The 86,439-nt window shown below is 40.8% G+C and carries 81 protein-coding genes, 1 other RNA gene and 3 pseudogenes; 65 read left to right on the forward strand and 20 right to left on the reverse strand.

The window, feature by feature from the left end; all coding sequences use genetic code 11:
* Window positions 1–94 precede the first annotated feature (94 nt).
* The 3 genes and pseudogenes from IEW82_RS20070 to IEW82_RS15355 form a co-directional block, all read left to right on the forward strand.
* Window positions 95–208 (forward strand): annotated as a pseudogene (locus IEW82_RS20070) (hypothetical protein); the annotation flags it as partial.
* A 12-nt stretch (window positions 209–220) separates the two neighbouring features.
* Window positions 221–445: a non-oxidative hydroxyarylic acid decarboxylases subunit D gene (locus IEW82_RS15350; protein WP_188696363.1), complete on the forward strand. Its 225-nt coding sequence runs from the start codon at window positions 221–223 to the stop codon at window positions 443–445.
* A gap of 62 nt (window positions 446–507) precedes the next feature.
* The gene (locus IEW82_RS15355) at window positions 508–963 is read left to right on the forward strand and encodes a pyridoxamine 5'-phosphate oxidase family protein (RefSeq protein WP_188696366.1); all 456 of its coding nucleotides are present in this window, start codon (window positions 508–510) and stop codon (window positions 961–963) included.
* A 69-nt stretch (window positions 964–1,032) separates the two neighbouring features.
* On the opposite strand, the gene IEW82_RS15360 is transcribed toward IEW82_RS15355, so the two are convergent.
* Window positions 1,033–1,851: an SPL family radical SAM protein gene (locus IEW82_RS15360; protein ID WP_188696370.1), complete on the reverse strand. Its 819-nt coding sequence runs from the start codon at window positions 1,849–1,851 to the stop codon at window positions 1,033–1,035.
* A 73-nt stretch (window positions 1,852–1,924) separates the two neighbouring features.
* On the opposite strand from IEW82_RS15360, the gene IEW82_RS15365 reads away from it, so the two are divergent.
* The 23 genes and pseudogenes from IEW82_RS15365 to moaA (IEW82_RS15465) all read left to right on the forward strand — a co-directional run bounded on the left by IEW82_RS15365 (window position 1,925) and on the right by moaA (IEW82_RS15465) (window position 22,299).
* Window positions 1,925–2,224 (forward strand): hypothetical protein, encoded by a 300-nt coding sequence (locus IEW82_RS15365; protein WP_188696373.1) that lies wholly within the window; start codon window positions 1,925–1,927, stop codon window positions 2,222–2,224.
* 491 nt (window positions 2,225–2,715) lie between these two features.
* Window positions 2,716–2,949 (forward strand): ferredoxin family protein, encoded by a 234-nt coding sequence (locus IEW82_RS15370; protein WP_188696376.1) that lies wholly within the window; start codon window positions 2,716–2,718, stop codon window positions 2,947–2,949.
* 46 nt (window positions 2,950–2,995) lie between these two features.
* On the forward strand, window positions 2,996–3,412 hold the full coding sequence (locus IEW82_RS15375; protein ID WP_188696379.1) for a hemerythrin domain-containing protein: 417 nt from the start codon (window positions 2,996–2,998) through the stop codon (window positions 3,410–3,412).
* A 31-nt stretch (window positions 3,413–3,443) separates the two neighbouring features.
* Window positions 3,444–3,743 (forward strand): hypothetical protein, encoded by a 300-nt coding sequence (locus tag IEW82_RS15380; protein ID WP_188696380.1) that lies wholly within the window; start codon window positions 3,444–3,446, stop codon window positions 3,741–3,743.
* Between the two features lie 15 nt (window positions 3,744–3,758).
* Entirely contained in the window at window positions 3,759–4,049 is a 291-nt protein-coding gene (locus IEW82_RS15385; protein ID WP_188696383.1) for a hypothetical protein, read from the forward strand.
* A complete protein-coding gene (locus IEW82_RS15390; RefSeq protein ID WP_188696386.1) occupies window positions 4,039–7,713 on the forward strand; it encodes a nitrate reductase subunit alpha in 3,675 nt (1,224 codons plus the stop codon). Before IEW82_RS15385 ends, IEW82_RS15390 begins: the two co-directional genes overlap by 11 nt.
* Window positions 7,703–9,235, forward strand: coding sequence for a nitrate reductase subunit beta (gene narH, locus IEW82_RS15395; protein WP_188696388.1), 1,533 nt, complete (start codon window positions 7,703–7,705; stop codon window positions 9,233–9,235). The genes IEW82_RS15390 and narH overlap by 11 nt, the downstream gene beginning before the upstream one ends.
* Before the next feature lie 41 nt (window positions 9,236–9,276).
* A complete protein-coding gene (gene narJ, locus IEW82_RS15400; protein WP_188696391.1) occupies window positions 9,277–9,876 on the forward strand; it encodes a nitrate reductase molybdenum cofactor assembly chaperone in 600 nt (199 codons plus the stop codon).
* 232 nt (window positions 9,877–10,108) lie between these two features.
* Window positions 10,109–10,795, forward strand: coding sequence for a respiratory nitrate reductase subunit gamma (gene narI, locus IEW82_RS15405; protein ID WP_188696395.1), 687 nt, complete (start codon window positions 10,109–10,111; stop codon window positions 10,793–10,795).
* A 34-nt stretch (window positions 10,796–10,829) separates the two neighbouring features.
* Entirely contained in the window at window positions 10,830–12,344 is a 1,515-nt protein-coding gene (locus tag IEW82_RS15410; RefSeq protein WP_188696398.1) for a nitrate/nitrite transporter, read from the forward strand.
* A gap of 204 nt (window positions 12,345–12,548) precedes the next feature.
* Window positions 12,549–12,731 (forward strand): annotated as a pseudogene (locus IEW82_RS20075) (transposase); the annotation flags it as partial.
* Window positions 12,721–12,840, forward strand: coding sequence for a DUF2249 domain-containing protein (locus IEW82_RS15415; protein ID WP_188696401.1), 120 nt, complete (start codon window positions 12,721–12,723; stop codon window positions 12,838–12,840). The pseudogene IEW82_RS20075 and the gene IEW82_RS15415, both read left to right, overlap by 11 nt.
* Before the next feature lie 200 nt (window positions 12,841–13,040).
* The gene (locus tag IEW82_RS15420) at window positions 13,041–13,721 is read left to right on the forward strand and encodes a Crp/Fnr family transcriptional regulator (RefSeq protein ID WP_229672665.1); all 681 of its coding nucleotides are present in this window, start codon (window positions 13,041–13,043) and stop codon (window positions 13,719–13,721) included.
* A 683-nt stretch (window positions 13,722–14,404) separates the two neighbouring features.
* A complete protein-coding gene (locus IEW82_RS15425; RefSeq protein ID WP_188696404.1) occupies window positions 14,405–15,403 on the forward strand; it encodes a multicopper oxidase domain-containing protein in 999 nt (332 codons plus the stop codon).
* 201 nt (window positions 15,404–15,604) lie between these two features.
* Window positions 15,605–16,621, forward strand: a complete 1,017-nt coding sequence (locus tag IEW82_RS15430) for a ThiF family adenylyltransferase (protein WP_188696407.1) — start codon at window positions 15,605–15,607, stop codon at window positions 16,619–16,621.
* Window positions 16,622–16,647: 26 nt separating this feature from the next.
* The gene (modA, locus tag IEW82_RS15435) at window positions 16,648–17,421 is read left to right on the forward strand and encodes a molybdate ABC transporter substrate-binding protein (RefSeq protein ID WP_188696410.1); all 774 of its coding nucleotides are present in this window, start codon (window positions 16,648–16,650) and stop codon (window positions 17,419–17,421) included.
* Window positions 17,422–17,463: 42 nt separating this feature from the next.
* The gene (gene modB, locus IEW82_RS15440; protein WP_188696414.1) at window positions 17,464–18,129 is read left to right on the forward strand and encodes a molybdate ABC transporter permease subunit; all 666 of its coding nucleotides are present in this window, start codon (window positions 17,464–17,466) and stop codon (window positions 18,127–18,129) included.
* Between the two features lie 42 nt (window positions 18,130–18,171).
* Complete coding sequence (gene moaC / locus IEW82_RS15445; protein ID WP_188696417.1) at window positions 18,172–18,657, forward strand: cyclic pyranopterin monophosphate synthase MoaC; 486 nt, start codon at window positions 18,172–18,174, stop codon at window positions 18,655–18,657.
* A 35-nt stretch (window positions 18,658–18,692) separates the two neighbouring features.
* The gene (locus IEW82_RS15450; RefSeq protein WP_188696420.1) at window positions 18,693–19,961 is read left to right on the forward strand and encodes a molybdopterin molybdotransferase MoeA; all 1,269 of its coding nucleotides are present in this window, start codon (window positions 18,693–18,695) and stop codon (window positions 19,959–19,961) included.
* Window positions 19,958–20,434: pseudogene (mobB, locus tag IEW82_RS20080) on the forward strand (molybdopterin-guanine dinucleotide biosynthesis protein B); the annotation flags it as partial. The gene IEW82_RS15450 and the pseudogene mobB (IEW82_RS20080), both read left to right, overlap by 4 nt.
* 48 nt (window positions 20,435–20,482) lie before the next feature.
* The gene (locus IEW82_RS20085; RefSeq protein WP_308422168.1) at window positions 20,483–20,944 is read left to right on the forward strand and encodes a molybdenum cofactor biosynthesis protein MoaE; all 462 of its coding nucleotides are present in this window, start codon (window positions 20,483–20,485) and stop codon (window positions 20,942–20,944) included.
* Window positions 20,937–21,167 carry a molybdopterin converting factor subunit 1 gene (gene moaD, locus IEW82_RS15460; RefSeq protein WP_188696425.1) on the forward strand — a complete coding sequence of 77 codons (231 nt, stop codon included), beginning with the start codon at window positions 20,937–20,939 and terminating at the stop codon, window positions 21,165–21,167. Before IEW82_RS20085 ends, moaD (IEW82_RS15460) begins: the two co-directional genes overlap by 8 nt.
* 112 nt (window positions 21,168–21,279) lie before the next feature.
* Entirely contained in the window at window positions 21,280–22,299 is a 1,020-nt protein-coding gene (gene moaA, locus IEW82_RS15465) for a GTP 3',8-cyclase MoaA (RefSeq protein ID WP_188696430.1), read from the forward strand.
* Between the two features lie 785 nt (window positions 22,300–23,084).
* On the opposite strand, the gene IEW82_RS15470 is transcribed toward moaA (IEW82_RS15465), so the two are convergent.
* From IEW82_RS15470 to IEW82_RS15490, 5 genes are read right to left on the reverse strand one after another with little or no spacing between them, the layout of a single operon-like run.
* Window positions 23,085–23,234: a hypothetical protein gene (locus tag IEW82_RS15470; RefSeq protein ID WP_188696432.1), complete on the reverse strand. Its 150-nt coding sequence runs from the start codon at window positions 23,232–23,234 to the stop codon at window positions 23,085–23,087.
* Between the two features lie 19 nt (window positions 23,235–23,253).
* On the reverse strand, window positions 23,254–23,571 hold the full coding sequence (gene cyoD / locus IEW82_RS15475) for a cytochrome o ubiquinol oxidase subunit IV (protein ID WP_188696436.1): 318 nt from the start codon (window positions 23,569–23,571) through the stop codon (window positions 23,254–23,256).
* Complete coding sequence (cyoC, locus tag IEW82_RS15480; protein WP_188696439.1) at window positions 23,572–24,177, reverse strand: cytochrome o ubiquinol oxidase subunit III; 606 nt, start codon at window positions 24,175–24,177, stop codon at window positions 23,572–23,574. It lies immediately after the preceding gene.
* A complete protein-coding gene (locus IEW82_RS15485) occupies window positions 24,178–26,142 on the reverse strand; it encodes a cbb3-type cytochrome c oxidase subunit I (protein WP_188696442.1) in 1,965 nt (654 codons plus the stop codon).
* A 23-nt stretch (window positions 26,143–26,165) separates the two neighbouring features.
* Window positions 26,166–26,981 (reverse strand): cytochrome c oxidase subunit II, encoded by an 816-nt coding sequence (locus IEW82_RS15490; protein ID WP_229672682.1) that lies wholly within the window; start codon window positions 26,979–26,981, stop codon window positions 26,166–26,168.
* A 348-nt stretch (window positions 26,982–27,329) separates the two neighbouring features.
* Between IEW82_RS15490 and IEW82_RS15495 the strand changes: the two genes are divergently transcribed.
* On the forward strand, window positions 27,330–29,384 hold the full coding sequence (locus tag IEW82_RS15495) for a thioredoxin domain-containing protein (protein ID WP_188696447.1): 2,055 nt from the start codon (window positions 27,330–27,332) through the stop codon (window positions 29,382–29,384).
* A gap of 620 nt (window positions 29,385–30,004) precedes the next feature.
* On the opposite strand, the gene IEW82_RS15500 is transcribed toward IEW82_RS15495, so the two are convergent.
* On the reverse strand, window positions 30,005–30,226 hold the full coding sequence (locus IEW82_RS15500; protein WP_188696450.1) for a hypothetical protein: 222 nt from the start codon (window positions 30,224–30,226) through the stop codon (window positions 30,005–30,007).
* Window positions 30,227–30,393: 167 nt separating this feature from the next.
* On the opposite strand from IEW82_RS15500, the gene fdhF (IEW82_RS15505) reads away from it, so the two are divergent.
* The 5 genes from fdhF (IEW82_RS15505) to IEW82_RS15525 all read left to right on the forward strand — a co-directional run bounded on the left by fdhF (IEW82_RS15505) (window position 30,394) and on the right by IEW82_RS15525 (window position 35,721).
* Window positions 30,394–33,375 (forward strand): formate dehydrogenase subunit alpha, encoded by a 2,982-nt coding sequence (gene fdhF, locus IEW82_RS15505; protein WP_188696453.1) that lies wholly within the window; start codon window positions 30,394–30,396, stop codon window positions 33,373–33,375.
* Complete coding sequence (locus tag IEW82_RS15510; protein ID WP_188696456.1) at window positions 33,350–33,847, forward strand: helical membrane plugin domain-containing protein; 498 nt, start codon at window positions 33,350–33,352, stop codon at window positions 33,845–33,847. The genes fdhF (IEW82_RS15505) and IEW82_RS15510 overlap by 26 nt, the downstream gene beginning before the upstream one ends.
* Window positions 33,848–33,863: 16 nt before the next feature.
* Window positions 33,864–34,079: a heavy-metal-associated domain-containing protein gene (locus tag IEW82_RS15515; RefSeq protein ID WP_188696459.1), complete on the forward strand. Its 216-nt coding sequence runs from the start codon at window positions 33,864–33,866 to the stop codon at window positions 34,077–34,079.
* An 18-nt stretch (window positions 34,080–34,097) separates the two neighbouring features.
* Window positions 34,098–34,238 (forward strand): hypothetical protein, encoded by a 141-nt coding sequence (locus tag IEW82_RS15520; protein ID WP_188696462.1) that lies wholly within the window; start codon window positions 34,098–34,100, stop codon window positions 34,236–34,238.
* A gap of 1,024 nt (window positions 34,239–35,262) precedes the next feature.
* Window positions 35,263–35,721, forward strand: a complete 459-nt coding sequence (locus tag IEW82_RS15525; RefSeq protein ID WP_188696465.1) for an NUDIX hydrolase — start codon at window positions 35,263–35,265, stop codon at window positions 35,719–35,721.
* A gap of 204 nt (window positions 35,722–35,925) precedes the next feature.
* Here the strand turns inward: IEW82_RS15525 and trmL are convergent, their stop codons facing one another.
* Window positions 35,926–36,396 carry a tRNA (uridine(34)/cytosine(34)/5-carboxymethylaminomethyluridine(34)-2'-O)-methyltransferase TrmL gene (gene trmL / locus IEW82_RS15530; protein WP_188696468.1) on the reverse strand — a complete coding sequence of 157 codons (471 nt, stop codon included), beginning with the start codon at window positions 36,394–36,396 and terminating at the stop codon, window positions 35,926–35,928.
* Between the two features lie 414 nt (window positions 36,397–36,810).
* Window positions 36,811–38,475: a hypothetical protein gene (locus IEW82_RS15535; protein ID WP_188696471.1), complete on the reverse strand. Its 1,665-nt coding sequence runs from the start codon at window positions 38,473–38,475 to the stop codon at window positions 36,811–36,813.
* Between the two features lie 697 nt (window positions 38,476–39,172).
* On the opposite strand from IEW82_RS15535, the gene IEW82_RS15540 reads away from it, so the two are divergent.
* Complete coding sequence (locus IEW82_RS15540) at window positions 39,173–39,643, forward strand: hypothetical protein (RefSeq protein ID WP_188696475.1); 471 nt, start codon at window positions 39,173–39,175, stop codon at window positions 39,641–39,643.
* 276 nt (window positions 39,644–39,919) lie between these two features.
* Here IEW82_RS15540 and IEW82_RS15545 read toward each other — a convergent pair whose 3' ends face one another.
* The 3 genes from IEW82_RS15545 to fdhF (IEW82_RS15555) form a co-directional block, all read right to left on the reverse strand.
* Window positions 39,920–41,023 (reverse strand): P-loop NTPase, encoded by a 1,104-nt coding sequence (locus tag IEW82_RS15545; RefSeq protein ID WP_188696478.1) that lies wholly within the window; start codon window positions 41,021–41,023, stop codon window positions 39,920–39,922.
* 743 nt (window positions 41,024–41,766) lie between these two features.
* Window positions 41,767–42,252 carry a helical membrane plugin domain-containing protein gene (locus IEW82_RS15550; RefSeq protein ID WP_188696482.1) on the reverse strand — a complete coding sequence of 162 codons (486 nt, stop codon included), beginning with the start codon at window positions 42,250–42,252 and terminating at the stop codon, window positions 41,767–41,769.
* A gap of 22 nt (window positions 42,253–42,274) precedes the next feature.
* Window positions 42,275–45,211: a formate dehydrogenase subunit alpha gene (gene fdhF, locus IEW82_RS15555; protein ID WP_373285728.1), complete on the reverse strand. Its 2,937-nt coding sequence runs from the start codon at window positions 45,209–45,211 to the stop codon at window positions 42,275–42,277.
* Window positions 45,212–45,657: 446 nt separating this feature from the next.
* Here fdhF (IEW82_RS15555) and IEW82_RS15560 point away from each other — a divergent pair, with 446 nt between their 5' ends.
* Genes IEW82_RS15560 through moaA (IEW82_RS15570) form a run of 3 tightly spaced genes read left to right on the forward strand, consistent with a single transcriptional unit; the run spans window position 45,658 to window position 47,864 of the window.
* Window positions 45,658–46,002: a Na-translocating system protein MpsC family protein gene (locus IEW82_RS15560; protein WP_188696485.1), complete on the forward strand. Its 345-nt coding sequence runs from the start codon at window positions 45,658–45,660 to the stop codon at window positions 46,000–46,002.
* 12 nt (window positions 46,003–46,014) lie between these two features.
* The gene (fdhD, locus tag IEW82_RS15565; RefSeq protein WP_188696489.1) at window positions 46,015–46,824 is read left to right on the forward strand and encodes a formate dehydrogenase accessory sulfurtransferase FdhD; all 810 of its coding nucleotides are present in this window, start codon (window positions 46,015–46,017) and stop codon (window positions 46,822–46,824) included.
* Between the two features lie 26 nt (window positions 46,825–46,850).
* Window positions 46,851–47,864, forward strand: coding sequence for a GTP 3',8-cyclase MoaA (moaA, locus tag IEW82_RS15570; RefSeq protein WP_188696492.1), 1,014 nt, complete (start codon window positions 46,851–46,853; stop codon window positions 47,862–47,864).
* A gap of 62 nt (window positions 47,865–47,926) precedes the next feature.
* On the opposite strand, the gene moaC (IEW82_RS15575) is transcribed toward moaA (IEW82_RS15570), so the two are convergent.
* Genes moaC (IEW82_RS15575) through IEW82_RS15585 form a run of 3 tightly spaced genes read right to left on the reverse strand, consistent with a single transcriptional unit; the run spans window position 47,927 to window position 49,510 of the window.
* The gene (gene moaC / locus IEW82_RS15575) at window positions 47,927–48,418 is read right to left on the reverse strand and encodes a cyclic pyranopterin monophosphate synthase MoaC (RefSeq protein ID WP_188696495.1); all 492 of its coding nucleotides are present in this window, start codon (window positions 48,416–48,418) and stop codon (window positions 47,927–47,929) included.
* 22 nt (window positions 48,419–48,440) lie between these two features.
* Window positions 48,441–49,019: a molybdenum cofactor guanylyltransferase gene (locus IEW82_RS15580; protein ID WP_188696498.1), complete on the reverse strand. Its 579-nt coding sequence runs from the start codon at window positions 49,017–49,019 to the stop codon at window positions 48,441–48,443.
* On the reverse strand, window positions 49,019–49,510 hold the full coding sequence (locus tag IEW82_RS15585; RefSeq protein WP_188696501.1) for a MogA/MoaB family molybdenum cofactor biosynthesis protein: 492 nt from the start codon (window positions 49,508–49,510) through the stop codon (window positions 49,019–49,021). Before IEW82_RS15585 ends, IEW82_RS15580 begins: the two co-directional genes overlap by 1 nt.
* 197 nt (window positions 49,511–49,707) lie before the next feature.
* On the opposite strand from IEW82_RS15585, the gene IEW82_RS15590 reads away from it, so the two are divergent.
* The 10 genes from IEW82_RS15590 to IEW82_RS15635 all read left to right on the forward strand — a co-directional run bounded on the left by IEW82_RS15590 (window position 49,708) and on the right by IEW82_RS15635 (window position 57,368).
* Complete coding sequence (locus tag IEW82_RS15590; protein WP_188696628.1) at window positions 49,708–50,727, forward strand: MoeB/ThiF family adenylyltransferase; 1,020 nt, start codon at window positions 49,708–49,710, stop codon at window positions 50,725–50,727.
* A gap of 14 nt (window positions 50,728–50,741) precedes the next feature.
* A complete protein-coding gene (locus tag IEW82_RS15595) occupies window positions 50,742–52,037 on the forward strand; it encodes a molybdopterin molybdotransferase MoeA (RefSeq protein WP_188696504.1) in 1,296 nt (431 codons plus the stop codon).
* On the forward strand, window positions 51,998–52,525 hold the full coding sequence (gene mobB, locus IEW82_RS15600) for a molybdopterin-guanine dinucleotide biosynthesis protein B (RefSeq protein WP_188696507.1): 528 nt from the start codon (window positions 51,998–52,000) through the stop codon (window positions 52,523–52,525). The genes IEW82_RS15595 and mobB (IEW82_RS15600) overlap by 40 nt, the downstream gene beginning before the upstream one ends.
* Window positions 52,522–52,998 carry a molybdenum cofactor biosynthesis protein MoaE gene (locus IEW82_RS15605; RefSeq protein ID WP_188696510.1) on the forward strand — a complete coding sequence of 159 codons (477 nt, stop codon included), beginning with the start codon at window positions 52,522–52,524 and terminating at the stop codon, window positions 52,996–52,998. Before mobB (IEW82_RS15600) ends, IEW82_RS15605 begins: the two co-directional genes overlap by 4 nt.
* A complete protein-coding gene (gene moaD / locus IEW82_RS15610; protein ID WP_188696513.1) occupies window positions 52,995–53,231 on the forward strand; it encodes a molybdopterin converting factor subunit 1 in 237 nt (78 codons plus the stop codon). Before IEW82_RS15605 ends, moaD (IEW82_RS15610) begins: the two co-directional genes overlap by 4 nt.
* Before the next feature lie 65 nt (window positions 53,232–53,296).
* Entirely contained in the window at window positions 53,297–54,115 is an 819-nt protein-coding gene (modA, locus tag IEW82_RS15615) for a molybdate ABC transporter substrate-binding protein (protein WP_188696515.1), read from the forward strand.
* A complete protein-coding gene (modB, locus tag IEW82_RS15620) occupies window positions 54,115–54,780 on the forward strand; it encodes a molybdate ABC transporter permease subunit (protein WP_188696533.1) in 666 nt (221 codons plus the stop codon). The genes modA (IEW82_RS15615) and modB (IEW82_RS15620) overlap by 1 nt, the downstream gene beginning before the upstream one ends.
* A 249-nt stretch (window positions 54,781–55,029) precedes the next feature.
* Window positions 55,030–55,779: a DeoR/GlpR family DNA-binding transcription regulator gene (locus tag IEW82_RS15625; protein ID WP_188696536.1), complete on the forward strand. Its 750-nt coding sequence runs from the start codon at window positions 55,030–55,032 to the stop codon at window positions 55,777–55,779.
* Window positions 55,776–56,687 carry a 1-phosphofructokinase gene (gene pfkB, locus IEW82_RS15630; protein WP_188696539.1) on the forward strand — a complete coding sequence of 304 codons (912 nt, stop codon included), beginning with the start codon at window positions 55,776–55,778 and terminating at the stop codon, window positions 56,685–56,687. The genes IEW82_RS15625 and pfkB overlap by 4 nt, the downstream gene beginning before the upstream one ends.
* Window positions 56,688–56,897: 210 nt before the next feature.
* Entirely contained in the window at window positions 56,898–57,368 is a 471-nt protein-coding gene (locus IEW82_RS15635; RefSeq protein WP_188696542.1) for a GNAT family N-acetyltransferase, read from the forward strand.
* A gap of 340 nt (window positions 57,369–57,708) precedes the next feature.
* Here the strand turns inward: IEW82_RS15635 and IEW82_RS15640 are convergent, their stop codons facing one another.
* Both IEW82_RS15640 and IEW82_RS15645 read right to left on the reverse strand, forming a co-directional pair.
* Window positions 57,709–60,174, reverse strand: coding sequence for an immune inhibitor A domain-containing protein (locus IEW82_RS15640; protein WP_229672684.1), 2,466 nt, complete (start codon window positions 60,172–60,174; stop codon window positions 57,709–57,711).
* A gap of 519 nt (window positions 60,175–60,693) precedes the next feature.
* Complete coding sequence (locus tag IEW82_RS15645) at window positions 60,694–60,873, reverse strand: YjfB family protein (RefSeq protein ID WP_188696564.1); 180 nt, start codon at window positions 60,871–60,873, stop codon at window positions 60,694–60,696.
* Window positions 60,874–61,327: 454 nt separating this feature from the next.
* On the opposite strand from IEW82_RS15645, the gene IEW82_RS15650 reads away from it, so the two are divergent.
* The 6 genes from IEW82_RS15650 (at window position 61,328) to IEW82_RS15675 (ending at window position 67,807) form a co-directional block, all read left to right on the forward strand.
* Window positions 61,328–63,598 (forward strand): DEAD/DEAH box helicase, encoded by a 2,271-nt coding sequence (locus IEW82_RS15650; RefSeq protein ID WP_188696567.1) that lies wholly within the window; start codon window positions 61,328–61,330, stop codon window positions 63,596–63,598.
* Window positions 63,588–64,850, forward strand: a complete 1,263-nt coding sequence (locus tag IEW82_RS15655) for a ribonuclease H-like domain-containing protein (RefSeq protein ID WP_188696570.1) — start codon at window positions 63,588–63,590, stop codon at window positions 64,848–64,850. Before IEW82_RS15650 ends, IEW82_RS15655 begins: the two co-directional genes overlap by 11 nt.
* Before the next feature lie 208 nt (window positions 64,851–65,058).
* Window positions 65,059–65,628 carry an SLOG family protein gene (locus IEW82_RS15660; protein ID WP_188696573.1) on the forward strand — a complete coding sequence of 190 codons (570 nt, stop codon included), beginning with the start codon at window positions 65,059–65,061 and terminating at the stop codon, window positions 65,626–65,628.
* 68 nt (window positions 65,629–65,696) lie between these two features.
* The gene (gene gpsB / locus IEW82_RS15665) at window positions 65,697–66,002 is read left to right on the forward strand and encodes a cell division regulator GpsB (protein WP_188696576.1); all 306 of its coding nucleotides are present in this window, start codon (window positions 65,697–65,699) and stop codon (window positions 66,000–66,002) included.
* A gap of 82 nt (window positions 66,003–66,084) precedes the next feature.
* An RNA gene (rnpB, locus tag IEW82_RS15670) (RNase P RNA component class B) lies at window positions 66,085–66,475 on the forward strand.
* Window positions 66,476–66,673: 198 nt separating this feature from the next.
* Window positions 66,674–67,807 carry a THUMP domain-containing class I SAM-dependent RNA methyltransferase gene (locus IEW82_RS15675; protein ID WP_188696580.1) on the forward strand — a complete coding sequence of 378 codons (1,134 nt, stop codon included), beginning with the start codon at window positions 66,674–66,676 and terminating at the stop codon, window positions 67,805–67,807.
* A 110-nt stretch (window positions 67,808–67,917) separates the two neighbouring features.
* On the opposite strand, the gene IEW82_RS15680 is transcribed toward IEW82_RS15675, so the two are convergent.
* The gene (locus IEW82_RS15680; RefSeq protein ID WP_188696581.1) at window positions 67,918–69,168 is read right to left on the reverse strand and encodes an O-antigen ligase family protein; all 1,251 of its coding nucleotides are present in this window, start codon (window positions 69,166–69,168) and stop codon (window positions 67,918–67,920) included.
* Window positions 69,169–69,738: 570 nt separating this feature from the next.
* On the opposite strand from IEW82_RS15680, the gene IEW82_RS15685 reads away from it, so the two are divergent.
* The 12 genes from IEW82_RS15685 to IEW82_RS15735 all read left to right on the forward strand — a co-directional run bounded on the left by IEW82_RS15685 (window position 69,739) and on the right by IEW82_RS15735 (window position 83,267).
* Window positions 69,739–70,194 carry a DUF2269 family protein gene (locus IEW82_RS15685; RefSeq protein WP_188696584.1) on the forward strand — a complete coding sequence of 152 codons (456 nt, stop codon included), beginning with the start codon at window positions 69,739–69,741 and terminating at the stop codon, window positions 70,192–70,194.
* Window positions 70,195–70,382: 188 nt separating this feature from the next.
* The gene (locus tag IEW82_RS20255) at window positions 70,383–70,514 is read left to right on the forward strand and encodes a hypothetical protein (RefSeq protein ID WP_268237387.1); all 132 of its coding nucleotides are present in this window, start codon (window positions 70,383–70,385) and stop codon (window positions 70,512–70,514) included.
* Window positions 70,515–71,165: 651 nt separating this feature from the next.
* Window positions 71,166–71,732, forward strand: coding sequence for a cell wall hydrolase (locus IEW82_RS15690; protein ID WP_188696632.1), 567 nt, complete (start codon window positions 71,166–71,168; stop codon window positions 71,730–71,732).
* 690 nt (window positions 71,733–72,422) lie between these two features.
* Complete coding sequence (locus IEW82_RS15695) at window positions 72,423–74,354, forward strand: fructose-1,6-bisphosphatase (protein ID WP_188696587.1); 1,932 nt, start codon at window positions 72,423–72,425, stop codon at window positions 74,352–74,354.
* 491 nt (window positions 74,355–74,845) lie between these two features.
* Window positions 74,846–76,084, forward strand: a complete 1,239-nt coding sequence (locus IEW82_RS15700) for a glucosaminidase domain-containing protein (protein WP_188696591.1) — start codon at window positions 74,846–74,848, stop codon at window positions 76,082–76,084.
* A 382-nt stretch (window positions 76,085–76,466) separates the two neighbouring features.
* A complete protein-coding gene (locus IEW82_RS15705) occupies window positions 76,467–76,895 on the forward strand; it encodes a MarR family winged helix-turn-helix transcriptional regulator (protein ID WP_188696594.1) in 429 nt (142 codons plus the stop codon).
* A gap of 293 nt (window positions 76,896–77,188) precedes the next feature.
* Complete coding sequence (locus IEW82_RS15710) at window positions 77,189–78,226, forward strand: NADH:flavin oxidoreductase/NADH oxidase (protein ID WP_188696597.1); 1,038 nt, start codon at window positions 77,189–77,191, stop codon at window positions 78,224–78,226.
* Window positions 78,227–78,266: 40 nt separating this feature from the next.
* Window positions 78,267–78,926, forward strand: coding sequence for a type 1 glutamine amidotransferase domain-containing protein (locus IEW82_RS15715; RefSeq protein ID WP_188696601.1), 660 nt, complete (start codon window positions 78,267–78,269; stop codon window positions 78,924–78,926).
* A 100-nt stretch (window positions 78,927–79,026) separates the two neighbouring features.
* Entirely contained in the window at window positions 79,027–79,974 is a 948-nt protein-coding gene (locus IEW82_RS15720) for an aldo/keto reductase family protein (protein WP_188696605.1), read from the forward strand.
* A gap of 156 nt (window positions 79,975–80,130) precedes the next feature.
* Window positions 80,131–80,979: an SEC-C domain-containing protein gene (locus tag IEW82_RS20090; RefSeq protein ID WP_229672689.1), complete on the forward strand. Its 849-nt coding sequence runs from the start codon at window positions 80,131–80,133 to the stop codon at window positions 80,977–80,979.
* A gap of 123 nt (window positions 80,980–81,102) precedes the next feature.
* Window positions 81,103–81,306, forward strand: a complete 204-nt coding sequence (locus tag IEW82_RS15730) for a hypothetical protein (protein ID WP_188696606.1) — start codon at window positions 81,103–81,105, stop codon at window positions 81,304–81,306.
* A 563-nt stretch (window positions 81,307–81,869) separates the two neighbouring features.
* On the forward strand, window positions 81,870–83,267 hold the full coding sequence (locus tag IEW82_RS15735) for an NAD-dependent malic enzyme (protein ID WP_188696609.1): 1,398 nt from the start codon (window positions 81,870–81,872) through the stop codon (window positions 83,265–83,267).
* A 227-nt stretch (window positions 83,268–83,494) separates the two neighbouring features.
* Here the strand turns inward: IEW82_RS15735 and IEW82_RS15740 are convergent, their stop codons facing one another.
* Complete coding sequence (locus tag IEW82_RS15740; RefSeq protein WP_188696612.1) at window positions 83,495–84,388, reverse strand: fructose bisphosphate aldolase; 894 nt, start codon at window positions 84,386–84,388, stop codon at window positions 83,495–83,497.
* Window positions 84,389–84,806: 418 nt separating this feature from the next.
* Between IEW82_RS15740 and IEW82_RS15745 the strand changes: the two genes are divergently transcribed.
* Entirely contained in the window at window positions 84,807–85,493 is a 687-nt protein-coding gene (locus tag IEW82_RS15745; RefSeq protein WP_188696615.1) for a hypothetical protein, read from the forward strand.
* A 114-nt stretch (window positions 85,494–85,607) separates the two neighbouring features.
* Here IEW82_RS15745 and IEW82_RS15750 read toward each other — a convergent pair whose 3' ends face one another.
* Entirely contained in the window at window positions 85,608–86,201 is a 594-nt protein-coding gene (locus IEW82_RS15750) for a TetR/AcrR family transcriptional regulator (RefSeq protein WP_188696619.1), read from the reverse strand.
* Window positions 86,202–86,439 lie beyond the last annotated feature (238 nt).

The following is an 86,439-nucleotide window of genomic DNA, read 5'->3' on the forward strand; positions in this document are numbered from 1 at the left end:
TACGATGTATTTGCTCTGGTAGGCATACATTTATGATAGAGTGCCTCTTCTTTTTTGGCTAGGATTTTGTAGAAATACCACCGAGAACTATTTTACACATACCGTAGCGCCAGAGACAAGGGGCCATTATTCTCAACCTCTTGATGCGCCATTAGATGTAGATAAATGGGAAAAGATTTTAACTGACTTAATGAATAAACAAAAATAAGGAGTGTTCGATATGCATATTTGCCCACGGTGCGAATCAGAAGCAAATAAGGTTGCGGAATCACCGGTCAAAGGAGCTTGGGAGGTCTATCTCTGTCCTGTCTGTATTTTTACATGGCGTTCAACAGAACCCGAGACGATTACCAATCCAGAGAAATATAAGAAGGCCTTTAAGATTGATCCAGCCGACATTCCTAACGCGGCCAATGTGCCACCTATTCCTGAACGGATCAAATAATTAATATCATGCGGTCAGTCTTTTAATAGAGACTGACCTATTTACATAAAGGAGAATGTCTAATGGCAAAGTTACCTCGTGAGCTTTATGGTCTATTCAATGGTCAGGATCTACATAGCAAGCAGCATGAAGCCATGATGCTCTTGTCCGTTTCAAAAGCTGGTTATCCTCATACCGCAATGGTTAGTGTCGGAGAAGTGGTTGCGATAAGTGATGACACTTTAAGACTGGCATTGTGGCCGAATTCCTTAACAACCGGCAATATTACCAGAACCGGGAAAGCTATGCTTGTAGTATTTTATAATGGCAAAGCGTGTTATTTAACACTTGACCTCCAGCCATTACCTGAGCTCACTGATCCTAAATATCCCTTAAAACGCTTCATTGCTCATCTTACAGAGTTAAGAGTGGATACAGCGAAATATGCTGATATTACCTCAGGTGTTCAAATCCAATTGAAGAATAGTGAAGAAGTGCTGATCCGTTGGCAGGAGACGCTAGAAGAATTATTGAAATGAAGGTGAGAAGGCAAGACAAGACCTAAGGGAAGACTTTAGATTTCTTTGCTTAGATGAGTAACGATAAATTCAAGGTAAAAACCCCTGTTGACTGATAAAAATTTGCGTGTCAGCAAACACTGTTTTAAAAACATCAATAGCTTGTAGATATGCAGTAGGGCTGTACCATTGCGTGAGCCCTAATCGTTGATAATATTTTTTTATGCCTAAGCGTTTGGTACGTTGGCCATGTTGACCGTCCCCCATGAAATAGTCGTCAATACAAATCCGCCCTACAATGGCTTTTAAAGTTTTTGGAAATGCTTTACTAAAGGGCAAAAGCGGAGCAATGGTTGCTTGCACGGGTAAGCCAGCCTCTGCTAGCTTTTTTAGCGCCTTTAATCGAGCCGGAATGTGCGGGGCGCCAGGGGTGAAGATCTTACGGATTTCATCCATGTCTGTCTCAATGGTCATACTGATCCTGATCCTGTCCTCGAATGCTAGAAAAAGATCAAGATCTCTTGTCACTAAAGGGCTTCTCGTCTGTACAAATAAGAAATCCGGCTGATTATGAGTGAGACACTCTAGGAGTGAACGCGTAATATTTTCTTTATGCTCAAGTGGCTGGTAGGGGTCGGTGCTTGATGACATAAATACAGTCACTTTTCCCTTTTGTCTAGCGCGTTGCATCTCCTTTTGTAGAAGCGAGGCTGCTTCAACTTTCACATCTACCCAAGTTCCCCATTTTTCTTCTCTAAACCAAGCTACAGGCATCTGTCTCACGTAGCAATAAGAGCAACCAAAAACGCAGCCCATGTAGGGATTTAAGGAATGTGAGTAGCCTTCTAAGAATCCTTTTGTTGGTGTTAAGATCGTTTTGGGTTTTTTATGGGTGATCAGCTTTTTCATTGCCTTTTCTCCTAAACTTTTTGAATGAAATAGGAAAATTTGTTCCCCTTTTATAATAACATTTATTTAAGCCGTGGTCAACTCGAAAGCTAGAATAGGTCATGAGCGGCTAATACTTAGCTCAAAGGTCAAGAGACGGCTTCGAACGGTTGAATCGATACAAGAGCCAACACCAGAACAAATCATTCGCATTTTACAAACTGAGCATGCGCTTTATCATTGGTGGGCTTATAATGCATTACTTGGTTATCATCCCATTGAACAATTGAGCAAGGTGAGAGCGGAAAATCATCGTTTTTTATCTTGGTATAAGAAAATGAAACTGACAGCCATCGGTCAGTTAACGCCTTTAAACACATTTGCTCTCCTTTAGAAATATTTCACAATCAACTCGATAAAGTATATGATGCTATAGGCTCAAATGACCAGCAGGCCGAAGCATTCTTATATTGTTTGAATAAAAAAACAGTAGAGAGCATTCATCTATTACATAACCTTCAAGAAGAATATGCATCTAGCCTCTACCATACGAAAATATAGTATGAATAATCAGGATCTAGATGATTTATATTTATAAGCACTTCTCCTTTGAGCGTGCTTATTTTTTTGTGTTCACATAAAGCGATTTAATTTATTAATGATGGTTTAATTCACAGGATGTTCATGTATTAAGTGACTTAGCGCACAAATTTAAAGAGAAATGGTAGCTAATATAGCATTGTAAATACATTTTAAGTGCCTTGAGAAGTTGACATTATTTATGGAGGGTACAAGGTAGGCTTTATGGAGCTTAATTACTATAACTACTTTTATTGATTAAGTTTCAAGAATGAAATGATGATGTACTAAAAAGGGGATGAAAGCTTGGCTTTTGTTATTACTTCTCCTTGTATAGGAGAGAAAGCCGCGGAATGCGTACAAGTTTGTCCTGTTGATTGTATTCAAGAGGGGAAAGAGATGTATTACATTGATCCAGAAATATGTATCGATTGCGGTGCGTGTGAAGCAGTTTGTCCTGTTGACGCTATTTATCCAGAAGAAGAGGTACCTGAAGAAGAGAAGCAGTTTATTCAATTAAATGCTGACTTTTTCAAATGACATTGATGGATAAGGATGCTGAAATTAAAGAAAAGGAGATAGTCATATGTCTGGACCGGCTTTGAGACACAAATCGAGCCACGCCTCAATACATGAAGCGGCTTTGAATGAAGCAAGAGAATTAACGGAATTACTTGATGAACTATTAAGAAAAGAAGAATTAGACAAGGCATTAGAAACAGCTTACGTAACACTTGAGCATTGGGAAACGCGCACATTAAAACATGCTGAATCCGAGGAAGAAGGGCTCTATAAAGAGATAGCTAATGCTTCACCTGAATTACAAGATGAGATCACTGCACTTATTCGTGATCATGCATTACTTCGGGAATTAGTCGCACAAATTAAGGAGCTTTTAGCTAATGAGGGGGCCTGTAAGGAAGTTGTACAAAGATTTTATGCTCTTATCATTGTTGACGAGTTGCATAATCACTTGGAAGAAACGGTTTTACCAGAGGAGTAACGCCGCGACATGCATGAAGTGAGGGGTAGATATGGCACATAATGAACGCTCATTAAGAGTTATTTCACCAAGTCTTTATTCAATACTTATTGATGAATTTAAAAAGGCACACATTCATCCTTATGATATCGAACTAAGTGCTGTGAAACAAAGTGAGGGGGTATTAGTAATCATTCGTTATGGAGAACAATTTCTTCAAAGCAGCACGCATCTCTTCAAAAAAAATCGTACGAATAAACTCGCCGATGAGGATATTAGCTATCTTGAAGAGATAGTAGCAGCGTGTAAGAGAATGCTAATGGCTGATTACTATAAAATGATGAAGCCCTAATTATTGGAGGAAAACATGTTTAATAATGATGCTGAAAATAGTGAAATGCTGGACCAGGATCGGGAGGACTTAATCACTTTGCTTAGTATGCGTTTTGGTAGACTGGCTCCAGATGTTATCGAAGCAATCGAATCTATCGATCAACTCGATATGTTACAAAGTCTCATTCTAGCTGCCGCGAATGCTCCAAACTGGGAGACGTTTGGAAGACAACTTCTTTCCAATAAAAAGGCCTTCAGATTGGTTGGAGAGACCTATAATCCTTTAGCTGACATACACAAGGGGGATCGTTCCAATGGCCTATAAATCTAATAAACTGTGGCAGACGCTGAAACACCTTAAACACGGTCAAAAAATTAATGAGGGTTGGACAGAAGAAAGTCCCCGCTCTCGGGATTGGGAGGATATTTATAGACGACGCTGGCAACATGATAAGATTGTTCGCTCCACTCATGGGGTAAACTGCACAGGTTCATGTAGCTGGAAGGTTTATGTTAAGGATGGAATTATAACTGAGGAAACCCAACAAACCGATTATCCAACGACAGGACCTAATTTTCCCGATTATGAACCACGGGGATGTCCAAGAGGCGCCAGTTACTCTTGGTATTCATACAGCCCTTCGCGTGTGAAATATCCTTACATCCGTGGTGACTTATATCAAATATGGAAAAAGGAACGTGGAGGGGGCAATGATCCTGTTCAGGCATGGGAAAACATCGTCTCCAATCCACAAAAAAGAGAAGCCTATGTATCTTCAAGGGGAAAGGGTGGATTCGTTCGAGTAGAGTGGCGAGAAGTCTGTGAAATTATTGCGGCCTCAACCATTCATACCATCAAAAAGTATGGACCGGATCGTGTGGTAGGCTTTAGCCCGATTCCAGCGATGTCCATGGTGAGTTATTCTTCAGGAACGCGTTTTTTGTCTTTATTAGGGGGAACCATACTCAGTTTCTACGATTGGTATGCTGATTTACCGCCAGCTTCTCCTCAAGTCTGGGGAGATCAAACGGATGTTCCAGAGAGTGGCGATTGGTATAACTCTAAATACTTTATTATTTGGGGAACAAATTTGCCACAAACACGTACTCCTGATGCACATTTTATGGTTGAATCGCGTTATAACGGCACCAAAGTGGTAGGGATTAGCCCTGATTATGCTGAATCAGATAAATTTGTTGATATGTGGTTACCTGCAAAAGCTGGCACTGATGGTGCTTTGGCAATGGCGATGACTCATGTCATTTTAAATGAATTTTATGTTAAAAAACAAACACCTTATTTCAATAATTACGTAAAAAAATATACAGATCTCCCCTTTTTAGTGAGATTGGAAGAAACAACAAATGGCTATCGCTCTGGGAATTTTCTTCGTGCCTCAGATATTGGAAATGATCAAGAGTTGTCCGAGTGGAAGACCGTTGTTTGGGATGAAGACAAGGATGTGCCCGCCATACCAAATGGGAGTCAAGGGTTTAGATGGGATAATAAAGACAATTGGAATCTTGAATTAGAGAAGAATGGTCAAAAAATAAACCCGCAGTTGACCTTTATAGAAAATGCTGATGAGTCAGTGCTTGTCGAATTTCCTTATTTTGCAGAGAAGCAGGGGGAAACGGTAGTCAGGGGAGTCCCTGTTAAACATCTTAAAGATAAGAATGGTGCAGGACTTAAAGTAACAACAGTATTTGACCTAATGATGGCACACACAGGTGTAAATCGAGGCCTACCTGGGGATTATCCAAAAGACTATGATGATTTAAAACCTTATACACCTGCATGGCAGGAAAAGATTACAGGGGTTAATAGGTCACATGTTATCCAAGTGGCCAAAGAATTTGCAGCAAATGCGGAGAAAACCAATGGAAAATCAATGATTGCAATGGGTGGAGGAACAAACCATTGGTATCATAGTGATCAAATTTATCGTTGTATTTTAAACATCGTATTGCTCACAGGAACCCAAGGGGTGAATGGTGGAGGCTGGGCGCATTACGTTGGTCAAGAAAAAGTAAGGCCACTTGAAGGCTTCCAACAAATTGCGTTTGCAAATGATTGGGTCAAACCTCCCCGTTTTCAAAATGGGACATCATTCTTTTATTTTGCGACCGACCAATATCGTTATGAATACCCACAAAGTAAAGAACAGACCGCTTGGGGTGGCCGCTTTAATAAAATGCATCCCGCTGATTTTAATGCTATGTCTGCGCGACTGGGATGGTTACCTTCTTTCCCACAGTTTACGCAGAACTCGTTAGATCTCGTTAGGGAAGCAAAAGAACAAGGCGCCGAAACAGAAGAGGACATTTCTAAGTATATGGCACAAAAAATTAAAGACGAAGAAGTGGATTGGGCCATTGAGAATCCAGATGATCCTAGAAATTTCCCGAAAGTATTTTTTAATTGGCGATCTAATCTCCTTGGTGATAGTGGAAAAGGACAAGAATATTTTGTAAAACATCTCATTGGCGCCGAGGACCAGATTTTAACGGATACGACGCATTCTTGGCAACCTGAGACGATCAATATGAATGGAGAAGCTCCTAAAGGCAAGGTGGATTTGTTTGTCAGCTTAGATTTTAGAATGACAAGCTCAGGGCTTTACTCTGACATTGTTCTTCCAGCTGCGACTTGGTATGAAAAACACGATATTAGCAGCACGGACATGCATCCATTTATCCATCCATTTAACGCAGCCATTTCACCTCCATGGCAAGCGAAGAGTGATTGGGATGCTTTTCGAGAAATTGCAAAAGTTTTTTCTGAGCTCGCCAAGGACCATCTACCAAGTTGTGAGGATGTAGTGATGAGTCCGCTCGGCCACGATAGTATTGATGAGATCGCTCAGGCTAATGGTAAAGTATTGGATTGGCGTTCGGGAGAAGTCGAAGCAATCCCAGGAAAAACGCTGCCGAAATTTAACGTTGTGAAACGAGATTACCCCAATGTTTATCAGCAATTTATATCTATTGGTCCTAATCTGAAACAGGGCTATGGAACGAAGGGGATAAAACTGCCTGGTGACAAAGTTTATAAAGAATTGCTTGAGCGACTTGGCTCTTCAAAACATGAAGGTCTTGCTAAGGGAGCGCCCGATTTATTTACAGATAAAAAGGCAATTGAGGCAATATTGCTCATGTCAGGAGCAACAAATGGGAAACGGGCAGTAGAGGGATGGAAATCACTTGAAGCTAAAACTGGACAGCACCTTGAAGACATTGCTATGGGACATGAAGAGAGTGCTTATACATTGTTAGACCTCACTGCGCAACCACGACAGGCCATATCCACGCCAGTGTGGAGTGGAATGGAAAAGGATAACAGGCGTTATTCACCGTTTACAACCAATGTCGAGTACAATCTTCCATGGCACACATTAACAGGACGTCAGAGCTTCTATTTAGATCATGAGGTCATGCTTGATTTTGGTGAGGGGCTTCCATTATATCTCCCTCCTCTTTACTTCGTCCCGTTTATGTCTGAAGAGACACCTTTGGAGGAGAATGGAAAATCAGTGACCGTACGTTATCTCACACCGCATCAAAAATGGGGGATTCATACGATGTTCACTGACACAACCAATATGTCGAACCTATTTCGGGGTTGGCAGGTTGTATGGATGAATGAAAAAGATGCAGAATCCATTGGGATTAAAGATAATGATTGGATTGAGGTTTATAACCGGAACGGTGCTGTTGCTGCCCGAGCAATTGTCACTTATCGCATTCCTGAGGGTATCGCCTATATGTATCATGCTCAAGACAGAACAATGGGGGTACCGGGGACTTCCAATAAGAAACGCGGTGGGACACACAATAGTGTGACGAGAATTACACCTAAACAAACACATATGATTGGTGGCTATTCACAGCTGAGTTATGGATTTAATTATTATGGCCCAACAGGGAACCAAAGAGATACAGTCACGATAATTCGTCCGTTGAAAGAGGTTGATTGGCTTGAGAATTAAAGCACAGGTAAGTATGGTTATGCATCTTGATAAATGTATTGGATGTCACACGTGTTCTGTCACTTGTAAAAATACCTGGACGAATCGTCCGGGTACAGAATATATGTGGTTCAACAATGTTGAAACGCGGCCGGGTGTAGGTTATCCAAGGGAATGGGAGAATCGCGACCGTTTTAAAGGGGGCTGGACGCTGAAAAATGGCAAATTAAAGCTACGCGCTGGTGGAGCCCTCAATAAACTAGCTAATATTTTCTACAATCCTAATATGGCAAATACAGAGGACTTTTACGAACCTTGGACCTATGATTTTGATCATTTAATTCATAGCCCTAAAAGTAAAAACTTACCGGTCGGTCGTCCTAAGTCTATGCTCACAGGAAAATTCATGGATAAGCCTGAATGGGGACCAAACTGGGATGATGATTTGGCCGGCGGACGAGAAATTGTTCCCCATGATCCAAATCTTCAAAACTTGCAGGAACACATTTCCATGGAATTAGAAAAAACGTTTATGATGTACTTGCCAAGAATATGTGAGCATTGTTTAAATCCAGCTTGTGTCGCCTCTTGTCCTTCAGGCGCGCTTTATAAGCGGGATGAGGATGGGATTGTCTTAGTGGATCAAGAAGCCTGTCGTGGTTGGCGCTTTTGCATGAGTGGCTGTCCGTACCATAAAGTTTACTATAACTGGAATACTCATAAAGCAGAAAAATGTAATTTTTGTTATCCAAGAATAGAAGCAGGGCTTCCAACTGTATGCTCGGAAACCTGTGTTGGAAGAATCCGCTATATTGGTGTGATGTTATACGATGCAGATAAGGTTAAGGAAGCAGCATCGGTAACTGATGAAAAAGAGCTTTACGAGTCTCAGCTGTCTGTCTTTCTTAACCCTTACGACCCTGAGATCATTGAAGAAGCAAGGAGACAGGGAATAAATGAGCAATGGATTCAAGGCGCACAAAATTCTCCCGTTTATAAAATGGCAATGGAATGGAAGATTGCCCTTCCACTTCATCCAGAATATCGCACATTACCAATGGTTTGGTATGTACCACCGCTAAGCCCGATGATGAACCATATTCAAAACGAAGATGAGCTGTCAACAGATGCCTATATCCCTGCTGTTGATCAAATGCGTATTCCTCAAGAATACTTGGCTTCACTTTTAACTGCTGGTGATGTCAAAGTAATACGTAAGGTATTAATGAAACTCACAGCGATGCGTGTTCATATGCGAGGGAAAAGCTTGGGAGATATCGATGCCTTTAAACATAGTCAGTTAATGAAAGAAGCGGGATTGAGTATTGAAGAGATAGAAGACATGGCGCGTTTATTGGCTGTTGCTAAATATGACGAACGCTTTGTCGTTCCGACTGGCCGTCGAGAAATGAAGGACGATCTTCATTATGAACAAGGGGCATGTAGTCTTGAGGAACTCGCTCCACCTGAAGGCCTTCTTCATAATGGCAAGGGCAAAGCTCCAGCGATTAAATTTACCGGATCAGCTTTTAGCACTTTATAAAGCCTTTTGCGGTATTACATGTAGGGAAAGAAGGTTAACAAATGGATCAAAGTGCTCGAGTTATTTTACTCTTATGTTCGCGAATTTTAAGTTATCCAGATAAATCCTTTTTAGAAGATATCAATAGCTTACTAGAGCTTATTCAATTAGAAATTCCTTCTAATCTATATCAAGAAGTGGAAGACAGGGTGAGCGCTGTAAAAGCATATCCGTTAAATGCATTAAGGGAGCTTTATGTATCGACTTTTGATTTGAAAGAAAAAACAAATCTGTATTTAACCGCCCATGAGTTGGGAGATAGTCGTAAACGCGGTGCGGCAATGATTAAATTGCAAAAAATCATTAATGAGGCGGGGTTTGAGCGTGAAGATGGTGAGTTAGCGGATTATATGCCCATGCTTTTTGAATTTCTTGCGGTTGCAGAAGAAACAACCAAGACTCAGCGTCTGACTAAAAGACTGGCTTATGCCTCTCAGAGAATAAGAAATGAACTGATGGATGTGAGCCCGTATTTACCTATATTCGATTGTCTAATGACCGATGTTTTTGAGATACCAACAAAAGAGGAACTCGCTGAACTCGAGTCTAAACGCGAAGAGGCGGATTTAGAAGAAATGCCTTACCCTTTAATGTATGGGTGAGTTGAAAAAAGTAAAATCTGAACAGCGCTAAATGGCATGTTTTTTCTATACCTGTGCGTTAGAACAGCTTGACTTGTCGCAAAGGCTAGTGATGCAAGTCTAATTGTTCGTGTATTTTCTCCATCATCGCTTCAGCAGAACTTTTATGCTTTCCAAGTGGACTGAAGGGGATTTTGGGTTTTGCCAGGTGTCATAACGTTTGTGCTCTTCATTGATGGAAGGAATGTCAACAATGTCAGGAATATTTTGGTGGGTCATATTTCCTTATATTTCACTTGCAATCATGATTGTAGGGGTTCTCTACCGGTATGCATTTAGACAACTAACATGGGCAGCACCATCAACAGAATTTTTTGAGAAAAAATGGCTGCGCATTGGCTCTCCTCTTTTTCATTATGGAATTGTTTTTGCAATCGTCGGTCATGTTATGGGGATTTTGGTTCCAATCAACGTTTATGAGTATTTTGGAATCACAAGCGAAATGTATCATGCTGGTGGAATAATTGGCGGTGGATTCGCTGGTTTGATGGTTATTGTTGGTTTGGTGATATTGCTGATTCGCAAAATAACCATTGATAAAGTACGCGTCCATGCAACATTTGCTGACTTTTTCATCGTCATTGCCTTAATTGTTGTCGCAGGTATTGGGGCTTATATGACCATTATCTATAATACGACGGTTGTCGAATATGAATATCGGGCCACGATAGGTCCATGGTTCCGTAGCTTATTTCTCTTTCAACCTAATTACGAATTGATGAAACATGTGCCTTTTATCTTTAAGCTACATGTGTTAACTGCCTTTGGACTCTTTGCTTCAATTCCTTTTACACGGTTGATCCATTTCTACAGTTTACCTGTACATTATCCAATGCGTGCGCCTCAGCAATATCGGTCACGCTCAAATTTTAAAAGATAAAAGGTATTTTAAGAAAATCAAAGGGGAAATCCTTATGAAGAAAAGCATTCAATTACCACTTCAGACCATAAGTTTAACTGTAGCTTTTATGATGTGGGTGCTCATTTCATCGTTACTTCCAAATATAAAAGGAGATATCCAATTAACACCGACTCAAGCTTCTTGGGTCACAGCCATTCCAGTTATTCTTGGTTCAATATTAAGAGTGCCTATTGGGTTTTATACGAATCGATTCGGCTCGAGATCTCTATTCGTTTTTAGCTTTATCATTCTATTAGTTCCTGTCGCCTATCTGAGTTATGCACACTCCTTTTTGGATCTAATGATTAGTGGTTTTTTATTGGGTGTTGGTGGGGCCACCTTTTCTATTGGTGTTACATCACTTCCAAAATACTTTCCGAAAGAAAAACATGGCACGATAAATGGTATATATGGTGTAGGTAACCTCGGAACAGCTGTTACAACTTTCTTTGCTCCAATACTTGCTAGTATAGTAGGGTGGAATATAACAGTTAGACTTTGCCTTATTCTACTTATTGTATTTGCAGCACTTAACTTTATTTTTGGTGATAATAAAGAAAAGAGAGAGAAGCATTCTCTATCTGAGCAGTTTAAAGGTGTATATAAAAATGAAAAGCTTTGGTTTTTAAGTATCTTCTATTTTATTACATTTGGAGTATTTGTTGCTTTTACGGTTTATTTACCTAACTTTTTAGTATCGAGCCTTGATCTTTCTAAAGTGGATGCCGGAATTCGCACCGCTGGTTTTATAGTGATCGCTACACTGATTCGACCGGTTGGGGGATATTTATCAGATAAGTTTAACCCTTATGGTGTTCTCATGTTCATATTTGCAGGATTGACACTATCTGGTGTTCTACTTTCTTTTAGTTTAAATTTACCTTTGTTCACCGTAGGCTGTTTAACGATTGCTGTCTGTGCTGGAATAGGAAATGGTGCGGTATTTAAATTGGTGCCGCTTCACTTTTCAAAGCAAGGGGGCATTGTCAATGGGATTGTTGCGGCTGCCGGTGGTCTTGGAGGCTTCTTTCCCCCTCTAATATTAACAACACTGTATGGTATTACAGGACATTACGCCATTGGCTTCATGGCATTATCTGAGTCTGCTCTAGCTAGCTTTATCTTAGTGATATGGATGGCTTACCGAGAAAAATTACAATTATCAAAACAAATTGTTGATTCAACAGCAGACGGGATTATGGTGACGGATTTAAATGGACATATTCAGAGTGTGAATCGTGCGTTTACTCTTGTTACAGGTTATAGGGAAGAAGAGGTTACTGGAAAAAATGTCAATATCTTAAGTTCTGGCAAACAAGATCAATCTTTCTATAAAACCTTCTGGACATCGTTAAGAGAAAAAGGAAATTGGCAAGGGGAAATAATAAATAAAAGAAAAAGCGGAGAAATCTATCAGGAACTGCTCACTGTCAATACTCTTGAAGATAGTCAAGGAGATCCGCAGGGGTTTGTAGGTATCTTTAGTGATGTTTCAAAAATAGAAGGGAATAATCCGCAAAAAGTGTGATTATGTTTCATTTTTAGAGCGTGGAGAAATTCTCCACACTCTATTTTTCTGTTATGTCGATAATAATTAATTAAATCCTAGATTATTCATAGAAGTTCCCAAAACACAGTAAAAAGGCTTATCTATCAAGTGGTTTATTCTGAATTTCAACGCATCAAATAAATGAAAAAAGAATCCGTTTCTGATAAGGTTAAATCACCACATACACAACCCATTGGCACAGAGGCGTTGGCCTCTCAACCGAGTTTATCTCGCTTCTTTCGGCGATTTGATGACCAATCGATTGAAGGATTAAATCAAGCCAATCAGGAATTTTTGGACAAAGTCCATCAACATAGAGCGCCAGAGGCACTCATCTTTGATTTGGATTCCACCCATGCTGATACAGAAGAGGCCACTTCGTTACCAGCTGCAAGCAGAACGAGAGGGGGCCTTTGAATGGGAGTATCTTGAGAACGGTCCTGATGTCTGGCGAGTCTCTATTGAAAGATGTTAAGGAAGGATTTCTGATGCTGTCAAACGTGGAAATCTTTGTTAGATATCTCAAACCTATAGACTTACGGCTACCTCAAAAATAGGTGAATCGAAAATCATATCAGGAGTGCTAAGCGAAAGCAAATAAGTGTAATCTCGTTTTTGTAAAGTAGATATACCATGACATGCGGATGGTTATATGAGTTGAAAGGGTGTGGATAGATGGGAGAACACATCGAGGTTTTGAGGAGAGTACCCATTTTTTCTGAGCTGCTGGATAGTGAATTGCAGAGACTTTCAAGCATTATGACTGAAAGAGTATATGGAAAAAAAGAGTTTATTTTTATGGAAGGAGAAAAACGACAAGCCATTTATTTTATTTGTTCTGGTACTATAAAGACCTTTAAGGTTAATGAAAAAGGGAATGAACAAATCATTAATATTTTACAAAGTGGAGAAATGTTTCCTCATGTTGGCTTTTTTGACGAAGGGCCTTATCCTGCCACTGCAGAAGTGATTAAAGAAGCCGAATTACTCTCACTACGATTAGATGATTTTAACGCACTCCTCATGGAATATCCGGCGATTGCAATCAAGGTCATGAGAATCATGGGGCAAAAGATTGTATTATTGTCACAAAGAATTCAAGAACTAATTTCTGAGGATGTACGGCACCGTATTATTCATACGCTGATTCGGCTAAATGATGAAGCAGGTAAGGTTGAAAGTGGCCAGGTTACCTTAGAAATTCCCATGACAAACCAAGACTTTGCCAATCTTGTTGGAACGTCAAGAGAAACGATCAACCGTATCCTGAATGATTTAAAAAAACAAAATCTCATAGACTTCGATCGTCAAAAAATTGTCATTTGGGATATTGAGCGTTTACGACAATGTGTATAAAAAATAAAATTATAAAAAGATCAGTTTCACTATAGTGGAGCTGATTTTTTTATAAAGATCAGAAAGTATAAAATTTCTGATCATGGGGACGGTGCGCGATTCCGCTTCAGGCCGCTCGCTTTCCGCGGGGGAGTGGTAAGCCTCCTCGCGCCTTCGCACTGCTAAGGTCTTACCGATCTCCCACCTCTCGCAGGACTCTAGTCTCCGCATCATGAGTCAGCGGCGCTCGAGGAACATATGATTTTAGAGTGTTCCGAATCTCGCGTCTTGCGCTCCCATCCACTTGATCAGGCAATGAACCTCTTTCATATTGGATGATGCTCTTATAGCCAGACAAGGACCGGGCAAGCTTTAAGCCCGGTTTTTCTTAACCGTCAGAATGTATAACTTCGCGGAAGGCTGTATAAGCTCGGGCTTCGGCTTGCGTCATTTAAAGCTTGGTGCTCTCTAAGTGTGTGAGTGTAAGAAAGCACGAATATCAGGCTGCTTAGCGAAGCGGTGAACTATAAATCAAGTTTCCTAATAAACAACAATCATAAAGGAACATATCAGTAAGCGACTCATTCTTTTTCTTTTGTGAAATAGATCACATTCATTATCCTTTTAAAAGCATATAGTGAAGGTGCTTAGCATTCGTATGAAAAACATGTGGGTGTTCTCTAGCGTTATAAGGGGATGAATAGATGAAAAAATTAATTTTAATCATAGGAGTCATTGTTCTGATCATCATCGGATGTGTAGTATGGACAAGCCATAATGCCGCAAACCATTCCAACCCACCCGATCAAAAGGAACATATGAGCCAAGAGGATAAATGGAAGAGTCAACCGCCAACGCCAGTAAAAGTTAAAAGAGTGAGTCCTCATGAGATTAACATTGGAATGACAGCCCAAGAGACAAATATAAGGATTTCAAAAACAGCCACTTATAAGGCTTGGACATTCAATGGGCAAGCACCAGGTCCTTTGCTTGTTGTCAATCAAGGTGATCTCATCCACTTGACTCTTACAAATCGGGATAAGATGATGCCACACAGTATAGATCTACATGCTGTTCAAGCGGCACCTTCCACTTCTTTTACAGATGTCAATCCGGGAGAGAGTAAGACCTTTACCTATCATGCAGATCATCCTGGTTTGTTTATGTATCATTGTGCGACCCAGCCCATGCTGCAACACATGGGAAACGGTATGTATGGCGTCATACTTGTTAAGCCAACGGGTGGCTATCCGACAGACTCGATCGTTGATCGAAGCTATGTGCTCTTGCAGAACGAGTGGTATAAAGAGAACGATTATGCAAGTATGTTAAATGGCAATCCAGAAGAAGTCGTTTTTTCTACCAAAGCACTCTATAAAGGAGACCGACATACGAATGGAGATGATTTTACTTTAAAGGAGCAGCCGTTCAAGGCAAAAGCTGGGGAACGGATTCGCCTTTATTTTGCCAACATGGGGCCTAATCATTTTAGTGCATTACATATTGTTGGCACCGTTATAGAAGATGCTTATATTGATGGAAATCCATCCAATCATTTAAAAGGGCTACAAACAGTTGCCGTTCCGCCAAGTGGATCCGTCGTTGTTGAATTTCTTGTGAAAAAACCAGGGCGCTATACGATTCTTTCACACCAAATGAGTGATGCTGAAAAAGGAGCGAGTGCTTATATTGATGTTAAGTAATCAGGCGGATTGGAGCATCTTCTTTTTTGTTAATGCCATTCAAATAGCGATGTGACTTTTATCACGGTATTACACTAAAGATCTCTTTAGAATAGCAGCACAGGGAGAGAAAGACCTGTGAAAGCAATGGATTTGAAGGTGAACAGCGTAAGCTCTTCGCAAACAAGTGATTTTTGACAAGAGAATAGGTGGTGAAAGATAATGCGCTATTCAAGACAAATCTTGTTCTCTCCTATAGGAGAAAGCGGGCAAGGAAAAATTAGCAGCAAGCATGTCATGATCATTGGAGCTGGGGCACTTGGTTCGGGTATTGCCGAAGCACTTGTTCGATCAGGAATAGGTCAGCTTACACTTATTGATCGTGATTATGTTGAAATGAGTAATCTGCAGCGCCAACAGTTATATTGCGAACGAGATGCCAAGGAACAATTACCAAAAGCAATTGCGGCTAAAAAAAGATTAGAGGCGATTAATTCGAATGTAAAAATACATGTAGATGTGTTGGATATTTCTTCTCAAGAAATCATGAGTAAAGCTAAGCATGTCCAGTTAATCATAGATGCCACAGATAATTTTGATACCCGATTAATGATCAATGATGTGGCTGAGAAGCTTAGCATTCCATGGATTTATGGGGCATGCGTGGGAAGCTCTGGTATCACTTTTGCAATTGTTCCTGGGCAGACCCCATGCTTTAACTGCCTTTGGAAGAGTGTTCCAATACATAGTGCTCAGACATGCGATACAATCGGTGTCATCAGTTCAGCTGTCAATATGGTTGTTGCCTATCAAATGACTGACGCATTAAAAATCTTAGTGGAAGATTGGCAGGCATTAAGCAGAAAGCTTATATTTTTTGATCTTTGGAATAACGTTCATAAAGAAATTGATGTGAGTCAGGTGAAAAATAAAGACTGTCCAAGCTGTGGTGAAGCGCCCACCTATCCTTATTTGTCATATAACAAGCTGATGCAATCTACAGTATTATGCGGGAGGGATACAGTACAAATAAGACGACCTGAAACCTATTCATTCAATCTAACAGAGTTGGAGGAAAAGTTTTCTAAGCAAGAGCTAGTCGTTCAAAGGAATCCCTATCTACTGACAATTGATTTTAATCCACAAAAAATGGTGATATTCAAAGATGGACGTGTCCTCATACATGGAACTCAGGATATATCTGAGGCCAAGCGATTATATTATAAATTTTTAGGCTGATAAGGAAGGTTAACAATGAAAAAAATATGAAATGGATTGCTGTAGCAATAATCCTCACTTTTACACTAATAGTTTCGAGTGGCTGCGGACAAGAGAATAAAGCAAATAGCTCAAAAGAACTGACGATATCGGCAGCTGCTAGTTTGAAAGACAGTATGATGGAAATAGCAAAAGCTTATAAAAGCCAGCACCCTGATAGTCAATTAGACTTTAATTTTGGCGGCTCTGGAACACTGCGGCAACAAATTGCTCAGGGAGCTCCAGTCGATCTTTTTTTAGCAGCTTCAGAGTCTGACGTTAATGCTTTAGTGGCAAATAAGAAAATTATTTCAGATACGGCAACGCCCTTTTTGGGAAATGTTCTTGTGCTCATTGCTCCAAAACAATCAGATACTAAAGATCTTAAATCATTGATTCAAGAGAAAAAGCGATTAGCCATCGCTACGCCTAAGGCAGCCCCGGCAGGAGATTATGCAAAAGAAGCTTTAACGCATCTCAATTTGTGGAAAGACGCGCAGGAAAATCTAGTCTATGGAAAAGATGTAAGACATGTTTTGACATTGGTAGAGGAAAAAAGCGTTGAGGGTGGCATCGTTTATAATTCGGATGCTTTGGTAAGCAACAAGGTTAAAGTGGTAGAAAAGGTGAATCCTACAGCTTATTCATCCATTATATATGATGCGGGTGTTGTTTCAGGATCAAAACAAAAAACAGCAGCTAAAGCATTTTTGAACTATTTACAAGGAACGAAAGCGCAGCAAATATTTAAAAAATATGGCTTTGCTTCTCCAAAAAAATAATAGTCATGTTAAGCAATTTTCTTTTTAAGCAGGTGGGAGAAGATGACAAATAGCTTTTGGTTTCCCATTCAACTATCACTTTTAGTCGCGGTCGTTGCTGCCATTCTTGTGTTTATTGTCGGTATTTGTGTTTCCCGTTTATTTGTATCAAAGCGATTCAAGGGGAAATTGGTTTGGGAAACCGTGTTCATGCTTCCTCTTGTGCTTCCACCCTCTGTGGTTGGTTATCTATTAATCCTATTTTTTGGAACCAATAGTATAGTGGGGCAATGCTTTGAAAAACTATTGGGAACAACATTAATGTTTACCCCATGGGCTAATATCATTGCTGCCAGTGTGGTAGCCTTTCCGCTCATGTTCCAATCTGCAAATATCGGATTTGAGTCAATTAGTAAAGATGTGATAGGTGCCGCAAGGGTTGATGGAGCATCAGAGCTTTGTATATTAATAAAAATTATGCTGCCTATGGCAGGGAAAGCATTAATGACAGGAGCAATATTAAGCTTTACCAGAGCACTAGGCGAATTTGGAGCGACGTTAATGTTTGCAGGTAATATACCTGGGAAGACGGAAACCATTCCAACAGCAATATATGTAGCTATAGAATCAGGTGAAAACAGACTGACTTACCTATATGTGCTCATTAGTATCTGTACCGCATTTATTTTACTCGTCATTACAAATAGTTTTAAGCGCTATAAGTATTAATTCAAGCCGTTTAATGCTGCGGATGGGAGGGAGTATAAGTTGATGTCTACTTTTACACATTTTAATGAGCAAGGACGAGCAAAAATGGTTGACATTACATATAAACAGTCAACCTATCGGACAGCAATCGCTCAGTCAAGCATTCATGTGAATCAAGATATCTATAACAAAATAATCAATAACACCAATGAAAAAGGAGATGTGTTGGCTGTTGCACAGGTTGCTGGAATTATGGCAGCAAAACAAACCGCCCATATTATTCCATTGTGTCATCCCCTCTTTCTAAGTGGCATTGATATTACGTTTAATTGGGAGAGAGACGATGAAGAGTATCAATTGGTGATTCTAGTGACGGCTGAAACAAAAGGGAGTACAGGAGTTGAAATGGAGGCTTTAACTGCTGCATCTGTATGTGCCTTGACAGTCTATGATATGTGCAAAGCTGTCGATAAAGGAATGAGAATTGGCTCGACCTTCTTGCTTCAAAAAACAGGTGGAAAAAGCGGGACATATCAACGAGAAATGTAAAGTCTAAAAGTCATAAAGTTAAAGGGGTCTTTACCATGGTTGAGATGAGAAAACCGATCGAAGTTTCAGAAGCTGTTAAACGGATAGTGTCACACGCAAAAACGGGAGAAGTGGAAGCCGTCCATATTAACGATGCCTATGGAAGGGTTTTGGGAGAAGCTGTCATTGCCTCGCATCCTGTTCCTCCTTTTGACCGATCCCCTTATGATGGGTTTGCCATTCGTTCTCAGGACACTAAAGCGGCTAGTAGAGAAAATCAAGTGGCGTTCAAGGTTATAGAGACGATCGGTGCGGGCTATGTTGCAAGCAAAGCGCTCGGCCCGTTTGAGACGATAAGAATCATGACGGGAGCGCAACTGCCGAAAGCGTGTGATGCGGTCGTAAAACTTGAGCTTACTTCAGAATTTGAGCGATCTGGAGAAAAATATATGACCATTCATCGACCGTATGCCTCTGGTGAAAATGTATCCTTTCAAGGAGAAGATACAGAAAAAAATACCGTAATTGTTAAAAAAGGTGAAAGAATTACTCCGGGGGTCATGGCGGTATTGGCAACCTTTGGGTACGAATACATTAAAGTCGCAAAAAAACCAATCGTCGCAGTATTTGCTACGGGATCTGAATTGCTCGATATATCAGATGCGTTGCAGCCCGGTAAGATTCGCAATAGTAATGCTTTGATGATTTGCAGTCAAATTAAGCGTGCAGGTGGGACTCCTAAATATTTAGGAACCCTTAAGGATGATTTAACGCTTTGCTACGCATCCATTCAGCAGGCTATGGAAGAGGCAGATATGATTATAACAACAGGGGGTGTGTCTGTTGGTGATTTTGACTACTTACCTGATGTTTATAGACAGCTTGGCGCAGAGGTACTTTTCAATAAAGTGGCGATGCGACCTGGAAGTGTTACAACTGTTGCACTTTGTAACGAGAAATATTTATTTGGCCTATCAGGCAATCCTTCCGCAAGCTTTATAGGGTTTGAGCTTTTTGTGCGCCCTGTTATTAGAACTTGGTTGTTTTCTGAGAAACCACATCTGAGAAAAGGCCAAGCTATTCTTGGAGGAGACTTTTTAAAACCCAATCCTTTCACGCGATTTGTTGGTGGAAAGCTGTGTTTCGATGAGCGGGGGATGGTTGTTGTACCGAGTCATTTTACAAAATCTAATGCGGTTGTCATGTTAAGTGCTATTGATGCTTTAATCGTGTTGCCTGGTAGATCCAGAGATTTTAAAACAGGTGACAAAGTCAATATTGTGCTTTTGGAGGACCTTAAAGGGAGTGAATGGCCGTGGACATGAAGCTTCCAGTATTACAGATTGTTGGTTATCAAAACAGTGGTAAAACGCGTATTGTTTGTGACTTACTTGAAGAAAGTAAACAGCACCATTTCAAAGTGGCTACTTTAAAGCATCATGGGCATGGTGGGAAACCGAACATTGAAGATGAGAAAAAAGATAGTGGGCGTCATCGTCTATCAGGCTCACTTATCTCGGGAGTAGAGGGTGCAGGTCTGTTACAAATGGTGGTACAGAGAGAAGAAGAATGGGAGCTTGAGCATATCCTGCGCTTTTATCACGTTCATGGCGTTGATCTTATATTAGTAGAAGGATATAAACAAGCCGCTTACCCTAAAATTGCAGTCATTAGAAATGCAAACGACATGGAGATCGTCGATCAAGTAAGTAACATTGTCGCAATTATTACCGCAATACCGCTAACCAATACTACTATTCACCATCCAATCTTTTCAATTCATGATAAAAAGAGCTATCAAGATTGGTTTACACATTATATTAAGAAGCAGAGGAAAAAGATGCAGATGTTTCAAATCACTGATCACCCCATCTTAATAGAAGAGGTCACTCAAAAAGTCTTGTCACATGAAGCGGGTGCTGTCGTTAATTTTATTGGGACAGTAAGAGAGTTTACGGGAGGAAAGCAAACGTTAGCGTTAGAGTATGAATCGTATGTTTCGATGGCGGAAAAACAATTGAGAAAAATAGGGAGGGAGATAGTATGTAAATGGCCAGAAGCAAGAATAGCTATCACGCATCGCGTTGGTCATTTGCAAATATCAGATATCGCCGTTGTGATTGCTGTTTCTACGCCTCATCGTAATGACGCTTATGAAGCCAATCAATATGCGATTGAGCGCATAAAACAAATTGTGCCCATTTGGAAGAAGGAATATTGGCAAGATGGAACGGAATGGATTGGTAATCAGCAAGAGACGATAAGCTACCCAAGTGGGAAGCCAGAGGATGTGATCTTCAATGATTAAAGTGTTGTGTTTTGCCTATTTAAAAGAAAAAGTTGGGAATGACAGACTTGTATTGGAGGACGCCTCTTTGACTGTAGATGAACTCTTATGCAAGCTTGAAAAAGAATATGCGATTGATACGAAGACGATCATGGTAGCCATTAACGAAGAATACGCCATTAAGGAAGATGTAATCCATGCGGGTGATACTGTGGCATTAATTCCTCCTGTCAGTGGAGGATGAACAGATGCGACTGAGACATACTGATGTAAAAAAATGAACGATCACCCCCGTTTGGTGCTATATTTTAAAAATGAGCTGCAATGCAGTACTTATGAATGGGAGAAATGAGAAGATGTCAACAGTGAATGCTATTAGAGACCAGTTGAGACGCCCTTTAAGAGATTTACGTATTTCGGTCACTGATCAGTGCAATTTTCGCTGCACCTATTGTATGCCTGCTGAAATTTTTGGTCCAAATTTTCAATTTATGAAAAAGGAAGAACGGCTGACTTTTGAAGAAATGGAGCAACTTGTTCGTTGTTTTGCTAGACTTGGTGTTGTAAAGGTAAGACTAACTGGAGGGGAGCCCTTATTAAGAAAGGATTTGCATTTATTTATAGAACGTCTTTCAAAGATCGAACAGATTGAAGATGTGGCCCTCACCACAAATGGTGTTTTACTGACAAAGTATGCGAAGCTTTTAAAAACGTCTGGTCTTCGAAGAGTAAATGTGAGTTTAGATGCGATAGATGATGATGTATTTAACACAATTAACGGGCGTGCTATTGGTGTGAGTCATATATTAAAAGGTATAGAATCGGCTAGAAACGCCGGCCTTGAAGCAAAGGTTAACATGGTTGTTAAAAGAGGGATGAATGAAGAGCAAATTCTTCCAATGGCCGCTCATTTTAAGAAGGAAGGGATATGCTTAAGATATATTGAATTTATGGATGTTGGCAACACGAATGAATGGAACCCCTCTTCGGTTGTCACGAAGAAGGAAATTCTTGCTGAATTAAGCCAACATTTTAAGCTCACTCCTTTAAAGGCGGCCTATTATGGTGAAGTGGCTAATCGTTATCGATATGCTGACTCGAATACGGAAGTTGGTTTTATCCCATCAGTATCTGAGTCGTTTTGCTCGAATTGTACAAGAGCGAGAATATCTGCTGAGGGCAAGTTATATACCTGTCTATTTGCTACGGACGGGTTTGACTTAAGAGCATTGCTTCGTAAAGGGGTCAGTGATGAGGATTTGATTGAAATCATCTCACGAATATGGGGCAAAAGAACAGATCGCTACTCTGACCTCCGCAAACTATCTGCCAAAAAACAAAAAAAGAAAATCGAGATGCATTATATTGGTGGCTAGTACTGTTACTTGAAAGTACTAGCTTTTTGTTGTACTATCAGCATTTATAACTTCGCTGACGCTCTCAAAGGAAGAGAGTATAAGTGTCACTTTGGCTTTCGCCTTCTAAGGCTTGCGGGCACCCTAAGTGTGTGATTGGCAAAAATCACATCAGGAGTACCAGCGAAGTGGTGCAAGCCAAGTTTTCTAATGCGATGGAATGATGAAAGGGTTTAGGTATCAATTAAATGAGTATAAAAGGATTTAAAAAATAATGTGAAATATACCATTTCCATTCGAATCCCTTATGAGCGCATACTGGATCTGCCGTAATATACGAACACCATCTATGGAATTAAGGAAAGGGTGATAAACTTTTTTCCTTTTAAGCATGACCTATTCAAAGTAAACCGCCCAACGCCCGGATTGCTATAATGCTCTTTTCCTGGTAGAAGGAGGAACTGCCCTTCGCCGTGCTTATAGAAATAAGAAGAGCCTTATTTAATATTGCTTTCGCTTATAAACAAGGAAAAATAATAATGCCAAAAGGATGAATGGCAGGACGGTATAAAGCGTCCAAGTGAGATCATGTAAAAAATTCAAAGCAAACGCCTCCTAACGTGTATCATCTATTCAAACGGCTAAGAAATATAAGAACCGGATTACTTAACCCCCCATCGTTTACGTTTATAGATCCTGTACCAAACAAATGATGAGACTGAGGCGATAATTAAAAGTGCCCCAAGTAAAATGATGTAGAGAATAGTATTAATAGCGGTTCACCTCCTTTGATCCCTAAAAATCAGCTATTTTCTGATATAACGTTTTCTTCTAAAAAAATAAGGTAGTGCGCCTAAGACAATCCCAGCAAAAAGAATAACGTATAGAGAAACAATGGATAATTTAAAAATGACCCAAATAATTAAAGCTAAAAGGATACCGATAAATATCCACATGATATCGCCTCCTAATGATTTACTGAACCTGTGAATTAAAGGTCATGATCCAAGCAGATCCGCCAACGATCGTAATGACAAAAACGATCCCTAAGATGATGGCAAGGACGTTATAGCGCGGCTTTTCACTTTCTCTAATATGCATAAAGAAGAGAAGCTGAATCAAAAATTGCAAAGCAGCCATGATCATTATTGTGACAATCAATGCTGTTCTATTCAGCACATGATTAACAACAAGCCATAACGGAAGGATCGTTAGCAGGATGGATAAGACAAACCCGATAATATATGATGTCGTAGAACCGTGTGATGCTTGGCGGCTTTCGATGTGTTTCATTTACATCACTCCTATGAGATAGACAACAGTAAAAATAAAAATCCAAACGGCGTCAAGAAAATGCCAATAAAGACTAATAATGGATAGCTTGCGTTCAGTAACAGGTGTAAAGCCACGCCTTGCCACTTGAATGATGAGACCAATCATCCATATCAAACCAAGAGAAACGTGACAGCCATGGGTCCCCACAAGGGTGAAAAAGCCGGAAAGAAAGGCACTGGTGCTCATCTTATATCCTTCAGAAACCATGCCTGAAAATTCATGGATCTCAAATCCAACAAATGTAGCTCCGAGAAGCGCTGTGACGATGAGCCAGGTGATCAAGCTTTTGACATGGCCTTTATTCATCTCTAGTGTTGCGAGTCCACTTGTAAAACTACTGGTGAGCAAAACGAAGGTTTCAATCGTAAACTCTTTGACATCGAATAAATCTTGGCTTGTTGGACCCTCTGCATAATGCGTGCGTAAGACAATAAATGTAGCAAAGAGTGCTCCAAATAAGAGAACATCTGAGACTAAGAATAGCCAAAATCCATCAATTTTTATCGATTCATGCGCTTCGTGTTCTTCATGGTGATCTGTATGATGGGATACAATGTTTTCCAATTATACTTCCCCCCTTAAAGCAGCTTCGGTTTCTTTTATTTCATCTACTGAAATATAGTAGTCGGTATCATATTGGAAGGAACGGACGATGAGGCAAATAGCGACGCCAAGAAGACCAAGAGCCCCCATCCACACCCATTCGAAAGTGAAGCCGAAACCGGCGATGAAGAAAAAGACAGATAGGATAAATGGAATTCCCGAGTTCTTCGGATAATGAATCGGTTCTAGTTCCTGCTTCTTCTCCTCATAATCTCCGCGTTCCTTGGCCTCCTTAGTTTTCCACCATGCATCGCGGCCGTGGACCTCTGGCAGAACAGCAAAATTGTATTTAGGTGCCGGGGAAGGGAGCGACCATTCTAATGTATGTCCATCCCATGGGTCCCCAGTTGTATCTCTCTCGCCATATTTGACACTATAAGCAATCTCCCAGACTTGAAAGAGAAAGGCGATTCCCATGATGACCGCACCAATGGAAGAGATCAGGTTTAATGGTGCCCAGCCCATATCCCAGCCATATGTATAAATACGTCGGGTCATACCCATGAAGCCTAAGGCATATTGCGGCATAAAACAGGCATAGAAGCCAATGTTCCACAACCAGAACGCCCATCTTCCAAGGGTCTCATTTAACTTAAACCCGAACATTTTGGGCCACCAATACGTTAACCCAGCAAACATACCAAACACCGTTCCGCCAATCAGTACTTGATGGAAATGTGCGATCAGGAAATAACTGTTATGGTACTGATAGTCTGCAGGGGCGATGGATAACATGACGCCTGTAGCACCGCCAATTGCAAAGCAAGGAATAAAGGCGATCGTCCACAGCATCGGCTCGGTCAGGCGAATGCGCCCTTGATACATGGTTAACAGCCAGTTAAAGACTTTAACTCCTGTTGGTATTGCGATAATCATTGTTGAGACAGCAAAGAAGGTATTGACACCTGCACCTGCGCCCATTGTAAAAAAGTGGTGCACCCACGTGAAGTAGGCATAAAAGCTAATGAGCATCATGGAAACAACCATTGAGGTATAACCAAAAGTCACTTTTTTTGAAAACACACTAGTGACCTCAGAAAAAATACCAAAGGCAGGTAAAATCACAATATAAACCTCCGGATGCCCCCAAATCCAAAATAAATTAATATACATCATGGGATCTCCACCATGGGTCATAGTAAAGAAGTGCGCACCGGCAAAGCGATCCAAAAATAAGAGTAACATGGTTACGGTGATCACGGGAAACGCTGCGATAATAAGAATAGATGTGGCTAAGACCGACCAAGTAAAGAGCGGCATATCCATCAAGCGCATCCCTTTTGTCCGCATCTTAAGAATGGTGACGAGGAAGTTAATCCCTGTAGCTAGACTGCCGATTCCTGATATTTGTATCGCCAGAACATAGAAGTTTTCACCTGGGCCTGGATTAAACTGTAGCTCAGATAAGGGGGGATAACCCACCCATCCGGCATTGGGTGAGCCACCGATGACGAATGATAAATTTAATAGCATAGCACCAAAGAAAAACAGCCAAAAGCTTATAGCATTTAAAAAAGGGTAGGCGACATCTCGCGCCCCAATTTGCAGTGGAATGACGATATTCATCATGGCAAAGATTAATGGCATCGCCATAAAAAGAATCATAATGGTTCCATGCGTTGTAAAAATTTCATTATAGTGTTCTGACAATAAGACTTTCAGATTAGGTAAGGCGAGTTGAGTCCGCATTAAAAGGGCATCGACACCGCCGCGGAAGAGCATAAGTAGAGCTGCAATAACATACATGATGCCAATTTTTTTGTGGTCAACCGTTGTTAACCATTCTTTCCACAACCATTTCCACTTTTTAAAGTAAGTTAATACGAAGATGATCATAACGGTTGCAATGCCAATGGAGACATCAGCACCTAAAATGAGTGGATCTCCATGGATGAAAAAGTGACTTATTTTAAACTTGGGTTCCATCGTGCATCTCCATTCTTTTTCTTCTATTTCGTTTTTTCGGTATCATTTGGGTTGAATTGGTTCCCCTCAGGGATACGTTCATGGTAGTGCCCACCGTTTTTCATAAGCGTCATTTCAAAAGCATGGGGGGGATAGGAGGAGTAGGTTTGCTTGTTCACTAGGCCAGGCTGTTTAAGCCTGTTATAAATAGCCATGTCCATAGGTTTTCCCGCAGCTTTAACCTTATTGACCCATCGGTTGAACTCTGCCTCTGTTTTAGCGATGACATCAAACTGCATGTGGGCAAAGCCTTCTCCTGTGAAATTAGCACCTGTTCCAAAGTACTTACCTGTCTCATTGGCTTGCAGCCAAAGCCGCATGGCCATACCGGGCATGGTGTACTCTTGCCCACCCAACTGTGGTATCCAAAAAGAGTTCATTGGTGCATCAGATGTTAAAATAAATTGAACCGGTCTACCAGCGGGGATATCGACATAATTCACTGTGGCAATATTTTGGTCAGGATATTGAAACAGCCATTTCCAATCGAGTGACGTCACTTGAATCGTGATCGGCTTCACATCCGTTGTGGGAGGTTTGACTAGAGCAAATACCGATTTGCCGGTAAAGTAAGCCATAAATACAGTAATAATAATCGGAATGCCCCACCAAATAATCTCAAGGTATTTATTATCGCCCCATTTAGGGCGGTAACGGGCTGTGTTGCTGGGTGTGTCACGATAGCGATAGATAATATAGATCAATAAGATGATCACAGGAATAACAACAATAGCAATAAGCAAGGTTGTGAGCAATATGAGATGTTTTTCTTCTTCTCCAACGGGACCTTTTGGATCCAAAACAATAAACTTTCCTCCACATCCTGATAATATCAACGGAACGAGACAGATAAGAAAAGTCCTTGTAAATAAGCGGCTTAGCTTCATAAATATAAGGTCATCTCCTCTAATTACGCGAATAACACCATCGGTTCATTAAGTAAAGTATGTAGCCTAACAAACTTAAATTTGTCCTAGATTTCTGAGATTATTCATGTCGATCGGATTGGGTGTGCGAGGTTTCATTTGAAGCGGATTATTGATGCAGAAAGAGAGAGAAATGGCCTTGTGGTCAAAGAAAATCGTGTCTTTTTCTTTTTTAATGGGTATTATTGAGAGTAGAGGAACAACAAAAAAGGTGGTGATTTTATGGTAAACCATAAGCCCAATCGATTAATCACGGAAACGTCGCCATACTTACTCCAACATGCCTATCATCCAGTGCATTGGTATCCATGGAGTGAGGAAGCTTTTGAAAAGGCTCGAAAGGAGAATAAGCCTATTTTCTTGAGCATTGGCTACTCAACCTGCCATTGGTGCCATGTCTTTGCGCATGAATCATTTGAAGATGAAGAAGTGGCTGGGTTATTAAATACCTATTTTATAGCGATAAAGGTTGATCGTGAGGAACGACCAGACATTGACTCGGTTTATATGACCGTTTGCCAGGCATTAACAGGGCAGGGGGGCTGGCCGCTGAGCATCTTTATGACTCCAGAACAACAGCCGTTTTATGCGGGCACCTATTTTCCTAAAGAAAGCCGTTATGGTCAACCGGGGTTCATCGATGTCTTGCAATCCATTGCGAAGCAATACCATGATCGCCCTAAAAAATTGCAATCGGTAGGACAGGATATGATCACAGAGCTCTCAGCCATGCATTCTCCTGCATCCGCTTTTACTCCTAAGCTACTGGAACAAGCACTTAGCGACTTCAAAAGTAGCTTTGATGAAGGGTTTGGAGGCTTTGGCAGTGAGCCAAAATTTCCTGCCCCGCACCAGCTTTTGTTTTTAATGCGTGCTTTTTACTGGAACGGTGATACTGAGCTTCTAATCATGGTTGAAAAGACCCTTGACGCCATCGCTGCTGGTGGTATTCATGATCATATTGGTGGAGGATTTGCGCGCTATGCTGTGGATTCGATCTGGCTCGTCCCCCATTTTGAAAAAATGCTATATGATCAAGCAATGCTTATGCTCAGCTTTACTGAAGCCTATCAACTCACCGGTCATGATCGGTATCGGCAAGTCGTTGAAGGAATTTTTACTTACTTAATGCGTGATTTGCGTGATAAAACGGGTGCTTTTTATTCTGCTGAAGATGCGGATTCGGAAGGTGTAGAAGGTCGATTTTATGTTTGGGATCCGAATGAAGTCATTGCCCTATTGGGAGATGCAGCAGGCGAGCGTTTTTGTGTTGCCTATGGCATTACCGAAGAAGGCAATTTTGAAGGCAAGAATATTCCCAATCTCATTGGCCGAAATTTGCAGCATTTAGCGGAGGATTATGGACTTTCTTTAGAAGCCTTTGAGAGGGAACTTGAAGCAAGTCGTCAAATCCTGCTTAAAGCAAGAAGCCAGCGTGTTCGCCCGCATCGTGATGAGAAGATCTTGACGAGTTGGAATGGTCTTACGATAGCTGCTTTGGCGACAGCTGGGCAAGTGATGAAGGATGCACGCTATCTTAAAGCTGCAACGGATGCTTTTGAGTTTATCATGAAGACGATGTGGGATAGCGGTCAGTTATTGGCAAGCTATCGAGAGGGTCAAGTGACGCAAACGGGGTTTTTGGATGATTACGCTTATATGCTATGGGCCGCGGATACCCTCTATGAAGCGACGTTTAAGCCGCAGTATATCGATACGATGAAAGAACTTTCTGATCAAATGATCCAGCACTTTTGGGACGACACGGGCTTTGGCTTTTATTTAAATGATAAGAATCAGAAACTGATCATGCGTCCAAAGGATATCTACGATGGTGCTCTACCTTCGGGCAATAGCATTGCGACCATGATGTTATTCAAGCTAGCGCGTCGCACCGGTGATGTCGATTATGAAATGTATGTTGATAAGGTTTATGGGCGCTTCGCTGGAGAAATCGCTCATTACCCTATGGGCTATAGTGCCTTGCTGACCGGCTACTTGCTTATACAAATGAAAATAAAAGAACTGGTTGTGTTAGATGAAAATGCTGAAGGCGCAGCACAAGCGACTAGAGAATTATTAAAAGCTTTTCACCCTGATGTCATTGCATTATCGGGAACCCCGCAATCCTTAAATGCCATTGCTAGCTTTACAAAAGGATTTGCACTGCTGAATCATCAAACGACTTACTTTTTATGTGAAAACTTTAGCTGTACGCTTCCAACCAATCAACCCAAGGAGGTAGCTAGAAAGATAAAAAGAGATAGAGGGGCTTAAAGGGGGAACGTCTAATGATAGGGAAAGCTGTGACTGGAGCTATTGCTTCTTCAAGAACCATGACCTAAACAGCAATCTCGCCTTGAAAAAAGCTATGTGATAGGCTGCCATTGCGATAAGCTTGCTTTTGTTCTACTATCAGAATGTATAAGGCGGGCTTTGACTTTCGCCACCTGAGGCTTGCGGGCACCCTAAGTGTGTGATTGGCAAAAATCACTTCAGGAGTACTAGCGAAGGGGTGCAAGCCAAGTTTTCTAAAAAGATTAGAAGGTATAAAATTTCTGATCATGTGGACGGTGCGGATTTCCGCTTCAGGCCGCTCGCTTTCCGCGGGGGAGTGGTAAGCCTCCTCGTGCCTTCGCACTGCTAAGGTCTTACCGATTTCCCACTTCCCGCAGGACTTTAGTCTCCGCATCATGAGTCAGCGGCGCCCGAGGAGGAATACGCGATTTTAGAGTGTTCCGAATTCTCGCGCCTTGCGCTCCCATCCACTTGATCAGGCAATGAAGCCTATTTCATATTGGATGACTCTATACCAAGCAAGGACCGGGCATGCTTTTTGCCCGGTTTTTCTTAATCTAAAAAATCCTGGACCTAATAGGTGGACCAGGATTTTTTTGTTATGAGGGAAGGGAATAGACTACACTGTGTGGGGCTTCGGTTAGCTCTGATTTTTGGAGACGCCCTTCTTTTACAAACTCTTGAATGGTGTTTTCCACTTCATGAACGTCCTCTCCTAGAAGATCGGCAAGTTTAACAGTCGATAATGCCATATATTTTGGCCGCTTCGTTGAGGACTGGATCATTGTATGAATCCTTTCATATAAGACTTCTTTATTCATATTATCCCTCTCTTTTTCCTTCTATTTCTCTTTATTCTGTGCATGGATGTTTAATTTTACAATAATTATTCCCAAATGAGGCAATGATAATAACTAAATTGGGCAGAATGATACAAGAGCGATTTGTGCTGTTAACTCACGCATAAGTTAAGTTTGGAGGTTGAAGCATGACAGAAGAAAGGTTTTCTATCTTAATTAACGGAAAGGAACTTTCAGCTAAGTCCGGTCAGACGGTCTTACAAGTGGCCCAAGACCATGACACGTATATTCCGGCTGTGTGTTATCATCCGAATTTGGGATCCATTCAAACGTGTGATACCTGCTTTGTGAATGTAAACGGAGAAATGAAGCGGGCGTGTGTGACCAAAGCTGAGCCTGGGATGAAGGTCGATTCCTTATCTGAGCCTATTAAAGACGCGCAATATGAAGCTATGTCCAGAATCCTGAAGAACCACGAACTCTATTGTACAGTGTGTGATAACAACAATGGCAATTGTGTTGTTCATAATACTGCTGAATATCTGGAAATCGAACATCAAAAATATCAATTTGAGCCGAAGCCTTATCCGGCAGATAACTCTCATCCTTTTTATCGCTATGAACCCGATCAATGTATTCTTTGTGGCCGTTGTGTGGAGGCGTGTCAGGATCTCCAAGTTAATGAAACATTATCTATTGATTGGGACCGGGAAGCCCCAAGAGTGATTTGGGATGATGATGTCCCCATCGATGAATCCTCCTGCGTGTCATGTGGACATTGTGTGACGGTATGCCCATGTAATGCCTTAATGGAGAAATCGATGTTAGGTGAAGCAGGCTACTTAACTGGCATTCCGCAAAATGTATTAGAGCCAATGATCGATATAACGAAGGAAGTGGAACCCGGCTATAAAGAAATTTTCGCCATTTCCGAAATGGAAGCCTCAATGCGCAAAGAGCGTATTAAAAGGACCAAAACCGTCTGTACTTATTGTGGTGTGGGATGTAGCTTTGAGGTTTGGACCAAGGGTCGTAAGATTTTAAAAATTGAACCACAGGAAGAAGCCCCTGTTAATGGTATCTCAACCTGTATCAAAGGGAAATTCGGCTGGGATTTTGTTAATAGTGAAGAGCGATTAACGCAACCATTAATCCGTCGTGGTGATGAATTTGTAGAAGCGAGCTGGGATGAAGCGCTGACTCTGATTGCAAGTAAATTTAGGGCAATTAAAAATGAACATGGAGCGGATGCTTTAGGGTTTATTGCTTCTTCTAAATGTACTAACGAAGAAAACTTTTTGTTTCAAAAGTTTGCGCGCGCCATCATTGGGACGAACAATGTCGATAACTGTGCAAGATATTGTCAGTCCCCAGCGAGTTCAGCATTGATGCGAACCGTTGGTATTGGTGGTGATTCTGGTACCATTCGTGATATTGAGCAATCCGATTTAGTGATCACAATCGGTGCCAACCCTGCAGAATCACATCCTGTACTGGCGACACGTGTCAAACGCGCACATAAACTTCACGGACAAAAGCTCATTGTTGTTGACTTAAGAGAAAATGAGCTTGCTGAGCGTGCCGATCTCTTTGTTCATACAAAGCCAAGTACCGATATGATTTGGCTCAATGCACTGTCAAAGTATTTCCTTGATCAAGGATGGGAAGATAAAGAATTTCTCCGCAGTAGGGTTAATGGGTTAGAGGACTACAAAAAATCGCTTGAAAAATTCACATTGGAATATGCAGAAAAACATACAGGTATTTCTAAGAAAATACTGATTCAAATGGCAACAATGATCCATGAAGCAAAGTCTGTATGTATGCTTTGGGCGATGGGGATTACCCAGCATATGGGCGGAACGGATTCGAGTACGGCCATTGCTAACTTGCTTTTAATTACTGGGAACTTCGGCCGTCCAGGCACAGGGGCCTATCCACTGCGCGGTCATAATAATGTGCAAGGGGCTTGTGATTTTGGAACAATGCCCGGCTGGTTCCCTGGATATGAAGCTGTTGAAGATGACGAGGTAAGAGCGCGCTATGAAAAAGCTTGGGAGGTTAAATTGCCAAAAGATCCTGGCTACGACAACCATCAAATGGTTGAAGGGGTCGAGAAGGGTGATTTAAAAGCTCTTTACCTATTTGGTGAAGAGATGGCCATTGTGGATTCGAACATCAACTATGTGGATAAAAACCTAGAGAATCTAGACTTTTTTGTTGTCCAAGACGTCTTTTTCAGTAAGACAGCGCAATTTGCTGATGTAATTTTGCCTGCATCGCCCAGCCTGGAAAAGGAAGGAACATTTACGAATACCGAGCGACGGATTCAGAGGCTATATCAAGTCTTCGAACCGATGGGTGAGTCCAAGCCGGATTGGCAGATTTTTCAGGAGCTTGCTAATAAAATGGGAGCCAACTGGGACTATAAGCATCCGAGTGAAATCATGGCAGAAGTCGCCGGTCTTGCTACTTATTTTGCTGGAGTCAGCTATGAAAGGCTAGAGGGCTTTAATAGCCAGGTTTGGCCGGTCAAGAAAAACGGTGAGAGTACACCTCTTTTATATCAAGACAAATTTGCCTTTCCAGATGGCAAAGCAAGGCTTGTACCGGTGGATTGGACAAAGCCCCACGACATTGGAGAAGCATTTGATTTCCATTTAAACAATGGGCGTTTACTCGAGCATTTTCATGAAGGCAATCTAACGGGACGCTCCGAAGGGATTAACCACAAGGTGCATGAACCTTGGGTGGAAATCTCTCCTGAGCAAGCTCAAGAAAGAGGTATAAAAGATGGCGCGTTGGTCCGTTTAACCTCACCTTATGGAAAGGTTAAGGTGCGGGCAGTGGTTACCGATCGTGTGCAAGGCAAAGAGCTTTATTTAACCATGAATGCTCAGAAGGATAACGAGATGGTAAATCGTCTAACGAGTAGTTATTTTGATTACATTACCCATACACCGAACTACAAAGAAGCAGGGGTAAAGCTGGAGATTTTAGAAGATGAGGGTCCCTCGCCGTTACCGGATAAAAATCACCGTTTCGGAAATCGCATCCCACAAATCAGCGTGCGGGTTGAAGATAAATGGAGACGAGAGGATTTTACGCCGATACCCGAGTTATTCAAATTAGGAGGAGATGAATTTGGCGAAAGCTATCACGCAAATTAGAAGAGTGGACCCTACCCCTGAGGAGTTACAAGCACAATCCATCACTAAGATTATTGGTGCTTTGGCAGAAAACGGGGAATCGATCATAAAAATGTTGGATATCGTTTCACAGCTCGACCAAACGGGGATACTTGATGCCTTAGATGCTATATTAAAAAAACGTGTGGATGTAGCAGAAATTATGATCCAACAGATGAATCAACCCACGATGCATAAAATCATGAAAAACGGGATGAATATCTTTAAATTTTTAGGTTCCCTTAACCCAGAGCAAATCCGAATGTTAATGGATGGCGTGGGTCATGGCATTGATAAAGCAACAGCAAGAGAGTCAGACGATAAGAAGACAAGCCTTTGGTCACTAGGAAAGGCGATGAAAAAGCCTGAGGTTAAGGAATCACTCACCATGATGGTTTCTATTTTGGAAGGCATGGGCGAATCTCTTCAACGCGAAAAGGATCATGTTCATTGAGGAGGGCTTTTAGAAAATGGAAGAACGGCAAGTGAAAATAAACGGCTTACATTCAAAGGAAGATGTGGATAAGGTGGAACAGGCTTTAAAGGATGTATGGGGCGTTCGCCGTACAGAGGTAAGTTTAGAAAGGCAAGAGGCTAAGTTCAGCTACAATGAAAACTCAGCCTCCTACGAGGATTTTGTTCAAGCCTTAAAAGAGAATGGCTACACTGTTTCAGAATACCATTAATGAGATAAGGAGCTGTGCATGATGAAGGTATGTGAAATCTGTGGCACTCAGCAAACAGAAGAAGACGAAGAAGTCCTTAACAGACGGATCTTATACGTGTGTGAAAACTGCAGAAATGATTTAAGGCCGAATGCTTCAGAGCCTGATGTAGAAGGGTGAATATAAGAGGAGCTCCATTGTGGTCTCTAATTGCGACCATGATGGAGCTTTTTTATACTATCAGAATTTTTAATTTCGCTGACGCTCTCAAAGGAAGATAGTATAAGTGTAACTTTGGCTTTCGCCATCTAAGGCTTGGCGATAAGCCAAGTTTTCTAATAACACTAGAGTTTATAGCTTTGCAGAAGACCTTATAAGCATGGCTTTGACTTTCGCTATCTAAGGCTTGCTGATACCCTTAATGTGTAATTTGAAAAATCACATCAGGAATGCCACAAAGGCGAAGTCAAGGTTTTTGAAAAAGCTAATAAAACCGAGGGGAAAACTTCGAATCCGGGTGATTGCGTAACAAAAGGCTCACGCAAAATAACAAAACGTCCATTCTAAAAAAAAATTAACTGAAAAGAAGCCATTTTTTTACTAGCTTGTCATAAATTAATATCATGTTATACTCGTTTTATAAAAGATAGGGCATCTAGGTGCGAATGTGAAGTGAACATAAAATACTAGGGAGGTTCGCACCACATATGCGTCTGTTTTTATTGTTTTTATTTCCTTTGATGGATTTTAATGGTAAAATAAAAGTGGGTTTTTAGTAAAAATGTAATTTTATTAGGATATTTTTACTAGATTTCGCTGTCGCACTCTTCATGAGTGCGTGGATGAAAACGGGTGGATAAAATGCTAATAACTGGATTGGCAGGGGATCGGCTCGCTCTCATTTTTCCGCTAGCTTCTTGCGGAATCCTTTTTTGGGTAAGTGATGGTGTTGAGAAATATTCTAGATATGCTTGACAAAGCACTTGCTGTTACTCTCTTTTATATCTTATAAAAGAACCGGACATTTGCTCGTTTTTTTTTTTACGATCAGCTTAATAGTGTGCTTCCTTGGGTAAAAGGGTGCATGCCGTTATTTATAAGTTAGCTCCCTAGAGTGAATTGGCATTTATGTTAAGATTATAGTGTTAACAGGGAATTCACTTTTTGTTATTGAAGCAAAGGAGAATCACGAAGGGGAGCATAAATGGAATACTATAAATACCTGCGGCAGTATGTTGGGCATAGACCGATTATTTTACCTGGTGCTGTTGTTATCATGTTAAATGAACACAATGAAGTGTTATTACAAAAAAGGCTCGATGGTTATTGGGGGCTTCCGGGTGGTTTAATGGATTTAGGAGAAAGCTTTGAAGAAGCTGCTAAAAGAGAGGTTTATGAAGAAACAGGATTAAAAGTTGATCACTTAAAATTACTGAATGTCTTCTCTGGCTCTAAATATTATTCAAAAATTCCAAATGGTGATGAGTTCTATTCGGTAACAGCGGTATATTATACTAAAGATGTCAGTGGAGAGATGAAGATTGATTACAGTGAGTCAGAAACGATGGAGTATGTTCCAATAAATAAGTTGCCCCGTGCATTAATTGCGGAGTATAGAGGCTTTATCGAGCAATACATAGATTTAAAAAAAGACCACGCGTGAAGGATTGCGCTTTATTGAAAAGCTTTTGTGCAAAAGAGTAGCTTTGCACGGTGCATTCAATAAACTTGTCTTCGTATGCGATTGGAAACTGTAGGGGCAGTATAACGGAGCTGCCCAATAATTCGTCGTTCTGTGAGCAGCAAACACAAGCGGTTCGATTATCCCTGACTGGTATCGCCTTAAGAGGCTTACCAGTCAGCAGGTTTATTTTAAATTCGGGAATCCTTGTTGGCTCAAAGCCTCATAGACTAATATAGCAGCCGTATTTGAAAGGTTTAACGAGCGCACATTTTCGCTCATGGGTATTCTCAAAAAGTGATCTTTATTTTTTGCTAATAAATCCTTTGGTAACCCCGTTGTTTCACTTCCAAACATAAAATAATGTTCCTTTGATGCATCACTGAAATCAAAGTCTGAATGATTTTTTTCACCAAATGTTTCAATATAGTAAAATTCACCTTGATTTTTTAAGAAAAAGTCTGCTAATGAGTCATAATAGGCTACGTTAACATACTGCCAATAGTCGATACCTGCTTGTTTAATCATTTTTGCATCTGTTGAAAAGCCAAGTGGGCGGATTAAATGTAAAGCTGTATCCGTTGCGGCACACGTCCGGGCAATATTTATAGTGTTAGCCGGAATTTCTGGTTGATATAGAACAACATGTATGGCCAACTTGGTCACCTCTATCCTTTTTTACCTTTCAAATTATAGCATAAAGATCATAAAGGCGTGTACTTACTTAACAAGGGATTTGCTAGACTAAGAGCTTAATGCCCTAATTCAGCTATAAAATAAGTTGCGGGGAATCCGCTGATCGAAGAAGCACGGTGGTCCACTTAGGCTTCATAAGTCTTTTATGAAGTTTATATTTCCTATATTAGAAAACGTGGCTTGCACCGCTTCACTGGTACTCCTGATAGCGATTCTTATAAATCAGACACTTAGGTTGTCGTCAAGCTTTAGATAGCATACTATCTTTCTTTATGAGCACTCGCGAAGTTATAAATTTTGATCGTGCAGAAAAGGAGAGCCCAATGGCTCTCCAAGAACACGACCGTCTCTGATACCGGACTAGTGCACCTAATGCTATTTGATTCGCTCAAAATCTTTCACGTTGGTCACTGTTTCGTCTGTATCAACATATTTAATCTTTACTTTGGATCCTTTGTTTAAGAAGACGACGTAGGGATTATTTTCGGAGGATACGACAAACACTTTATCAAGCCCTTTGATCATAAATTCGACATTTGTATTCTCTTCTGCTTGATACTTGTAAACATCAGTGATTGTGCCAGTGTGCTCCTTCAATTCAGCAATGTCATTTGGAACGGTGTCATCACCGGTTAATCGTGTAGCGAGTTGATACTTGTAAGCGTCAAATAAATTTCTTTTCGTTTCGTCTGCACTATACACTTTTTCGTTTTTAGCGTTAATTAACATCATGTCACGAAAGACATCGTTGGAATCCATTAATGGTACGACCCATGTAAATTGGCCGTAGATCATATACAAAGTGGGTGTGCCAGCGCTGTATTTTTGTGCTCTAAATGTTTTCTCAGCAACATTCATGGCAGCTTTTCCGTTCAAGGAACCATTAGCATCCTTATAAAACGTCAATTTACCTGTCCGTGCATTTAACAAGGAGTAGCCGACCATTGATCCACTTCCAGCTTTTGGCCTTGTGAAATCAGTAAACCAATTTAATTGCAATTGGTTGTTAAATACACCATTTACTTCGTCCATGCCCTTCCAATGCGTGGGGTTCTTGACATCCTCTTGTGTAAAATGTGAATTCCAAAAACCATGAACATATTTCCCATACCAACTGTTCCATTGTTCAGCTACTGTGGTTGGAATCGTTTGATCAATAAACTTAGGCACGTGCTTATTTTTATAGTCTTTGATAGCCCCATTTTCTGGATTGACGACATAAACACCTTCAATATCTATAATTTGTCTAAACTTATTATAGTGACCATACGGCACAACATAAAATGGTTTTCCAGAATCATCAGGCTCGAAGCTCGGATCTAAGAGAATGGTATCCTTATATTCACTTCTGACATGTCTTTTTAAGTCTTGGTTGAAATAGGCAGAAGGGACGTATGTCATGTCATGCTTTACTAATTTTGCATCAGCATTTTCATCTTCTGCACTCATTGTAATGTAACCTGGAACAGACTTCGCCTTAAGCCACTTAAAGAAACCTGTATACTCAATTGGGGTGACCCAATAGAGTGTGCCGTCTATCTTTTGAATGGTTGTGTGACCTAACTCATAATAAGAAGAATGTTCTAATTCACCTAACAGTTTTTCACTGCGGTAACGCGCATATTTCTCTGGTACGACAGGAATATGCTTCTCATCCATAGAAACTGAATCTTTGGAGACGACCTCCACCTTTTTCTTAACAAAGGCATACTTATCATGCGTTATTGTCATTGAATAGATCGAGTGCATATAAACACCGGATAATAACAGGAGAACACCAATTGCTCCCGTTATCCAAGACCACTTCATTTTAAAGTGCACAAAGTCCAAAACAAAAAATAATCCTAAGAAAAATAGACCATAGCTTACAAAGGCTTCAAAGGTATAATCGATTAGTCTGAAATAACTCACGACAAAGATGACAAGAATACCTATCACTAATCGAGCAACCTGACTGATTAAAAATAACTTATTTTTATAGCAGGCTTTCCAAATTAAAGGGTGAAGTGTTAATGCTAAAATCGACAAAAGATAAATCATATGTTCTCTCCTCTTTATAAATACCAAATGTTGTCGTTGCAATATCTATATACGTTAAGCACTTGATATTGGTTTCATAAGGACAAAGAGGGCTGTGATTGCATTGTTATTGACATAAAGGGGCAGGTGCTTTCTTTAACAGAACATTAAGGGGGTTACCTATTCTTTCAGCAGGCACTGGAGTGTTTTTACTTATACTATACAGAATGTATAACTTCTCTGACGCTCATAAAGGAAGAGAGTATAAGTGTAACTTTGGCTTACGCCATCTAAGGCTTGCGGGCACCCTAAGTGTGTGATTTGCAAAAATTACATCAGGAGTACCAGCGAAGTGGTGCAAGCCAAGTTTTCTAAAAAGATCAGAAGGTATAAAATTTCTGATCATAAGGACGGTGCGGATTTCCGCTCCAGGCAGCTCACTTTCCGCGGGGGAGTGGTAAGCTTCCTTGCGCTCCCGTCCACTTGATCAGGCAATGAAGCCTCTTTCATATTGGATGATGCTCTATACTAAGGACAAGGCCCGGGCATGCTTTTCGCCCGGTTTTCTAACAAAAATTCAAACTATAAGTTAAGGATGCTTTGATATAAAAAAGGGCAAACTAATAACGGATTTATAACTGTAATCATTTTATGTTTAACACAGAGGATCTCTAGGGTAGGCTACATAAGAAATCACACTAAAAAAGGTATGTCATGCATGTATTTACTCATAATAAGCGCGATGTTATTCCCTTTAATTGTATATTTTATGCCTAAAAGAATACCGAGAATTGATTTATATGCGACGACTGGAATAGCCACTTATTTCCAATTGTTAACTGATACCTTTTTGCATATCGAATTGAATTGGTATGGCTATTTTAAACAATGGCCGAGGTCTGAATGGGGCACGCTATGGCTCGTCCCTATCTACCTCTCCATTACTCCTATATTTCTTAACTTTTATCCATACAAACGATCTAAAGTAATGATGATCACCTATATCGTGAGTTGGTCTCTCTTCGCTACGATTTATGAATGGCTCCTAGATGTAACCGGGGTGTTCTATCATAATCAATGGAAGCTTTACGATTCCGCAATGGCATATCCTATATTATTTATACTTTTAAGGCTGCAATTATCTATTGTTAAGTTTTTAAAACTAAAAGACTCAACGAACAAACTGTAACAGGTGGGGTTAAGGAAAAGGGGAGAAGGTGGCCATACTCGTGGCAAACGAAGGTTTTGAAGAAATGTTTCATGACAAAACTTACAAGGCCGAACCCTTCAGCTTCAGGTAGAAAGTGTGAAGGGATTTGGCCTCTCTATACATAGAATACTTCTATCCATTTTGCTTATCCTTAGTGCAAGAAAGCGAATAATTATTGGAGAAAGTACGGGATTGCAGAGTGCGTTATGGGAGAATATCTTAAGACAAACCCACCTTTTGGTCTAGAACTTTGTTTTAGTGATGTCCCAGATTTTTTATAGTTTGCTCCTTGTTATCCTGTATGTGCTTTTTCGTTACATAGACGATATCCTCTGCTAAGGATTGAAACACCTCGCCGATATAGCTGTCTTCATCATATATTGAGGCGGTTAAGCTTTCTTCTGGTTTTCCAAGTGGAATGCTAGCAATAACCTCTGTTTGCAGTTTAAAGGCAAGTTTTTCAGCGCCACCCTTACCAAAAAGATAATTTTTAGAACCATCCTTTTCCATATAATAGGACATATTTTCAACAACACCTATAATGTCGTGCTTGGTATAACGTGCCATAGTACCCGCTCTTGTAGCTACATGAGCGGCAACATTATGAGGGGTCGTAATAATCAATTCCTTAGCTTGCGGAATAAGTGTGGCAATATCAATAGCAATGTCACCTGTTCCTGGCGGTAGATCAATCAATAAATAGTCAAGTTCACCCCAGTAGGTATTCACGATAAAGCTTTTAATCCACTTATTAAGTATAGGACCTCTCCAATTGATCGATTGATTCTCTGTGGCAAAAAGACCGATAGACATCACTTTAACGCCATGGCCTTGTACTGGCAGTTGCATGTGATCGATTTGTATCGGTTTTTCTTGAATACCCATCATATTGGGGATGCTGTAGCCGTATAAATCGGCATCGAGGATTCCAACTTTTAAACCCATGCGCGCCATCGCTGTTGCGAGATTAATGGTGACAGTTGATTTACCGACACCACCTTTTCCACTTGTGATGGCAAGAAAGGTGACCCCCGATCCTGGTCTTAAAAGCTTAGGGAGGCCACTTGGTGTTGTCATTGACGTTTTAAGCTTTTCCGTTAATGCTTGCCGTTCTGTACTTGACATGGCCTTAAAAGTCACTGACACATGGTCGGCGCCAATGGATAAAAGCGTACGTTTAATAGCCTCTTCAATTTTATCTTTCAAGGGATAGCTGGAAACGGCCAATTTAATATCAAGTGAAATGGTCGTCTCGTCAATTTGAATGGTGTTTACCATGTCCAGTTCAACAATACTCTTTTGGAGCTCAGGATCTTTTATGGTCGTTAAGACTTGGCGTATCTTATCTTTTGAAATCATTTTTCATCCTCCTCCTTAAGAAAAAATTACTCATGATTCATTATGGTCAAACACTTAAAAATTAAGCCTAAATAATAAGGAAGAAGTGATTTCATTTTATGCGTGTTAGGAATCAAAATAAATATATTCAGTAACATTCCTTTGTTTTATTGATTTTTAATAAGACAAAATAAGGTGTTGTTTGCGATTGAATAAAGATGGATAGTGAGTCACAGTGAGGATGAATGGGTTAAAGAAAGAGGGAGGGTGAAGATGGGTTCACTAAATGATGTCAAATCTCTAACAAGGTCATTAGAGAGTTTTCTGCATGCAGTTTACGGGCTTTTAATCTTTGAACAGCTATTTAAATGAACTGAGACAAAGTGTACAACACTATGTGTTGGTGAAATAGGCATATTCATTGTGGAAAAAAGGATGGAGCTGGGACAGAAGTCTTCAGCTCATAGAGAACCCGAACGCATTCACCATTTTGAAGGGATGCGTTCGGATTTTTCAGTGAGTCATAAAGCGCTCCGGCAAAATACTTTACTTTCCACGGGCATGGCCTAAGCTAACTTGGGAATAGACGATTTATTTTCCAAGTGGATCTTCGGACACGTGCTTCTCCCCTAGGTGTTTCCGTATTTTGACTATGTTTCCCGTTTCCCTGGCTGCTTAGCGTTCGGTAATAGAGTGATTTCTTTTCGTTTTGTTTTACCCTCATCCTTTTTTGTTTATTAAAAATTGTGGGGAGCATCAATCGCTTAGTTTGATTCCTTTAATTCCTTACCCATGCCCTTTAAGAAATGAATGCCAAAACCGATAGCTCGATTAATGTCGGGATCCTTTAATGTTTTCATAAGATCTCGCACACGAATTTTTTGGTCCTCTTGAACAAATTGACTGCCGGCATCGACACCTGCCATGGTACTTTTTATGAGCTTTGTCATTTGCTCCGGATCAGCGGCCATCACCGCACCGGTTGCCCCCATAACCGTGTTTAGCAAATTGGTGACAGGCTCTCTAGAGACTTGCTCTAAAACGATCTTGGCAATTTTCTCCTTAGCTTGTAGGGCGGCATCTGCGGCTTCTAACACACCTATATCATGAAGTTCACCGACAATGTCAAGGACTTTGTTCAAGGCATCTTCATTGTTAGCAAATTGCTTTTTTAATGCTTCAAGCTTTTGTTCCGTTATTTGTTCATCGGTGAATGTTGGCCTCTGAATATGGGTAATCGGTTCTGCCATAGTAAGTACCATCCTTTCTAATTTATTTTGTTGTTAAATGAATATAGTCCGATCGATGCCATTTACGTTCGACTTCAACACCATTTTGCGGATGGCGTTTTTTGTCCCGTGGATTGGTTTTAGGTAATGGCGTTTTGCCTTTATTGCTTAGGACCTCCATACGAACCTTCGTCTGTTTGTAGGCGGGCGTGTTGGTTCGACTATCGTAGATAGGCCCTGTTAAGAAGTTGATAGCAGACTCTTTGTTCACTGAATTCATCGGCAAGAATAATTCGTTTTTCTGAACGCGATCTGTCACAAGCGCATTTAATTTGACAGCACCGAAAGGCGAGATGAGACGGACGAGAGCGCCATCTTCTAACCCGCGTTCTTCGGCGAGTTCTGGAGACACTTCAACAAAAATTTCTGGAACCTTCGCTTGGATACCCTTTGATTTATTCGTCAGGTTGCCTTCATGGAAGTGTTCGAGCATGCGTCCATTATTGATGTGAAGGTCAAATTCTTCTGCAAATGAATAGGGCTCTACCCAATCAGAAAGGGCGAAGCGGGCCTTTTTGTCTGGAAAATTAAAGCCGTCTTCATAAAGTAGTGGCGTGCTTTCGCCATCATGACTTCCCCAAAGGAAACTATTCCAGCCTTCAAGCGTTTCATAGTTTGCTTTAGCAAAAATAGGGGAGAGGCTGGCCATCTCAGCAAAAATCTCACTTGGGTGTTGATAGCCCCAATCCGCCCCTAGACGCTTAGCAATTTCTTGCACGATCCACCAATCTGGCTTAGAATCGCCAAGGTTAGGTAGGGCTTGATATAATCTTTGCACGCGGCGTTCTGTATTTGTAAACGTTCCATCTTTTTCAAGAGAAGGCGCTGCAGGTAAGATGACATCGGCATATTGGGCCGTTCTTGAAAAGAAGATGTCCTGAACAACAAAGAAATCAAGCTCTGATAATACTTTGTCTACATGATTGCTATCCGCATCGACAAGAGCCATATCTTCACCCACGAGATACATTGCTTTCATTTTGCCTTCTGAGATGGATTGCAGCATGTTGATATTGTCGAGACCGGGCTTGTTGTCAATAGGCACACCATAAGCCGCCTCGAATTTTGCGCGAGCTTCGTCATCCTCTACATGTTGATAGCCTGGAAGCCAGCCGGGGAGGGTTCCCATGTCACAAGCCCCTTGGACATTATTGTGCCCGCGAAGAGGGTAGGCGCCGGCACCTGGGCGACGATAGTTTCCTGTTGCTAACAATAAGTTAGAAATAGCGGCTGAGGTATCTGAACCTCCGTTGTTTTGTGTCACACCCATACCCCAAAGGATACAGGTTCCATCGGCATCACGAATCATTTCAGCAATAGCAATCAGTGTTTCTTTGGAAATTCCAGTGATATTTTCAGCGTATTCAAGTGTATATTTTTCAAGGATGTCTTTGTATTCAGAGAAGAATTTAACATTCTCATCAATGAAACCTTGGTCATGCCAGCCTTGTTGGATCATATAACGGGTGACCGCCATTAGCCAGACTTGATCGGTGCCCTGTTTGGGACGGATGAAGAGATCTGAGCGTTCAGCCATTTCATTTTTGCGAACATCTGAAACGATCAGCTTTTGTCCATGTAATTTATGTGCGCGTTTCACCCGTGTGGCTAGGACAGGATGCCCTTCTGCTGGGTTAGCCCCGACGATAATGACAAGACCTGCTTGAGCAATATCTTTAATCGTCCCAGCATCGCCACCCATTCCCACTGTGCGCATTAACCCGTCGGTAGCAGGTGACTGACAGTACCGTGAGCAATTATCAACATTATTCGTTTCAAAGACTTGACGTGCTAGTTTTTGAATTAAGTAGTTTTCCTCGTTAGTGATCTTGGATGAGGAAATGAGACCTACAGAATCCTTTCCGTATTGGCTCTTAATTTCTCCAAGTCTTTGGGCTACTAAGGTTAGTGCCTCTTCCCAGCTTGATTCAACAAATTGGCCATTTTTACGGATCAACGGTTTGGTGAGACGTTCCTCAGAGTTGACAAAATCCCAGCCGAATTTCCCTTTAACACATGTTGATACTGCATTGACAGGACCATCACTTGGCTGGATTTTTAGAATTTCACGGCCTTTGGTCCACACCTCAAAGGTACAGCCGACACCACAAAAAGTACAGACGGTTTTTGTCTTTTTCGTCCGTGTCTCACGCATTGCGGCTTCAACCTCTGAAACGGCGAAAATACCACTGTAGCCAGGCTCGACTTCTTTTACAAGGTCAATCATGGGCTCTAGCATATCGGGTTTTAAGCCAGTCATAAATCCCGCATTACCCAGCATGGATTTCTCCATCAAGGCATTACATGGGCAGACGGTGACGCATTGGCCACAACTGACACAGGAAGATTCATTGATCGGAACGCCGTCATCCCAAATGACACGCGGACGGTCAGCCTCCCAGTCAATGGATAGCGTTTCGTTGACCTGTAGGCTTTGACAGACCTCGACACACTGACCACAAGCAATGCATTGATTGGGATCGTAGCGATAGAACGGATGGGACATGTCTACTTCACTCGAATCGACCTTTGGCGTATAAGGGTATTTTTGATGCTCGATATTCATGAGCTCTGCGGTGTTATGTAGTTTACAATTCCCATTATTATTGTCACAGACCGTGCAGTATAAAGAGTGATTAGCAAGCAGGCGATCCATTGCTTCTGTTTGGGATGCCTTTGCTTGTACAGAGTCTAATTTGATATCCATGCCAGCTTTTACAAGAGTAGAGCACGAGCGCACGAGTTCACCATCCGCTTCAACGATACATGTGTCACACGTTTGGATGGGATCTACAGATGGAAGATAACAAATTTGTGGATGGGGGATATTGTTTTGATTAATAACCTCAATGATTTTTTCACCTGCATGTGCTTCATATTCCACATCGTTAATTTTGATATGGAAGGTTGAATCATTCATAATGCAGCCTCCTTTTAGACGATGTAACCATTGCTGGAATCAGGGATTGACAGAGCTTCAGCTGAAATATTCTCATAGTGAGAAGGCGTCGATTCCCTTTGAACGAATAAAATTGATTTAAACATCTTAAGCCTTAGATAAAATGAAAAATCCACCATGAACACAAGCTTCTTGATAGAAAGAGTTGTGTAATCATGGTGGAATAGTTGTAATAGCAGAACTTGCTAATCTACCAATCCGGCCAAATCAATTTATGAGTAGTGAAAGATAGAGTCATAACAATGCATTATTATAGCTCCATCCCTCATACTGTTAAGTATTATACCTCTAACCTCAAGAAGTTACAATTCAAAATTTATGTGTTACATTGTCAAATGAAATGATTTGTAAAAAATTTTTTCTGGAGTAAAATGAGAAAAGTATTCTTTTCTTGGGAGTGTCGTGATGTGTCAAAAGTGATTCATGAATTTAACGATATTATCCGAAAGCTCCGTAAAGATTTTTACGGAAAAGGCCCTGAACGTATACATACTGTATTTGTGGAAAACATGGCTATATCAACATTGTATGGGAATTTAACACCAACAGAACTGTTTATTTCAAAAACGGAAGAAGGAAGGGAAATGGTTCACTCGGCGCGAACTAAAATGATTCAGGACATTTACTCAGAAAAGCCGCCTGAAAAAATGGAAGAACTGGTCGGCGCCAAATTGCTCCATTTGTTCTCGGATATGAAGGTGGAAGAAGATATGGCCATTTCTGTATTCATTTTTGATAAAAATATTACGTGAGAGGAATGCGCTATGAAACCGAAAGAAATTCAAAGAGAGATTATCCGTTTCACAAAAGGTGAAAAAGTGTATGAAAAGGATACCATTGTTACGGAATTTCCTGTCACCGTTAAAATAAATGGCGAAGAATTTGTTACAATGGTATGCACGCCTGAGCATATTGAAGATATGGTCGTTGGATATTTAGCGTCAGAAGGTGTGATCAAGCGATACGAGGATATAAAAGACATCTGGATTCAGGAGCAGGAAGGCTATGTCCATGTTCATACCCATAAGCTGAATCCCTATTATCAAAATTTCCAAAACAAGCGTTATATCACGTCTTGTTGTGGGGCCAGTCGCCAAGGCTTTGTCTTTGTCAATGACGCGCTAACAGCCAAAAAAATGAAAGATATCCATGTCCGCATGACGCCGGATGATTGCTTCCAGCTGATGAATGACTTACAAAGCTCTGCGCACACCTTTCAAAAAACAGGTGGTGTCCATAATGCTGCGTTATGCGACCTCAATGGTGTGATATTAAGCAGAATGGACATCGGCAGGCATAATGCACTTGATAAAATATATGGCTTTTGTCTAAGAAATGGTATCTCAATTAAAGGGAAAGTCATTGTCTTTAGCGGTCGGATCTCATCAGAAATCTTGCTAAAAGTAGCGAAAATCGGCTGTGAAATGGTACTCTCCAAGTCAGCGCCTACAGCGTTAGCCTTAGAATTGGCCGAAGGACTTGGCATTACAACAGTTGGCTTTATTCGTAACGATTCGTTTAATATTTATACGATTCCAGAACGCGTGATTAATGTCTCGGGAAAGTCTGAATAAAATTGAATGGAGAGGGGGAAAAGATCGTGAAGCATGGTGTGTTGGATCAATGGCAGCGCCCGTTACGAGACTTACGCTTATCTGTAACTGATCGCTGTAATTTTCGTTGCCGTTATTGTATGCCGGCAGAAATTTTTGGGCCGGATTATCCTTTTCTATCATCTGACAGCATTCTCACTTTTGAAGAAATGGAACGCTTGACAGCCATATTTGTTGCGTTGGGTGTGCAAAAGGTGAGGATCACCGGGGGTGAACCTTTACTAAGAAAGGATTTGCCAGAGCTTGTTGCACGTATACATCAGATGGACGGTGTCGAAGATATTGCTATAACGACGAATGGTTCCATGCTTAAGCATCAAGCGCAGGATTTGGTTCGTGCAGGATTAAAAAGAGTGACCGTCAGTCTTGACTCCTTGAACGATGAACGCTTTCGAGAATTAAACGGAAATAGGGGCAAAGTGAAGCGGGTGCTCGAAGGGATTCAAGCAGCCGCCGATGCTGGATTAAAAGTCAAAATTAATATGGTTGTCCAAAAAGGGAAAAATGAACAGGATATTTTACCGATGGCAAAATATTTCAAGGAAAGACAGCATATTCTCCGATTTATAGAATACATGGATGTTGGTAATTCAAACGGTTGGAAGATGGAAGAAGTGGTGACTAAGAAAGAAATATTGGAAACCATCCATGCTGTCATGCCATTAAAAGCTGTCGATCCTAATTATGTTGGGGAAGTTGCCACGAGATATCAATACGTAGATGATGAGCAGGAAATTGGCATTATCTCATCTGTTACGGACTCGTTTTGTGCGAACTGCTCGAGGGCAAGAGTGTCGGCAGAAGGAAAGCTTTATACGTGCTTATTCGCTACAAATGGCTTTGACCTTCGAGAATGCTTGCGTTCAAGCGATGATGATGCCGTCGTCAAACAAAAAATATTTGATGTCTGGAATCACCGGGTCGATCGCTATTCAGATGATCGCGCCAATAACCGTGCGCGAAAAAAATCGAAGGTGGAGATGTCTCATATAGGTGGATAACTGTTTCAGCAGCCAAAAAGAAAGACCAGGCAGGCATGCCTAGTCCTTTCAGGATAAGCTTATTATTTTATTTTTTCATGGGTAAAGTCACCGCTTTTGCCACCGGTCTTTTTCACTAAGTATGTCTCAGCAATCACCATGGATTTGTCGACGGCTTTACACATATCGTAAAAGGTTAGAGCGGCGATGGAAGCTGCGGTTAAGGCCTCCATTTCGACACCGGTTTGACCTGCGCATTTTACAGTCGCTTGAATAATTAAGTCATATCCCTCACTCTTTTTTTCATAGTGAAATGAAAAATCGGTGCCTTGTAAGGCGATGGGATGACACATAGGAATGATGTCGGCGGTTTTTTTGGCTCCCATAATCCCTGCGATTTGTGCGACTTGAAGAGGATCACCTTTTTTAATCTGACCGTTCTTAATCGCATCGTATAGTGCATCAGATAACGAAATCTTGCTTTGCGCGATTGCGGTCCGTTCTGAGACCTGTTTTTGGGAAATGTCAACCATTTTCGGTCTGCCTTCTTCATTCCAATGGGAAAAAGTACTCATGCTATGACTCCTTTTTCAGGCGTTATTGCTGACGTAGCCAGTCCTGCCTTGTATTAATATTAATAAAAACCTTATCATCTTTAGAAAAGGTTGGGTTTAAGACGTTAATCCGATCAAATAATAATCCGATTTTCCGTTCGCCATTTTCGACTAATTGCTGCATAACTTTAAGGGTGCGGCGGTGATAAAGGGCAAATAAAGGCTGCCTTCTGCCATCTTGGATCGGCACGATAGCATCCACGCCATTGTGAGCTGTAAAGGTGATCAGTTCCCTTACAAACTCGGGTGTAATGAAGGGTGCGTCACTGGATAAGACAGCAAACCAATCAGCTGTTTGTTCATGTAACATTACATTAGTAATGGCATATAAGGGCCCCTGGTAAGTGTGACGATCATTTTCGCAAACATATTGGACATCTTTGCGCTGAAACATTGGCAATAGGTCATGATTTGTCGCAATGATAAGCGGTGATAGGTGATTGGCTTTTAAAGCGTCCAAACTATGTTCATAGAAATGTTTGCCTTTATAGCTTTCAAACATTTTCGGTTTTCCGTATCGCGACGATTTTCCACCTGCGAGTATAACACCTGCGATCATCATTAGCGATGTAATTCCTCTACAAAATGCTGCATAGTGGGGAGGATGAGTTTTTGCATCGCTAGTTTTACAGCGTTGGTGGAGCCGGGCAGTGCGTAAATCGCGGTTTCTCCACAACTGCCAGCAATCGCCCGACTAAACATCGCACGTGCACCGATATCATCATAGCTTAACGAACGAAATAATTCACCGAATCCATACATTTCTTTGTCAAGCAATGCTGAAATGGCTTCATATGTAACGTCTCTAGGTGAAAAACCGGTGCCGCCATTTAAAATGACAACTTGAATAGCAGCCTCCTCGCACCAAGATTGGAGAGTAGAGGTAATATCTTGAAGCTCATCTTTCACAATTTTATAATCGACAATCTTGTGCTGATGTGCTTGTAGACTTTGAATGATGGCTTGACCACTTTTATCTGTATCAACGTTTCTTGTATCACTCACGGTTAAAATAGCAGCTGCTATTTGCAAAGTTTGATTGGATTCCTGCATCGGTAGCACACTCCTTGTAAGACAATAGGCATAAGGCGAACCTTGTACCTTTTCATTCTAATATATTATGACATGGATTATACATAAAGTCATTGTGTTAAATACTGAGCAATAAGAGGAATCAAAAAAGAAGATGACCTATTGGGGCTAAAAAGAAGTTTCAGTGAGGGGGCAGTTCCATGAAAGGAAGGATGAGCATGCAGGCGCGCTATTCGCGACAGCGTCTTTTTAATAAAATTGGTGAACACGGTCAACAAGCGATCATGGACAAGCATGTATTGATAGTCGGTATGGGGGCCTTAGGGAGTACAGCAGCCGAAGCTTTCGCTCGTGCAGGAGTTGGCAAACTAACCGTTATCGATAGAGATTATGTGGAATGGAGCAATCTGCAGCGCCAGCAGCTCTATGGTGAACAAGAGGCAATAGAACAAACCCCAAAAGCTATCGCTGCGCAGCGCCGCTTAGAACAAATCAATTCAGACGTACAGCTTCAAGCCTTGGTGGCTGACGCGACAATGGAGATTTTGGAGCCTTTATTTCAAGAGGTGGATGTTGTCATTGATGGGACGGATAACTTTGATAGCCGGTTTATCTTAAATGATCTTTCACAAAAACACCGCGTGCCATGGATTTATGGGTCTTGCGTTGGGAGCTATGGAGCGACATTTACGATTATTCCTGGACATACCCCTTGTCTTCACTGTTTATTAAAACAAATGCCTGTAGGCGGAGCGACGTGTGACACGGTGGGAATTATTAGCCCTACAGTGCAAATGGTGGCTAATCATCAAGTGGTGGAGGCAATGAAGCTTCTTGTCGGAGATGAGGAGGCGATGCGCGCAACCTATCTCACCTTCGATCTATGGAAAAACCAATATAATAGCTTTCATGTGGATAAAATGAAGGATAATACCTGTCCGTCATGTGGCGAGCAACGAACCTATCCTTATCTATCCTATGAAAATCAAATCAAAACGGAAGTGTTGTGTGGGAGAGATACAGTGCAAATTAGACCAGCGCCGCTTAGACAATATGATTTCAATCAGCTCGAAACCCAACTGCAGCACTATGGAAAAATCAATAAGAATCCCTATTTATTATCATGTCAATTAACGAATGCGCATCGTCTCGTTGTTTTTAAGGATGGTCGAGCGTTTATTCACGGAACGAAAAATATCGAAGAGGCTAAGCGCATTTACCATCGTTTACTTGGATAAAAGGAGTGAGAGCAATGGTTGAAAGAAGACAACCTATATTAGTAAGTGAAGCAGTCAGTAGAGTGATGCACTATGCCAAGCATGGTACAAAAGAAACCGTCTCGATTACAGAGGCTTCAGGCAGATATTTAGCCGAGGATTTAATCGCTGCCCATGATGTTCCCTCTTTTGATCGCTCACCTTATGATGGCTTTGCGCTGCGATCGGTCGATACACAAGAGGCAAGCTTTGACCATCCGGTTACCTTTGAGGTAGTAGGTGCCATCGGTGCTGGCTATGTGCATGAAGGAACGGTTGAAGCGATGCAGGCGGTACGCGTGATGACCGGCGCCGCTCTGCCCAAGGGCTGTGACTGTGTCGTGAAGTTTGAGCTGACAAAAGAGTTTAAAGAAAATGATAAAGATTTTATGACCATAAAAAAACCTTTTGCTGCTGGAGAAAATGTTTCTTTTCAGGGTGAAGATACGAAAAAGGGGACAAGCCTAGCGAAACAAGGCACCTATATCAATCCAGGCATCGCTGCGTTACTGGCAACTTTTGGCTATCGTGAAGTCCCGGTCGCCAAAAAGCCGCTTGTTGGGGTTATTGCAACAGGCAGTGAGTTATTAGAGGTGGACCAGCCCCTTGAACCTGGAAAGATTCGCAATAGTAATGCTTATATGATGATGGCACAAATCGAAAGAGCAGGTGGTGAGGTCAAATATTTTGGCCAGCTTAGTGATGATTTTGACGCCTGTTTGAATGCAGTTAAAGGGGCACTTGCAAAAGTGGATGTTTTAATCACGACAGGCGGCGTTTCAGTTGGTGATTTTGATTACTTACCAGCGATTTATGAGAGATTGGGGGCTACGGTGCTTTTTAATAAAGTCGCGATGAGACCGGGAAGCGTAACGACGGTTGCCGAATTAAATGGTCAATTATTGTTTGGGTTATCCGGTAACCCTTCTGCCTGCTATGTGGGCTTTGAACTGTTTACCCGCCCGGTGCTTCAGACTTTTTTATATAATAAAGCGCCCCATCTGCAAAATATCAAGGCATTATTGGGAGAAGACTTTGAAAAAGCTAACCCATTTACTCGTTTTATTCGTGGAACACTAGCGTATGATCGAGAAGGGCACTGTATTGTCACGCCATCAGGCTTTAATAAGTCCAATGCAGTGGCTTCACTTGCTGAAACCAATGTTTTAATTGTGATTCCAGCAAAGACAAAGGATTATCAGCGCGCAAGTTTAGTTGATGCCTTATTGGTTGAAGCGGTGCAAGGAAGTGAATGGCCTTGGGACAATGTCGTTCTATCTTACAGATCGTAGGTTATCAAGAGAGTGGCAAGACGACATTGGTAGAAAAGCTCATTAGGCGGTTGAAAACACTGGGATTGACTGCCGCTGTCATTAAACATCACGGTCATGGGGGCGCGCCTGCTCAGGAGATGACTGTAAAGGATAGTCTTCGCCATTACAAGGCTGGGGCCGTTGCTGCTGGGGTAGAAGGTGCTGGCAGTTTACGATTATCGGCTAATGTATCAGATTGGAGCCTTGAGAAGCTCATACAATTTTATGACTTTTTTTCTGTCGATCTGTTGCTTATTGAGGGGTATAAACAGGCTCATTATCCAAAAGTTGTCTGTATTCGTTGCGAAGAAGATCTTCAGTTGCTTACTACTTTAACCCATATTGTAGGCGTGATTAGTCACATCCCTATACCTCAAGAAGACTTTCCGCATTTCCACTGTTTTCGTATCGAAGAGGAGCAACTTTATATGAATTATTTAATAAAAAAGGTGGTGAGTAAAGTATGAATGACGTACGATTTTTTGAAATTGTTGATCAACCTATAATAATTGAGGATCTCATACATAAAGTAGCCAGTAGAGAAGTGGGGGCCATTACAACCTTTATCGGTACAGTAAGGGAATTCACAGGTGGTAAGAAAACCTTGTTTCTTGAATATCAAGCCTATCCAACTATGGCGGAAAAAATGTTGAGGGAAATTGGTGTAGAAATTAAAAAGAAATGGCCGGATGCACGGGTAGCGATCACCCATCGAATTGGGAAATTAGATATCATGGACATTGCGGTGGTTATCGCTGTCTCTTCCCCCCATCGAAAAACAGCCTATGAGGCCAATGAATACGCCATTGAACGTATCAAGGAGATTGTACCGATATGGAAAAAGGAGCATTGGCAGGATGGGACAGAGTGGGTAGGCAATCAGCTAGAGACCATTCGCTATCCTGCGGGTAAACCCATTGCGAAAGGAGAATCCGAATGATCCAAATTTTATTTTTTGCAGGCATTCAAGAAGAGCTGGGGATCGACCGCTTAGAAGTTGAGCCTGAGGGGATTTATACAGTCAAGGAGTTGAAGGGGTTTCTTCAACACACCTATCATAGTTCAACCCTTCAGCAATCCATGACAGCAATCAACGAAAATTTCGTCACCGAACAAGAAAAAATAAAGGAGGGCGATATCGTTGCTTTCATACCGCCGGTTAGCGGAGGGTGAATGGTGAGTGTGTCAAACAGAGGAACAGATAGCTATTAAGAATGAAGGAGAAGCAGGTGGATAAAATGAAAAAGATTTTAGGTTTAGTCATGATTGGGATATTGCTAGTCATGACAGGGTGTTCGTCAAATGGTATAGCAGGCTCCAACGCAAAGGCAGCTAAAGCAACAAAAGGAGACAAGGTTGACATCACCATCTCAGCAGCCGCCAGCTTAAAGGATGTGTTAACCTCGGTTCAAAAGTCTTTTGAAAAGGATCATCCCAATATCAAGCTTTCATACAATTTTGCTTCTAGTGGTACTTTAGAGCAACAGATTGTCCAAGGTGCTCCTGTGGATTTATTTTTCTCAGCCGCTGAGGATAATTTCGATGACGTAGTTAAGAAGGGGCTTATTGACAAGAAGGATGCTATTAATTTAGTCGGCAATGAGATCGTGTTGGTTGTCCCTAAAAATAGTCAAACCACAATAAAGTCATTTAAAGATCTGAGCCATGTGAATGGGCAGATAAGTATTGGTACCCCCGCATCAGTTCCTGCTGGTCAATATGCACAAGAAACACTTAAGAAGCTGAACATGTGGGAGCCTGTAAAAGATAAAGTAGTTTATGCTAAGGATGTCCGTCAAGTATTAGCTTACATAGAAACTAAGAGTGTAAAAGCGGGAATCATTTATAAAACCGATGCTGAGATTTCTAATAAGGTCAAAGTGATTGCCTCAGCACCATCAGGAAGTCATGAGCCAATTATTTATCCACTCGGCCTATTGAAGCATACCTCACATCCAAAAGAAGCAAAGGTTGTGTATGACTATCTTCAAAGTCAAAAGGCCAAGAACATTTTCAAGGAGTATGGTTTTGTGACACAACTAGGAAATGCAGAGTGATGACCGATTTCTGGACGCCTGTTAAACTATCACTTGAAGTTTCATTCCTTTCTTTGATCATTGTCTGTATTTTAGGCACATTAATTGCCAAATGGATGGCAAGACGACAATTCAGAGGGAAGATCGTATTAGAAACGCTTCTTTTGTTACCACTCGTTCTCCCGCCCTCCGTGGTTGGTTTTTTACTGATTATCATCTTTGGGGTAGAAGGGGTAATCGGCCAATTTTTTACACATCTGCTTCATTTGAAGCTCATGTTCACTTTGACTGCGGCGGTGATTGCGTCATCTGTTGTTGCCTTTCCTTTAATGTATCAGTCAGCTAAAACGGGTTTTGAACTTATTGATAAAGACATAGAGAATGCCTCTAAATTAGATGGTGCGAATGGCTTTAAAGTCTTTTGGTTCATTTCCTTACCGCTTGCCTCAAGCTCGCTGATTACCGGTGCTATTATGAGCTTTGCTAGAGCTTTAGGCGAATTCGGTGCGACCTTGATGTTTGCAGGAAATATTCCTGGAAAAACGCAGACGATCCCAACTGCTATTTATGTGGCCTTTGATTCGGGTGAAATGGGTCAGGCATGGCTGTGGGTTGTGACTATTATTGTGATTTCTTTTATAATGTTAAGTTTTACCTTCTACCTTAATTATTTAAAGCAGGGATAGAAGGTAAAAGCAAACACAGGCCGTAATTTAAACGGAATGGCTTCGGTCAGTCTGTTGAATTTAATTTTTATTCTCCTTATCGGAGGGCAAGCTGCCCTCTGATGAGGAGTTTTTTTATTGAGAAATGTTAGCAATAATAAATGATCGATAATGAATTAATTTGAATGTTTATAAATTATTATGATTGATTTCAGAAAAAGTTTTTCTTATAATGAACGAGAACAAGCGATGAAAGAGGCGAGCCATGACATGTTAACACCTGAGCGTCATCAGTTTATTCTGTCCTTATTAAAAGCACATGGGGTCGTGAAGCTTCAGGATTTGGTTGAGGCAACCCAGGCTTCAGAATCGACCATTAGAAGAGATTTGATTCAACTTGAAGAAGCGCATCGCTTAAAGCGTGTGCACGGAGGGGCCTCACTGTTACACGGGAACCGCATTGAGCCAAGTTATGAGTCGAAAGCTGCTATTCATTTTACTGAAAAACAGCGTGTGGCTCAGCTTGCTGCGAGCCTTATAGCCGATGGAGATTCTGTTTATTTAGATGCGGGGACGACAACCTTGCAGATGATTCCTTATTTGCATCAAAACGACTTAACCATTGTAACTAATGGGGTAACCTTGATAGAACCCTTAATTAATCAAGGATTGACAGTTTACCTGCTTGGAGGTCTGGTGAAGGCTAAGACGAAAGCAGTGATTGGTAGTGCCGCGTTAGCCGGGCTACAAGCCTACCGATTTGACAAAAGTTTTATAGGGGTGAATGGTATTCACCATGAATTTGGCTATACAACACCTGATCCAGAAGAAGCCAGGATCAAACAAACCGCTCATTATTTGTCTCAAGAAACGTTTGTGGTCGCGGACCATAGCAAGCTGGGAGAGGTATCCTTTTCAAAAATTGTTGATTTAAATGCCGCGACGCTGATCATCGATCAATTAGATGAAAATCAAGAAGTCTATGCGGCCGAAACTGAAGTAAGGGTGGTGACAACATGATTTATACATGTACATTCAATCCTTCCATTGATTTTTTTGTGAAGGTAGAGGAGTTTAAATGGGGAGAATTAAATCGGATTAAAACTGAAATGAAGGTTCCTGGAGGAAAGGGGATAAATGTTTCAAGGGTGTTACAACGACTGGGTGTAGAGAATAAAGCTCTAGGCTTTATCGGTGGTTTCACAGGACAATTTATTACCGATGCATTGCACACTGAAGGTATCGAGACAGACTTTATCTCTGTTGAAGGAGATTCACGAATTAACATCAAGTTGCAGGTAGAAGGTGAAACAGAGTTGAATGGGGCTGGGCCCGCTATTTCCTCAAAGCAGCTACAAGCATTTCTAGATCAACTTCGGCGGCTACAGCCTGGTGATCTTTTAGTATTAGCAGGAAGTATTCCACAGGCGTTACCTGATACGCTCTATAGAGATATTGTAAAGGATTATGTAAATAGGGATGTTAAGGTCATTGTGGATGCGACAAAGCAATTATTAAAGGATGTTCTGCCTTATCGTCCATTCTTAATAAAGCCCAACCATATTGAGCTAGGAGAGCTTTTTGGGGTTACTATTCAGACGCCACAGGAGGCAATTCCTTATGGAAAGCGGCTCATTGAGCGTGGGGCCAAGCACGTCATTGTCTCGATGGGGGATAAGGGAAATTTGCTTTTTAAAGGCGATCATGTCTACTATACAAATATCCCTAAAGGTGAATTGAGAAATTCAGTCGGGGCAGGCGATTCTGTTGTAGCCGGTTTTATTGCTTCTTATGTAAAACTAGGAGATAGCGTTGAAGCCTTTCGTTATGGGGCCGCCGCTGGAAGCGCCTCTGCTTATTCTGAAGGTTTTTGCACAAAACCATTCATAGAACAATTAATCACACAGATTAACGTCCAGCAAGTGTAAGCAATGCACTGTTATTTATACGATAAGTACATGATGGAAAACATGTCATCAAAAAGAAGGAATTTTCCGTGTGTGTAACGAAATATAATTAAGTTAAGCCGTGTATAAAAAATGCTGCTTAGCTGATCAAGATCAAGACAGACGATGGATGCCATACAAACTATTTTCACACCTTTGATAAGGCAATGATGATGGAAATGGGGAGATATCATGTTTTGTTTAAGAGAGGCAAGGGAAGAGGAAGCTCAAAGTATTAGTGAGCTTGCTTTAGCATCAAAGGCATATTGGGGATATAGTCCAGCTTTTATTGGGAAATGTCGCGAGAGCTTGACTATTGATGCTGATTATATTAGAAAAAATCAGGTGTTTGTTTTAGATGAGACGGGAACATTGCTAGGCTTTTATGCTTTCGATCGTGACGATACCGCAAGCCTTGATTTTTTATTCATTCATCCAGAATACATCGGTCAAGGATTAGGGGAAATGATTTGGCATCACGCGATGCATAAAGCCCGCGAGCTCGGAATTCGTCGCTTTACAATTGATAGTGATCCTTATGCAAAAGGATTTTATGAAAAAATGGGTGCTAAGCATATTGGCAATGTGCCCTCATCTGTAGTCGAAAATCGCTTATTACCATTAATGGAGGTTATTGTTAGTGCGGAACAAAAAACGTCATAAGGGCAAAAGATAGGGAATAGGTGGAAATCGCTTCTGATTGCGGGGCGATGACGAATTCTTTTTACTTCTATTGCTTGTTTTCCTAAAATGTCTTGCAGCCAGGGTTGATATAAAGCTCCTTATATGAAATGTTTGTGTGACAGCGCGTAACACCCAAGCCCCATTTAAGAGAATATGTAAAAAGTGTTGGAAATCATGCGGGAGAATGGTCAGTATCATTGTAGCTATGTCGCCCGCTGGATGAGAGTCCTCAGCTATCTTTATACATTTATAAGTGAAAAGCCTCTGGCATCCTTGAAAGGATATCAGAGGCTTAATGATTTGCTGAAAAGTGATGATATCACTTAGAGATATGAATTGCACCCACTGTCATATCTCGCGATTGGCCGATGACGTTGATTTTGACACCATTTTTGGGTAATTTAACACCGAGGTAGGTTTGTAACCCATTATCCAAAATAGGTCCTGTTTCACTGTAGTCGTGCTTGTCGAAAAAGACAGAGACTGGACGCTGGGCTCTCTCTTTTAAATAGGTGCCGTTAAGGTCCATATAATTTAAGAACATAGCATCTGTTTTATTTTTAGAAAATGCAGCATCTTGGACCTGGTAGCGATCAGCTGCGACAGTGCCATCGCTCCACTTGGCAATCTTTTGATGGGCGTCGACGACGCTTAAAAAGCCGTTACCAGGGTGGTCCGCTTGTACGTTGTTGTCATACTTATTATCAACATACCAAACGACGAGCCCTGGATCATATGTCATTAATGAATGCCCGCGCGAGATGTGGGCTAAGGCTTTATCAGCAGCATCCCAGTTGCGCCATTCGAGTAAGTAATAATTTTCTGTCGTGTTAAAGCCCTCATCCTTTGTAAATCCGTCAAGAGTAAAGGCGGAGCTATCCGTATCGGCATTGTCACTCAAAAGCGTTTGACCATCCCCAGTGATGGTAATATTATCGGCGTAAAAGCCTGGATGGGCAACATAACCATCGCTCCAATAATTAAATTTCAAAGTGATTTTTTTACCGATGAAGTCGGAAAGGTCGAATTGGGCATCTTTCCATCCATTGGAAGAGCCTGTTATACCATTGCCTGGATTTTGCCCATTTGGATTAGCGGATGTTGTGATATTTCCAGGTACGCTCACCCAATCATCGCCTTTTTTGACTTGCACAGAGGCGTAATCCCAGTCTTGCTCAATGTCATACCATGTTTTAAAGCTTAATGCAGCGGATGATTTAACCTGAGATAAATCAACAGTCGCTGTCATCGCATGATCTAAATTGTTTCCTTGACCACTGAAAAACTCTTTCTGCCCGCTAAAAGGGGAATTGACGACAGTCTTTTTATCAGGTAAGTTCACGCGAACAGCATCGGCATTTGTGCCTTTGACACTTGCTTCATCGAGTTTAACTGAAGTGCCTTTCCGCCTTAAGTCGTCGGTGTCAACAGTGACATTTTTAAACCAGTTTAAATCAGGCATTTCATTTTGTAAGAATTCCTTGTCGTAAGCACTAAAGCCTGTGGGTTCAGTCCCGGCGATTTTACCTCCCCAGCTGCCTGCAGACATGATAGACCAGTAGCCTACAGGTTCATCATAAGGCGTGCTATAGTCGATATCATATTCGTCTGGAAGGCCGAGATTATGGCCAAATTCATGAGCGAAAACACCTGCCGCGCCATCTTCGGGCTGTATGGTGTATTTATATCCCGCCATTTGTCCGTCCCAATAAGGGACATTTGTATGACTACCAGAGATAGGCACTGCACCACCCAGATCCCAGCTGTGTGACCAGATCGCGTCTCCACCAAGAGAACCTCCGCCGGATTCTTCACCAATGCCTGAGTGGACAACGACAAGATGATCAATAATGCCATCGGGTTCACGGAGATTGCCGTCCCCATCGAGGTCCCATTGATCCTCCTGATCATACTGACTAAGCTCTACGCCATCTGCAGCCGCTTGTTCTAAAGCCTCATTGACGAGCGCGCGCGGGTCTTTATCATTGCCAGCGGCATCATCATGGCCACCGTAATAGGAAGCAGGGTGTTTGGCGTGGTACCAGCCGTAGACATCGCCATCAATGGTATAACTGCCTCCAGATTGCTGCTCATAAAATTGCTTGACGGAAATAAGATTTTGTCCATTTGGCCCGTCGTAACCCTTATCACCGAAGATCATATCTTGATAATGTTCTTTTGGATAATCAGGCAGATTGAGAACGATGCCGCCATCATTACCATCCTTTTTAGGAAGATCATTGCTGGCATAGTCCGGAAAATCAATCAGTAAGACAAGAAGTTTATCCTTGCGGACCGCTCCTGTCCATTTTTCTGTTTTTATGGAGGACACTTTACCGTTATAATGACCCGGACCATGGGGCTTGTGGTTGAATTTATTTTTATCTTTAAAATGTCCAGGTTTTACTTTTATACCGGCTTGTTTTTGCAGCTTTTGCCGAGCCTTTTTAGCTGCGGTAGGTGAACTTTGACCGAGTTTAGCTGCTGCGGCTGCCCGTTTTTTTACATAATTAGTGAGCGCCTTTTTTTGACTCTCAGTAGACGCACTTTTTTTAACGACACCTTGCTTGATCAACGCTTTTAATAATAGATCATCATTGACCATGCCAACATCAAAAGGGCCACCGCTTTCTAACTGGGCCAGATAAGGGGCAGTCCCTTCAGACGTCGAAAAGGAGTCACTGGTTGCCCCGTTGTCCTTGGCAAATGCCGCGGAGGTCCCCATCGCAAATAATAAACTGGCTGAGACGAGTGGTACGGTAAATTTTTTTCTCCAATCTCTCAATTTACTTCCTCCCCAAAGAATAATAAATAGCAGATACGCTATCCTCCTTTGTCGCCTTTGATTGGCTTTTATAAATAAATTTTTCATGGATCGTTCAATCTCCTTTTGAGTCCACGAAAAATGAGCATAAATAACTAATATTCTGATAAATAGAGATGCAGCTTTCATTAAAATTAGGTATTCGGGTGTAGAACATTAGACATGAGGCTGAGAGAAGAGATGTCAAATGAGGCATAAAAAACATAGAAGACGTCGAGTCCACTTATATCAACTTAGTTTTTCCAATCTACTTGATGTGAGAGTAAAATATTAGAAAACTTGGCTTGCACCACTTCGCTGGGACTCCTGATGTGATTTTTGCAAATCACACACTTAGGGTGCCCGCAAGCTTTAATGGCGAAAGTCAAAGTTACACTTATACTCTCTTCCTTTATGAGCGTCAGCGAAGTTATAAATTCTGATAGTATAAAAAAGACCTTGAGATCAGCAGAGGAGCTGCACTCAAGGTCTTTTTCAGTTCTAGATACGCGCATCAAAGCGACTGCCAGAGGTTGGATGAGGAAGTGAGGTATTCAGCATGTTTATTAGAGCATTGCTTTGACTCTCAGTGGCATCCATGGCCTGTTTTGTGACAGCCACACTGACATCCTGTTGTAATTTTGCCTGACTTAAGCCTGTCGATAAAGCAGGAATGTCCAAAATAACCCTCCTAATATGTAAGACTTTTGATAAGTATAACATATTAGGAATCAATGGTATTATAATTTGCTTGTATTGAAAATCAGCATCCAAACCTTCTGTATCCATGATAAAAATAAGATAGGAGAATAGCTACAACAGTGAGCCGGGTAAGAACCGGTAGAGCCCAAGAGCATGAGCTTCGGTTGCAATTTAAAGTCAGCCTCATCAAAGTGCACCAGATTATAGGGATTCTATTAATTATATTTTGAAGTCATACACCATACTTTGAATATTTGGAGCTTTTGGTATCAGATATAGACAAGGGAAGGAAACACTCAAAAAATTGCCAGGTTTTATCACTCCACAAACGAACATTTATTCGTTATGATAGTGATAGAATGTATAAAAGAATTGGCAGATTTCCTATTCGTTGATATCATAGATAAAGGATTTTAAAGAGGAGAGACCTTGGATGAAGGTACGGAAAACCATGTCTGATTTACTATCGGACTTAAGACAAGATGAGAATATTGCCCACTGGAAAACGATCCCTGGAAGAGCAGCACGATCCGTTGAATTTCCTGAAGAAATGGACGCCCGCTTAGTGGAAGCCTTATCCAAAAGGGGCATTACTTCCTTATATACACATCAAGCACAGGCCTTTCGCTTGGCGGTCAAAAAGCAGGATATTGTTGCGGTGACACCAACAGCTTCAGGGAAAACCTTGTGCTACAATTTGCCGGTGCTCCATTCGATATTGCAGGATTCTAGTCAACGTGCCTTATATCTTTTTCCTACAAAGGCCTTGGCTCAGGATCAAAAGAGTGAAATGAATGCAATCATTGATGAAATGGGCGTTTCTTTAAACAGTTATACATATGATGGGGACACCGCGGGAAGTATTCGTCAAAAGATTCGCCAAGCTGGTCACATTGTCATTACTAATCCTGATATGCTACATTCCGCTATCTTGCCCCATCATACCAAATGGGTGGCTTTATTTGAGCATCTTAAATACATCGTTATTGATGAATTACACACTTACCGTGGCGTTTTCGGCAGCCATGTTGCCAATGTGATTCGCCGCTTAAAGCGGATTTGTCATTATTATGGCAGCGACCCAATCTTTATTTGTACCTCGGCGACGATTGCTAATCCGAAGGCGCATGCTGAGCGGTTGACGGGAAAACCGATGACATTAATCGATGACAATGGTGCGCCAGCGGTGAAAAAACATTTTATTTTTTATAACCCTCCGATCGTCAATCAGCAGATGAACATTCGTCGCAGTGCATCGCTTGAAGTGAGAAAGCTCGCTAAGGCCTTTTTAGAAAATGAGATTCAAACCATTGTCTTTGCAAGAAGTCGGACACGCGTTGAATTGTTACTCAGCTATTTACAAACGCTGAATACTGGCCGCAAAGAGCGGGCAACCATCCGTGCCTACCGAGGCGGCTATTTACCATCAGAGCGTCGACACATTGAAAAGGGATTGCGAACGGGAGAGATACAGGGTGTTGTCAGTACCAATGCATTGGAGCTGGGGGTTGATATAGGGCAATTACAAGTTTGTATCATGACAGGCTATCCAGGATCGATTTCAAGTACGTGGCAACAAGCGGGACGCGCAGGAAGGCGTGAGGATGAGGCCGTGATTTTACTTGTGGCTACCTCGAGCCCACTTGATCAATATATCATTCAACACCCGGAGTATTTTTTTGAACGCAATCCAGAAGAGGCAAGAATCAACCCGGACAATTTAATCATTTTAGTGGACCATATCAAATGCGCGGCCTATGAACTCCCCTTTTCCGAAGAAGCGCTGTTTGATGGGGTTGAAGTGAAAGATATTTGTAGTTATTTAAGTGATGAGGATGTCTTACATTTACAAGCAGGCAAATGGTACTGGATGAATGATGGCTTTCCAGCAACCAATATCAGCCTGCGCTCGGCAACCCAGGATAATGTGGTCATCATCGATCAAACCCAGACAGGATCAGTAAAGGTCATCGGTGAAATGGATCGTTTTAGTGCTATGACTCTGCTCCATGAGGAAGCGATTTATATGCACCAAGGTGAGCAATATCAGGTTGAAGTGTTGGACTGGGAGGAGAAAAAGGCCTTTGTCCGTCAGGTTGACGTAAATTATTATACGGATGCCAATCTTGCCGTACAGCTGGATGTGTTAGAGGCGGATAAACGGTCTCAGGATTCAATGTGGATGGAGCGCGCTTATGGCGATGTATCCGTACGCGCAAAGGCCACTTTATTTAAAAAAATCCGCTTCGAGACTCATGATAATATCGGGTGGGGACCGATCCATTTACCGGAAGAAGAAATGCATACCTCAGCAGCTTGGATCAGCTTTTCTGAAGCGTTCGTGGAACAAGTGGGTCGTGAGCATTTTGAAGCGGCGCTATTGGGTATCGCACAAATTCTGAAGCATGCCGCGCCGCTTTTTGTGATGTGTGACCCCGTGGACCTTGCCGTGGTACCGATGATCAAAGCACCACATAATGAACGGCCAACAATTTTTCTTTACGATAAATATCCTGGGGGTATTGGCTTAAGTGAAAAATTGTATGACCAGATGTCCCGGTTGTTAGCTGAAGTGCTTCACATGGCCACACACTGCCAATGTGAAGAGGGCTGTCCTTCATGTATCGGGACAGAAGCTGGTGATAAACGTTTTGCCATTCGACTTTTACAGTCTTTGTTAAAAGAGGGGTCTTATGTCTCTTAAAAAACAATTGGATCGTTATAAAAAGCACTTAAAGCGTTCAGAAGAACCAGTAAAAGAAACACGGACACAGCTTACTAGCCTTCAGTTAGAGAGAAGCCTGCAAGAGGCAGCCTCTCACCTGGGGGCGAGCATTCTGCCTTATGAACAGGAAGCTATTTTAGTAAAAGAGGAGCAAGTACCTCTGACTGAGCAATATGGGCGTTACCACTTAAATGAAATCCATCAGGCAGTGGCGCTTTGGCAGGAGACATTGATGGACCATCCTTTATCAGCCTCTAAGCGTCAGCCAGGTGATTTATTGTTTTTTGATACTGAAACAACGGGATTATCGGCTGGAGCAGGGCATATGATCTTTCTACTGGGCTGTGGATGGATCAAAGCCTCTTCTTTTCATATTAAGCAATATTTTTTACCCGGACCCGGACATGAAACGGCATTTTATTATCACTTTTTACAGGATGTTACCGATCTTACTAATTTGGTGACCTATAATGGCAAGTCATTTGACTGGCCCAGAGTGAAGACCCGCGTCCAGTTTGTGCGGGAGCGCGTCCCGCAATTACCCGCTTTTGGTCACTATGATTTACTTCATGCATCAAGGCGATTTTGGAGGAAGGAATGGGAAAATGTTCGTCTGCAAACAATTGAGGAAGAGGTATTGGATCTCAAGCGTTTGAGTGATGTCCCTGGACATATGGCGCCTTTTCTTTACTTTGAGTTTTTAAAAAGTCCGAAGGCCGCATTAATAGAAGGCATTTTTCGCCACAATCATGACGATATCAAGACCTTATTAGTGCTTTATATTCACTTAACCTATTTATTACATGGAAAGATTAAACGATCGCTGAGAGAGACCTATGAAGTGGCTCGTTGGTTAATGCAAATGGGGATGATTAAAGAAGCCATTGTTACATTAGAAAATGTGATGGCAACAAAGGCCGCGATTGACATGCCAGAGTGGTATCAACTGCTGGCAATGGGACATAAAAAAGCAGGAAGACCAGATCGAGCGATTGCTTATTATCAGCAGCTCATTGATGGGTTAAAACGCCCGACCCTCGAAAGCTGTATTGAACTTGCGAAGCTTTTTGAACATGAGCGTCAGGATTATGAGCAGGCACTTCATTATTGCCATCAGGCCTTGGCGGTGCTAGAGAAAAAAATGATCATTAATCATGAAAAGTATCACAAAGATATTGCTGGGGTACATCATCGTATGGACCGACTGCAGCAAAAGATCCAGCGGCAATAGTAATATTGCCCGGGGAAGCGCATAAAACAGCAAATTTCGCAAGGTCATAACCGTAACCAAGTCGTTTTTTGCGCTTCATTTTCCCCTTTTGTCGAACCGTGTGTCGTTAGTGTTTGTGGGTTAGAAGAGATTAGATCAGGACTTGTAGACATGGGTTTTTGTATGGATTTAGCATAAAAAGCGCTAGGAGTGGCAAAGGGGGATGGCGATGACGCGAGTGCTAGCGATAACGGGATATAAACCTCATGAATTGGGCATATTTAGTCAAAATCATCCTGGTATTGATGTCATTAAATATACATTAAAAATCCGCTTACTGGATTTTATTGATGAAGGAACAGAATGGTTCCTTATCAGTGGCCAACCTGGTGTGGAGCTTTGGGCTGCAGAGGTTTTATTAGAACTAAAAGAAGTGTATCCATCCATTCAATTAGGCGTTCTCACGCCCTTTTTAGAGCAAGAATCGCGTTGGCCAGATCAAGTTAAGGAATACTATTACCAGATTATCAATGCAGCGGACTTCGTTGATAGCATTACGAAACGTCCTTATGATAATCCAGCGCAGTTGAGATTAAAAAATGATTTTATTATTCATAAGAGTGATGGTCTTTTAGTGCTTTATGATGAGGAAACACCAGGTTCACCTCGCTTTTATCTACAGGCTGCGGAACGTAAGCAAACATCAGGGGACTTTTCGATCTATTATCTGAATCGTTATGATATAGAGGCGGCCTCGCAAGCCATTGCTGAAAATGATCCTCGCTATTGGTCACAATAACGATTGACTTTTTTTTCAACGTCTGAAAGAATGGATGTATAATGTCAATGACTTGAGGTGAATGTTCATTGGACAATAAATTAAGCCAATTAACAACAAAAGATATTTTGGAACAAGATTTTAAAACAGCTCTCCGCGGGTATTCGCCTGATGATGTTGATCAGTTTTTGGATGTCATCATTAAGGATTATGAGGCCTTTCAGCGTGAAATCCAAAGATTGCGGCAAGAAAATCAACGGTTAAAACAAGAGCTTACACAGCAGAAATCTGAGCAGCGTCGGCCGATGGCTGGTCAGGGACAAACGAACTATGATATTCTAAAACGCTTGTCCAACTTGGAAAAGCATGTATTTGGTAGCAGGCTCCAAGATTAACCATGATCACTAGATAGACTAAATTCTACCATTGTTTTTATGAATTTTTTTTGTTATAATCTTATTTTGTGACGGTGTTATAGTCGTTGGGTAATCGCAGTATTCTTTCGAGAATATTGAGGAAAGTCCATGCTCGCACGATCTGAGATGATCGTAGTGTTCGTGCCTAGCGAAACAATAAGCTAGGGTAGTTTGGCATTGTGTTCAAGCTAACGGCAAGAGAAGCGCCTAAGTCCGTTTTGGATATGGCGTGAACTCTTTGAAAGTGCCACAGTGACGGAGTCCTTTTGGAAACAAAAGGAGTGGAACGCGGTAAACCCCTCGAGCGAGAAACTCAAATTTGGTAGAGGAACCCTCTGGAAGGAAATGAACTGAAAGAGGGACAGGCGGTCCTGTAGATAGATGATTACCACCACTTGTACGAGAAGCCTAACTTCGTCTGAGTACAGTGGAACAGAACATGGCTTACAGACGAACTAACACTGAAGCAATTGGTCCCTTTCATGGGGCTTTTTATTTTTCATTAAGACTAATAACGTCACTAAAGAGATGCAGCGCCAAATTTTTGAGTTGTTAGAGCAACACGATACATATAATGAAGTTTTTTCTAACAGTGGAAATGGACATGCTATACTTATACATAGTGTACAAATTGAATGCGGAGGCACGCTATGACATTAACTTTAATTGCAACGACGGCAATGGGCATTGAGGCCATTGCTGCTGATGAACTCAGAGCACTTGGCTACAACGATCTCACTGTAGAAAATGGTCGGATCACATTCCAAGGCGAATTGTATGATATTTGTCGCACAAATCTTTGGCTACGGACGGCTGATCGTGTAAAAATAAAGGTAGGGTCTTTTAAGGCGACAACGTTCGAAGAGCTATTTGAGAATGTTAAGGCACTGCCTTGGGCAGAGTATCTACCGATAAATGCCGAATTCCCTGTTTCTGGAAAATCGGTGAAATCGAAACTCTTTAGTGTCTCTGATTGTCAGGCGATTACTAAGAAGGCCATCGTTGAGAGTTTAAAGCAGCATTATCATCAAGAGTGGTTTAAAGAAGATGGACCGACATACAAGTTAGAAGTCTCACTTTTAAAGGATATCGCGACACTCACCATCGATACGACGGGCCCTGGCTTACATAAACGCGGCTATAGATATTTACACAGCGGTGCTCCTTTAAAAGAAACACTTGCTGCTGCTATGATCTATCTTACACGCTGGACACCGGATCGTCCGTTTGTTGATCCTTTTTGTGGGTCAGGGACGTTACCGATCGAAGCGGCTATGATTGGACAGAATATCGCACCAGGGTTTAACCGTGATTTTATCTCTGAAGCGTGGCCAATGTTCCAAAATGATGAATGGGAAAAGGCTCGTACCGAGGCCGATGAAAAGGCAAATTATGATCAGCCATTAAACATTGTGGGTTCAGATATCGATCACAACATGGTTGAACTCTCCAATAATAATGCATTAGAAGCCGGCTTTGGAGATCTCATTCAGTTCAAACAAATGCAGGTTACCGACTTCACTACGACCGAAGACAATGGGGTGATGGTGGGCAATCCTCCATATGGCGAGCGACTTGGTGAGAAGCAGGAAGTCGAAGCAATGTACCGTAAAATGGGTGAAACCTTCAAGAAGTATGAGACCTGGTCCTTCTATTTCATCACATCCAACGAAAATTTCGAACAGCTTTATGGAAGAAGGGCCACGAAAAAACGCAAGCTTTTTAACGGTATGATCCGAACAGATTATTATCAATTTTGGGGGAAAAAGCCAAGAAAACAATGATATGAAAATAGGCTGATTACTTACGGTCATTAAAGCATGATTCATTTAAAAGTATCCCCTCCCGAATGCCAAGAGATATGGTCATTAGAGAGGGGATTTAAAAAGCGTCGTCAGGCTGTTTCTGTTTTTCTTTTCATTAAAAGAACATGATTTGTGTTATTTTGAGGACTATGTTCATTAAGCTCGACCTGATTTATATGCTGATAAAATAGGCTGAGTAGAATCAAAACCGGCATCCCCACTTGTGGTGAGCACAATGGAAAGTCTAATAAATTGGTTAATAAAATGACGGGAAATGTCAAATAAAAAATATAGCTTTGATTTTGAGTTTTGCTGTTCTTAAACAAATGTAACCATTTTTTAATTGTATAAAGGATTAGAACTAAGAACGCTATGCCGCCAACTATCCCGTATTCTGCAAAGAAAGCTAAGAGTAAATTGTGTGGATGGGCGATTAATTTCCCGGTATATGTCTCATAAATAGATTTAAAATAACCTGGTCCTACGCCGACTACCGGGTGAGCTAAAAATATTTTTATGCTTGTTGTCCAGATTTCCAAACGATTATGAATGCTTTTTATAATAAGCTGATGTCTTGGCATAATATCGTATATCTTATTGAACATGACAATGAGACTAATACCGATTAAATAAATACTGCGCCAATAATACATCATAATAAAAATAGCAGTTAATATGAGCATAGAGATAAAACCGGAACGCGAGCCTGTTTCAGTAATCCCGACCATTAATATTCCTATCATGGGGACAGCATAAAACAATTTATAAAACGCTTTACTGTGTAGATCATTTAACAGATTTGAGTACAATACAGCGAGAGAGAGGAGTAAGAGAACATCTGCTAAATTTGGATTATAGGCTGAGCCAAATAGTCTCTCAGTTGGTTTGATTCCAATGAGGGCACTGCCAAATAAATAATTTAAGTACCCGAAATCAATCCCCATATCATTTAATGCGCGCATAAACTTATCGATACAAACAATATATACGCCTCCGCAAATCACAATCCATTTAAATTGGACCATATCAAAAGGCTTCACATTAGTATAGAGATAGACACCATAATAGCCAATAATCATGAATGGAACGTAACTATAGAGCCAAGCATGATTCTCAACAGTAGCCATAAGTGACGTTACAAATAATGCCGTAAAGAAATAAGTGATCATATTCAACGGGATATTTTTCTCATGACTTAAAGATTTATAGAGTTGTTTAAAGCCTATCCATGCTAAGCCAGCAACGCCTATTGGTGGCAGAACATATAATAGAATCATCATTAATGCAAAGGGTTGCGCCTTTATATCATTTATTTTATCTTTTAAATCGTTTCGTTTCATGATGTATCCTTCCTTGTTGATGTTCTGCGATGCTCCGGGTAAAAAATAAGCCATTTGCATCATTTCATAATGACTGATTGAAGTAAAATTAGCGCACATGAATGCCCCACTGAAAGGAAGCGTTGGTCATAAGAAATTCGGCTTTAAGCCCCGCAATTTCTATTATGAAAGGGACTCATTCAGACGGATATTAAGAGACGTCTGAAATTCTGCCAATCTCTTTGCACACGAAATGTTTATCTGAATCTCATAATTAAAGATATAATTCTCTCTAACAGCTTTAAGGCCTAATCAAGTGTACACCGTTAAGGCATAATTCTATTAAACTATGTATTTATTTTTATACTTTGTTTTAGTGAAACGAATAGGAAAAAGAATAAACGCAGAGTTATTGTAGGGGGAATAGAACACATCTTTTTAGCTGTGGTGATGCTGCAGAAGGCAGGACAAAATGGTTCCCTTTTATTTTATTGAATAGAGTGTCTTCACCGTTTTTGTTAGAAAAATCACAGTAAAGAATAAGAAATAGAGGTATGATGGGAGGATGAAAATGATCATTTGGAGGCGGATATGAGTATATTTTATAATGTATTGATCTTTATTCATATTTTCTCAGCCATTCTAGGAATGGGACCTGGCTTTGTCTTTGTGTTCATAAAGAGAACAGCTCAAACAATGACTGAGCTTCGTTATTCATATAAAATCACGCGTCTTCTGCATCGCTTTGTTATGATCGGAGGGACCTTGTTACTCGTGACAGGGGTATTAATGGGTACTTTAAATACCGGATTATTTCATCAAGGGTGGTATGTGACCAGTCTTATTTTATTTTTAATTGCGCTTTTGATGGGACCAACTGTGTTATTACCACACACTAATCGAATCAAAAAGCTGATCTCTGAGACTAAAGGAGAAGCGATCCCTGATGCCTATTTAATACTTGCAAAAAAATCCATTCGTTTAGAAAATCTTTTAAATCTTATCTTTCTGATCATTATTGCCTTAATGGTGACCAAGCCATATTAAAAGTCAGTCTATACCCGCAATTTATTGAGTACATGCCTTTTCTTCAATAATAAATGACAAAACAGCTAACACTTTGCCTAAATCATAAGGAATTCAGGCAAAGTGTGATATCAGTCACAGCCTTTGAATATAAAGGCATTAAACTGTTGATATAGGTCATTACAGATGTGGATAAGGAGAGAGCAGTGATGAATGATGAACGCCAAGAAAGATTACAAAAACTATTAGAAGAGGCTTTGAAACCTGTTTTAATAAGATTGGATGCAATTGAAAACAGGCTAAAGGAGTACAAAGGCTGTTCGTATGAAAAGAAGGATTAGAAAACGACTTTAGAGCAAGACAGTCATCATAGCAGATGCTGTCTTGCTTTTTTAATAATAACAAAATATAAAATTTCTGTCATGAGGAGGGTGCGCGTTTCTGCTCCCGGCTACACGCTTCTGAGGGGGAGTGGTAAGCTTGCTCGCGCTGCGGGCATGCCGATCTTCCGCTTCCCGCAGGACTCTAGTATCGCATCATGCTTTAGCGGAGATTGGAGAACACATGATTTTAGAGTATTCCGAATCTCCCAGCCCCTGTGCTCCAATCCACTTGACCTGGTAATGAAGCCTCTTCCAAATAGGATGATGCTATGCCCAGACAAAACTGAGCGTAGTTTACCCGTTTTTTTAGATACATAACGGGTTTCCGAATTGAAAGGTGACTTGGGCTGAAATCTCCCAGTAATGTTTGTAAAAAACGCGGCTATATTGTCCTCGATTGGTTAGAAATGGCTGTCCGATGAGGGTGGGAATTTTTAACTCAGTTTTTCGCTTCCTTATAACACAAGGGTTACTGCAACACGTCATCAGAAAACCAACTTTTGGATAATGATTGGTTATGTTACATTTGATAGCCTAATAGTAGCTCGAATGAGAGATTACTAGGAGGTTAATATGAATATACAGAACAAAGCAGTGAAGCTTTTTATTATGTCATTTGTGATCTTTTCACTCTCTATTTTTGCTATAAGCAGTAAGTCAGAAGCAGCTACTTCACATAAACTGTCCTATGGTGAAACCTATTGGAAAATTGCAAAGGGCTTTGGCATTCCAATTAATCGCTTAATGTCTTCCAACCATTCAAAACCACTTTATGCAGGAGATACAATCACACTTCCTAATTCTCCAATTTCTATAGCAGATAAACAATTACTCTATCGTCTTGTTCACGCTGAAGCTGTTGGTGAACCCTATGCTGGGAGGGTTGCGGTGGCAACAGTTGTTTTAAATCGCGTGTTAAGCTCACAATTCCCCAATACGGTCTCAGGTGTCATTTATCAAATTTCTGGTGGTCACTATGCTTTCTCTCCTGTGGCCAATGGGCAAATTAACAAGCCAGCAGATGCCGAATCTAAAAGAGCGGTTAATGAAGCCTTGGCTTTAATGGGAAAAAGCAGTGGATCTATTTATTTCTATAATCCAGCAACCTCTACAAGTTCATGGATTTTATCCCGTCCAGTGACAGTAAAAATTGGGCATCATGTCTTCGCAAAATAGAAAAATTAAAAGTCTACCATTTAATGGCCGTCTCAAAAAGTCTAATATTTTGAGACGGCTTTTATCTAAAGATCAGAAAGTATAAAATTTCTGATCATGAGGACGGTGCGGGTTTTCGCTGCAGGCCGCTTGCTTTCCACAGGGGAGAGGTAAGCCTCCTCGCGCCTTCGCACTGCTAAGTTCTTACCGATCTCCCACTTCCCTCAGGACTCTAGTCTGCGCATTATGAGTCAGCGGCGCCCGAGGAACACACGATTTTAGAGTGTTCCGAATCTCGCACCTTGTGCTTAAATCCACTACTCAGACAAGGGCCGGGCATGCTTCTCGCCCGGTTTTTTAAGCGTAGTAAGCCCTTTTACAAAGTAAACAATTCATCCGAAGATAAGCATATTCTTTCACTAATTTTAAAAAATAATATATAAATGAATCAATATCATGAATGCTTTTGATGGGAAAAACATAGAAACAGACTTTCAGTTTTCTTTTAAAAATATTGAGTGCTCAGCTATGGCTGCGGAAAGACGTCCGTGGCAAACCGTGAGTCTTCTTGAGCCTATACTTTTTTGACCTTGCGGGGTTATAAAGTGGCCACTATATAGCTTTTTTTATGTTAAAGTTATGTTAGGAGATTTGACGGAATTTAATTTATTTTTTAAAATACTTAAACTGACAGAAGGAGTATTTATAGAGTTGAACACAAAATTCTTGGATTTATTAGCTCAAAAATATGACAGTGAAGAAAAAGTGGTGACAGAGATTATTAACCTTGAAGCCATTTTAAACCTCCCTAAGGGAACAGAACACTTTGTGAGTGATCTGCATGGAGAATATCAAGCGTTTCAGCATGTATTGAGGAATGGTTCAGGCAAAGTCAAAGAAAAAATACGAGATATTTTTAAAGAGGAACTAACAGAGCAGGAAATCAATGAATTTGCGACGTTAGTCTATTATCCAGAAGATAAATTAAAGCTAATAAAAGATAGCTTTGCTAACAACAAAGCATTAAATGAATGGTATAAAATCATTATTGAGCAAATGATTAAGCTCATACCCTATGCCTCTTCAAAATATACACGTTCAAAGCTAAGGAAGGCCTTACCAAAACAGTTCGAATTTATTATTGAAGAGCTACTTTATAAAACGGATGAATATACCAATAAAAAACAGTATTACTCAAGTATTGTTGAACATATTATTTCTCTCGGACAAGCGGATAAACTCATTATCGGTCTGGCCTATACGATACAACAATTGGTGGTGGATCACCTCCATGTCGTTGGCGATATCTATGACCGCGGACCTGAACCAGATAAAATCATGGACACGCTCATCAATTATCATTCTGTTGATATTCAGTGGGGCAATCATGACATCCTTTGGATAGGCGCTTATGCTGGCTCAAAGGTTTGTCTGGCCAATATTATTCGTATCTGTGCTCGCTATGACAATTTGAGCATTATTGAAGATGCTTATGGGATTAATCTCAGACCCTTGCTTAATCTTGCGGAAAAGTATTACGACGATAACCCTGCTTTTAGACCTAAATTACAGGCGGGGAGTAACTTGTCTGATCAAGAAAGGCTACAAATTACGAAAATCCATCAAGCGATTGCCATGATTCAATTCAAGCTTGAGTGTCCTATTATTAAAAGACGGCCCACCTTCAATATGGGCGGAAGACTTTTGCTTGAGAAAATTAATTACGAGAATAACACCATTATGCTTCATAGCAAGACCTATCCATTAGCAAATACTTGCTTTGCAACGGTGAACCCAGATCAGCCTGATCGATTGTTAGAAGAAGAAGCAGAAGTAATGGACAAGCTCTTGTTTTCTGTTCAGCATTCAGAAAAGTTAACAAGACATATGAATTTTCTTATGAAAAAGGGCAGCCTTTATTTAAAATATAATGGGAATCTATTAATCCATGGCTGCATTCCATTAGATGAAACAGGGAAAATGGAAAAAATGGTGATTGAGGATAAGACCTATGCAGGTCGTGAGTTGCTTGATCTTTTTGAGAAGCATTTACGCTACAGCTTTGCTCATCCAGAAGAGACAGACGATCTTTCAACGGATATGGTTTGGTACTTATGGACAGGGGAATATTCCTCTCTGTTTGGGAAACGAGAAATGACGACCTTTGAAAGGTATTTTGTCCAGGATAAGGCGACGCATAAAGAGAGAAAAAATCCCTACTATTATTTACGTGAAAACGTGGACATCTGTCGTAATATTTTAAGTGAATTTGGACTTAATCCAGATCAAGGACATATCATCAATGGCCATACGCCAGTCAAAGAAATTGAAGGAGAAAATCCAGTAAAAGCCAATGGTAAGATGGTGGTCATTGATGGAGGCTTTTCAAAAGCCTATCAATCCACAACAGGTATTGCTGGCTACACACTATTATTTAATTCTTTTGGTATGCAGCTGGTTGCTCACAAAAAATTTAGTTCAAAAGAAGATGTTTTAAGAGACGGGACCGATGTGTTATCTGTTAAGCGCTTGGTAAATGAAGAGCTGGAGCGAAAAAAAGTAAGAGAAACAAATGTAGGTAAGAAGATCTTACAAGAAATCTCTATTTTGAAAAATTTGATGGTCTATCGATATATGAAGTGATTTTTAGGAATTAGGAAGTAAAAAGGTAGAGCTAAGATTATATTATTTGACGCAAATGTCATTCAGGTCCAGTAAACCCGGTTTTTAAGGGCTTTCTGGACCTTTTTTCGCCTTTCTAATGAGGAGATCCTATACATTCCGCAGCCCGATATCCATCCTCTTTATTTCGTATTGACATGAATATGTTATCATTAAGGAATGACATCAGAGGGAAACCGGCAAACAAAGCTTTTTCGAGAAAAACTCCCGCTTAACTATTGGAAAATGACTCCAATCTATGAGGAGTAATATAATTTTAATAAATTTAAAACAAACCTTTAATCTCGTTATATTATGATGAAAATGGGAATATGCTGGTGAATTTTCTGATGAAGGTCATATGGAGCGATTTGATCCATAGTGATATGGGCATTTCACGAAATAGTCCTTATGGCATTCACCTATTGATAAGAGAACTAATAGCGAGAGTATATAACGGAGGTAACGTAGGAATGAAGCCATTATTGGGATTTTGTCTAGTTGTTTTCATGCTGATTTTTCTAACAGAAACACCTGTTGCGGCAGCCAACAATGGGAGTGAATTGAAGGACAAAATAAATCAGGATATTAAGAATCGACAAAAAACCTTGAATGATTTGCAAAATAAAAAAGCGGATTTAAATGTTAACAAGAATCAACAATCAAATACTGTTGAGAAGGTTCAAGCGCTTGGTGCACAAATTGAAAATTATAATGATAAAATTCGCGTTAAACAAACCGGTATTGCTAATACACAGAAAAAAGTTCAGACTTTAAAGGAAAATATAAAAAAGCTACAACAGAAAATGGAACAACGTAAAAAATATATTACTAATCGAATACGTGCGACATATATTCATAGCGGAACGAATAAGTATTTAGAATTGCTTTTTGATTCCAAGGACTTTGGTGACCTTATCAGCCGGATTTATTTTATCAGTCAAATGGAAAAGCATGATCACGATATTCTTGATGAACAAATAAATGACAAAAAGAAACTAGAGAAAAATCAAGATGAGCTTAAAACCAGTCTCAATAAATTAAATAATGATCTGCAAAATCTCAAACAATTACAGGCATCGCTTGATAATAAGAAAGCTAGTGAACAGGCTTATTTAAAGCAGCTTAAGGATGAGGGAAATCAGATTCAATCAACGATCACATCCAAACAACAATTAGCGGCTTATTATAAAAAACAAGAAGAGACACATCGCGCTGAACTAAAGGAATGGGAAAGGAAGTTACTTCAGAATTCCAATATCCCAAGCGAAATCAGGCAATTTGTTGACCCTGCGCAACAGCTTGAAAACAGTACGGGTATCCCTGCTGCAATTACCATCGCTCAAATCATATTGGAAAGTGGTGGACAGCTTTCCACTCTTGCCACTGAAGGAAAAAACTTGTTTGGGATTAAAGGTCAGGGCCCAGCAGGAACATTGAATATAAGCACCAATGAAGTGGTGAACGGTCAAACTATTACGATTACAGCTGGCTTTAAAAAGTATGATACCTATTATCAAAGCATGGTGGACCATGCCAAGGTTTTACAGATGTCAAGATACCAAAACTATTTGAGAAATGCACATAGCCTTGATGAATATGCCTTTGGCATTCAAAGTGGCGGATATTCAACCGATCCAACCTATGCTAATAAACTATTAACTATTATTAAAGACTATGGATTGGCGAAATATGATAGTGGAAGCTTTTAAGTTTGTAAAGAATACCTTTGCAAAAGGGCTGTAAAAATCCTCTCTATGGGTTGGGGCCACTGAAAAACCACCGAAAGCTAAAATATACACCATCGTCATCCAGACCCGAGCCTTCCTTGTGCAGGATAAAAATAAAAAAAGGGAACTTTTCAGTGGCTTCATGGATTGAGAGAATTTTTTTATACTATCAGCATTTATAACTTCGCTGATGCTCATAAAGGAAGAGAGTATAAGTGTGTGATTGGCAAAAATCACATCGGGAGTAACTATCCAAGCGGTGCAAGCCCAGCTTTCTTTATTTAAAGGTTATTGATCTTAAATTTTAAGGGTATTGCTTTCATCAGTTATAATAAGTGTATGTATTATAGGTGGTGACGTAATAATGGAACACAAAGATAATGGATCGGTTTCACGGTGGCTTTCTTTAACAAATGCTTATAAAGTGATCACCAATGAGCTTGAAATTGCTATGCAACACTCGGCTGGCTTAACTCTAAAAGAATTCTATGTCCTATTATTTTTATCCGAGACTCCTGAAAAAAAGTTGAAATTGCAACAATTACAGAAGATGGTGGGTCTAAGCCAAAGTGCGATGTCTAGACTTGTCGCTCGCTTTGAAGCCAAAGGATGCGGGGCATTGAAAAGAGAAATTTGTCTAGAGGATCGTCGGAATATCTATACATCCATTACTGAAATCGGTGAGGAAAAATTAAATAGAGCCTTAGATGTTTTCCAGGTCACCCTGGAAAACACATTAGAAGAAAAAGACATTCAAGTGGGGCTTAAGGCCTTGTTAATAGATAAAAAATAATGACTTTATGCCATCACTACAGACTGTCTTACAGCAATACAGGGTCAGCTTTATTTATTTTGTCCCAGTCATTTATAGGGGGATAAACGTGACTTGAAATCTTTCATTCCATTCAGCTATTTTTCATACTTTAATAAGTTTCTTTATCTGTAACCCCTTTTATGGTAGGGATAGGTTCTTTTGTTTGACGTTAGATTTCATTATCGTTTATTCTATGCATGTGCATACATTTAATAGGTGTGCAAATTAAGGGTAATCTAATCATTAGCTGTATATAAAGAGGAGAGTGCTTGATGGAACATTTATTTACACCTTATAAGATAAAGAGTTTAGAGCTAAGGAACCGTGTGGTTATGCCGCCAATGTGTCAATACTCTGTTACTAATAAAGATGGGATTGCCAATGATTGGCATTATACACATTATGTGAGCAGAGCGATCGGTGGAGCGAGCTTAATTATCATTGAAATGACGGATGTTGATCCCGATGGTCGCATTACGGATTATGATTTGGGCTTGTGGTCAGATGAACACATCCCAGCATTAGCTCGTATTATTGAGGCCTGTCATAAGCATGGTGCTAAAGTTGGCATTCAAATCGCTCATGCCGGTCGTAAAGCAGAGGATGCGGCTGAACCAGTAGCGCCATCAGCGATTCCTTTTGATGAAAATTCCAAAACCCCAAGAGCACTTACTATAGACGAGATTGAAGAAATGGTAGAGAAATTCCGTCGCGCTGTGGCACGTGCTGTAAAGGCTGGTGTTGACGTCATTGAACTTCATGGTGCTCATGGCTATCTCATTCATGAATTCCAATCTGCCTATACGAATAAACGAACCGACGAATATGGTCAGGATTTAGCTAAATTTGGCAAGGAAGTCATTCGTGCAGCGAAAAGTGAAATGCCGGCCGATATGCCGCTCATTATGCGCATATCTGGTAAGGAATATGTCGATGGTGGATATGGCATCAAAGAAAGCATTGCCTTTTCTAGAGAATACAAAGAAGCAGGCGTAGATATGTTCCACGTCAGCGCTGGCGGTGAAGGTCAAATTGCTGCCCATGGCAGACCAGGGACTCATGCTGCTTATCAAGTGCCATTAGCACATGAAATTAAACATCAATTGGATGTTCCAGTGATTGCCGTTGGACGATTAGACGAGCCTATTTTAGCCAATGCTGTTATTGGTAATGAAGATGCAGATCTTGTTGCTGTTGGAAGAGGTATGCTAAGAAATCCGTATTGGACATTAGAAGCAGCAGCAAAACTTAATAAAGAAACAACAGTGCCACAACAATATCAAGTCAGCTTTCCAAAAGTAGGAAAATAATCGACTTTAGGTTTTCAAATGACATCAGGAGGGAATGGACATGACTAAAAAGGTATTGATGGTGGTTACCAATCACACCACGATTACAGATGATCATAAAACAGGACTCTGGTTAGAGGAATTTGCGGTTCCTTACTTGGTATTTAAGGATAAAGGATATGCTGTGAAAGTAACAAGTATTCAGGGGGGAGAAGTTGCTTTAGACCCCAGTAGTATCGAAGAAAGACCCGAATGGAAAGAAGCTGAGGCTGAATTAAAGAATACAGCTAAGCTATCTGAAGAGGACGCTCATGGCTTTGATGCGATTTTCCTCCCTGGGGGTCATGGCACAATGTTTGATTTCCCTAATAATGCAACACTCCTGTATGTTTTGCAGCAATTTGCTGAAGAGAATAAGGTCATTGGATCAGTCTGCCACGGGCCAGCTGGTTTAGTGAATGTCACTTACAAAGATGGCACGCCGCTAGTCAAAGGTAAAAAAGTGTCTGCTTTCACTGATTCTGAAGAAAAAGAAATGCAATTGGATCAACATATGCCTTTCCTTTTAGAAACAAAATTACGTGAAAAAGGTGCTGACTTCGTAGCAGGTGATAATTGGACTGATCATTCCGTAAGAGATGGTCATTTAATCACTGGGCAAAACCCACAATCCAGTCAAAGTACTGCTGAAAAAGTTGTAGAGGCTTTAGAAGAAGCATAAAAACCATTGGATAAAAGGGGAAACATTTCTTATTTGTTTCCCCTTACACTACATAAGCAACGATAGCAATTAAAAAATTTTTGATTTGGAGGCATTGAACATGGAATATCGTAAACTTGGAAGAACAGGACTGAAGGTCAGTGAGATCAGTTTAGGTAGCTGGTTGACTTATGGGAATTCCACAGAAAAAGACACGGCGACAAAGGTTATTGATAAAGCCTATGACTTGGGTATTAATTCCTTTGACACAGCGAATATGTATGCATTAGGAGAGGCCGAAAAAATCGTCGGTGAAGCTTTGGCAAAGTATCCGCGCGAGTCATTCGTGCTAGCGACAAAGGTCTTTTGGCCGATGGGAGAAGGCCCTAATGATCGCGGGTTATCTAGAAAGCATGTTTTTGAGCAATTACATGCCAGTTTGAAGCGTTTGAAAATGGATTATGTAGACATCTACTATTGCCACCGTTATGATCCAGAAACTCCTGTCGATGAAACATTGCGCACGATTGATGATATGGTGCGTCAAGGCAAGGTGCTATACGTTGGTGTCAGTGAATGGACAGCAGCGCAAATTGTAGAAGGCCTAGGTACAGCAGATCGTTATTTATTAGATCGCATCGTTGTCAATCAACCACAATACAATATGTTCCATCGTTATATTGAACAAGACGTCCTGCCAACAAGTGAAAAAAATGGCATCAGCCAAATTGTTTTTTCTCCACTAGCTCAAGGGGTTCTAACCGGGAAATATAAGCGCGGACAAGCGTTACCAGAAGGAAGCCGAGCAACGGACCCGTCATCTAATATGTTTATGAATGCCTTTTTAGAGGATGATGTTTTGGCTAAAGTTGAAAAGTTAGGTGATATGGCAAAAGGACTTGATCTTTCTTTATCACAATTAGCTATTGCTTGGATTCTACGGCAGCCAGGAGTTGCCAGTGCCTTGGTCGGCGCAAGCAAGCCTCATCAAATAGAAGAGAACGCCAAAGCGTCAGGCATTAAACTTTCTGATGAAACGATCAACGCCATAGAAGATATTCTAAAATAATTGATGCCGCCCCATACCTGTCCAATTTTGGACAGGTATTTTTAATTTCTAATGATTGAGTAGCCCCGATGATACAAACCATTTTTTAAAGAACCCACAACATGATAGAATAAAGAGAGACAAAGTTTAATAGAGAAAGGGAAGCTATCTTTGAAAGTGAAACGCAATGATCCATGCCCTTGTGGGAGTGGAAAAAAATATAAGCAATGCTGTCTTAGTAAAGCATCATTAGATACTGATCGCTCAAGTCAAATCAATGAGAAAGAGATTCTTCTTTATAAAAAACTTGGTTTGCGTCCGCAAACACTTACCTCATTCTATGGTAAGGAGATTGTTGCCTTTTTTAAAGCGCACAATACGCTATCGACAGAAGAAAGCAAGGCGCTTCATGATACACTCTATTTGTTTGTTGAGTTTATAGAAAATGAACACCTCTCTTCTTGGCAGGACTTTAATAGAGAGATTTGGGAAAAACTGCTGACTTTCTCCTATTTAGATTTAGCTTATGAACAGACTCAGGCTCAAGCCAAAACCTTTTATAAAACGATTTTAAATTTTGTGCAGTGGCTTAAGGACAATGAAGAGGTAATGTTACAGTGTGAAGACTGGGTCAAGGAAATTGAACAGTGCCATGAAGAAGCGCTTCTCGGAGCTGTACGCGTGTTAGAATTATATCGTGGTCAGGTAGAGACGCCCTTTCTCAATGGCTATGAAGATCTTCGCCGTGAAGCATTATTCGAGCAAGTCGGGACGAAACAAGTATCAGAAGGTGTATTTGAAGTCATCGATAAGGCGGATGAATGGATGACGTGCAAATCGCTTTTGACGAAGCAAACGTTTAACGTTTATCTCTCTAAATTGGCGACGAATGACGTACAAATCGGCACAATTTTTATGGGTGTCATCAAGCAAATCCAACTTGATGCATGGGAAATCTTAACGCTCGATCGTGTTTTTCCATCTGCAGCTCAATCCTATTTGTACAAGGCCATTGGGGTCCGGTAATTTTCATATTGTATAAATAGTTTGTTTTCTATGAATACGCTGCTTGGAAAATCGATTTATCGTTACAATAAGCATAGCTTTTTATAAAAAGAGAATTACAAAAGTTGGATGGTCACCTACGCATTGTTGTTTAGGTGGCCGTTAGAGAGCGAAACGACGATTACGATCTCTCAAGAGGTTGTGAAAACCACAGCGCGCGTTATCAGTTGGGGCATATTTGGGACAGCCATACAATGGAGCCGAGATTCTCAAGGGCGTTCAGTGGAAGAGATGATGCAGGATGTATTGCTAGTTGTGACGGCAAGCTTGGCACCTATAATAGATTGATTCTGCCATACACGAAGGAGAAGCAAGGTATACTTAAGTGCTTAAAGACACTATAGGAAAAGCTGGAAAAACATAGGGCGCAGAAAAATCCCTTTTTTTAAATGAAACAATAGAAGCTTGACTGATGGGTTTCACTGCAGGCACTTCGCAGAAATGGCCTAAATTTCTTTAGGAGCAGCTTAAAGGAACCGTTAAATCTCTTTGTTTCAATACACTAGCCAGTTTTTCAGTGCGTGAGAATTCTAGGATCCTTTGAAGACTCAATCGTCATAAATGCAGCATCATTTTAAATGTTGAAGCCTTGCTGGATATCTCAGTTTTACAGATTTTTAAAATAATTTTAAATCAAAAAACTAAACGAAGCGTATTAAATCTGTTAAAATGAAGTGGGTTCTATATGAGGATTGTTCCATTTAATTGCCCTTACCTTTGGAAGGGGTTACACAAAGAAGGAATTCTCTCACTTGATAGAGAATATCTTATAGGTGGACATTGTCCTTAATAGTAGACCCATACAATAAGATGATGTCTATGAACGTTGCAGAAAGGGAGAGAACAAAAGCATGGCTTACAATAGTTTAATAGCCCGGGTAGAACTCACTCATGTGTCATTTGGTGAGGTGGCTTCTGTCATTGGAAAAGCAGGTGGGGATATTATCTCCATTGATGTGATTTCTTCTAGTGGAGATTCATCTGTCCGTGACATTACCATTGAGGTTGGAGATAGCGAAGAACAACAGGTTGTTGAAAATCTGAAAGCGATGAGTGGCATTAAAGTTATCAATGTGTCTGATCGAACCTTTCTCTCTCACTTAGGTGGAAAAGTATCGGTTGAATCTAAAATTCCGATAAAAAATAGGGATGATTTGTCTCGCGTGTATACACCTGGTGTTGCCAGAGTTTGTTCAGCCATTCACGAAGATGAGCGCAAGGCTTACTCTTTGACCATTAAAAGAAATACAGTTGCGGTTATCAGCGACGGTAGTGCGGTACTGGGTCTTGGAGATATCGGTGCATTAGCTTCCGCTCCTGTTATGGAAGGAAAGGCGATGCTCTTTAAGCAATTAGGGGATGTTGACGCTTTTCCAATTTGTTTGGATACCCAGGATACAGAAGAAATCATTCGAACGATCAAAAATATTGCCCCCATATTTGGAGGGATTAACCTTGAGGATATTAGTTCACCACGCTGCTTTGAAATCGAGGAGCGTTTGACTAAAGAATTAGATATTCCTGTTTTCCACGATGATCAGCATGGAACAGCAGTGGTCGTTATTGCTGGGCTTTTAAATGCCTTAAAGGTCGTCGGGAAAAACATTGAAGATATCCGCGTTGTTGTCAATGGGATTGGTGCAGCGGGTGTGGCCATTTGTAAAATGCTTCTTAGTGCGGGTGTTAAGCGTCTCGTACCTGTGGATTTTGAGGGAGCGATTATACATGGTGGTGAGTATTCTTATCCAATGTGGCAATGGTTGGCCGAACAAGAGCAAGTAGAAAGTCAGCCAGGGACTTTGAAAGAGGTCATCCAAGATGCCGACGTCTTCATTGGTGTATCAAGAGCTGGACTATTGAACGGCGAAGATGTTGAGAAAATGGCTGCCGATCCTATTGTGTTTGCCATGGCGAATCCGAACCCTGAAATTGCACCAGAAGAAGCTTTGAAGCATGTTCGGGTGTTTGCCACTGGTCGGAGTGATTATCCGAACCAAATCAATAATGTACTCGTCTTCCCTGGGATCTATCGCGGGGCTTTAGACTGCCGGGCCAGTCTGATCAATGAGCCGATGAAACTGGCTGCTGCTCGTGCCATTGCATCGGTTGTCACGGATAAAGAATTAAATGAACAATACATCATCCCAAGTATTTTTAATGAACACGTTGTAGAAAAGGTAAGGGATGCTGTCATTGAAACGGCCATTTTAACAGGCGTGGCCCGTCGGATCCCACCAGATTTTAGATAAATGAATGAATGGGACTGGGACAGAAACATTTAGCACACAAAGAAGTCGAACGCATGCACATTTTTGAAGGCATGCGTTCGACTTCTTGATACATCATGAAGCGCTCCGTCAAATTACTTCGTTCTCCGCTGGAGTCTCCGTATTTTGACTATGCTTTTGTTTTCCTTAGCTTCTTTAAAATCTTATCGTTCGGTATGAGGGTAATCTCTTTTCATTTTGTCTCACCCTCATTTTTTATTGACTGAAGCATCATAAATAGATTTTACTGCTTCTTCAAGTGTTTTATTAAATTCTTCGTCAGATTGGCTGACATTAAGGTCATTGCTTAATGCTCTTGAGAAACTAGCAATAATGCCTTCATTTTCTTTTAGCTTCTCATTCGCTTCTTCACGGGAATAACCGCCCGAGAGTGCAACGACACGCACCACGCGTGGGTGTTCTGTTAGTTCTTTGTATGTGTTTGCCACTGTTGGAATCGTTAGTTTGAGCATCACATGGTCTGTTTCTGATAATGCATTAAGGTGATTAAGCAACTCTTCTTTTAAAATCACTTCAGATTTTTCTTTATCCTGGCTATGGATATCGACTTCTGGCTCAATGATTGGAACGAGACCCGCGGCTATAATTTGCTTCCCTAGTTTAAATTGTTGATCGACAACAGCTTTGATGCTGCTTGGATTGGCTTCTTTTATAACTGAGCGCATTTTTGTCCCAAAAATATGGCGTTCATTAGCACGTTTAAGTGTCTCATCTAAGTCAGGGATCGGCTTCATCAATTGTACACCATTTGAAAGTTCTGCTAGACCTTTATCTACTTTTAAAAAGGGAACAATCCCTTTTTTCTCAGCCAAATAGTCAGCGGTATACATGCCCTCAATTTTGCTATCCATCGTTTGTTCAAAGAGAATTGCACCAAGAATATAATTAGAATCAAAGGCAGGAGAGGTTATTATTCTTGTCCGCATTTGGTGGACAAGGTCAAACATTTCCTCTTCATTTGAATACGCCTCTTCAGAGACACCATAATTGGCGAGTGCTTTGGGTGTGCTTCCTCCACTTTGGTCTAGCGCAGCAATAAAGCCTTTTCCATTCTTCATTTTGTTCAATTGGTCTTGTTGCATCTTTTCCACTCCTTTAAAGGTTATTATGTACTGAGAATACCGCCTATAGTAATTGTAGCACTAGTTGGTTGAAGAATTAAAGCAATTGGATAACATATCTTTCTTTTCCAATTTTAATGTTCTGTTTAAATCCTTCCCCAAAGTCAATAAAAACATGTTATATGGAGCATAGAGAGAGTTACTGTATGATAATAATGAGAGAAAAGTCGAAAAGGATGGATGAAAGCAAAACGCTTCAGTACGAACCGGACGGTATATATTTAAAAAGCAATATATTGGATTTTAACAAAGGGCATAGAGGGAAAGGGTCAATATAATAGACTTGTTGCCGTTATTTCTCTCATCATTTCTGGAAAAACAAGAGTGAGAACCCATTCTTTTTCATATTTTAGATTAAGCATTGAAAGAAGGAATTGAATTGAACCAACGTCTTCAAAAGGCAGTATTAAATAATATAAGTTGGTGCAGTTTTGTTTGCGATACACATGAAATAAAACAGACAGCCACGGAAAACTTATGGGGCACGCTATCTAAGGCGCCTGCATTTTATCCAGATCTCATAACGAAAAATAGCCATGTGACTGAAAATGATGTTTGGGGATTTATTAATAATAGAAAGGTTGGATCGATCAAGGATAGCTTTGCGACACTAAATTTATCGGCTATGGGCTTTAAGGTCCTATTAGAAGCGGAATGGATTTATCATGAGCCACTTTCTGAAAGGGAGTCTACGGAGCCTTTACAGTGGCAGATAATCGCTGCAGAAACTGAATTGAGCAAATGGACTGCACTCCAAGGCTCAACAAATAGTTTAAAACCAAGCTTGTTAAAGAGACCGGAGATAAAGTTTTTCCTTCGTGAGAAAAAAGAAGGGATCGAAGGGTTTATAGCTAATGCTGGTGCGGGTGTTATTGGGGTTTCCAATGTCTTTTCAAGCGGTGTTACAAGTGATAATCTGTGGACGGATATAGTGAAGGAATTGTCAGTTATATTTCCAGACACTCCTTTGGTCGGATATGAGCATAGCGAAGCATTACATGAAGCCCGCCGCGCTGGATGGTCTTCACTAGGCCCTCTTCAAATATGGGTATCGAGAAATTTATAAATGTAAGGTTTTAAAGTATGACCTATTGGGTATGAATGAAGGGTGAGATTGTTCAATGTACATATAGAGGATGAACAGTTGTAAGGGGGCAAAATATGCTCCCTATAGTTCTGTTCATAGCGTCGTGTTTTCGACTTGCTTGTCTGAAATCGCCATGCTTTGGTTGAAACAGGGCATCGCGATCTTTAAATATTCCTCTGGTGAGAGCTGACTATTATTTTTCCAGTCAACTGCTGCGCCATAGACTTCCCAGCTGAACATGGCCGCTGCAATTCTTATAGAATCCTTATGATCCTCATTATATTTTTTGAGTAAGATGCGATAAAACATGGTTTCTAATTCTTTTTTCATGATCCCTTCAATGGTTGTACCAAAAGCTTCATAGCTTCTTGCACATTCTTTGTGCAGTGAGCTTAAGAAATGTGTGATACTGAGAAAAATTCGTGTCACAATGTCTTCATTGATTTTATCATAATCAGGTAATGGATCAATCACATCTCTTGAGATAGCGGTTTTTAACATATAATCCGCCAAATCATATTTATCCTTAAAGTGATAATAAAAGGTAGCTCTGTTTACAGTCGCTTTTGTTGTAATATCTTTAATAGTAATTTTACTAAAGTCCTTTTTCTTCGCCAGTTCCTCAAAGGCGTTCATAATTAATTGACGGGTACGCACAATTCGTGGGTCTAATTTGGCCTCAGTCATTATGTTTTCCTTTCTTTTTTAGACATAGTGCTCTTTATCTCATATTTTGTACAAGTTTCAATGGAGAGGTAAGAGGCACTTTAGGTTTAATTATACAACATATGTTGTATATGCCAAATCAGCTGCTTATATGGGTTTGTGTCAAACTTTTCTCGGTACCCTATTCATCCCAGTATTTCTGGCACTCTAAATTTGTACGCTTTTCCAGCTACCGCGCGAATGTCTTCGCTTGGTTCCC

Source organism: Pullulanibacillus camelliae (assembly GCF_014642655.1).
Classification (GTDB): Bacteria; Bacillota; Bacilli; order Bacillales; family Sporolactobacillaceae; genus Pullulanibacillus; species Pullulanibacillus camelliae.

What these genes read in the sequence shown, in the direction of transcription:
- IEW82_RS15350 (WP_188696363.1), top strand. Translation starts at nt 221, where the DNA reads ATGCATATTTGCCCACGGTGCGAATCAGAAGCAAATAAGGTTGCGGAA.
- IEW82_RS15355 (WP_188696366.1), top strand. Translation starts at nt 508, where the DNA reads ATGGCAAAGTTACCTCGTGAGCTTTATGGTCTATTCAATGGTCAGGAT.
- IEW82_RS15360 (WP_188696370.1), bottom strand. Translation starts at nt 1,851, where the DNA reads ATGAAAAAGCTGATCACCCATAAAAAACCCAAAACGATCTTAACACCA.
- IEW82_RS15375 (WP_188696379.1), top strand. Translation starts at nt 2,996, where the DNA reads ATGTCTGGACCGGCTTTGAGACACAAATCGAGCCACGCCTCAATACAT.
- IEW82_RS15380 (WP_188696380.1), top strand. Translation starts at nt 3,444, where the DNA reads ATGGCACATAATGAACGCTCATTAAGAGTTATTTCACCAAGTCTTTAT.
- IEW82_RS15385 (WP_188696383.1), top strand. Translation starts at nt 3,759, where the DNA reads ATGTTTAATAATGATGCTGAAAATAGTGAAATGCTGGACCAGGATCGG.
- IEW82_RS15390 (WP_188696386.1), top strand. Translation starts at nt 4,039, where the DNA reads ATGGCCTATAAATCTAATAAACTGTGGCAGACGCTGAAACACCTTAAA.
- narJ (WP_188696391.1), top strand. Translation starts at nt 9,277, where the DNA reads ATGGATCAAAGTGCTCGAGTTATTTTACTCTTATGTTCGCGAATTTTA.
- narI (WP_188696395.1), top strand. Translation starts at nt 10,109, where the DNA reads ATGTCAGGAATATTTTGGTGGGTCATATTTCCTTATATTTCACTTGCA.
- IEW82_RS15410 (WP_188696398.1), top strand. Translation starts at nt 10,830, where the DNA reads ATGAAGAAAAGCATTCAATTACCACTTCAGACCATAAGTTTAACTGTA.
- IEW82_RS15415 (WP_188696401.1), top strand. Translation starts at nt 12,721, where the DNA reads ATGCTGATACAGAAGAGGCCACTTCGTTACCAGCTGCAAGCAGAACGA.
- IEW82_RS15420 (WP_229672665.1), top strand. Translation starts at nt 13,041, where the DNA reads ATGGGAGAACACATCGAGGTTTTGAGGAGAGTACCCATTTTTTCTGAG.
- IEW82_RS15425 (WP_188696404.1), top strand. Translation starts at nt 14,405, where the DNA reads ATGAAAAAATTAATTTTAATCATAGGAGTCATTGTTCTGATCATCATC.
- IEW82_RS15430 (WP_188696407.1), top strand. Translation starts at nt 15,605, where the DNA reads ATGCGCTATTCAAGACAAATCTTGTTCTCTCCTATAGGAGAAAGCGGG.
- modA (WP_188696410.1), top strand. Translation starts at nt 16,648, where the DNA reads ATGAAATGGATTGCTGTAGCAATAATCCTCACTTTTACACTAATAGTT.
- modB (WP_188696414.1), top strand. Translation starts at nt 17,464, where the DNA reads ATGACAAATAGCTTTTGGTTTCCCATTCAACTATCACTTTTAGTCGCG.
- moaC (WP_188696417.1), top strand. Translation starts at nt 18,172, where the DNA reads ATGTCTACTTTTACACATTTTAATGAGCAAGGACGAGCAAAAATGGTT.
- IEW82_RS15450 (WP_188696420.1), top strand. Translation starts at nt 18,693, where the DNA reads ATGGTTGAGATGAGAAAACCGATCGAAGTTTCAGAAGCTGTTAAACGG.
- IEW82_RS20085 (WP_308422168.1), top strand. Translation starts at nt 20,483, where the DNA reads ATGTTTCAAATCACTGATCACCCCATCTTAATAGAAGAGGTCACTCAA.
- moaD (WP_188696425.1), top strand. Translation starts at nt 20,937, where the DNA reads ATGATTAAAGTGTTGTGTTTTGCCTATTTAAAAGAAAAAGTTGGGAAT.
- moaA (WP_188696430.1), top strand. Translation starts at nt 21,280, where the DNA reads ATGTCAACAGTGAATGCTATTAGAGACCAGTTGAGACGCCCTTTAAGA.
- IEW82_RS15470 (WP_188696432.1), bottom strand. Translation starts at nt 23,234, where the DNA reads ATGTGGATATTTATCGGTATCCTTTTAGCTTTAATTATTTGGGTCATT.
- cyoD (WP_188696436.1), bottom strand. Translation starts at nt 23,571, where the DNA reads ATGAAACACATCGAAAGCCGCCAAGCATCACACGGTTCTACGACATCA.
- IEW82_RS15485 (WP_188696442.1), bottom strand. Translation starts at nt 26,142, where the DNA reads ATGGAACCCAAGTTTAAAATAAGTCACTTTTTCATCCATGGAGATCCA.
- IEW82_RS15495 (WP_188696447.1), top strand. Translation starts at nt 27,330, where the DNA reads ATGGTAAACCATAAGCCCAATCGATTAATCACGGAAACGTCGCCATAC.
- IEW82_RS15500 (WP_188696450.1), bottom strand. Translation starts at nt 30,226, where the DNA reads ATGAATAAAGAAGTCTTATATGAAAGGATTCATACAATGATCCAGTCC.
- fdhF (WP_188696453.1), top strand. Translation starts at nt 30,394, where the DNA reads ATGACAGAAGAAAGGTTTTCTATCTTAATTAACGGAAAGGAACTTTCA.
- IEW82_RS15515 (WP_188696459.1), top strand. Translation starts at nt 33,864, where the DNA reads ATGGAAGAACGGCAAGTGAAAATAAACGGCTTACATTCAAAGGAAGAT.
- IEW82_RS15520 (WP_188696462.1), top strand. Translation starts at nt 34,098, where the DNA reads ATGATGAAGGTATGTGAAATCTGTGGCACTCAGCAAACAGAAGAAGAC.
- IEW82_RS15525 (WP_188696465.1), top strand. Translation starts at nt 35,263, where the DNA reads ATGGAATACTATAAATACCTGCGGCAGTATGTTGGGCATAGACCGATT.
- IEW82_RS15535 (WP_188696471.1), bottom strand. Translation starts at nt 38,475, where the DNA reads ATGATTTATCTTTTGTCGATTTTAGCATTAACACTTCACCCTTTAATT.
- IEW82_RS15540 (WP_188696475.1), top strand. Translation starts at nt 39,173, where the DNA reads ATGTATTTACTCATAATAAGCGCGATGTTATTCCCTTTAATTGTATAT.
- IEW82_RS15545 (WP_188696478.1), bottom strand. Translation starts at nt 41,023, where the DNA reads ATGATTTCAAAAGATAAGATACGCCAAGTCTTAACGACCATAAAAGAT.
- IEW82_RS15550 (WP_188696482.1), bottom strand. Translation starts at nt 42,252, where the DNA reads ATGGCAGAACCGATTACCCATATTCAGAGGCCAACATTCACCGATGAA.
- fdhF (WP_373285728.1), bottom strand. Translation starts at nt 45,211, where the DNA reads ATGAATGATTCAACCTTCCATATCAAAATTAACGATGTGGAATATGAA.
- fdhD (WP_188696489.1), top strand. Translation starts at nt 46,015, where the DNA reads ATGAAACCGAAAGAAATTCAAAGAGAGATTATCCGTTTCACAAAAGGT.
- moaC (WP_188696495.1), bottom strand. Translation starts at nt 48,418, where the DNA reads ATGAGTACTTTTTCCCATTGGAATGAAGAAGGCAGACCGAAAATGGTT.
- IEW82_RS15580 (WP_188696498.1), bottom strand. Translation starts at nt 49,019, where the DNA reads ATGATGATCGCAGGTGTTATACTCGCAGGTGGAAAATCGTCGCGATAC.
- IEW82_RS15585 (WP_188696501.1), bottom strand. Translation starts at nt 49,510, where the DNA reads ATGCAGGAATCCAATCAAACTTTGCAAATAGCAGCTGCTATTTTAACC.
- IEW82_RS15590 (WP_188696628.1), top strand. Translation starts at nt 49,708, where the DNA reads ATGCAGGCGCGCTATTCGCGACAGCGTCTTTTTAATAAAATTGGTGAA.
- IEW82_RS15595 (WP_188696504.1), top strand. Translation starts at nt 50,742, where the DNA reads ATGGTTGAAAGAAGACAACCTATATTAGTAAGTGAAGCAGTCAGTAGA.
- mobB (WP_188696507.1), top strand. Translation starts at nt 51,998, where the DNA reads ATGGCCTTGGGACAATGTCGTTCTATCTTACAGATCGTAGGTTATCAA.
- IEW82_RS15605 (WP_188696510.1), top strand. Translation starts at nt 52,522, where the DNA reads ATGAATGACGTACGATTTTTTGAAATTGTTGATCAACCTATAATAATT.
- moaD (WP_188696513.1), top strand. Translation starts at nt 52,995, where the DNA reads ATGATCCAAATTTTATTTTTTGCAGGCATTCAAGAAGAGCTGGGGATC.
- modA (WP_188696515.1), top strand. Translation starts at nt 53,297, where the DNA reads ATGAAAAAGATTTTAGGTTTAGTCATGATTGGGATATTGCTAGTCATG.
- modB (WP_188696533.1), top strand. Translation starts at nt 54,115, where the DNA reads ATGACCGATTTCTGGACGCCTGTTAAACTATCACTTGAAGTTTCATTC.
- IEW82_RS15625 (WP_188696536.1), top strand. Translation starts at nt 55,030, where the DNA reads ATGTTAACACCTGAGCGTCATCAGTTTATTCTGTCCTTATTAAAAGCA.
- pfkB (WP_188696539.1), top strand. Translation starts at nt 55,776, where the DNA reads ATGATTTATACATGTACATTCAATCCTTCCATTGATTTTTTTGTGAAG.
- IEW82_RS15635 (WP_188696542.1), top strand. Translation starts at nt 56,898, where the DNA reads ATGTTTTGTTTAAGAGAGGCAAGGGAAGAGGAAGCTCAAAGTATTAGT.
- IEW82_RS15650 (WP_188696567.1), top strand. Translation starts at nt 61,328, where the DNA reads ATGAAGGTACGGAAAACCATGTCTGATTTACTATCGGACTTAAGACAA.
- IEW82_RS15655 (WP_188696570.1), top strand. Translation starts at nt 63,588, where the DNA reads ATGTCTCTTAAAAAACAATTGGATCGTTATAAAAAGCACTTAAAGCGT.
- IEW82_RS15660 (WP_188696573.1), top strand. Translation starts at nt 65,059, where the DNA reads ATGACGCGAGTGCTAGCGATAACGGGATATAAACCTCATGAATTGGGC.
- IEW82_RS15675 (WP_188696580.1), top strand. Translation starts at nt 66,674, where the DNA reads ATGACATTAACTTTAATTGCAACGACGGCAATGGGCATTGAGGCCATT.
- IEW82_RS15680 (WP_188696581.1), bottom strand. Translation starts at nt 69,168, where the DNA reads ATGAAACGAAACGATTTAAAAGATAAAATAAATGATATAAAGGCGCAA.
- IEW82_RS15685 (WP_188696584.1), top strand. Translation starts at nt 69,739, where the DNA reads ATGAGTATATTTTATAATGTATTGATCTTTATTCATATTTTCTCAGCC.
- IEW82_RS20255 (WP_268237387.1), top strand. Translation starts at nt 70,383, where the DNA reads ATGAATGATGAACGCCAAGAAAGATTACAAAAACTATTAGAAGAGGCT.
- IEW82_RS15690 (WP_188696632.1), top strand. Translation starts at nt 71,166, where the DNA reads ATGTCATTTGTGATCTTTTCACTCTCTATTTTTGCTATAAGCAGTAAG.
- IEW82_RS15700 (WP_188696591.1), top strand. Translation starts at nt 74,846, where the DNA reads ATGAAGCCATTATTGGGATTTTGTCTAGTTGTTTTCATGCTGATTTTT.
- IEW82_RS15705 (WP_188696594.1), top strand. Translation starts at nt 76,467, where the DNA reads ATGGAACACAAAGATAATGGATCGGTTTCACGGTGGCTTTCTTTAACA.
- IEW82_RS15710 (WP_188696597.1), top strand. Translation starts at nt 77,189, where the DNA reads ATGGAACATTTATTTACACCTTATAAGATAAAGAGTTTAGAGCTAAGG.
- IEW82_RS15715 (WP_188696601.1), top strand. Translation starts at nt 78,267, where the DNA reads ATGACTAAAAAGGTATTGATGGTGGTTACCAATCACACCACGATTACA.
- IEW82_RS15720 (WP_188696605.1), top strand. Translation starts at nt 79,027, where the DNA reads ATGGAATATCGTAAACTTGGAAGAACAGGACTGAAGGTCAGTGAGATC.
- IEW82_RS15735 (WP_188696609.1), top strand. Translation starts at nt 81,870, where the DNA reads ATGGCTTACAATAGTTTAATAGCCCGGGTAGAACTCACTCATGTGTCA.
- IEW82_RS15740 (WP_188696612.1), bottom strand. Translation starts at nt 84,388, where the DNA reads ATGCAACAAGACCAATTGAACAAAATGAAGAATGGAAAAGGCTTTATT.
- IEW82_RS15750 (WP_188696619.1), bottom strand. Translation starts at nt 86,201, where the DNA reads ATGACTGAGGCCAAATTAGACCCACGAATTGTGCGTACCCGTCAATTA.